The sequence below is a fragment of the Novosphingobium sp. PASSN1 genome (genome assembly GCF_002278815.1).
The window spans coordinates 193,681-288,859 of record NZ_NKIS01000007.1; the positions used below are offsets into that span (position 1 = coordinate 193,681).

At 64.3% G+C, this 95,179-nt stretch carries 78 protein-coding genes, 1 tRNA gene and 1 pseudogene (1 of these 80 cut by a window edge); 27 read left to right on the forward strand and 53 right to left on the reverse strand.

Going from position 1 to position 95,179, the window contains the following annotated elements:
* Both CFE35_RS13520 and CFE35_RS13525 read left to right on the forward strand, forming a co-directional pair.
* A protein-coding gene (locus CFE35_RS13520) for a penicillin acylase family protein (RefSeq protein WP_292931293.1) crosses the window boundary here: on the forward strand, positions 1 to 2,010 show its 3' portion. The gene continues 114 nt to the left of window position 1, outside the view; only the last 2,010 of its 2,124 coding nucleotides appear in the window; the start codon falls outside the window, past its left edge; its stop codon occupies positions 2,008 to 2,010.
* Positions 2,011 to 2,066: 56 nt separating this feature from the next.
* A pseudogene (locus CFE35_RS13525) lies at positions 2,067 to 3,506 on the forward strand (AMP nucleosidase); the annotation flags it as partial.
* A 12-nt stretch (positions 3,507 to 3,518) separates the two neighbouring features.
* Here CFE35_RS13525 and CFE35_RS13530 read toward each other — a convergent pair.
* The 16 genes from CFE35_RS13530 to ffh form a co-directional block, all read right to left on the reverse strand.
* Positions 3,519 to 4,349 (reverse strand): DUF5694 domain-containing protein, encoded by an 831-nt coding sequence (locus tag CFE35_RS13530; protein WP_292931185.1) that lies wholly within the window; start codon positions 4,347 to 4,349, stop codon positions 3,519 to 3,521.
* A gap of 92 nt (positions 4,350 to 4,441) precedes the next feature.
* A complete protein-coding gene (locus CFE35_RS13535; RefSeq protein WP_292931187.1) occupies positions 4,442 to 6,280 on the reverse strand; it encodes a M2 family metallopeptidase in 1,839 nt (612 codons plus the stop codon).
* Positions 6,281 to 6,362: 82 nt separating this feature from the next.
* Positions 6,363 to 7,067 (reverse strand): alpha/beta fold hydrolase, encoded by a 705-nt coding sequence (locus CFE35_RS13540; RefSeq protein WP_292931294.1) that lies wholly within the window; start codon positions 7,065 to 7,067, stop codon positions 6,363 to 6,365.
* A 47-nt stretch (positions 7,068 to 7,114) separates the two neighbouring features.
* Complete coding sequence (locus tag CFE35_RS13545) at positions 7,115 to 7,897, reverse strand: sulfite exporter TauE/SafE family protein (protein ID WP_292931189.1); 783 nt, start codon at positions 7,895 to 7,897, stop codon at positions 7,115 to 7,117.
* A 134-nt stretch (positions 7,898 to 8,031) separates the two neighbouring features.
* Complete coding sequence (locus CFE35_RS13550; protein ID WP_292931190.1) at positions 8,032 to 9,057, reverse strand: aspartate-semialdehyde dehydrogenase; 1,026 nt, start codon at positions 9,055 to 9,057, stop codon at positions 8,032 to 8,034.
* A 164-nt stretch (positions 9,058 to 9,221) separates the two neighbouring features.
* Positions 9,222 to 11,507 (reverse strand): S9 family peptidase, encoded by a 2,286-nt coding sequence (locus CFE35_RS13555; RefSeq protein WP_292931191.1) that lies wholly within the window; start codon positions 11,505 to 11,507, stop codon positions 9,222 to 9,224.
* A gap of 131 nt (positions 11,508 to 11,638) precedes the next feature.
* Positions 11,639 to 12,019: a 50S ribosomal protein L19 gene (gene rplS, locus CFE35_RS13560; protein ID WP_292931193.1), complete on the reverse strand. Its 381-nt coding sequence runs from the start codon at positions 12,017 to 12,019 to the stop codon at positions 11,639 to 11,641.
* A gap of 2 nt (positions 12,020 to 12,021) precedes the next feature.
* On the reverse strand, positions 12,022 to 12,762 hold the full coding sequence (gene trmD / locus CFE35_RS13565) for a tRNA (guanosine(37)-N1)-methyltransferase TrmD (RefSeq protein ID WP_292931194.1): 741 nt from the start codon (positions 12,760 to 12,762) through the stop codon (positions 12,022 to 12,024).
* A gap of 77 nt (positions 12,763 to 12,839) precedes the next feature.
* Complete coding sequence (locus CFE35_RS13570) at positions 12,840 to 14,147, reverse strand: C13 family peptidase (protein WP_292931195.1); 1,308 nt, start codon at positions 14,145 to 14,147, stop codon at positions 12,840 to 12,842.
* Positions 14,148 to 14,236: 89 nt separating this feature from the next.
* Entirely contained in the window at positions 14,237 to 14,578 is a 342-nt protein-coding gene (locus CFE35_RS13575; RefSeq protein WP_292931196.1) for a hypothetical protein, read from the reverse strand.
* Positions 14,578 to 14,952: a type II toxin-antitoxin system VapC family toxin gene (locus CFE35_RS13580; RefSeq protein WP_292931198.1), complete on the reverse strand. Its 375-nt coding sequence runs from the start codon at positions 14,950 to 14,952 to the stop codon at positions 14,578 to 14,580. The genes CFE35_RS13575 and CFE35_RS13580 overlap by 1 nt, the downstream gene beginning before the upstream one ends.
* A complete protein-coding gene (locus tag CFE35_RS13585; RefSeq protein WP_292931200.1) occupies positions 14,949 to 15,311 on the reverse strand; it encodes a hypothetical protein in 363 nt (120 codons plus the stop codon). Before CFE35_RS13585 ends, CFE35_RS13580 begins: the two co-directional genes overlap by 4 nt.
* 47 nt (positions 15,312 to 15,358) lie before the next feature.
* A complete protein-coding gene (locus CFE35_RS13590) occupies positions 15,359 to 16,861 on the reverse strand; it encodes a serine hydrolase domain-containing protein (protein WP_292931201.1) in 1,503 nt (500 codons plus the stop codon).
* A 90-nt stretch (positions 16,862 to 16,951) separates the two neighbouring features.
* Positions 16,952 to 17,440, reverse strand: a complete 489-nt coding sequence (rimM, locus tag CFE35_RS13595; RefSeq protein ID WP_292931296.1) for a ribosome maturation factor RimM — start codon at positions 17,438 to 17,440, stop codon at positions 16,952 to 16,954.
* Between the two features lie 21 nt (positions 17,441 to 17,461).
* Positions 17,462 to 17,929, reverse strand: a complete 468-nt coding sequence (rpsP, locus tag CFE35_RS13600; RefSeq protein ID WP_292931202.1) for a 30S ribosomal protein S16 — start codon at positions 17,927 to 17,929, stop codon at positions 17,462 to 17,464.
* A 41-nt stretch (positions 17,930 to 17,970) separates the two neighbouring features.
* On the reverse strand, positions 17,971 to 19,479 hold the full coding sequence (gene ffh / locus CFE35_RS13605; protein WP_292931204.1) for a signal recognition particle protein: 1,509 nt from the start codon (positions 19,477 to 19,479) through the stop codon (positions 17,971 to 17,973).
* Between the two features lie 299 nt (positions 19,480 to 19,778).
* Here ffh and CFE35_RS13610 point away from each other — a divergent pair, with 299 nt between their 5' ends.
* From CFE35_RS13610 to CFE35_RS13640, 7 genes are all read left to right on the forward strand, one after another.
* On the forward strand, positions 19,779 to 21,434 hold the full coding sequence (locus CFE35_RS13610; RefSeq protein ID WP_292931205.1) for an EAL domain-containing protein: 1,656 nt from the start codon (positions 19,779 to 19,781) through the stop codon (positions 21,432 to 21,434).
* A gap of 69 nt (positions 21,435 to 21,503) precedes the next feature.
* A complete protein-coding gene (gene dapF / locus CFE35_RS13615) occupies positions 21,504 to 22,313 on the forward strand; it encodes a diaminopimelate epimerase (RefSeq protein ID WP_292931206.1) in 810 nt (269 codons plus the stop codon).
* Positions 22,314 to 22,337: 24 nt separating this feature from the next.
* On the forward strand, positions 22,338 to 23,522 hold the full coding sequence (locus tag CFE35_RS13620) for a MiaB/RimO family radical SAM methylthiotransferase (RefSeq protein ID WP_292931208.1): 1,185 nt from the start codon (positions 22,338 to 22,340) through the stop codon (positions 23,520 to 23,522).
* Positions 23,519 to 24,472 carry a signal recognition particle-docking protein FtsY gene (gene ftsY / locus CFE35_RS13625; RefSeq protein WP_292931209.1) on the forward strand — a complete coding sequence of 318 codons (954 nt, stop codon included), beginning with the start codon at positions 23,519 to 23,521 and terminating at the stop codon, positions 24,470 to 24,472. The genes CFE35_RS13620 and ftsY overlap by 4 nt, the downstream gene beginning before the upstream one ends.
* Entirely contained in the window at positions 24,469 to 25,116 is a 648-nt protein-coding gene (locus CFE35_RS13630; RefSeq protein WP_292931210.1) for an inner membrane-spanning protein YciB, read from the forward strand. Before ftsY ends, CFE35_RS13630 begins: the two co-directional genes overlap by 4 nt.
* A 113-nt stretch (positions 25,117 to 25,229) precedes the next feature.
* Positions 25,230 to 25,802 (forward strand): urate hydroxylase PuuD, encoded by a 573-nt coding sequence (locus tag CFE35_RS13635; protein ID WP_292931211.1) that lies wholly within the window; start codon positions 25,230 to 25,232, stop codon positions 25,800 to 25,802.
* A gap of 123 nt (positions 25,803 to 25,925) precedes the next feature.
* The gene (locus tag CFE35_RS13640; protein WP_292931212.1) at positions 25,926 to 26,234 is read left to right on the forward strand and encodes a hypothetical protein; all 309 of its coding nucleotides are present in this window, start codon (positions 25,926 to 25,928) and stop codon (positions 26,232 to 26,234) included.
* Between the two features lie 37 nt (positions 26,235 to 26,271).
* Here the strand turns inward: CFE35_RS13640 and CFE35_RS13645 are convergent, their stop codons facing one another.
* From CFE35_RS13645 to rpsB, 23 genes are all read right to left on the reverse strand, one after another.
* The gene (locus CFE35_RS13645) at positions 26,272 to 28,224 is read right to left on the reverse strand and encodes a KUP/HAK/KT family potassium transporter (RefSeq protein ID WP_292931214.1); all 1,953 of its coding nucleotides are present in this window, start codon (positions 28,222 to 28,224) and stop codon (positions 26,272 to 26,274) included.
* Between the two features lie 158 nt (positions 28,225 to 28,382).
* Positions 28,383 to 29,075, reverse strand: a complete 693-nt coding sequence (locus CFE35_RS13650; RefSeq protein WP_292931216.1) for a tetratricopeptide repeat protein — start codon at positions 29,073 to 29,075, stop codon at positions 28,383 to 28,385.
* Positions 29,072 to 29,488, reverse strand: a complete 417-nt coding sequence (locus CFE35_RS13655) for a cytochrome c-type biogenesis protein (RefSeq protein ID WP_292931218.1) — start codon at positions 29,486 to 29,488, stop codon at positions 29,072 to 29,074. The genes CFE35_RS13650 and CFE35_RS13655 overlap by 4 nt, the downstream gene beginning before the upstream one ends.
* Positions 29,488 to 30,039: a DsbE family thiol:disulfide interchange protein gene (locus CFE35_RS13660; protein ID WP_292931220.1), complete on the reverse strand. Its 552-nt coding sequence runs from the start codon at positions 30,037 to 30,039 to the stop codon at positions 29,488 to 29,490. The genes CFE35_RS13655 and CFE35_RS13660 overlap by 1 nt, the downstream gene beginning before the upstream one ends.
* Positions 30,036 to 31,985 carry a heme lyase CcmF/NrfE family subunit gene (locus CFE35_RS13665; RefSeq protein ID WP_292931222.1) on the reverse strand — a complete coding sequence of 650 codons (1,950 nt, stop codon included), beginning with the start codon at positions 31,983 to 31,985 and terminating at the stop codon, positions 30,036 to 30,038. Before CFE35_RS13665 ends, CFE35_RS13660 begins: the two co-directional genes overlap by 4 nt.
* Positions 31,982 to 32,449, reverse strand: a complete 468-nt coding sequence (gene ccmE, locus CFE35_RS13670) for a cytochrome c maturation protein CcmE (RefSeq protein ID WP_292931224.1) — start codon at positions 32,447 to 32,449, stop codon at positions 31,982 to 31,984. The genes CFE35_RS13665 and ccmE overlap by 4 nt, the downstream gene beginning before the upstream one ends.
* Positions 32,446 to 32,601, reverse strand: coding sequence for a hypothetical protein (locus tag CFE35_RS13675; RefSeq protein WP_292931225.1), 156 nt, complete (start codon positions 32,599 to 32,601; stop codon positions 32,446 to 32,448). Before CFE35_RS13675 ends, ccmE begins: the two co-directional genes overlap by 4 nt.
* A 12-nt stretch (positions 32,602 to 32,613) precedes the next feature.
* Positions 32,614 to 33,342, reverse strand: a complete 729-nt coding sequence (gene ccmC / locus CFE35_RS13680) for a heme ABC transporter permease CcmC (RefSeq protein WP_292931297.1) — start codon at positions 33,340 to 33,342, stop codon at positions 32,614 to 32,616.
* 158 nt (positions 33,343 to 33,500) lie between these two features.
* Positions 33,501 to 33,577 (reverse strand) — tRNA-His (locus CFE35_RS13685).
* A gap of 159 nt (positions 33,578 to 33,736) precedes the next feature.
* Positions 33,737 to 36,109 (reverse strand): TonB-dependent receptor, encoded by a 2,373-nt coding sequence (locus tag CFE35_RS13690; RefSeq protein WP_292931226.1) that lies wholly within the window; start codon positions 36,107 to 36,109, stop codon positions 33,737 to 33,739.
* A gap of 189 nt (positions 36,110 to 36,298) precedes the next feature.
* Positions 36,299 to 36,739, reverse strand: coding sequence for a MarR family transcriptional regulator (locus CFE35_RS13695; protein WP_292931227.1), 441 nt, complete (start codon positions 36,737 to 36,739; stop codon positions 36,299 to 36,301).
* A 111-nt stretch (positions 36,740 to 36,850) separates the two neighbouring features.
* Positions 36,851 to 37,075, reverse strand: coding sequence for a 50S ribosomal protein L31 (rpmE, locus tag CFE35_RS13700; protein WP_292931228.1), 225 nt, complete (start codon positions 37,073 to 37,075; stop codon positions 36,851 to 36,853).
* A gap of 95 nt (positions 37,076 to 37,170) precedes the next feature.
* Complete coding sequence (gene fabZ, locus CFE35_RS13705) at positions 37,171 to 37,602, reverse strand: 3-hydroxyacyl-ACP dehydratase FabZ (protein ID WP_292931298.1); 432 nt, start codon at positions 37,600 to 37,602, stop codon at positions 37,171 to 37,173.
* A 56-nt stretch (positions 37,603 to 37,658) separates the two neighbouring features.
* Complete coding sequence (locus CFE35_RS13710; protein ID WP_292931230.1) at positions 37,659 to 38,366, reverse strand: OmpH family outer membrane protein; 708 nt, start codon at positions 38,364 to 38,366, stop codon at positions 37,659 to 37,661.
* The gene (bamA, locus tag CFE35_RS13715) at positions 38,366 to 40,927 is read right to left on the reverse strand and encodes an outer membrane protein assembly factor BamA (RefSeq protein ID WP_366557151.1); all 2,562 of its coding nucleotides are present in this window, start codon (positions 40,925 to 40,927) and stop codon (positions 38,366 to 38,368) included. Before bamA ends, CFE35_RS13710 begins: the two co-directional genes overlap by 1 nt.
* Positions 40,928 to 41,290: 363 nt before the next feature.
* Positions 41,291 to 42,403 (reverse strand): RIP metalloprotease RseP, encoded by a 1,113-nt coding sequence (rseP, locus tag CFE35_RS13720; protein ID WP_292931232.1) that lies wholly within the window; start codon positions 42,401 to 42,403, stop codon positions 41,291 to 41,293.
* Positions 42,404 to 42,411: 8 nt separating this feature from the next.
* A complete protein-coding gene (locus CFE35_RS13725; protein ID WP_292931234.1) occupies positions 42,412 to 43,569 on the reverse strand; it encodes a 1-deoxy-D-xylulose-5-phosphate reductoisomerase in 1,158 nt (385 codons plus the stop codon).
* Positions 43,566 to 44,324 carry a phosphatidate cytidylyltransferase gene (locus CFE35_RS13730; RefSeq protein ID WP_292931235.1) on the reverse strand — a complete coding sequence of 253 codons (759 nt, stop codon included), beginning with the start codon at positions 44,322 to 44,324 and terminating at the stop codon, positions 43,566 to 43,568. Before CFE35_RS13730 ends, CFE35_RS13725 begins: the two co-directional genes overlap by 4 nt.
* On the reverse strand, positions 44,290 to 44,934 hold the full coding sequence (gene uppS, locus CFE35_RS13735) for a polyprenyl diphosphate synthase (RefSeq protein ID WP_292931301.1): 645 nt from the start codon (positions 44,932 to 44,934) through the stop codon (positions 44,290 to 44,292). The genes CFE35_RS13730 and uppS overlap by 35 nt, the downstream gene beginning before the upstream one ends.
* An 83-nt stretch (positions 44,935 to 45,017) precedes the next feature.
* Positions 45,018 to 45,575: a ribosome recycling factor gene (gene frr, locus CFE35_RS13740; protein WP_292931236.1), complete on the reverse strand. Its 558-nt coding sequence runs from the start codon at positions 45,573 to 45,575 to the stop codon at positions 45,018 to 45,020.
* A gap of 15 nt (positions 45,576 to 45,590) precedes the next feature.
* Complete coding sequence (pyrH, locus tag CFE35_RS13745; protein ID WP_292931237.1) at positions 45,591 to 46,316, reverse strand: UMP kinase; 726 nt, start codon at positions 46,314 to 46,316, stop codon at positions 45,591 to 45,593.
* 153 nt (positions 46,317 to 46,469) lie between these two features.
* Positions 46,470 to 47,396, reverse strand: coding sequence for a translation elongation factor Ts (gene tsf, locus CFE35_RS13750; RefSeq protein ID WP_292931238.1), 927 nt, complete (start codon positions 47,394 to 47,396; stop codon positions 46,470 to 46,472).
* A 136-nt stretch (positions 47,397 to 47,532) separates the two neighbouring features.
* On the reverse strand, positions 47,533 to 48,300 hold the full coding sequence (rpsB, locus tag CFE35_RS13755) for a 30S ribosomal protein S2 (RefSeq protein WP_292931239.1): 768 nt from the start codon (positions 48,298 to 48,300) through the stop codon (positions 47,533 to 47,535).
* Between the two features lie 945 nt (positions 48,301 to 49,245).
* Between rpsB and CFE35_RS13760 the strand changes: the two genes are divergently transcribed.
* Entirely contained in the window at positions 49,246 to 49,530 is a 285-nt protein-coding gene (locus tag CFE35_RS13760) for a hypothetical protein (protein WP_292931240.1), read from the forward strand.
* Here CFE35_RS13760 and CFE35_RS13765 read toward each other — a convergent pair.
* Both CFE35_RS13765 and CFE35_RS13770 read right to left on the reverse strand, forming a co-directional pair.
* Positions 49,496 to 50,272, reverse strand: a complete 777-nt coding sequence (locus CFE35_RS13765) for a CDP-alcohol phosphatidyltransferase family protein (protein ID WP_292931303.1) — start codon at positions 50,270 to 50,272, stop codon at positions 49,496 to 49,498. The two genes, CFE35_RS13760 and CFE35_RS13765, sit on opposite strands and share 35 nt — an antisense overlap.
* Positions 50,273 to 50,361: 89 nt before the next feature.
* Positions 50,362 to 51,111 carry a phosphatidylserine decarboxylase gene (locus CFE35_RS13770; RefSeq protein ID WP_292931242.1) on the reverse strand — a complete coding sequence of 250 codons (750 nt, stop codon included), beginning with the start codon at positions 51,109 to 51,111 and terminating at the stop codon, positions 50,362 to 50,364.
* Positions 51,112 to 51,565: 454 nt separating this feature from the next.
* Between CFE35_RS13770 and CFE35_RS13775 the strand changes: the two genes are divergently transcribed.
* From CFE35_RS13775 to CFE35_RS13835, 13 genes are all read left to right on the forward strand, one after another.
* Positions 51,566 to 52,570, forward strand: a complete 1,005-nt coding sequence (locus tag CFE35_RS13775; RefSeq protein WP_292931243.1) for a hypothetical protein — start codon at positions 51,566 to 51,568, stop codon at positions 52,568 to 52,570.
* A gap of 19 nt (positions 52,571 to 52,589) precedes the next feature.
* The gene (locus CFE35_RS13780; protein WP_292931244.1) at positions 52,590 to 53,081 is read left to right on the forward strand and encodes a hypothetical protein; all 492 of its coding nucleotides are present in this window, start codon (positions 52,590 to 52,592) and stop codon (positions 53,079 to 53,081) included.
* A 74-nt stretch (positions 53,082 to 53,155) separates the two neighbouring features.
* Entirely contained in the window at positions 53,156 to 54,232 is a 1,077-nt protein-coding gene (locus CFE35_RS13785) for a hypothetical protein (protein WP_292931246.1), read from the forward strand.
* A gap of 204 nt (positions 54,233 to 54,436) precedes the next feature.
* Positions 54,437 to 59,500: a hypothetical protein gene (locus tag CFE35_RS13790; protein ID WP_292931248.1), complete on the forward strand. Its 5,064-nt coding sequence runs from the start codon at positions 54,437 to 54,439 to the stop codon at positions 59,498 to 59,500.
* Between the two features lie 222 nt (positions 59,501 to 59,722).
* Entirely contained in the window at positions 59,723 to 60,196 is a 474-nt protein-coding gene (locus tag CFE35_RS13795; RefSeq protein WP_292931250.1) for a DUF4402 domain-containing protein, read from the forward strand.
* A 35-nt stretch (positions 60,197 to 60,231) separates the two neighbouring features.
* Entirely contained in the window at positions 60,232 to 60,774 is a 543-nt protein-coding gene (locus tag CFE35_RS13800) for a DUF4402 domain-containing protein (RefSeq protein ID WP_292931252.1), read from the forward strand.
* Positions 60,775 to 60,938: 164 nt separating this feature from the next.
* Entirely contained in the window at positions 60,939 to 61,436 is a 498-nt protein-coding gene (locus tag CFE35_RS13805) for a DUF4402 domain-containing protein (protein WP_292931254.1), read from the forward strand.
* 364 nt (positions 61,437 to 61,800) lie between these two features.
* Positions 61,801 to 62,310 (forward strand): DUF4402 domain-containing protein, encoded by a 510-nt coding sequence (locus tag CFE35_RS13810; protein ID WP_292931256.1) that lies wholly within the window; start codon positions 61,801 to 61,803, stop codon positions 62,308 to 62,310.
* An 80-nt stretch (positions 62,311 to 62,390) separates the two neighbouring features.
* Entirely contained in the window at positions 62,391 to 62,921 is a 531-nt protein-coding gene (locus CFE35_RS13815; RefSeq protein WP_292931258.1) for a DUF4402 domain-containing protein, read from the forward strand.
* Positions 62,922 to 63,401: 480 nt separating this feature from the next.
* A complete protein-coding gene (locus tag CFE35_RS13820; protein ID WP_292931260.1) occupies positions 63,402 to 63,896 on the forward strand; it encodes a DUF4402 domain-containing protein in 495 nt (164 codons plus the stop codon).
* A gap of 125 nt (positions 63,897 to 64,021) precedes the next feature.
* Positions 64,022 to 64,504 carry a DUF4402 domain-containing protein gene (locus tag CFE35_RS13825; protein ID WP_292931262.1) on the forward strand — a complete coding sequence of 161 codons (483 nt, stop codon included), beginning with the start codon at positions 64,022 to 64,024 and terminating at the stop codon, positions 64,502 to 64,504.
* A 72-nt stretch (positions 64,505 to 64,576) separates the two neighbouring features.
* A complete protein-coding gene (locus tag CFE35_RS13830; RefSeq protein ID WP_292931265.1) occupies positions 64,577 to 65,527 on the forward strand; it encodes a hypothetical protein in 951 nt (316 codons plus the stop codon).
* Positions 65,524 to 69,264 (forward strand): hypothetical protein, encoded by a 3,741-nt coding sequence (locus tag CFE35_RS13835; RefSeq protein WP_292931267.1) that lies wholly within the window; start codon positions 65,524 to 65,526, stop codon positions 69,262 to 69,264. The genes CFE35_RS13830 and CFE35_RS13835 overlap by 4 nt, the downstream gene beginning before the upstream one ends.
* 5 nt (positions 69,265 to 69,269) lie before the next feature.
* Here CFE35_RS13835 and CFE35_RS13840 read toward each other — a convergent pair whose 3' ends face one another.
* A complete protein-coding gene (locus tag CFE35_RS13840) occupies positions 69,270 to 70,904 on the reverse strand; it encodes a hypothetical protein (RefSeq protein ID WP_292931269.1) in 1,635 nt (544 codons plus the stop codon).
* A 194-nt stretch (positions 70,905 to 71,098) separates the two neighbouring features.
* Here CFE35_RS13840 and CFE35_RS13845 point away from each other — a divergent pair, with 194 nt between their 5' ends.
* Entirely contained in the window at positions 71,099 to 72,406 is a 1,308-nt protein-coding gene (locus CFE35_RS13845) for an amino acid permease (RefSeq protein ID WP_292931270.1), read from the forward strand.
* Positions 72,407 to 72,409: 3 nt separating this feature from the next.
* Here the strand turns inward: CFE35_RS13845 and CFE35_RS13850 are convergent, their stop codons facing one another.
* The 4 genes from CFE35_RS13850 to cysD all read right to left on the reverse strand — a co-directional run bounded on the left by CFE35_RS13850 (position 72,410) and on the right by cysD (position 77,081).
* On the reverse strand, positions 72,410 to 73,282 hold the full coding sequence (locus CFE35_RS13850) for an enoyl-CoA hydratase (protein ID WP_292931271.1): 873 nt from the start codon (positions 73,280 to 73,282) through the stop codon (positions 72,410 to 72,412).
* Positions 73,283 to 73,444: 162 nt separating this feature from the next.
* Positions 73,445 to 74,194: a 3'(2'),5'-bisphosphate nucleotidase CysQ gene (locus tag CFE35_RS13855; protein WP_292931305.1), complete on the reverse strand. Its 750-nt coding sequence runs from the start codon at positions 74,192 to 74,194 to the stop codon at positions 73,445 to 73,447.
* A gap of 5 nt (positions 74,195 to 74,199) precedes the next feature.
* Entirely contained in the window at positions 74,200 to 76,125 is a 1,926-nt protein-coding gene (cysN, locus tag CFE35_RS13860; RefSeq protein WP_292931273.1) for a sulfate adenylyltransferase subunit CysN, read from the reverse strand.
* Positions 76,125 to 77,081 (reverse strand): sulfate adenylyltransferase subunit CysD, encoded by a 957-nt coding sequence (gene cysD, locus CFE35_RS13865; RefSeq protein WP_292931307.1) that lies wholly within the window; start codon positions 77,079 to 77,081, stop codon positions 76,125 to 76,127. Before cysD ends, cysN begins: the two co-directional genes overlap by 1 nt.
* A gap of 53 nt (positions 77,082 to 77,134) precedes the next feature.
* Here cysD and CFE35_RS13870 point away from each other — a divergent pair, with 53 nt between their 5' ends.
* Positions 77,135 to 78,247, forward strand: coding sequence for a LuxR family transcriptional regulator (locus CFE35_RS13870; RefSeq protein WP_292931275.1), 1,113 nt, complete (start codon positions 77,135 to 77,137; stop codon positions 78,245 to 78,247).
* A 237-nt stretch (positions 78,248 to 78,484) separates the two neighbouring features.
* On the opposite strand, the gene mobF is transcribed toward CFE35_RS13870, so the two are convergent.
* The 7 genes from mobF to CFE35_RS13905 form a co-directional block, all read right to left on the reverse strand.
* Positions 78,485 to 81,418 carry a MobF family relaxase gene (mobF, locus tag CFE35_RS13875; RefSeq protein WP_292931277.1) on the reverse strand — a complete coding sequence of 978 codons (2,934 nt, stop codon included), beginning with the start codon at positions 81,416 to 81,418 and terminating at the stop codon, positions 78,485 to 78,487.
* A 3-nt stretch (positions 81,419 to 81,421) separates the two neighbouring features.
* Complete coding sequence (locus CFE35_RS13880) at positions 81,422 to 81,727, reverse strand: hypothetical protein (RefSeq protein ID WP_292931279.1); 306 nt, start codon at positions 81,725 to 81,727, stop codon at positions 81,422 to 81,424.
* 683 nt (positions 81,728 to 82,410) lie between these two features.
* A complete protein-coding gene (locus CFE35_RS13885) occupies positions 82,411 to 86,457 on the reverse strand; it encodes a hypothetical protein (RefSeq protein WP_292931281.1) in 4,047 nt (1,348 codons plus the stop codon).
* Between the two features lie 180 nt (positions 86,458 to 86,637).
* Positions 86,638 to 90,225: a hypothetical protein gene (locus CFE35_RS13890; protein ID WP_292931282.1), complete on the reverse strand. Its 3,588-nt coding sequence runs from the start codon at positions 90,223 to 90,225 to the stop codon at positions 86,638 to 86,640.
* A 42-nt stretch (positions 90,226 to 90,267) separates the two neighbouring features.
* Entirely contained in the window at positions 90,268 to 91,704 is a 1,437-nt protein-coding gene (locus tag CFE35_RS13895; protein ID WP_292931284.1) for a CsgG/HfaB family protein, read from the reverse strand.
* A gap of 28 nt (positions 91,705 to 91,732) precedes the next feature.
* Positions 91,733 to 92,281, reverse strand: a complete 549-nt coding sequence (locus CFE35_RS13900) for a hypothetical protein (RefSeq protein WP_292931286.1) — start codon at positions 92,279 to 92,281, stop codon at positions 91,733 to 91,735.
* Positions 92,282 to 92,503: 222 nt separating this feature from the next.
* On the reverse strand, positions 92,504 to 92,656 hold the full coding sequence (locus CFE35_RS13905; protein WP_292931287.1) for a hypothetical protein: 153 nt from the start codon (positions 92,654 to 92,656) through the stop codon (positions 92,504 to 92,506).
* 56 nt (positions 92,657 to 92,712) lie between these two features.
* Here CFE35_RS13905 and CFE35_RS13910 point away from each other — a divergent pair, with 56 nt between their 5' ends.
* Both CFE35_RS13910 and CFE35_RS13915 read left to right on the forward strand, forming a co-directional pair.
* On the forward strand, positions 92,713 to 93,423 hold the full coding sequence (locus CFE35_RS13910) for a response regulator transcription factor (protein ID WP_292931288.1): 711 nt from the start codon (positions 92,713 to 92,715) through the stop codon (positions 93,421 to 93,423).
* Positions 93,420 to 94,829, forward strand: coding sequence for an ATP-binding protein (locus CFE35_RS13915; RefSeq protein ID WP_292931289.1), 1,410 nt, complete (start codon positions 93,420 to 93,422; stop codon positions 94,827 to 94,829). The genes CFE35_RS13910 and CFE35_RS13915 overlap by 4 nt, the downstream gene beginning before the upstream one ends.
* Positions 94,830 to 95,179 lie beyond the last annotated feature (350 nt).

Below are 95,179 nucleotides of genomic sequence, written 5' to 3' on the forward strand. Positions count from 1 at the left end.
TACGGCATGATCTATGCGCAGGCCGAAGATGACTTCCCCAGAATCGAGCGCAATTACCTCGTCAGTCTGGGCCGCCTTGCCGAAGCAGACGGCGAAAAGGCGCTGTGGCAGGACTTGCGCCAGCGGTTGTGGGTGGACCCGGCCATCCTTCAGGAAAACTATGCGACAAGCCCCGCCTGGCTGCGCAAGCTCATGGATGCCTGGGCTGCAGGTCTTAACGCCTATCTGGCCGACCATCCCGAGGTTAAGCCCAAAGTGTTGACGCACTTCGAGCCGTGGATGGCGCTCAGCTTCACTGAAGGCAGCATCGGCGGCAACATCGAGCGGATCGCGCTTTCGCAGATCGAGGCGTTCTACGGCCAGCGCAAGGTGGCCATGACCGACGCCGAACTGGGCCGCATCCTGAAGGAACCGGCGGGCTCCAACGGCATCGCCATCGCGCCATCGCGCACCGCCGACGGCCATGCGCTGCTGCTGATCAACCCGCACACCAGCTTCTATTTCCGCGCCGAACAGCAGGTGACGAGCGAAGAAGGCCTCAACGCCTATGGCGCGGCCACGTGGGGGCAGTTCTTCATCTACCAGGGCTTCAATGCCAAGGCAGGCTGGATGCACACCACCAGCGGCATCGACAATGTCGATGAATTTGCCGAAACCGTGGTGCAGCAGGACGGCGCGCCCCCGGCCTACCGGATCAGCAATGCGGTCAAGCCATTCACGGCGCAGACGGTGACGCTGAAAGTGCGGCAGGCGGACGGCGCGCTCAGCGAACGCAGCTTCACCACATATGCCAGCGAACATGGCCCGGTGGTGCGCGAGGAAGGCGGCAAGTGGATCACTGTCGGCCTGATGAACCGTCCGGTCCGCGCGCTGGAGCAGAGCTTTCTGCGCACCAAGGCAGACGATCTGCGCAGCTTCCTGCTCGTCGCCAATCTCAAGGCCAATGCCTCGAACAACACGCTGTTTGCCGACAGCAAGGGCGAGATCGCCTATCTCCATCCGCAGTTCGTGCCCGAGCGGGATGACCGCTTCGATTGGCGCAAGCCCGTGGATGGCAGCAATCCCGCCGCGCACTGGGATGGCCTCCACAGCCTCGGCAGCTTGCCCAACGTGCTCAAGCCGGCGAACGGCTGGGCGTTCAACGTCAACAATGCGCCGTGGACGGCTGCGGGGCCGGACAGCCCCAAAGAGACCGAGTTCCCGCGCTACATGGACCAGGCCGGGCAGAATGCGCGCGATGCGCATGCGCGCGCCGTGCTGGAGGGTCGGCGCGATTTCACGCTCGATAGCCTGATGGCCGCCGCCTACGACCCTGCCCTCCCCGCCTTCGATCGGCTGCTTCCCGCTCTGTTTGCCGCACACGAGGGCGCCCCAGATGCGAAACGCGACGGGCCGATCGCGCTGCTCAAGGGCTGGGACCACCGCTGGAGCCTGTCCTCCACCGCCACCAGCCTCGCGGTCGGCTATGGCGAGGCGCTGTGGGCGCGCGTTTCCGCGCAGGACGATGGCGACGAGGAAAGCCTGTGGGAGCGGATGAACAATCGCATCACCGATGCCCAGCGCCTTGCCGCGCTGGACGATGCGGTGAACCGGCTCGTCAGCGATTTCGGATCGTGGCAGGTGCAGTGGGGCGTGCTCAATCGCTATCAGCGCAATGACGGCGCGATCACGCAAACCTTCGATGATGCCAGGCCAAGCACGCCGATCCCCTTCGCCAGCGGCAACTGGGGCAGCCTCGCCTCGTTCGGCGCGGCCCGCTATCCGGGCACGAAGCGAATGTATGGCACCAATGGCAACAGCTTCGTCGCGGTGGTGGAGTTCGGCCCCAAAGTCCGCGCCCGCGCGGTGAGCATCGGCGGGACCAGCGCCGATCCCGCCTCGCCCCATTTCGGCGATCAGGTGGACCGCTATGCCCGCGGCGACTTGCGCGAGGTGTGGTTCTATCCGGAAGACCTCAAGGCCCACGTCGTATCGAGCAAGGTGCTCACCCGCATGCGCGAGGTGCCCTGAGCCCCTGACTTCCCGCCTCTGACTTCCCAAGGACACACCAGACGGTTACGCTTGGCCGGATGGACCACATCGCCACAGTGCTCGACGCGCTTTCGCGCATCCACACCACCTCGGTTGCGCGGCTGCGCGCGGATGTGATGGCCTTTGCCGCCGATGGCACACTGCCGCCGCCAGCGCGCCGCCATGACGGCAGCTATTGCTACCCGGAACTGCGCATCCACTTTGCCGGGGAGCCAAGCACCGAGCCGACCGGGCATTCCTTCGGCCGCCTCTCGCAAAGAGGCACCTATGCCTGCACGGTGACGCGGCCCGCGCTGTTTGCCGATTACCTTGCCGAGCAACTGGCGATCATCATGCAGGGATTCGACGTGACCGTGGAAGCCGCCGTCTCGCGCCAGGAAATCCCGTTTGCCTATGTGCTGGATGGCGCGCTCGGTGCGCAGATGGGCAGCGTGGGGCCGCAGGAACTGGCGCGCCACTTTCCCGGCGCGGAGCTTTCCCACATCGGCGACGAGATCGCGGACGGGGAATACAATGTGGGCGATGGCCCCCTCCCCCTTGCGCTGTTCGACGGACTGCGCACCGATTTCAGCCTTGCGCGGCTGACGCATTACACCGGCACCCCGGCCGAGGACTTCCAGCGCTACATCCTCTTCACCAACTACCACCGCTATGTCGATGAGTTCGTCGACTGGGCGGCGGGGCAGCTCGGCACCGGGGAATACACCGCGCTTTCCGGCGCGGGCGGATTGCACCTGACCGAACCGACGGAGAATGCCCGCGCCCGCATGTCGGACACCGCGTGGCGGCGGCACCAGATGCCCGCCTATCACCTCGTCGCGCCAGACCGGAGCGGGATCACGCTGGTCAATATCGGCGTCGGCCCCTCCAACGCCAAGACGATCTGCGACCACCTCGCCGTGCTGCGGCCCGAAGCGTGGCTGATGATCGGCCACTGCGGCGGCCTGCGCCCCACGCAGAAGATCGGGGATTACGTGCTCGCCCATGCGTACCTGCGTGATGACCACGTGCTCGATCCGGTGCTGCCGCCCGAAATCCCGATCCCGGCCATCGCCGAAGTGCAGGTGGCATTGGCACGCGCGGCGGAGATCGTCAGCGGTGCGGGCGGATCGGACCTCAAGCGGCGGATGCGCACAGGCACGGTCGTCACCACCGATGATCGCAACTGGGAACTGCGCTATTCGCACTCCGCCAAGCGCCTGAGCCTGAGCCGCGCGGTGGGCATCGACATGGAGAGCGCGACCATCGCCGCACAGGGCTACCGCTTCCGCGTGCCATACGGGACGCTACTGTGCGTCTCGGACAAGCCGCTCCATGGCGAACTGAAACTGCCGGGACAGGCCAACCGCTTTTACGAGGAAGCGATCTCCAGCCACCTCGCCATCGGCACGACGGCTTGCGCGCTGCTGCGAGCGGAGGGCGCGAAACTCCACAGCCGCAAACTGCGCGCGTTCAACGAACCGCCGTTCCGCTGAGGCTGCTGCCGCTTAGCGCGTCTTCGCAGCCGCCGCCTTCAGCAGCGGAACGGGATCAACAGCAACAACCCCCGGCGTCGCAGCCGCGAAATGACGCAGCCAATAGCCGTGGCCCGCGCCGTAGACGACCAGCACGCGGTCTCCGGGCTTGGCGACGGACAGCAGCTTGCCCCAGATCTTGGCATTGCGCAGATACCACATGGCGTTGAGATCGGCGCCGGTCTGATTGTCGTGATCGCCGATGCGCAGCCACGTGTAGTAGCCAGCCATCGTGGTGTAGATCGGATCGGTGTTCACGCGCACCAGCAGGTCGGCGACGCTTGCGGATTTCTGATCGGCCTCGAACTTTTCCAGCACCGGCTTCAGTTCGGCGTTGGGGCCATCAATCAGGGCCTGCTGGCCAAACTTCTGCGCGGCTTCCTGCAACTTGTCATAGGAGAAATAGTCTGGCTCGCCTTCCGCAGGCTGCTCGTCGATCCCGCTGACGATCGGCAGCTTGGCAAGGCCCGCGATGCGGAACGCGATCTGATCGATCTCGTTGGCGGCCGTCAGCAGCTTGGCAGGTGTGAACGCGGCATAAGCCGATACCGCCAGATCGGGGGCCTTGCTTTGCATCTCGACCATGACCCGCGTGGGTTTGAAGGCAAGCAGCGCCTGCCCCACCGCATCCAGCTGGCGCTGCTTGTCCGGAGTCAGCACGCTATCGACCTGAACGTTGTTCACATCGAGCCCGGGATTGCCGAAATGATAGGCACCGAGGATCATCACCTCGACCGGCGTCGGCGCGGCATACGCGGGAACGGCAAGGACAAGCGAGGCCAGCAAGGCAAACGGGGTTTTCATGGTGTGGTCCTTCATCGGTCTGGCGCGGGAGTAGCACCGAGCTTGCCCCCACACCATGTTTGGCGGTATTCCTTCCCGGGAGCCATTGGCCCTTACCAGCCGCAATCCTGCCCCTTGTTCTGCTTCTCCAGCCACTTTTGCAGCGGGGCGAAGTAGCGGATCATCGCCTTGCCGCTCATTTCACGGCTGCCGGTGAAGGCTTCTAGCGCATCGGGCCAGGGCTTGCTTGCGCCCATGCTCAGCATGGCGTTGAGCTTCGCGCCGACCGCCTTGTTGCCATAGAAGCTGCAGCGGTGGAGTGGGCCTTTCCAGCCGGCTTCGCGGCACGCCGCTTCATAGAACTGGAACTGGAGCACGCGGGCAAGGAAGTAGCGCGTGTAGGGCACGACCGCGGGAATGTGGAACTTCGCGCCGGGATCGAAGGCATCCGCCGGGCGCTCGGCAGGCGGGACGAGGCCCTGATACTTCAGGCGCATCTGGTTCCACGCCGCTTCATAGTTGTCGGGCTTGATCGAGCCATCGAACACGCCCCAGCGCCAGCGATCGATCAGCAGGCCAAAGGGCAGGAACGCAACCTTGTCCATCGCCTGACGCAGCAGGAGGCCGGTGTCCTTGTCCGCCGCGGGCACCTTGTCGCGGCCCATCAGGCCGATCTGGACGAGGTATTCCGGCGTGATCGAGAGCGCCATCGTATCGCCGATGGCTTCGTGGAAGCCGTCGTTCGCGCCTTCCATGTAGTAGCGAGAGGTCTGCGCGTTATAGGCGCGCTGGTAGTAGTTGTGGCCGAGTTCGTGGTGGATCGTCACGAAATCATCGCCATTGACCTTGGTGCACATCTTGATGCGCAGATCGTCCTTGTTGTCGATATCCCACGCGGAGGCGTGGCAGATCACTTCGCGGCCCTGCGGCTTCACGATCTGCGAGCGCGCCCAGAAGGTTTCGGGCAAAGGCGCAAGGCCGAGCGAGGTGTAGAAGCCCTCCCCCGCCTTCACCATCTTCACCGCATCATAGTCCTTGGCGACGAGCAGTTCGCCGACATCGTAGCCGAGATCGCCCGAACCCTTTGGCGCGACGACATCGTAGATATTGCCCCATTCCTGCGCCCACATATTGCCGAGGAGATCGGCGCGGATCGGGCCGGACTTCTGCTGGACGCCTGCGCCGTATTTCTCATTGAGCTTGCTGCGGGTGTAGCAGTGGAGCTGGACATAGAGCGGGCGAACCTCGTTCCAGATCTTTTCCGTCAGCGCGGCGAAGGCAGCCGGGTCCATGTCGTAGTTCGAACGCCACAGCGCGCCGGTATCGGCAAAGCCCAGCTCCTGCGCCCCGGCGTTCGAGAGGGCGACCATCTTCGCGTAGTCGTCCTTCATCGGCTTGCCGACGCTGTCGTGCCACGAAAGCCACATTTCCTTGAGTTGATCGGGATTGCGACTGGTGCCCATCGCTTCCTCGATATCGCTACCGTTGATGGCCGCGCCGTTCAGCGTGCCGTGGCCTTTGCCGTAGAGGCCCTGAATGCGCGCCTGCCGCGTGCCGAACTCTTCCGCCGCGCCCGGGGTGGTGGGCACCGGGCTGGTGATCTGGGTGCGCATCATCACCAGCTTGCGCTGGTCTTCCGCCGTCAGACCGGGGACTTTGGCCATGCGCGCGGCCTCGGCGGCAGTCTTGACCATCAGCGTGTTGAATTCGGCGTTGGAGGCCGCAAACAGCGCCTCGGTATCGTCGGTGATGTTGGTTTCATAAACCCACTGGGTGCGGCCAGTGCGCACGGTCTGATCGAAGTAGCCCTGATCGGCGGCCTTGATCCAGGCCTGCGCCGCAGCCGCATTCGGGGCAGCATCATTCAGGGCAGCATCGGGGGCCTGCTGGGCCAGCGCAGGCGCGGCAACGAGCGAAGCCGCGAGCGCGGCAAGCGAAACGAGGGTTTTCATGAGGACTGGCTCTCCGGACGGTGCGACTGGGCCGCATTCCTGCCGGCCCTTGCCGCCACCGATACCCGCCCCGGAAGCCGCGTCAAGCAGTAAGAAATGAAACCAGTTCGGCGCCAAACGCGGGTTCTGTCACGCTGCTCATGTGCGTCCCGGGGATGACCGCGCGGCGGGCATCGGGAAGCGTGGCCGCGAGGCGGTCGGCGCTGCCGTTGTCGTTGTCCTTGTCACCGCATAGGACCAGCGTGGGCATGGTTATGGCGGATAGCGCTTCGGGCGCGGTATCTTCCATCGTGCCCAGAAGCAGGCGCGCGGCGGCGGGATCGGTGCCCATCGTCTTCAGGAATTGCTGCGCGGCATAGGCCGGATCACCGGGACGGATCGCGGGGAACCGGTCGAGCATATCGAGGAAGAACTGCTGGCGGCGCGCCCATCCCGCCAGGCCTTCAAGGCCCATGCCGGACAACACGAGACGGCGCGGGCGCACACCGGCGATGACCGCGCGGGCGCTGGTGCGCGAGCCGAGCGAGAAGCCGACGAGGTCGTAATCCGTCAGCGCAAGATGCGCGATCAGGGCTTCGAGATCGCGCGCGAGCACATCGGGCGGATAAGCGGCGGGATCATGCGGCGCGGCGCTCGCCCCGTGGGCGCGCAGATCCGGCATGAGGCAGTGGAACCCGGCCGCAGCGAGCTGCGCGGCGGTGCCGAACTTGACCCAGTTCACATGGGCATTGGAAAACAGGCCGTGGAGCAGGATCACCGGCCTGCCGCCGCCGCCTTCCGGCCCCATCCGGTGCAGCGCCAGCGGCGCGCCGTCGAAGCCGGGGTAGGTCTCGCTCACTGAGTCAGCAACCGGACGCCAGAGACCATCAGCACGGCGGCGAGCGCGGGGCGCAGGACATGATCGGGCGAGCGCGTGGACAGCATGCTGCCGATGATAGCACCGGGCAGCGAGCCGACAAGCAGGCTGGCAAGGAGGCCAAAATCGACATCGCCGATGATCCAATGACCGAAGCCCGCGACCATCGTCAGCGGCACGGCATGGGCAATATCGGTGCCGACGATCTTCGCGACGCGCAGCGCAGGGTACAGCATCAGCAGCACGGTGACGCCGATGGCCCCCGCACCGACCGAGGTGATCGAAACCGCAACGCCGAGCAGCGCGCCGAGCATGACGGTGGGGATGAACGCCTGACGATCATCCAGCCGTTCGTGCTGCTTGGCCATCACCGCCAACTGCTTCTGGAACAGCGTGGCGATGGACGTGACGACCAGCATCCCGCCGAGGCAAGTAAGGATGAGGTGGCTGGAATCCTTGCTGAGCTTGCCGAAGTCCGAAATCAGGATCAGCGTGACGACTGCCGCAGGGACGCTGCCCAGCGCAAGGCGGCGCATGATATGCCAGTCCACCGTCTCGCGCTTGCCGTGGACGGCGGAGCCCGCGGTCTTGGTAATGGAGGCGAACAGCAGATCGGTGCCGACAGCCGTTCCGGGCGCAATGCCGAACAGCAGCACGAGAATGGGGGTCATCAGCGAACCGCCGCCCACCCCTGTCAGCCCGACGAGAAAACCCACCAGCAGGCCGGCGACGCCGTGCAGCAAATCGAAATGGGCCAGCATGGCAATCCCCCGGCAGGTCCCGTGGTCGGGTCCCTTTCGTGCGCGGGGAGGATTAGAGCGCCGCACGCGCGGCGGCAATGCAAGAATGTCTATCGGCGCGCTTGGAAATCCTTCGCGCGCCGATAGAGGAAAAGTCAGCCCTTCTTGAGGTGGCGACGGCCGAGCAGTTCGGCGATCTGCACCGCGTTGAGCGCGGCGCCCTTGCGCAAGTTGTCAGACACGCACCACAGCGAGAGGCCGCTGTCCACCGTCGGGTCTTCGCGCACGCGGCTGATGAAGGTCGCGAAATCGCCGACGCATTCGATGGGCGTCACGTATCCGCCGTCCTCGCGCTTGTCGATCAGCATGACGCCGGGGGCTTCGCGCAGGATATCCTGTGCCTGGGTGGCGGAGATTTCTTCCTCGAACTCGATGTTGATCGCCTCGGAATGGCCGACGAACACGGGGACGCGCACGCAAGTCGCGGTCAGCTTGATCTTGGGATCGAGGATCTTCTTGGTCTCGGCGACCATCTTCCATTCTTCCTTGGTCGAGCCATCATCAAGGAAGCTGTCGATGTGCGGGATCACGTTGAAGGCGATCTGCTTGGTGAACTTGCGCGGCTCGATCGGATCATTGACGAAGATCGCACGGCTCTGCTCGAACAGTTCGTCCATGCCTTCCTTGCCCGCGCCCGAGACCGACTGATAGGTCGCCACGACAACGCGCTTGATCTTGGCGGCATCGTGCAGCGGCTTCAGCGCAACGACCATCTGCGCGGTAGAGCAGTTGGGGTTGGCGATGATGTTGCGCGCCTTGTAGCCGTCGATCGCATCCGGGTTCACCTCGGGCACGATCAGCGGCACGTCGGGGTCCATGCGGTAGAGCGAGGAATTATCGATCACAACACAGCCCGCCGCCGCCGCGCGCGGGGCGTGAACCTTGGTGGCCGTGCTGCCGATGGCGAACAGGGCGATATCCCAGCCGGTGAAATCGAAGTTGTCGATGTTCTGGACCTTGAGCATCCGGCCCGTCTCACCGAACTCGATCTCGCTGCCCTGCGAGCGCGAGGAAGCCAGCGCCGCGATCTCGTCGATCGGGAACTCGCGCTCGGCGAGGATATTGAGCATCTCGCGCCCGACATTGCCGGTCGCGCCTGCGACCACTACCCGGTAACCCATTGCATTCTCCTTGCGGCGGCCTTGCGGCCCCATCCGGTTAGCCCTCTCCCCTTCAGGGGAGAGGGTTGGGAGAGGGGAACTTGCGCGCCCCTTTCCCCTCTCAACTGCGGCTAAGCACTTCGTGCCAAGCCTTCGTATCTCTCCCCTGAAGGGGAGAGAGCATTTCAGTTCCCGCTACCCACACCGTGACGGTCGAGGAAGCGGAATACGGTTTCGTAGAGATGCTTGCTGACCTTCGGCCCGCCGATGCGGTGGGTGAAGCCGGGGTAGAGCATCATTTCGAACGGCACGGCCTCACCTTGCAGCTTGCCGATCAGCGCGGTCGAGTTTTCGAACACCACATTGTCGTCGGCCATGCCGTGGATCAGCATGAGCGGATCCTTGATCTTCGCGGCATCGGCGAGAGCGCCCGCAGTTTCGTAGACCTTGGGCTCCTTGGTGGGATCGCCAAGGTAACGCTCGGTGTAGTGCGTGTCGTACAGCTCCCACCGCGTGACGGGCGCGACAGCCACGCCTGCGGCCCATTCGCCGGGATGTTTTTCCAGCATCTTCAGCGTCATGTAGCCGCCATAGGACCAGCCGAAGGTGCTGACCCGCGCCGGATCGACATAGGCGAGCGATTTGAGGAAGCGCGCGCCCGCCAGTTGGTCGGCCACTTCGACCGAACCCATCGCCCGGTTGATGGCGCTTTCGAAGGCCACCCCGCGATTGTCCGAACCGCGCCCGTCGATGGCGAAGTAGATATAGCCCTTGTCGACAATCGCCTGCGCCAGCGCGCCCTGCCAGCCCTTGCTGACGACTTGCGCGTGCGGGCCGCCGTAGTGGTAGGAGAACACGGGGTAGCGCTTGCCCGGCTCCAGCGGCGGGGTGATCATCATCCAGTGCAGCGGAGTGCCATCTTCCGCCGGGATCGTGCCGAATGCAGTGGTGCGGTGGCTGGCGAGGAACGGCGCATATGGATGCGCGCCCTCAACCCGGTTTTCCTCGATCCACGCGAGGCGCTTGCCCGATGCGTCCGCAAGGTAGGATTGCGGCGGCTGGGCATCGGCGCTGCGGGTGATGACGAGGGTCTGGCCCTTGCGGTCCATCGCGGCGCTGTTGTGGAAGGCGGGATCGGTCAGCCGCTCCAGCTTTTCCGGCTGCTTCAGATCGAGCGCATAGACTTGCGGCGCAAGCACATCATCGCGCGTGCCGACGAAGGTGACGCGGCCCGCCTTCTGATCGACACCGACAAGATCGGTGACGACCCACGGCCCCTTGGTCAGCCGCTGCCACTGGCTTTCAAGGTGATGATTTTCCTCGAAGCGATAAAGATGCCCGAAGCCATCACGCTCGGACCACCAGATCAGGCTGCCATCGGCGAGGAAGCGGTAGGCATCCGAAAGGTTGATCCAGCTGCCCTCGGCCGCCTTTTCGGTGAACAGCGCTTCAGCCTTGCCCGTGGCGGGATCGACCTTGAGCATGTCAAGCCGGGTCTGCGCGCGGTTCTCACGCTGGACATAGAGCGTCTTACCATCGGGCGCCCAATCGACGCGGGCGAGGTAGATGTCCTGATCCGCACCAAGATCGACCTGCACCCGGCTCTGCCCGTCCGCGCCGATCACCCACAGCGAAACTTCGGCATTGGGCGTGCCGGCGGCGGGATAGCGCTGCTCGAAGGTCTTGGTGCCGTCCGCGCCGATGGCCGCGCGGGTGACGGTGCCGACTTTGGCCTCGTCGAAGCGCTCCACCGCAAGGCGGCTGCCATCGGGCGACCACCAGTAGCCCTTGAAGCGGTTCATTTCCTCCTGCGCGACAAACTCGGCCTCGCCCCAGTGGACGGTGGCGGAGGTTTCAGCGGGCGTGATCGCCTGCGCTTCGCTGCTGCCATCGACCGGGCCGACAAAGAGCCGCCGCTCGCGCAGGAACGCGACGTGCGCGCCCTTGGGGCTGAGCGAGGGATCAAGCTCGCCGCCCTTGGTGCCCGAAACCTTGCGCACCGAGCCATCGAGGCCCGCAAGCAGCAGATCGCCATCGATGGGGACGAGCACGGCCTGGCTGTCTGCGGTCCATTCGTAGCTGACGATACCCTTGAGATCGCCGATGCGCTGGCGCTCGCGCTGCATCTTCTCGGTCTCGGAAAGCTCGCGCCCCGAAGAGAGCTTCCGCGAATCGACCAGCATCCGCCACTGGCCCGCATTCCGATCAAAGCCCCACAAGTCGTAGCGCTCCCGGTCGTCCGGGCGGCTGCGCAGCACGGTGACATAGCGGCCATCGGGCGAAAGCTTCACCGCGCGCGGGACCGGCCCGGCGAGGCTGGGGCTGGCGAAGACACGCTCGAGGGTGAGCGCGCCAGTGTCCTCTGGCGCTTGCTGGGATGCGGTCACGGCGGTTTCCTTCGGCTCGGCGGAAAGGACAGGGGCTGCGGGAAGCAGGGCGCTGGCTGCAAGCAGGAAAGTCAGCAGTCGCATGGCGGCCGTGTCCTTGGTGAGCTGGAAAAAGAGAGAGGCAAAACGAAAAGAGGCGCCCCGGCGGTTCTGCCGGGGCGCCTCTTGAAGCACGCTGCGGTGCCCCAGGCGGTGGGCTATGGAGCCCGCCCCGGTCAGCTTTCCGTGGTGGTTTTAATGTTCTTGCGCTCGGCAATACGCGCCGACTTGCCGGTGCGGCCACGCAGGTAATAGAGCTTGGCACGACGCACCACGCCGCGGCGGACCACGGTGATGCTGTCGATGTTGGGCGAGTAAAGCGGGAACACGCGCTCCACGCCTTCGCCGAACGAGATCTTGCGAACGGTGAAGTTCGAGCCAAGACCACGGTTCGAACGCGCGATGCACACGCCTTCGTAGGCCTGAACGCGGGTACGCTCGCCTTCAACGACGCGCACGCCAATGCGCACGGTGTCGCCCGCGCGGAATTCGGGGATGGTCTTCTTCGCCTTGAATTCGGCGATGGTTTCAGCTTCGATCTGCTGAATGATGTTCATGACTAATCGTCCTGCACTTCACGCTGCGCGCCAGAGGCAGACTGGACCCGAACGCCGGTGTGGCGCTCCCAAAGGTCCGGCCTGCGTGACCGGGTATCGTCTTCAGACCGGCGTTTCCGCCATGAAGCGATTTTCGCATGATCCCCCGATCGCAGCACTTCAGGGATCGTGCGCCCTTCCCATTCCTGGGGTCGGGTATAGTGCGGATATTCAAGGAGGCCGTTCTCGAACGACTCCTCTGCCCCGCTAGAAGCCGCGCCCATTACGCCGGGAAGCAGCCGAATGCAAGCATCGAGGAGCAGGAGCGCGGCAGGCTCCCCGCCGGAAAGCACGATATCGCCGACGGAGACTTCCTCCACGGCGCGCCCTGCGAAGATGCGCTCGTCAAAACCCTCGAACCGGCCGCACAGCAGGATGACGCCGGGGCCATCCGCAAGTTCGCGCACACGGGCCTGCGTAAGCGGACGCCCACGCGGTGTGAGCGCGATGACGGGGCGGTCCTGCCCCCCTTCCCGCGCATGGTCGATAGCCTTGGCCAGCACATCGACGCGCAGCACCATCCCCGCGCCGCCGCCTGCGGGGGTGTCATCCACGGTGCGGTGCTTGTCGGCCGCGAAATCGCGGATCTGGACGGCATCGAGCGCCCACTTGCCTTCCGCCATCGCGCGGCCGGCAAGGCTGATGCCCAGCGGGCCGGGAAACATCTCCGGATAGAGCGTGAGGACGGTGGCGTGGAAGGTCATGAGTTCCCCCTTCCCCAAAGGTTGGCGAGCGTCAATTTAAACCCGCCCGGTCAAGCCCCCCGATCAATCCCTTCAAGTCACTCCTGCGCCGTCCACAGCGCCTGCATGTTGGCACCGATCTGGCTCTGCGGCAGCGAGCGGGCGTCAGCGCTGCTGGCCTCTTCCTCGTTCACATCGGCGCGCACCGCAGCGAACGCATCCTCCAGCGAGGTGCCGCGCGTTCCCGCGCGGCGAATGAACGCCTCACCGAACACGGTGGTGTCGCGCTTGTCATCGCATCCGAACGAGGTGCGATCAGCGGCGCTGGCGGTGAGCAGGATCGTCTCGGGGGATGCCAGCGGCTTGATCCAGCTGCCCGAATAGCACGCCGAGACGACAACCATCCGGCGCCCGATCTTCGCCTTGCGCAAGGCATCGGCAAGGAAGCGGGCGGTGATCGGCTGCAGCCGGGTATAGCCCGGAAGATCGGTTGAAAGCGCGCCATCGCGGCTGCCGTGCGAGGCGAGGTAGAGCACGACGAGATCCCGCTGCGGATCGGCGCGCCGGCCGATTTCCCCCAGCACGGCGGCCAGATTGGTGCGATTGGCCAAAGGCAGGCGGCTCAGATCATCCGCGCTGTTGGAAAGCACGGCGGCGCCGCTCCCTGGCCCGAACCGCTCGGCAAGCACTGCGCCCGCCTTGGCCGCCTCACGCCCGAAAATTCGCTGCATGCCGCCAGCGGCAACCCCCACGACATAAGTGCGCGGCCCAGCGCCAGTGCGTTCGGGAAGCCGGGCCAGCGCGGCCGAGAGCAGCGCAGGCTGTGCGATCCACAGCTGCTCGGCGTCGATTTCGGTCGGGCGCGGCGTATCTTCGCGCTCCGCCGCATAGCGGATCAGCGCGCTCTCGCCCTGACGCCAGCCCAGCGCGGCGGTCAGCACCAGCGCGGCGGCGAGGCTGGCACGGGCCTTGTCTGCAGGCAGGTGCCAGCCGGAGGAGGAAACAGCGAAGCGCACCGCCGCAATCACGGCCAAGGCGGGCACGAGGTAATCCGCCCAGAGATCGTCATCGGGTGCCAGTTGAAAAAATGCTGCCTGACAGAGCAGTCCGATCGCCGTGATCAGCACAAACCCGAAAGCAAACCTTAGCGCATCTGCGGCTTTGCCCAGCAGCCCGGCAGCCAGCAGGCCCGCCATGACCGCGAGGCCAAGCTGCGCCAGCGGGCGGGCGAGCTCATAGTACCAATAGGCCCGGTCCGGACTAGCCAGCTTGATAGCCAGATAAGCCCCGAGCCAGAGCGAGGCCAGAGCGCGCGGATCGCCGGGAACCCGCCACAAGCTCACCCGCTGCAGCGTGAGCAAGCGCACGGCAGTGCCGGAGAGTGTGCGGATGGACGGGCTCGCCATATCTGCAGGGTTAACCGCAGCGCGTTAAGATAGCTTTGCCTCCCGTCCTGACCGCTTTGGCCAGGGGAGCCGGGACAGCGGCTGCCAGGTCATTCGAAGGGTTCGGTCAGGCGCGCATCGCCATTTCGCCGGGCCAATGCCAGCCCAGCCCAGCCTAGCGCAAGGCCAAGCCCGAGGAAGAGCGCTGCTGCGGCCAGTCCCATAAGGCCGAACCCTATCGCCATGCCGCAGGCATCCGTGCCGCACCGGCTGCCGGGGGTGAGCAGGGTCGATACGATCACAAAGAGCGACGGCACGGCGAGCAGGACCGGAAACGGCAGGCTGACGTACCACAGGATGCGGCGGCGGCTCAGATCAGTCCGCCAACGTCCGAGGCAGAAGCCAAGCAGCATCGGCAGGATCAGGCCGAGGAAGAGCAGCGGGAGGATCATCAGACCGTCCAGTTCTCGACCCTGAGCCCCGGAACATCGGCGAAATCTGCTTCGTTGTCGGTCACAACGATGAGATCGTGCGACAAAGCATGGGCGGCGATCAGGCGATCATAGCTCGCACGTTTGAACGGGAGCCTCGCATAGGCCTCCGCCGCTTTGAAGTCGAAATCGAGCACTGGCACTTCCTCGACAAAGGCGCGGAGTTGCTCGGTCGCAGGCGGCTTCTCGTTCGCCGAGCCATAGGCAACTTCAGCATAGCAGATCGACGAGGTCACGATGTCGCCTGCCTCGCATTGCGAGGCGCGAACATACACGCCTTCGTCGTTGTTCATGACCAGCGCGATGATGACATTGCTGTCAAGAAGGTACTTCATCCCTTGTCCTCAGAGGCTCCGAAGCTGCGCAGGGGGCGTTCCTCAAACACACGGTCCTCGCGCCGGATCGGCTTGAGGCTGGTGGCTGACCCGGCCACCTTGGCGATATTGAACATGCGCTTGGGTTGCTCGACCGGCTCATAGGAGAGGAACTGGCCGTCTTCGACCAGAAGCTCCATCTCCATCCCTGCCGCGAGCTTGGTCCCGGCGGGGATGCGCACGGCAAGCGAGTTTCCCGACTTGAAGACCTTTGTCCGGTGGCGCTGCTTATCGATGACTTTCATCCATGGCGCGGATCCGAAGACTCGCCCAAGGGTGAATTTCTTTCGTTCTTCAGCGACTTTGTCATCCTTCGCCATGACAACCTCCGTATATACATATTGTATATACGGACTTCGTGCCGAAATCAATCCTTCCCCTCGAACGCAAACCCCAGCGATTGCAGCGTGATCGGCTTCGTCGGCGCAAGCAGCACGGTGCCCTTGATACTGCCTTTCTCGCACTGCCACGTGAAGGTGCCGCTCATCGCGCCCTCGGCAGAGATGGGCGTGATGCTCTCGCAAGTGCCCGACTTTGCCTTGGTTTCCGCCAGCACCTTGGCCCAGTTCGCCGCCGTGCGGTCCATCGGGAAATTCATCGAAGTGCGGCCTTGCAGCGCGTCGATGTTGCCGGAAGTCCAGACCATCTGCGCAGCAGTGTAGAAGGCGGCGAGGTCGGGCGAGACGGGTTCCACCCGCTTCACCAGCACGCCTTTGGCAGTGAGCAGCGCGGCGATGTCCCACACCGGCTGGCTGGGGCCGGAATAAGTGCGGTTGGTCAGCGCGAAAAGCGCGGCGCCATATTCGGGGAGCACCATCACGTGGCTGCCATAGCCCGGATACCCGCCGCCGTGGGCGAGGACTGTGCCGTAGTTGCAATCGGTGATGACACGCCAGCCCATGCCGTAGGCGGTCGCGCCGGGGCACTGCTTGTCACCATCGGTGGCATAGCGGTGAAACAGTGCCGCATGGTTCGCGCCGCGCGCGATCTGGCGGACGGTGGCGCGCTTGGCGGGGCCGGTGTCTGCGCCATCGCGCGGGGGCCAGGCGGACGAGATGAAGCCGAGCCACTTGGCATAGTCGGCCGCGCTGACTTCGAGGCCGCCCATCGCATTGAACGCGCCGTCCTTCATCGTCGGCTCCTCGGCCCACGCATCGTTCTCCCAGCGGTAGCCGATGGCGCGCTTGTCCTTCGGGTGGGCGAGGACATCGAAGCCGCTGGCGCTCATGCCCAGCGGGGTGAGCAGGCGCTGTTCGACGAACGTGCGGTAGGGCGCCTTGGTCACATTGGCGATGATCCGGCCAAGCAGCGCGTAGCCGAGATTGGAATATTCGTGGCGCATCTCCGGCGCGCGGGTGAAGGGAACACCGGCGCGCAGCATCGCGGTGAAGGCGCTTTGCGAGAGGACTTGCTGGCGGTCCCCCCATGGGTCATCCGTCACCATGCCAGTGCTGTGGGTGAGCAGATCGCGGATCGTGATGCGCGGGGAATCGCTGGTGGGATACGTCCAGCCGCGCAGTTCCGGCACATAGCGGTCCGCCGGATCATCGAGCGCCAGCCGCCCCTCGTCGCGCAGTTTAAGGACCGAGAGCGCAGTGAAGGCCTTGGTCATCGAGGCGATGCGGAACAGCGTATCGGGCGTGACCGGGCGCTTCTGGGCGGTGTCCTGCACGCCCTCAGCCTTCACATAGGCAAGGCGGCCATCCTTCACTACGCCGAAGACCATGCCGGGGACATGGTTTTCGGCCATCCATTTGGTGAGGACAGCGGTGATCTCGGTATCGAGCGCGGCAGGCTCGGGGGATTGTGCTTGTGCAGGGGCAACCGTGAACGCTGCCGTGATTGCCAGAAACGCCGCCTTGATCCGCATACCCCACCCCTTTGACGCAGTGGGGCGAAGGTTGCGCAGCGGTGTGCCTTGCGGCAAGCGGTTTCTACCCGGCAAAGCTTGCGAGCAGAATCAGTCCGCCGCGTAAGCTGCCTCGATCACCAGCCGTTCGCTGCTCCATTCGGGCACGGCTTCGGGGCGCATCGGCACCATGAAGCGCTTTGCATCAGGGCGCTGGATTTCGATCACATCGCCCGCGCCGAAATTCTCGACCGCGATGCAGGTGCCCAGCGCCTCGCCCGTGGTCGAGACGGCGGGGAGGCCGATGAGATCGGTGTAGTAGTATTCGCCTTCCGCCAACGGCGGGAGGCTGGCGCGCGGCACGGTGAGCGCGGTGCCGCGCAGCTTTTCGGCGGCCGTGCGATCCGTCACTTCGGCAAAGCGGGCGAGCGCGCCGCCCTTGCCGTCATCCCTCAGCTTTTCAAGCGTCAGGCTGCCGCCGTTGAACTTGGTGTGCGGCTTGAGGCTTGCGACCCCTTCGCCGAACAGCTTGAGCCGCACGTCCCCCGTCACCCCATGCGCGCCGGTGATGGCGGCGAGTGTGACGGGGGTATCGCGCATAGTCTTTTCAGACAATTGGGCTTAGCCTTCGGCCTGCTCGGCAGCGGCTTCTTCAGCCGGAGCTTCTTCAGCGGCCGGGGCTACTTCAGCAGCAGGCGCAGCGGCGGCAGCAGCAGCAGCCTCTTCGGCTTCACGCTTGGCTTCTTCGGCCTCAGCGATCTTCTTGGCGCGGTCTTCAGCGCGTTCCTTGGCCTTCTTGCCGGGCTCGCCCTTGTTCGGGTTCACCGAAGCGGCGCGTTCCTTGATGCCGGCCTTGTCGAGCATGCGGGCAACGCGGTCGGTCGGCTGCGCGCCGACGCCGAGCCAGTAGCGCACGCGGTCTTCGACGAGGCGGACGCGGTTCGCATCATCCTTGGCGAGGAGCGGATTGTAGGTGCCGACCTGCTCAAGGTAGGCGCCGTCGCGCGGCGAGCGGCTGTTGGCAACGACGACCTTGTAATACGGGCGCTTCTTGGAGCCGCCACGCGAAAGACGAAGGGAAACCGACATAAATCAAACCTTTCCGTGTAAACTTGATACGCTATTTGAAATCATTTTTTCCGCAGTAGATCACCGAGATTGGCGGGCATGTTGCCGCCACCAAGGCCGGGGAGACCGCCGAGGCCGGGCATCCCGCCCATGCCTGCGCCCATCCCGCCACCGGGAAGCTGGCCGGGGCCTGCATCACCGCCGCCGGGGCCGCCGGGACCGCCCATTCCGCCGCCCGCGCCAAACATGGCAGCAAGGCCTTTCAGGCCGCCCATCTTGCGGATCTGCTTCATGGCTTTCGCCATTTCCTGATGCATCTTGATGAGCTTGTTGATGTCTTGCACTTGCGTGCCCGAACCCTTGGCCACGCGGATCTTGCGCTTGGCATTGAGCAATTCGGGGCGCTCGCGCTCCTTGGGCGTCATCGAACCGATGATCGCGTCCATATGGAGCAGAACCTTGTCGTCCATGCCCGAATTGGCCATCGCCGCCTTGGCCTTCTTCATGCCCGGCATCATGCCCGCGAGCACGCCGAGGCCGCCCATGCGCTGCATCTGCTGAAGCTGCATGCGCAGGTCGTTCATGTCGAACTGACCCTTGGACATGCGCTGCGCGAGCTTCTCGGCCTCGTCCGCCTTGACCGTCGCGGCGGCCTTTTCGACGATGGAGACGATATCGCCCATGCCGAGAATGCGGCCCGCGACGCGTTCGGGGTGGAACGGCTCGATCGCGTCGAGCTTTTCGCCGGTCGCGGCGAACTTGATCGGCTTGCCGGTGACGGCGCGCATCGAAAGCGCCGCACCGCCCCGCGCATCGCCGTCCATGCGGGTCAGCACGACGCCGGTGAGATCAACCTCTCCGGCGAAGTTCTGCGCAACGTTGACCGCATCCTGCCCGGTGAGCGAATCGACCACCAGCAGCGTTTCGCGCGGGGCCGAGACTTCGGCGACAGCCTTCATCTCGTCCATCAGGGCCTGATCGACGTGGAGGCGGCCCGCGGTATCGAGCATCAGCACATCGACCGCCTGAAGCTTTGCGGCATTGACCGCGCGGCGGGCGATATCGACCGGGGACTGGCCGGGCACGATGGGCAGCGTGGCCACGCCCGCCTGTTCGCCCAGCACCGCAAGTTGCTCCTGCGCCGCCGGACGATTGACGTCGAGCGAGGCCATCAGGACCTTCTTGCCCTGCTTTTCCTTGAGCAGCTTGCCGATCTTGGCGGTCGTCGTCGTCTTGCCCGAGCCTTGCAGGCCGACCATCATGATGACGACCGGCGGCGCGGCATTGAGATCGAGATCGGCGGTCTCTGACCCCAGCATCTCGACCAGCGCGTCGTTGACGATCTTGACGACCTGCTGGCCGGGGGTGACCGACTTCAGCACCTGCTGGCCGGTGGCTTCGTCGGTCACCTTGTCGATGAAGCGGCGGACCACGGGAAGCGCGACATCGGCTTCGAGCAGCGCGATGCGCACTTCGCGCATCGCCGCCTGGACATCTTCCTCGCGCAGCGCGCCGCGGCCGCGCAGGCGATCGAAGACGCCTCCAAGCCGGTCTGACAGACTATCGAACACGCGAACGCTCCTTTTTCCCGATAGCCCCCGGCAGAACGCGAAAAACGCCGGTGGGCGAAACCTCGCCGACCAGCGTGTGCGTATCCGCGGAAAACCGGGATAAAACTATCCAACCGGCACGCAGAGCCGCCGACTGTTGCGGGGCGCTTAGGGCAAACGCCGCCGCCGCGCAAGCCCTCACCCGCCCGGCACCCTCAGCCGGCTCCGGACCGGCAGACCGGAAAGGCGATCTTAACCAAAACTTCAGGGGCACTGGCTAAAAATCCGGATTGGACTCTAAAGGATCGAGCAAGCCGGACATGGCACAGGCTGGATATGACAGAAACGAAGCGGCAGGCAACGGAGCCTCGCCCGAGCCCGCCGAACGCGATCTCGTCGCGCTTGGCATCCTTGTCGCATCGATATTCCTTTTCATCGGCACCGGCTCCACTGTGCTCACCGGCATTGTACGTAGCTGGATCACGGGCGTAGGCAGCCCCGATCTGCTGCTGGGCAATGCGCTGATCCTCAACATTGCACTCCTGATCCTGGGCTGGCGCCGCTATGCCGAAATGCAGGGCGAGCTCGCCGCGCGCCGCGAGGCCGAGGACACCGCGACTCGCCTCGCGCGGACTGATGCCCTGACCGGCTGCCTCAATCGCCGCAGCCTCGATGAGGCGATCGCCGGTATGGTCGAAAGCGCCGGGCGGGATGGTGACGAGCTCGCGATCCTCATGGTCGATCTCGACAAGTTCAAGCGCTCCAACGATCTGCTGGGCCACAAGGCTGGCGATGCCGTGCTGATAGAAACCGCACAGCGGCTTTCGGCCCTGCTACCGCCGCGCGCGCTTGTCGCACGGCTGGGAGGCGACGAATTCATCTGCGCAGCGGTGTTCCCGCCATGCAGCGAAGCGGCAATCGAACGGCTGGCCATGGCCGTGAACGGGAGCCTCGCCCAGCCGATCAAAGTGGGTGCGCTACGTGCCGAAGTGACGGCCTCTATTGGTGTGGCGGTGGGATCGCGCAGCGCAGTCCACAGCGCGGCGCAAGTCGCGCAGGATTTGCTGCACCGCGCCGACCTTGCCATGTATCAGGCCAAGCGTCGTGGGCGGAACCGCTTTGCCTGGTTTGTGGCCAGCATGGAACGCGAACTGCGCCAGCGCAGCGAGCTGGAGCAGAGCATCCGCGAAGGCCTGCCGCGCGGTGAATTCGTGCCCTATTACGAAAAGCAGGTCGACCTTGAAACGGGCGAGATCACCGGCTTCGAGATGCTGGCGCGCTGGATCTCGCCGCAGCACGGCGTGGTAGGCCCGGACTTGTTCATCCCCGTGGCCGAGGAAATCGGCCTGATCGGCGAGCTGTCCGAAGCACTGATCGCGCGGGCACTCGAAGATGCCCGCGATTGGGATCCGCGCCTCACACTGTCAGTCAACATCTCGCCGTTGCAACTGCGCGATCCGTGGTTTGCGCAGCGGCTGCTAAAGCTGCTCGTCACGGCGCGGTTTCCGCCGGCCCGACTGGAAGTCGAGGTCACCGAAACCTGCCTGCACGAAAATATCGGCGTGGTGCGTTCGCTGATCACCAGCCTCAAGAATCAGGGGATCCGCATCAGCCTCGATGATTTCGGCACGGGCTATTCCAGCCTTGCGCAGCTGCGCACGCTGCCCTTCGACCGGATCAAGATCGACCGCAGCTTTGTCTCCTCGCTCGGCCAGAACGCCGATAGCGCTTCGATCGTCGAGGCGATCTCCTCGCTGGGCCGGGGCATGTCGCTGCCGATCACGGCGGAAGGGATCGAGACGCCCGAAGTGCTCGCTGCACTGCGCGGATTTGGCCAGTTCAAGGGACAGGGTTACCTCTATGGCAAGCCCGCCTCAGCAGCAGACGTGCGCCGCGAACTGGCCGAGCAGGGCCTGCTGAGCAAAGTGAACGAGGATGCCGCACCCCCGCAACTGCCAGACGCGCGCCGGGCCTGAGGCGACCTCACCCCGAAACCCATCCGCGAAATCGTTGCGGAGCGCTGCGCAGGCTTCTAGACGGGCGCGATGCGTGTCCCTTTCCGCAAGATGCATGGCCTCGGCAACGATTTCATCGTGATCGATGCGCGTGAAACGCCGCTGGCGATGTCTGCTGCGCGCGCGGCCGCCTTGGCAGATCGGCGCACCGGGATCGGCTGCGACCAGCTGATCGTGATCGAGCCTTCCACCAGCGCCGATGTGCGGATGCGCATCTTCAATGCCGATGGCAGCGAAGTGGAAGCCTGCGGCAATGCCTCGCGCGCGGTGGGCATGCTGCTGGGCGGGGCGCAGCGGATCGAGACGCTGGGCGGCGTGATCGCCTCCACCGCAACCCCTGACGGCGCGAGTGTCGACATGGGCCCGGCGCGCTTTGGCTGGGACGAGATACCGCTGGCCTATGCGATGGACACGCTGGCGATGCCGGTAGGCTGGGAAGACCTCGAGAACCCGGCAGCGGTCAATGTCGGCAATCCGCATGTGGTGTTCTTCGTGCCTGATGCCGACGGAGTCGATCTGGCGCGGCTTGGTCCGGTGATAGAGACCGATCCGCTGTTTCCGGAAAAGGTCAACGTCGGCGTCGCCTCGGTGATGGGACCGAGCCACATCAAGCTGCGCGTGTGGGAACGCGGCGCGGGCCTGACACGGGCCTGCGGCACGGGCGCCTGCGCGGCGGCGGTGCTGGCGGTTCGGCGCAAGCTGGTAACCGGGCCCGTGCGCGTGGACCTGCCCGGCGGGCCGCTGGAGATTGCGTGGGAACCGGGCGGCACGATCCTGATGACCGGCCCTGCGGCGCTGAGCTTTTCCGGCACGTTCGAAGCGGACGACTATCCCCAGTGAGTTCGATGTTGTGAGTTCGATGTTGTGAGCGATAGCGTGGTGACGCTGGGCTGCCGGCTCAATCTGGCCGAGAGCGAGACGATCCGGGGTCTGATCAGCGGCGCGGAGCAGCGCACGGTGGTGGTCAATTCCTGCGCCGTGACGGCAGAGGCCGTGCGCCAATCGCGCCGCGCGGTGCGGCGGCTGCGTGCAGCGAACCCCGATGCGCGGCTGCTGGTGACGGGCTGCGCGGCGACCATCGATCCGGACGCGTTCGCCGCGATGCCCGAAGTCGACGGCGTGGTGGCGAACGCAGCGAAACTGGACGCAGCAGCCTGGGTTGAGCGCCCTGCCCCGGTTGCCCCGCTTGTCCCAGCGCCCCGCCATACCCGCGCCTTCGTGCCGGTACAGACAGGGTGCGACCATGCCTGCACGTTCTGCATCATTCCCGCCGGGCGCGGGACCAGCGTTTCCCAGCCTATCGCCGCCGTGCTGCACGCAGTCGAAGGCCATCTCGCCAGCGGCACGCGCGAGGTGGTGCTGACCGGGGTGGACGTGACCGGCTGGGGCGCGGACCTGCCGGGAAGCCCCCGCCTGGGCGATCTGGTCGCGGCGATCCTGCGCGCCTTCCCTGCCCTCCCCCGGCTCCGGCTCTCCTCGCTGGATGGTGTCGAGATCGACGGCTTGCTGTTCGAGCTGATCACCGGCGAGATGCGGGTGATGCCGCACGTCCACCTCTCGCTGCAAGCGGGGCACGACCTGACCTTGAAGCGGATGAAGCGCCGCCATACCCGCGCCGAAGCCGTGACGCTTTCGCAGCGCCTGCGCGCGGCCCGGCCGGACATTGCCATCGGCGCGGACCTGATCGCGGGCTTCCCGACCGAAGATGCTGCCATGCACGAGGCGAATGTTGCCATCGTGGCGGACTGCGGGATCGTCCACGGCCACGTGTTTCCCTATTCGCCCCGCCCCGGCACGCCCGCTGCGCGGATGCCGCAAGTGCCGCGGCCAGTGGTGCGCGCGCGGGCCGCCGAAGTGCGCGCCGCGGTGGCCGCCACCCGCGCGCGCTGGCTGGAAGGACTGATCGGGCACACGCGCGAAGTGCTTGCCGAGCGCGACGGAACCGGCCATTCCCCCGAATTCGCCCCATACCGCCTGCCGGAAGGCAGCGCGCCGGGCACACTCGTGACGCTGACCCCGACCCGTATCCGCGAAGGCTTGCTGGAATGACCCCCGACGACAGCGCAACCAACGACGCAGCGAGCGGCTGGACCGACCGCCTGCTCGGCGGTCTGCGCAAGACCTCTGACCGCCTGACCGAGAACCTTGCCGGTCTGGCTGGCGGCAACCGCCTCACCGACGCGCAGCTCGACGATCTGGAAGACGCCCTCATCCTGTCCGACCTCGGCCCGCGCGCTGCGGCCCGCATCCGTGCCAAGCTGGCGGGCGCGCGGTTTGAAAAGGGCGTGGACGAGGCGGCGCTGGCCGAAGCCGTGGCCGAGGAAATCGCCGCGATCCTGCGGCCTGTGGCCAAGCCGCTGGAGATCGTGGCGTTCCCGCGCCCGCAAGTGATCCTGGTGATCGGCGTGAACGGTTCAGGCAAGACGACGACCATCGCCAAGCTGGCGCACTTGTTTCAGGAGCAGGACTATTCGGTGATGCTGGCGGCGGGCGATACCTTCCGCGCCGCCGCCATCGGCCAGCTGCGCGTGTGGGCGGACCGGCTGGGCATCGAAATCGTCTCGGGCGCAGAGGGCGGCGATCCCGCGTCCATCGTGTTCGATGCGGTGAAGGCCGCGACCGACAAGGGTATCGACGCGCTGATCGTCGATACTGCAGGCCGCCTCCACAACAAGCGTGAGCTGATGGACGAGCTGGCCAAAGTGCGCCGCGTGTTGGGCCGCCTCAATCCGGAAGCGCCGCATGACGTGGTGCTCGTGCTTGATGCGACCAATGGGCAGAACGCGCTGCAGCAGATCGAGATCTTCAAGGAAGTCGCGGGGGTTTCGGGCCTGATCATGACCAAGCTCGATGGCACCGCACGCGGCGGCGTGCTCGTGGCGGCGGCAGAACAATATGGCCTGCCGATCCATGCCATCGGGGTGGGCGAGAAGATCGATGATCTGAGGCCCTTCGATCCCGATCTGGTGGCGCGGGTGATCGCGGGGGTGGTGCGGTGAACGAGCCTGCTGCCAAGCCCAAGTCCTCATGGATCAACCTTGCGGTCGATTACGGGCCGCTGCTGGTGTTTTTCCTCGCCTACCGCTGGTTCAGCCCCAAGGACGGCAGCGACCAGAGCCTCGGCGCGGTGGTGGCAGTCACCAAGTCCACCATGGTGTTCATGGTGGCGACAGTGGCCGCGCTGATCATTTCCAAATGGCGGCTGGGCCACATTTCGCCAATGCTGTGGCTCTCCACCATCCTGATCGTGGGCTTCGGCTCGCTCACGGTGTTCCTTGGCGATCCGGTGTGGATCCAGATCAAGCCGACCGCAATCTACCTGCTGTTTGCAGGCGTGCTGTTCGGCGGGCTGTTTCGCGGCAAGGCAATGCTGCGCACGCTGCTGCAAAGTGCGTTTGATGGGCTTTCGGATGAAGGCTGGCTCAAGCTTTCGCGCAATTGGGCGTGGTTCTTCCTGTTCCTCGCCGGGCTCAACGAAGTGCTGCGCCACACGCTTTCGTTCGATACCTGGCTACTGGTGAAGCTGTGGGGGGTGAGCGGCCTTTCGTTCCTCTTCACCTTTGCGCAGATCCCGATGCTGCTGCGGCATGGTCTGGGCGAGGAAGCCGAGATCGAGGTGGAGGAGAACCCTCCTTCTGGTTAACACGTGACACCAAAATACCATGACAAGCGGGCCTTTTCCCGCATATGAACCGCATTGGACCGGCTGGGTGGCCGGAAAGCCATCAAAAAACCATCTCTTCGGGGGAAACATAAATGGCAAAGTTCTTTGGAAATCTGCATCTTGTGCTGGCGGTTGGCCTTGCCGCCGCCATCGGCGTGATGCTCGCCTTCCACGCCAGCGCGCCGGTTGACAGCAACTCGGTGTTCCGCTGGGCGCACGCCTTCTTCGGCATCCTGTGGATCGGCCTGCTCTACTACCTGAACTTCGTGCAGGTGCCGACCATGCCCAAGATCCCCGCCGAGCAGAAGGGCGCGATCACCGGGCACATCGCGCCGAAGGTGTTCTTCTTCTTCCGCTATGGCGCGCTGCTCACGCTGATCACCGGCCTCGCGATCTCGATCGTCGATGGCTACGGCCATGAAGCGCTGACCTTCAGCGGCGAAGGCAACGTCAAGCTGATCGGCGTTGGCATGTGGCTCGCCATCATCATGGCGTTCAACGTGTGGTTCATCATCTGGCCCGCCCAGAAGAAGATCCTCGGCATCGTCGAAGCCACCGCAGAGGAAAAGGCCGCTGCTGCGCCCCGCGCGCTGTTCGCCAGCCGCACCAACCTGCTGCTCTCGCTGCCGATGCTCTACTGCATGGTCAGGGCGAATCTCGGTTGATTGACCGATCATAAGCGCGCACAACGGCGCGGCGTCCCCAGCGGACGCCGCGCCGTTTGCGTTTGTGGGAGGGAAACCGCGCGCTCCGGACGAAAGTCCACGCCAGAAAGGTACTCCCCAACCATGCGTCCAGTTTCTCTTGCGGCCTTTGCCGCAGCACTTGCTCTTTCCGCCTGTTCGGAAAAGACCAAGGACAACGCCGCCGAAACGATCACTTCAGCCGGCGAAGATATCTCGACCGCAGCGACCGACACTCAGGAAGCCACCAGCACGGGCGCGGCGAAGATCGGCGCAAAGGCCGATGCAGCCATGGACCGGGCCGAGGAAGCCGCCGACCGCATGGGCAAGCGGATCAAGCAGGGCGCCAGCGAGGCAAAGGATGCCTTGAAGCCCTCACCCACACCCTCGCCTGCGCCATCGCCAAAGCAGTGATCACGCCGGGGGCCGCTGTGCCCCCGCGTACACATCCTCAGATCTTCAGCTGACTACCGAGTTCCACCACCCGGTTCGTCGGCAGGCGGAAAAAGCCCATCGCGTCCGCCGCATTGCGCAGCATCCATGCGAACAGCATTTCGCGCCACAGCGCCATGCCGGGTACATCGGCCGGGATCAGCGTCTGGCGTGAGAGGAAGAAGCTGGTGCGCATCATGTCGAACGGTTCACCGCAGACCGAGACGCCGCACAGCGCGGCCGGGACGTCCGTTTCTTCCATGAAGCCGAAGCGCAGGATCAGGCGGTAGAACCCCTGCCCCATGTCCTTGACCACCGCGCGCTCCGCTGCCTCGACCATCGGCTCGTCGGCGATCTGGACGGTGAGCACCACCACGCGTTCGTGCAGCACCTTGTTGTGCTTGATGTTGTGCAGCAGCGCGGACGGGACGCCCGCCGCCGCCGAGGCCATGAACACCGCCGTGCCCGGCACGCGTGCGGCGCTGGTGTGGGCCGAGCGGGTGAACACCTCAAGCGGCAAAGCCCCTTCGGCCATGTGCTGGCGCATCAAGGTGCGCCCGCGTGACCAGGTGGTGAGCAGGGTGAAGATGGCGACGCCCATCAGCAGCGGCACCCAGCCGCCATCGGGGATCTTGGCGAGGTTGGCGCCGAGGTAGGTCGCGTCGATCAGGAAGAACAGCGCCAGCAGCGGCAGCGCGAACACCGGCTTCCACTGCCACAGCTTGAACAGCACAACCGCCAGCAGCAGGTTGTCGATCAGCATCGCACCGGTCACGGCAATGCCATAGGCGGCGGTGAGATTGCGCGAGCGTTCGAACACCAGCACCAGCAGGATCACCGCGATCATCAGCGCCCAATTGATCGTGGGGATGTAAATCTGCCCGGCGCTGGCGGACGTGTGCCGGATCGTCATGCGCGGGATGAAACCGAGCTGGATCGCCTGCTGCGTGACAAGGAACGCGCCCGAGATCACGGCCTTGGCCGCAATCACCGCCGCCATCGTTGCGATCACCAGCAACGGCCATTCGAAGCCCGGCGGGGCGAGCAGATAGAACGGGCTGTGGACCGCGGCAGGATCGCGCAGCAGCAATGCGGCTTGCCCCAAATAGTTGAGCACCAGCGCGGGCAGCACGAAAACCAGCCACGAGACGCGGATCGGCGAACGGCCGAACTGCCCCATATCGGCATAGAGCGCCTCTGCGCCGGTCACCGCCAGCACGGCGGTGCCCATCGCGATGAACCCGTGCCACGGATCGGCCGTGAACATGGCCAGCGCCCATTGCGGCGAAAGTGCGCCGATCACTTGCGGATCGGCGGCGATGCTGCGCAGGCCGAGCGCAGAGATCGTCGCGAAATAGATCAGCATGATCGGCCCCGCCCAGCTTGAAGCGAGGCTGATCGCCTTGCCGGTGTGGCGGCTCTTGAGCATGAACAAGGCAATGACGATGGCCACAACCAGCGGCACGACCAGGCCGTGCAAGGCGGGATTGTAGACCGAGATGCCTTCCACCGCGCTCATGATCGAGACCGCCGGGGTGAGCATCGAATCGCTGTAGAACAGCGCAGTCGCCAGCACGCCGAGCAGGATGATGCCCTTGCCCCAGCGCCGACCGGTGGTGTGCTGGTTGATCAGCGCGAGCAGCGCGAGGCTGCCGCCCGAACCCTTGTTGTCCGCGCGCATGATGATCGTGACGTATTTCAGCGTCACGATAAGCATCATCGACCAGAACATCAGGCTGATGATGCCATAGACGTGGAGCTGATCGAGCGGGAGCGGGTGGTGGCCTGCGAACGTATCGCGCAGCGCATAGAGCGGGCTGGTGCCGATATCGCCGAACACCACGCCGATCGCGCCGACCGCGAGGCCAAGCGCCCCGGTCTGACGCGAGGGCGGCAGCGACGACGCCTCCGCCGCGCAGGGCGCACCTTGCGCTCCTGCATCAGGTGCAGCGTCAACCACGGCGTCGTTCATTGCAAATGTGTCCCCGGGGCACGGCCCCAACCACCGGAAGCATAGCATGATACCCCCGAACGGCGGCGCGCTTTAGCACCGCCCCATGTTGCTCGCAATGGCACGCACGGAGCGATGCACTGCACCGCGCAGCGCAAGCAACCGCTTGTTTTCAGGGACTATTGCTGCGTCGGCTTGGCGGCAGGCGGCATTCCACCGGGAGCGCCACCAATAGCCCCCTGCATTTGAGCCTGTTCGGCCAGCATCGAATCGAGCCGCGCAAGCCGTTCCTGCAGATCGGCGCGGTAGGGCGCATCGGCGGGCGAGCGGGCGAGAAGGTCTGCCCACAAGGTGCGCGCCTCGGCCAGACGCCCGGTCTGCGCCAGCGCCAGCCCCATGAAAAACGGCGGCCCGGGATGATCGGGTGCGATGTTCGCGGCCTTCTGGAAGGCGAACTGCGCGGCAGGGGTGATCACGCCGTCGGTATGACCGACGAGCGCATTACCCAGCGCAACCCACAAGTCCGCGTCCTTGGGCGATTTGGCGATGGCGCTGCGCAGCACATCGGCGGCTGCGCCATACTGGCCCTGCCGGGTAAGCGCATCGGCAAGGATCAGCCAAGACTGGCCCTGCCCGAAGGCGCTGCCCATTTCCTGGCGCTGCTTGATCAGCGTCTGGTCGGCCAGCTTGGCGTTCTCGACCGGGGCTTGCGGCGCGCCGGGCTGGCTGGGATGGCCTTGCAGCGCATAGCCCGAAATGCCGAACAGCAGAGCGGCGCCGGTGATTTCCCAGCCCGTGCGCGGCAGCTTGAGCACAAAGGCCATGATGCCCCACACGGCGACCGCGATCAGCAGGATGAGTACCCAGGTCATTTGCGCTTGGCTCCACGGAAACGCCCGCGCAGCAGGAACGCGGCCAGCGCCAGAAATACCAGCGGCGCGGCATAGAGCGGCCAGGTCAGCGGCTTCACTTGCGGGGTATAGCTCACGTAATCGCCATAGCGTTCGATCAGCCACTGGCGGATCGCCTCGGGATCCTCTCCGGCGGCGATGCGCGTGCGCACCTGATGGCGCATGTCACCGGCCATCGGCGCATCGGAATCCGAAATCGCCTGGCTCTGGCACTTGAGGCAGCGCAGCGTTTCCATCAGCGCCTGCGCCTTGCGCTCCTGCGCCGGATCGGGGAGCTGCTTGTAGGCATAGGGCGCGGGCGGGAGCATGTCCTGCGCCGCAAGCGGGGCGGACAGCGCAAAGAGCGCTATCAAGGCCAGAAAGAGCGCGCGCATCACTGCGCCTCCTGCAACTTGCGCAGGATCAGCGAAACGTCCTCGGGCCGGATATCGCCGATGTGCTGATAGCGGATGATCCCCTTGCCATCGACGACGAAGGTTTCCGGCACGCCGGACGAGCCGATGGCCAGCTGGACCTGGCTGAGATCATCCTTGCCGATCCGTTTGAAGGGATTGCCATATTGGCGAAGGAAGCGCGCAACATCCTCCTTGCGATCACGGATGGCGACGCCGTCGATCTCCACGCCCTGCTGCGCCAATGCGGCAAGTTGCGGGGATTCGACCGCGCAGGGCACGCACCAGCTGGCAAACACGTTGAGCAGGCGCGGCTTGCCGCCTTCCCTGAACTGCGCGGTGGCAAGGCCGGGGCGCTCGTCGCTGGCAGGGGGGAGATCGAACACGGGGAGCGGCTTGCCGATGAAGGCGCTCGCAACCTCGCGGTCGGCGGGCCAATACAGCCCGACGATCACGAGCGCGAGGAAGCCCACGAACAGGCCGAGCGGCAGCCACACCGCCAAACCGGGGCGCTTGGGTGCAGCGCTGCTCATCGGCCCTGCCTTTCGCGGCGGTAGGCAATCTTGTCAGTCGCCACGAGCCGCTTCACATCACGCGCCACACGGCCGAGCAGCGCAAGCAGGCCGCCCAGCGCGACCAGCGCGCCGCCATACCAGATCATCGGCACGAACGGCTTCCACCAGAAGCGCATCTGCCAGCGCCCGTCCTCACCCTCTTCGCCCAGCACGGCATAGAGCTGGCCGTTCCAGCGCGTCAGCAGCGCGCTTTCGGTGCGGTTTCCGGGCGGATTGGCGAATGTGCGTGCCTGCGGGTGGAGCGTCACAGGGGCGGCACCGGCATAGCTGGCGGACACGGTCGCTTCGAGCGCGGTCCAGTTCGGCCCGGCGACGGGATCGATGGATTGCAGGCGGACCTTGAACGGCCCGACCTGCTGGCTGTCGCCCGGGTTCATCGCGGCGAGGCATTCTGTGGAAAACGCGCCCTCGCTCGCCATGCCGAACAGCGCAACGGCAATGCCGAGGTGGCCGACGACCATGCCATACGTCGGCAGCGGGGTGCGGCGCAGGTTGCGGCCCCACAGCGGCTGGACCGAAGCGACGGCAAGCCCCGGCGCAATGGCAAGGCCCAGCGCTGGCAGCAGATTGATCGGCGCAAACAGCAGTTCGACAACCAGCAGCGCAGCGGCGGTGACAAGCGCGGGCACCGCGACCTGCCACGTGATCCGCCCGCCCTTGTCCTCACGCCAGCGCAGCACCGGACCGACCGCCATGACCAGCATCATGGGAATCGCGAACACGGCAGAGACCGGGTTGAAATAGGGCGGGCCGACCGAGACCTTGACGCCCATCGCTTCGGTGAGGAGCGGGTAGAGCGTGCCAACCAGCACGATGCCGAGGATGCCGCAGAGCATCACATTGTTGAACACGAGGCTCGATTCGCGGCTGAACACCGCAAAGCGCGCGCCTTCCGTCACCGTGCTGGCGCGCAGGGCAAACAGCACCAGCGCGCCGCCGATGTAGATCGCCAGCAGGCCAAGGATGAACGAACCGCGCGTGGGATCGACCGCGAAAGCATGAACCGAGGTCAGGATGCCCGAGCGCACGAGGAACGTGCCGACCATCGACATCGAAAACGCGATCACGCCCAGCATCACCGTCCACGTGCGCAGCGCGTTGCGCGCGGCGAGCACGCTGCACGAATGGAGCAGCGCGGTGGCGGCGAGCCACGGCATGAGCGAGGCGTTCTCGACCGGATCCCAGAACCACCAGCCGCCCCAGCCGAGCGTGTAATAGGCCCAATACGACCCGGCGGTGATGCCGAGGGTTAGGAAAATCCAGGCACCCAGCACCCACGGCCGCATTGCGCGGGCAAAGGCCGGGCCGACATCGCGCGTGATCAGCGCGCCAACCGCGAAGCTGAACGCGATCGAAAGCCCGACATAGCCGACGTAGAGCGTGGGCGGATGGAACGCGAGGCCGATGTCCTGCAGCAGCGGATTGAGGCCTGCCCCTTCGGGCGCCGGTTCGGCCAGACGCGTGAACGGGTTGGAGGCGAGCAGCAGGAAGGCATAGAAGCCAAGGCTGACGAAGGCCTGCCCCGCCAGCGTGGCGATCAGCGTTTCTTCGCGCAGGCGCTTTTCGATGAGCGCAACGAAGCCGCCCGCAAGGCTCATGATCGTTACCCACATCAGCATCGAGCCTTCGTGGTTGCCCCATGTGCCCGCGAGCTTGAAGATAAACGGCTTGGCCGAATGGCTGTTTTCCGCGACGAGCTTGACCGAGAGGTCCGTGGTCAGGAACAGCCAGACCAGCGCAGCGAAAGCGCAGGCGACCAGCACGCCTTGCAGCATCGCCACGGGGCGGACCACGCCCGCCAGATGTGCTGTGGCGGGGCGCAGCGCCAACGCGCCGGATACCAGCTGCAGCACCGCCAGCGCGGCGGCCATCCACAGCATCGCAAGGCCCAGTTCAGCGATCATTTCGTCTCCGCGATCACGGCCTTGGCCTGCTGCGAGGTCATGTCTTTCATTTCGCGCGGCACGTATTTTTCGTCATGCTTGGCAAGCAGGTTGTCGGCCACGAAAGTGGTGCCTTCCATCCGCCCTTCGGCGACGACGCCCGAACCTTCGACGAAGAGATCCGGCGTAATGCCCGAGAAGCGCACCGGCACGCGGCCCTTGTCGTCCTTGACGAAGAAGTTGATCGTCACGCCGTCCGGCATCGTCTTGATCGAACCCTTTTCGACCATGCCGCCCAGCCGCACCGCACGGCCCGCTTCGGGCGGATTGGCCGCCAGTTCGCTGGGCAGGTAAAAATAGGCCGCCTGACGGCTGAGCGCATAGGCCGCGAGCAAGCCCGCACCGATCAGCGCGACGACCGCGAGGACGATCAGCACGAGGCGCTGATGCTTGGGCTTGATCATAGGGGGTTTGATCGTACTCATCGTTCACGTCGCCCACTATCTCGAACGGCATCGCGGCGCTGTTCGGCGCGGTGCATGGCCAGAAGGGTCCAGCCCACCAACACCAGCGTGCCGATGACCCCGATGGCGAGCGCCGCCATCACGAATTGCCATTGATCGAGCTTTTCGTGCATCGTCCGTGCCGCTTACGCCATCGCCTTGCGGCGCAGGCGCGCCTCGGTCTGGATATCGGCGAGCAGCATGCGCATCCGCGCGAGCACCACGCCGCCGAAGATGAAGGAAAAACCGATCGCGGCAATCAGCAGCGGCCAGAGGAACGTGCCATCGATCGATGACTTGCCCGCGGTGATCGAGGGCGGCTGGTGCAGGCTGTTCCACCACACCACCGAACGGTTGATGATCGGAATGTTGACCGCGCCGACAAGGCCGAAGATCGCGGTGACGCGGCTTGCCCCCTCACCCGCTGCGGCATCGCGCTGCGCCGCGCCGGCAAGGGCGATATAGCCGAAATAGAGGAACAGGAGGATGAGGAAGCTGGTCAACCGGCCATCCCACACCCACCAGGTGCCCCAGGTCGGCCGCGCCCAGATCGAACCCGTGGCAAGGCAGATCGCCGTGAACGCAGCGCCGGGCACTGCCGCCGCGCGCGCCGCGATTCCCGCCAGCGGGTGGCGCCACACGAGTTCGACAAGGCTCGCAATGGCAATCGTGCTCCAGCCGGCCATGCCGAGCCACGCCGAGGGCACGTGAATGAACAGGATCCGGACCGTATCGCCCATCAGCCGATCAGGCGGCACCATGAACAGGCCCCACGCGACCGCGCCGAACGCAAGAATGAGGCCCGGCACGAGCATCAGCGGCATCAGCCAGCGCGCCATGCGCAGGAAACGGGCAGGATTGGCAAAGCCGTGCATGAGCGGGCAGGTACGTCCGTAAAGCAGCCGGTACAGTCGATACTGTCCGCGCAAGGCTTTCTCTGCCACCTGCCAGCAGGCGGGGCAAGGGGTTACCAGGCGGTTATGGGCGTGGACCTTGGTACAGGTGACGCCACAAGCTTAGCGGTGAAGAAAAATGGGGCGACCAATGGGGTTCGAACCCACGACCTCCGGTACCACAAACCGGCGCTCTAACCAACTGAGCTATGATCGCCACACACACGCACTGTGCCAAAGCATCGGCACTGCGGACGCGCGCTTTTGCAGAATGTGGGGGATTTGGGAAGCGGAATCTTGGCTCCCCCGCCGTGCGCAAACAAAAACCCCGACGGAGGCCATCCGCCGGGGGTTCGCATTCAGGAAACCGTGGCGATCAGAACTTCGCGCCGACCGAGACGGTGAACGTCGCAGGCGGAGCCCAGCCCTGGAAGAACACGGTGGGCAGCGACTGCGTGCGGTAGGCCTTGCTGGTCAGGTTCTTGCCCGCCACGCGCAGGAAGTAGCCCTTGTAGTTGAGCGTGGCCGAGGCATCGAGCAGACCGTAGCTGGGCTGGATATCGTTGAGCGTGCCGAAGGTGCCGAGCGAGAAGCTGTCGATCCACGAATAGCCCGCCGTCAGCGAGATCTTCGCATCATCCGAAAGCTCGCGGACATAGTTGCCGCGCACGGTGAAGTTGTTGCTCGGCACGCGCTGGAGCAGGACGCCGGTGAAATCGGCGGTCGTGCCGGGCGCGCCCGCCTGCGCACCGGCGCCGATCGAGGCGGTCTGACCGTTGACCTTGCCGTTCTTCACGTTGGCATCTTGAATGCCCAGCGTGCCGGACAGTGAGAGGCCCTTCATCGTGTCGGTCATCTTGCCGAAATCGAAGTCCAGTTCGAACTCGAGACCCTTGATCTGGACCTTGGGGAAGCTGACCACATAGGTGTTGGTGCCGGGACCATAGCCGGGCGTCACGACGACCTGCGACTGCTGGAAGTTGGTGATGTCGTTGATGAAACCGGCGGCGTTGAAGGTGATCGCGCGGTTCAGGAAGCGCGTCTTGATGCCGCCTTCGTAGGTCGTGTTGGTTTCCGGCAGGAACGAGAGGAAGTTGTTGTTCGGGCAGCCGCCCGCCACGCCGCAGTTGGTCATGCCGGCCTGCTGTTCGGACAGCGTACCGCGAATCGAGAAGCCGCCCGAGCGGAAGCCTTCCGAGCGGTTCACGTAGAGCAGCACGTCGGGCGTTGCCTGCCACTGGATGTTGAAGCGGGTGATCAGCTTCTGCCAGCTGCGACGATCATTGATCGGCGCGACGATGGGGATCGTGCCCACGGGCGCAGGCAGAGTGAGGGTGTACTCGGTGCTGAAGCGCTTCGCTTCGAAGATGTTGCGCACGCCGCCCGAGATCTTGATCGTCGGGGTCGGGTTGATGTCGATGTTGCCGAAGAACGACCAGCTGTGGTCCTTCTCCGCCTGATAGGCATCGATCACCTTGTTGGTGTTCTGGTGCAGCGTGATCTTGTGATCGTAGTAGAACGCGCCGACGATGTAATCGACCAGGCCGTCCGCTGCCTTGCCCTGCAGGCGCACTTCCTGCGTGAACTGCTTGTAGGTCTGGTCGCGGTTGGTCAGCAGCGCACTGCCGGTGGCGGCGAGCAGCGGGTTGCCCACGCTGGTGCAGCCCGCCGCGCCAACACAGGTGCCGTCAAAGTCCTGATTCACCGTGTCGCCCGACGACATGTACGAGGTCTGCGAGACGAGATCGCCAATCGGGGTCTTGGCTTTCAGTGTCAGGCTTGCGATGTTGGTGTTGAGGCGGTCCTGGTCAGCGCCGAGGTTGTTGCCGATCTCGCGAGGCTTCAGGCCATCGGGGCTTCCGGTTTCAGCGTTGTACTTGGGCCAGATCGCCGAAGGATTGCCACCCGAAAGGATGCTGGCAGTCAGCTTGTTGCCGAACTGCACCGGGGTGCCGCCGCCGGTCTGGTGGATGTGATCGAGGCTGAGATCGGCCTTGAGCCAGTCGGTCAGATCGTAATCGAGCTTGAGATTGAAAGCGCGGTAGTCCGAACCACCGGCGCGGCGCTTGGTGAAGACATTGTTGAGAATGCCATCGATGCGGCGGTATTGGCCGGAGAAGGCGATGCCGCCCCGATCTCCCAGCGGCGCATTGAGCACGCCGCGGCCATAGAATTCGTTGAACGAACCGTAGCCTGCTTCAAGGCTCGCGCCGAGCTTGCGCGTGGGGGCGCAGCGCGTGAGGTTGATGAGGCCAGCCGTGGTGTTCTTGCCGTAGAAGATGCCCTGCGGCCCGCGGTCGACTTCGACCGAGCAGATGTTGAACATATCCAGCAGCTGGCCGGTGTTGTTGCCGAAGAACACGCCGTCCTGAATCACGCCGACCGGCGGGCTCTGGGTCTTCTCCACGTCGGCATAGCCCTGGCCACGGATGAAGATGGCGCTCTGGCCCGGCGCGGCGGTGCCGCTGCCGATGAACACGTTGGGGGCCGAACCCTGAATGTCGAGCAGCGAACGCGGGGCCAGCAGTGCAATGTCTTCAGCGGTGAGCGCGGTGAGCGCGACGCCGACCTTCTGCTTGTCGGCCGCCTGACGCGTCGCGGTAACGATGATCACATCCTTGCCGGATGCTTCCGCCGATGTGCCGCCCTGGTCGGCAGCTTCGGCAGCAGCCGCCGCATGGGCGGGCATGGCCAGGGAAACAGCGACCGCCGCAAGCGACGACCAGCCAAGAACGCGCGTATACCGCATGGCATTCTCCTCTCATCCAATGGACGGCCGGGGCCTGCGCCTTTGTGCGTAGTGCGTGTTCCCGGCTCAACACGGAAGGTGGGCCAGCGCTCCGAGAAGGGACAACCGCCAAAAATGAGAGGCCATCGGCGAATTCGCCGCGCCTGTGCATTCAGGTGACAGTGGCATGCAATCAGCGCGCTGAAGCGATCAACCGACCATTTCTTCAGCAGCTGCGCGCAAGAGCGGCAACACGCGCAGCACGGTCGCCAGTTCATCCGGCGCGATGCGGCTACGGAAGGCGGTTTCATGCGCGTTGATGCGCTGCCACGCCTCGGTTGCCTTTTCGGCCCCCTTTTCAGTCACGCGGAGCGCAAGGCTACGGCCATCGACGCGGGTCCGTGCGACCAGTCCGCGCTCGATCAGCCGGGCAATGATCGGCACCATGTTGGCGCGCTTGATCGCGATCGCCTCGCCCACTTCGCTCTGCGAGCAGTCCGGATTCTGGTCGATGACGAGCAGCGTGGTCACTTCGGCCGGGCGCATGTCGAAATCCGAGAGCGTGCGCACGAAATCGGCCATCAGGACCGATGTGGCGCGGCGCAACTGGTAGCCGAGCAGTGTATCGAGAGCATTCGTCAAAACAGCCATGCGCGCTGTTTCACTCTACCGCGCCGACATGGCAAGGGCCAAGGCACATGCATTTCACGAAAAAGGGCGACCGAAGCCGCCCTGATCCGTGTGCAATGCCTGCGCAAACACTTACTTCTTGAGCGTGAGCCCACCGAAGCGCTTGTTGAATTGCGCAACGCGGCCGCCCTGATCGAGCTGGCGCGTGCCGCCGGTCCATGCCGGGTGCGAGAGGGGATCGATTTCGAGCGGCATGGTGTCGCCTTCCTTGCCCCAGGTCGAGCGCGTCTCGAACACGGTGCCGTCGGTCATCTGCACCTTGATCATGTGGTAGTCGGGGTGGGTATTGGCTTTCATGGGTCTCGCTCCACAGTGCGAAGCCGGTTCCGACCGGCCTCAGGGAATCTCGGAAAGGCGCGGCCTTAAGCGGTTCGGGCGCAAATGGCAACCGCTCAGCTATCCGCGATCATCGCGGTGAAGCTGACTTCGGTTGCAATCTTGTCCCCCAGCATCGCCTTGCCCGCAAACTTGCAGACGCGCGCGCGCTTCTGGGTGAATTCGACATGGAGATCGAGCAGGCAGCCCGGCTCCACCGGCGTGCGGAACTTGGCTTCCTCGATCGCCATGAAATAGACGAGCTTGCCCGTGCCCGCGAGGCCGAGCGATTCCACCGCGAGCACGCCCGCGGCCTGCGCCAGCGCCTCGATCTGGAGGACGCCGGGCATAATCGGGCGGCCGGGGAAGTGCCCCTGGAAGAATTGCTCGTTCATCGAGACGGCCTTGATGGCGTGGATGCGTTCGCCCACCACCAGTTCAGCCACCCGATCAACGAGCAGGAGGGGATAGCGGTGCGGCAGCGCCGCCATCACCCCCCGGATATCCAGGCTGAGCGGCACCGCAGCGCCCGCGTCTTCAGTCGCCTCGCTCACCGCGTCTTGCCTCAGCGGCCTTCGGGGGCCTTGCCCGCAGGCGCGGCCGCACCAGGCGCAGCGCCTGCCTGGGCAGCCTGCTGGGCTGCCGCTTCACGCTGCGCGCGCGGCAGCCAGCCGGCCGGCGGCACGAGCTGTGCGCTGGGGATCAGCGTGTTGAGCTCGTTCAGGATGTCCTGATTGAGGTTGTAGACGCCGTCCGCTTTCAGCACGCTCTGCGAATCTAGCACGAGCGTGATCTTGCGCTTGGTCATCGCCTGCTGCGTCGAGGCGGTGAGCTTGTCGCTGATCTGCTCGATGATGTACTGCTGCGCCACGTTGAGCGGCTCGGCCATCTGCTGGATCTCGCGCTCGCCCGCCTGTTCGAGCTGCTGGATCTGCGCGGCCTGCGCGCGGAGCGCGTTGGCATCGGGCTTGGCGGCCTTCTGGTCCGCCTCGAACTTGTCGTAGAGCGGCTTGAGCTGCGCGGTGATCTGGTTGCGGCGGGTGTTCACCGCATCGATCTGCGCCTTGTAGGTGACGGGCAGCTGGACCATCGCGGTCTTGTAGGCCGCCGAAGCGCCGACCACGGCCTGCGCATTGGCATAAGCCATGCCGGGGACAACGATACCGCCGGGCGTGCTCGATGCCGGAGCAGCAGCGGCCTGAGCCATGGCATGAGGTGCCGCAACCAGCATGGCAGCGGTGACGGCAAACGCCGGAAGAATACGGTTTTGCATCAGAACTGGGTTCCTACGTTGAAGTTGACTGTCTGGGGATCATCGCCATCGACCTTGCTGAGGACTTTGGCGACGTCGATGCGGAAGGGGCCGAACGGCGAGTTCCAATTGACGCCGAAGCCGACCGAGATGCGCGGCTTGGGGCTGTCGCCGAGGAAAATCTCGTCGAACTTCTGGGCGATGTTGTTGGCCTTGCCGGTAGTATCGGCGGAAGACGTGGTGAGGCGGCCGGTCACGTTGTCCTGATAGAGCAGCGTGGTGCCCGAAGTGGAGGGCCGCGCCACGCTGAACACCGCGCCCGCGTCGACGAAGATCGAAGGCCGCAGCCCCAGTTCGCGCGCGCCGGAACCCAGCGGAATTTCAAGCTCCGCATGGCCGAGGTAGTAAACCTTGCCGCCCAGCGCGTCATCGACCCACTGGTTGCGATCGGTGCTGGTCACGCCGCCCGTGCCGTCCTTGGGATCGAACCCGCTGTAGAACTTGCGCAGCACGCGCGGGCCAACGCCGCGAATGTCGAAACCGCGCAGCTGCGGCTGGCCGAGGAAGAAGCGGTCGGTCAGCCGCACGTCGTCGATCGTGGGATCGTTGGTGCGATTGCCGAGCGCCTTGGTCGCCCCGCCCTCGCCACGCAGCGAGAACACGAAACCCTTGCCGAGCGAGAAATAGCGCGAGGCGTTGGCGCTGATGCGGGCATAGCGCACCGAACCGCCGAGACCGGCGAAATCGACGCCGACCACGGCCTGCGAACCGCTCGTCGGACGCATGCGGTTGTCGAGCGTATCGTAGACCATGCTCGCGCCGAGGATCGAACTGGTGCGCTTGCCGATCGCATCGCACAGATAGCGGCCCGCCAGGAAGATCGAGCACTGCGGCACGCCGTTGGCGTCGGGCAGGTAATAGGTGTTCTTGTCGAGCGTCACGTTCTCGAGATTGAGCGTGTAACGCCCGATCAGCGACATGTACTCGGTCAGCGGCAGACCGGCACGAACCTGGAAGCCGGTGGTCGACTGCTTGTAGGTCGTGTTGCGGTTGCTGTTGAGGAAGTTGAAGCTGTTGAAATCGCGGCGATAGACGTCAACGCCGAGCGAGACGTTGCGATCGAACAGATAGGGCTCGGTAAAGCTGACCTGCACGCTGCGCGAGAAGCGCGAATAATCAACGCTGAGCCCGATGGTCTGGCCGCGGCCACGGAAGTTGTTCTGCTGGATCGAGGCCTGGAAGATGAAGCTTTCAAGGCTGGAGAAACCGGCCGAGAGCTGAAGCTGCCCGGTGGGCTTTTCCTCGACGTTGGCTTCCAGCACAATGCGGTCCTGCGCGGAGCCGGGCTTCTGCTCGACCTCGAACTTTTCCTGGAAGTAGCCGAGCGACTTGATGCGGTTCGACGAGCGCTTGATCTGGAAGGAGTTGAACGCATCGCCCTCCGCCACGCGGAATTCGCGGCGGACGACCTTGTCCTGCGTGAGGCTGTTGCCGTTGACATCGACGCGTTCGACATAGACGCGCGGCGCCTCCGCGATGCGGAAGGTGACCGACATCGTCAGGTCATCCTTGTTGCGATTGAAGTCCGGCCGCACGTCGGCAAAGGCATAGCCGAAGCTGCCTGCCGTCTCGGTCAGGCTGTCGACCGTGTCCTCGACCTGCTTGGCATTGTACCACTGCCCGGCCTTGAGCGGCAGGCGCTTGGCCAGCGCATCGCCATCGAAATCGCGCAGCTGGCTATCGACCTTCACGTCGCCGAACTTGTAGCGCTGCCCTTCCTCGACCACGTAGGTAATGATGAAATCGCGCTTGTCGGGCGTAAGTTCGGCCACGGCGGAAACGACGCGGAAATCGGCGTAACCGTTGGTCAGGTAGAACTGGCGCAGCTTCTGCTGGTCGAAGGCGAGCCGGTCCGGATCGTAGCTGGTGCCGCTGGAGAACACGCGGAACACGCGCGCCTGCTTGGTCACCATTTCGCCGCGCAGCTTCGTAGCGTTGAAGGTCTGGTTGCCGATGATGTTGATCTGGCGGACGCGCGACTTGGGGCCTTCGTTGATCTCGAACACGATATCGACGCGGTTCTGATCGAGCATGACCATCTTGGGCTCGATCGAAGCGGCAAAGCGGCCCTGCCGCTTGTAGAGCTCGATGATGCGCGCCACGTCGGCGCGGACCTTGGAACGCGTGAAGATCTGGCGGGCAGCAAGCTTGATTTCGGGGAGGATCTTGTCCTCCTTCAGGCGCTTGTTGCCTTCAAGGATGATGCGGTTGACGACCGGGTTTTCCTTCACCTCGATCACCACGTCGCCATTGCTGTCGCGCACCTGCACGTCGGCAAACAGCTCGGTCGCGTAGAGGTCCTTCAGCACCTGGTCGGCAGCGGCCTGCGTGTACTTGTCGCCTTCCTTGAGGCGGATGTACGAACGGATCGTATCGGCCTCGAGCCGCTGCGCGCCGGAAATGGTGATCGAGCGGACGAGTTCGACCGGGACCGGCGCGGGAACTGCTGCAGGCGCAGCAGCCGGAGCAGCGACCGGCGCAGCGGCAGCTGGCGGCGCGGCTGCAGTCTGTGCGTTCGCCATGACGGGCATACCGGCAAGACAGGTCGAGGCTGCAAGCGCCGCGAGAGTGGCAGCCACTTTGCCCTGGGCACGCACCGTGATCGGTAGGCCGCCCTGGGTCCGGGGCGAGTTCCAAGCATTCATCACCAAGCGCCATCCCGTCTATTCGTGCGGCCGACCGGCCACTGCCGCTCCGCCTCGCACCAAGGCACGCCCCGGCAACAAACCGTCACGTCCCGCGATGCCGCCTCCTGCCCGATGCAGGCCCGCCAATCAAGCAAGCTCACCTCAGCAGACCGTAATTGCCCCGCATTTTGTGGAAAATCCGGCTTCCCCCACCGTCCAGCGAAAGATCGCGAACGCAGCCGTTCGATTCGAAACGCCTCAACCTCCGAAAACGCGCAATGAAGCGACGTCATTGAAGGTCACGAACAGCATCAGCGCCATGACCAACGCAAGGCCGGTGCGGAAGGCCCATTCCTGCCCGCGCTGGCTTACCGGACGGCGGCTGACCGCCTCGATCGCGTAGAACGCAAGGTGCCCGCCATCGAGCACTGGAATTGGCAAGAGGTTGATGAACCCGAGGTTAATCGAGATCAGCGCGATGAACCAGACGTAGTTGGCCCAGCCAGAAGCAAGCTGTTCGCCCGAATACTTGGCGATCTTGATCGGCCCGCCCAGTTCCTTGACCTCGCGCTTGCCGGTGACGATCTGGCCGATGCCGGTGATCATCATCCCCATGATGTCGCGCGTCTGGATCACCGCATCGCCCACCGCCGCGATGGGGCCCACGGCCACGCGCTCGGCCGTGGCGGGGCCAATGCCGAGGTAGCCGATCTTCTGGGTGTTGCCGAACTTGTCCGAAACTTCCTTGAACGCAGCCACCGCAGGCAGCGCAATGCGCTTGCCCTGCCGCTCGATCACCAGATCCAGCGGCTCGCCGGGGTGCTGCGCCACGGCAAGGCGGATCTGGAGGAAGCTGTCGATCGAAGAGCCTTGCAGCGAGACGATCCGGTCGCCCATCTGGACGCCCGCCTTCGCCGCAGCCGACCCTTCCTGCACCATGCCGACCACCGGCGGTATCACGACCTTGCCATAAGCGAGGGTGAAACCGGCAAGGATCGCAATGGCCAGCAACAGGTTCGTCAGCGGCCCGGCCAGCACGATCAGCGCGCGCTGCCACACCGGCTTGGCCTGAAATGTCTGCTCACGCTCTTCGGCGGGGAGCGCCAGCCAATCGGCGCTGGGCGTGCTGGCAGGGTTCATGTCGCCCGCAAACTGGACATAGCCGCCAAGGGGCAACGCGGAGAGCTTCCAGCGGGTGCCGCGCTTGTCGGTCCAGCCCGCCACTTCCTTGCCGAAGCCGATGGAGAAACTGTCGGCCTTCACGCCGAACCAGCGGCCCACAAGGTAATGTCCCAGTTCGTGAATGAACACGAGCGGGCCCAGTACCAGCACGAACGCCAGCACGGTGAGCAGGAGGCCAGGGCTTTGCACGGCAGCGTTCAGGACACGGACTCCATCATCTCGGCAGCGCGGATCCGGGCTTCCCGGTCCACGGCGATCACTTCTTCAAGTGTCACCGGGGCCGCAGGCAGCCCGCGCGCCAGCACGTCCTGTGCACATTGCACGATCCGCGTGAACGCGATCTGACCGGCGAGGAACGCGGCGACGGCAATCTCGTTCGCGGCGTTGAGCACGGCAGGCGCCGCACCGCCCGCGATCACCGCTTCGCGCGCGACGCGGGTGGCGGGGAAGCGCTCCTCGTCAGGCTTGAAGAAGCTCAAGCTGCCGATGGCGGCCAGATCGAGCGGCGCGCACGGCGTGTCCATCCGTGCGGGCCATGCCAGCGCGGAGGCAATCGGCACGCGCATGTCCGATGGGCCAAGCTGCGCGAGCGTGGAGCCATCGCGATATTCCACCATCGAATGCACGATGGACTGCGGATGGATCACGATGCGCAGCCGCTCGACACCGACCGGAAACAAGTGGAACGCCTCGATGAATTCGAGACCCTTGTTCATCATCGTGGCTGAATCGACGCTGATCTTGGCGCCCATCGACCAGGTGGGGTGCTTCACCGCTTCCGCCGGGGTGGCGCGTTGGATGCGCTCCATTTCCCACTCGCGGAACGGGCCGCCGCTCGCGGTCAGCGTGATCGCGTGGACATGCGCAGGATCATTGCCCGCCAGGCACTGGAAGATCGCGTTGTGCTCGCTGTCGACCGGGAGCAGCGTGGCGCCGGTGCGCTTGACTGCGGCGGTCATCACTTCGCCGGCCGAAACCAGCGCTTCCTTGTTGGCAAGCGCGACCGCCTTGCCGCATTCGATCGCCGCCATCGTGGGCGCGAGCCCCGCACAGCCGACGCTGGCGGCCATGGTGATGTCCGCCCCGCGCGCCGCCGCCTCGATCACCGCCGCAGCGCCCCCCGCCGCCTCGATCCCGCTGCCCGATAGCGCGCCGCGCAGTTCGGGGAGCGCGTCCTCATCGGCGACAACGGCCACTTCCGCGCCGAATTCGCGGGCCAGCGCCGCAAGCTGCCCGGCATTGCCATTGGCCGTGAGCGCGACAACGCGGAACATATCGCGGTTGCGCCGCACCAGATCGAGCGTGGACGCGCCGACCGAACCGGTTGCGCCCAGAATGGTAATCGTGCGCGTCATGCGCCTCCTGCTCCTCCAGATGCTGCCCAAGCAGTTCCCGCAATGATGGCAACTGGGAGCAGTCCGTCAATCCGGTCGAACAAGCCGCCGTGCCCCGGAATGAGGCGGCCGCTATCCTTCACCCCGGCACGGCGCTTGAGCCAGCTTTCATAGAAATCGCCCGCCTGCGCCGCCACCGCCAGGCCAGCCCCGGCCAGCGCCGCCATGCCGAGGCGGGTGGTGCGCAGGGCTTCGGCAAGGCTCGGGCCGGTCGGGCTCATCGCCGCGAGCACATAGGCGGCAAACAGGATGTAGAGCGTGGCCCACAGCGCCGCCGCAGCCATGCCGCCCGCCAGCCCAGCCCAGGTCTTGGAGGGGCTGATGGCAGGCGCAATCTTCGGACCGCCAATGGCCCGGCCGGCAAAATAGGCCCCGGTATCGGTGCAGATGACAAGGCCCACCACCGCGACGAGCAGCACGACAGGCATGACGATCAGCGCAAGCGCCGCCCAACCGATGTAAAGCCCGCCGGTGATCACGGATGTCACCATGCGCGCGGGATCGGGCGCGATCTTGGCGGCCAGCATCACGTATTCAGCAAACACCCCAAAGCCTACGAGAGCGATGAAGCCCTTGAGCACCACCCCGCCCTGCCACAGCGCAAAACCGGCCAGCCCGAGCATCACGACCGCCGAGGCCACGCGCACCGGCAGATCGCTGCGGGGCTGCGCGGCTTGCGGCTCAGCGCCCTCCATAGCGGCGCTCACGAGTGGCATAGTGGTCCAGTGCTTCGCGCAAGTGGCCGGGGGTGAAATCGGGCCAGAGCACATCGGTGAACCACATTTCGGCATAGGCCGCCTGCCACAGCAGGAAATTCGAAAGGCGCACTTCACCCGAAGTGCGGATGATCAGGTCGAGCGGCGGCAGGTCGGCCGTATCCAGCTCGGCCTCGATCGCCGCCACGGTCACCTCGCCCTTGGTGGCTGCCGCAGCCGCCGCGCGGACGATTTCCTGCTGCGAGCCATAATTGAGTGCAATCGCCAGCGTGGTGCGCGTGTTGTGCGCGGTACGCGCCAGCGCATCTTCGATCAACTTGACAATATCGGCAGGCAAAGCCTTGTAATCGCCGATAACCTTAAGCCGCACATCGTTCGCGGCGAACTCGTCGATATCGCTGCGAATGAAGGCGCGCAGCAGGCCCATGAGATCGGAAATCTCGTCTTCAGGCCGCTTCCAGTTTTCCGAGGAGAAGGCGTAAAGCGTCAGCGCCTCGAGCCCCATGTGGCGCGCCGCACGCACAACTTCGCGCACCACATCCACCCCGCGCTTGTGCCCCACCGCGCGCGGCAGCAGGCGCTTCTTCGCCCAGCGCCCGTTGCCATCCATGATGATCGCGACATGGCGCGCGGGGCCGGTGTAGCCGCCGCCAGGCAGGTCCGCGGCCCGCTTGTCCTGAGCCTGCCCGGAGCTCACTTGCCGAGGATTTCCTTTTCCTTCTGCGCGGTAACGTCGTCGGCAGCCTTGATCTGCTCGTCAGTCAGCTTTTGGAGTTCGGTCTCGAGGCGCTTGCGCTCGTCCTCCGAGATCTCCTTCTTGGTCTCGTCGACCTTGAGCGCATCCATCCCGTCGCGGCGCACATTGCGGATCGCAATCTTCGCCTTTTCAGAATATTGCGAGGCAAGCTTCGCAAGTTCCTTGCGGCGATCCTCGGTCAGATCGGGGATCGGCAGGCGCAGGGTGTTGCCATCGTTGATCGGGTTGAGCCCGAGGCCAGCCGACCGAATCGCCTTTTCGACCGGGCCGATGTTGGACTTGTCCCACACTTGCACCGTCAGCATGCGCGGCTCAGGCGCGGAGATCGTCGCGACCTGATTCAGCGGAGTGTTTGCACCATAGACGGTGACCATCACCGGTTCGAGCAGTGCGGTGTTCGCGCGGCCGGTGCGCAGTCCCGAAAGATCGCCCTTGAGCGATTCGACCGCGCCCTTCATCCGGCGCTCGAGGTCGGTCTTGTCGAACTTGGCCATGGGTCAGCCTTCCTTTTATGCGATCTTGTTCTGAACGATGGTCTGGGTGCCTTGGCCCGCAAGAACGCGCGCAAGATTGCCGCGCTCACGGATGGAAAACACCACGATGGGGATGGCGTTGTCGCGGCACAGGGCCACGGCGGAGGCGTCCATCACCTTGAGATTGCCTGCGAGGACTGTGTCATAATCCACTGCATCATAACGCTTTGCCGCTGCGTTCTTCTTGGGATCGTCATCATAGACGCCGTCTACGCTGGTGCCCTTGAACAGCGCATCGCACTTCATCTCGGCGGCGCGCAGCGCTGCACCGGAATCGGTGGTGAAATAAGGCGCGCCCACGCCTGCGGCGAAAATCACGATGCGGCCCTTCTGCAAGTGCCGTTCGGCGCGGCGGCGGATCACCGGCTCGCACACTTCGTCCATCTGGATCGCCGATTGCACGCGGGTTTCCACGCCGATCTTCTCAAGCGCGCCTTGCATGGCCAGCGCGTTCATGATCGTGGCGAGCATGCCCATGTAATCGGCCTGTGCGCGGTCCATTCCCTTGGCCGCGCCTGCCATGCCGCGAAAGATATTGCCACCGCCGATCACGAGGCACAGCTCAAGCCCGGTATCCCGCGCGGCCTTCAGTTCCTCGGCCATCTGCGCGACGAAATCGGTATCGATGCCGAAGGGCTGGTTTCCCATCAGCACTTCGCCCGAAAGCTTGAGGAGAACGCGCTTTAGGGGAGGAAGGCTCATCGTCCGGGAGAACTCATCGCAAATGGAAGGCGGCCCTTATACGCGCGGCGCGGCGCGTGCCAAGGGCGCGGGCGCAGGTTTGTGTGCCCCCGTCTGGCTCTGGCACATGCGGCAGCGCTCCCGGACCAGCCGGAAGCGCTGCGCACTGTGTACTTACTTGATGCCGGCAGCCGCCGCGACTTCCGCGGCGAAGTCGGTGGCTTCCTTCTCGATGCCTTCACCGAGCTGGAAGCGGACATAGTCGACCAGGGTGATCTTGGTGCCGGCAGCCTTGCCAGCAGCCTCGACGACCTGCGCGACGGGGGTCTTGTTGTCCATGACAAAGACCTGCGAAAGCAGGGCATTGTCCTTGGCGAACTTGGCGATGGCGCCATCGACCATCTTGGCCTGCACTTCGGCGGGCTTGCCGCTTTCAGCTGCCTTTTCCGCCGCGATCTTGCGCTCACGCGCGATCATTTCGGGATCGAGGCCATCAGCGTTCAGCGCCTGCGGGAAGGCCGCCGCGATGTGCATCGCGATCTGCTTGCCCAGCGGCTCGAGCACATCGGCACCGGCATCGGATTCGAGCGCGACGAGCACGCCGATCTTGCCGAGGCTCGGCGCAGCGGCGTTGTGCATGTAGGGCACGACGAGGCCGGAGGAGACCGACACGGTCTTCATGCGGCGAACCTGCTGGTTTTCGCCGATGGTGGCCACGTTGTTGGTCAGCTTGTCGGTGACAGTGCCGCCATCGGGATAGGCCGCTGCCTTGAGCGCCTCGACATCGTCAGCCGCAAGGCCGAGCGCCACTTCGGTGGTCTTGCGCACGAAATCCTGGAACTGATCGTTCTTGGCAACGAAATCGGTTTCCGAGTTCACCTCGACGGCAACGCCGCGCGTGCCCGAAACAGCCACGCCGACAAGACCTTCGGCCGCCGTGCGGCTCGACTTCTTGGCGACGGCAGCAAGGCCCTTGGCGCGCAGCGCGTCGACCGCGGCCTCGATATCGCCGCCGGTCTCGTCCAGCGTCCTCTTGCAATCCATCATGCCCGCGCCAGTGCGCTCGCGCAGGTTCTTCACGTCAGCGGCGGTATAAGCCATCGCGGTGATCCTTCTTGTCTCGTGAATATGGGTTAGGCCGCAGCCCGGCAACAGACACCTGGCGCGGCCCGTAATGTGTGTCCGGGTCAGTTCGGTGACGGTGCCATGATGAGCGCCGCCACCGAACCTGACAGGATCAGGCTTCTGCCGTTTCGACCGCAGCTTCTTCCGGAAGCGGCTCGGCCATCGCGCCAAGGTCTGCACCCGAAGCAATCGCGGCATCGCGGCCACCGCGCGTGGCGGCAGCGGCAATGGCCTCGCAGTAGAGGCGGATCGCGCGGCTGGCGTCGTCGTTCGCCGGAACCGGGAACGCGATGCCATCGGGCGAAACGTTCGAATCGAGGATCGCCACGACCGGGATACCCAGCACGTTGGCTTCCTTGATCGCCAGCTCTTCCTTGTTGGCGTCGATCACGAACATCACGTCGGGAATGCCGCCCATGTCGCGGATGCCGCCGAGCGACAGCTCGAACTTGTCGCGCTCACGCGTCAGCTGGAGGACTTCCTTCTTGGTGAGGCCCGCGGTGTCGCCCGAGAGCTGCTCTTCCAGCGCCTTGAAGCGCTTGATCGAGCCCGAGATGGTCTTCCAGTTGGTGAGCATGCCGCCCAGCCAGCGGTGGTTGACATAGTGCTGGCCCGAAGCGCGCGCGGCCTGGGCAATCGGCTCCTGCGCCTGGCGCTTGGTGCCGACAAACAGGACCTTGCCGCCGCCCTGCACGGTGGCCGAGACGAACTCGAGCGCGCGAGCGAACAGCGGCACGGTCTGCGAGAGATCGAGGATGTGGATGCCGTTGCGCGCGCCGAAGATGTACGGCTTCATGCGCGGGTTCCAGCGGTGGGTCTGGTGACCGAAGTGTGCGCCGGCTTCAATGAGCTGCGACATGGTGACGACGGGAGCCGCCATAGGACTTTCCTTTCCGGTTGAGCCTCTGGAATGCAGGAACCGCTGGCGGGAGGAACCCCATCGCGGCACCGGTATGTGCGCATTCCATGTGGATTGCCGCGCCTCATCCGAACCCCTTGTCCGAATCAAAACACAGCGATTGCGCCGTTAGCCGCCCTTTTGCCGAGCGTCTACAAGCAATTGGCTGCGCCTTTGGCAGCAGGCCTGCACGTGTGCGCGGTGAAACGTTGCTTTCAGCCGTCAACCTGCACTGACATGTGTCCAATAAGTAGTGAATACTAGTTGTCAAATTGTTTGGACACAGCCATAAAGTTCGGGACGGGCAACACCGCCAGTCGCGAAATTCCCGGTGATATCAATGCACCCCGGATCAACCGCGACTTTTCAGGCTTAGAGCTCCAGCAAGCGGAACTTGTAGAGCGCCAACCGGTAGATGGCCGGTAATGCCGATGTCGATGCCCTTGATACCAATTGTGTAGCGCAATTCGATTGCTCGCTCGCCCAGTGATTACCACGCGCCCAGTGATGAACACTTTGTGATTGGCCGCAGACCCAGCGGCCATGCCGGCCGCCTACCCACGCGGCCATGGCGGTCGCGCCCTGACCCGGTGCCCTCCCAGACCGCCACTGCGATCCCCGCGCCCCCCGCGCGCGGGGATCGCCACCCGGCGCGCCTGGGATTGCACAGCCTGAGGCCAATGGCATTTTATTAAATCAATACAGGCACATAATCGCCACCGCGCGTGGCGCAACCGTGTGCGCAATATCCTCATGATGGAAATTCCATGCCGCCAGCATCGAATCGGCTTGACGGAATGGAACAAAAAGAGAACAATCGCATCACAGACGGGAAAGAGCGGCTGTTTCCGATTCTCTACCCCGAGTTATCCACAGGGCGTGCTTCGCTTGTCAAGCGGTTCGCCTGGTTTGAAAGGCAGCGTTACCATGTCCATGGTCCCTTTCCTCGCCTCGCTGGTCATGGCTGGCGCTGGCTGTGTGGCCTTCGCGGCCATCGTGGTCACGGTGCGGGGGCAGTTGCCCGCCGTGCGCCGCTTGCTCGCGGAATCGCGTGCGATTTCGGCCGACCGGCAGTTTCTGGTGCAGATCACTGGCGTTTCTGCGCCAGTGGGGCCGCGCACCGCCATCCGGCCGCGCCGCGCACCAGTCCGGGTGGTCGGGGCTGCCGGGGCTTCGGTTACAACGGCACGCCCGCTGCGCGCTGCAGCCTGATCCGGCGGTAGCGCCACAGGCCCACCGGCATCAGCGCGAGATAGACGACACAGATGCCCACCAGCGTCAGCCACGGTTCGGTGAGCAGTGCCGCCAGGACCATGCCGGCGAGGGCAATCACTTCCAACCGGATCGAGCGGCGCGGTCGCAGCGCCCCCCAGCCCAGCGTCGGCAGGTTGGAAATCATGAGAAAGGCGATCAGCAGCGCCCACGGCCCAACCACGTAAGGTGCGCGCAGAACTTCCAGCCCGCTGGCAAACCACAAATAGAGCGGCAGAAAAGCAAGACCTGCACCGGCCGGCGCTGGCACGCCGGTCATGAACCCAGCGGACTTGTGCGGCTGGCCGGGCAAATCGATCGAAGCATTGAAACGCGCCAGACGCAGCGCGCAGCATACCGCCAGAGCCAGCGCGGCAAACCAGCCAAAGCGCGGTACCGCGCTCAGCGACCAAAGATAGAGGATCAGCGCAGGCCCCACGCCAAAGGCAATCGCATCCGACAGGCTGTCCAGTTCCGCGCCGAAGCGCGACTGCGCCTTCATCAGCCGCGCCACCTTGCCGTCGATCCCGTCAAGCAAGCCTGCAAGGAGAACCGCCAGCACGGCGGAATGAAAATCACCGCCGATGGCAAAGCGAATGCCGGTGAGGCCGCTGCATAGCGCGGCGGACGTGATGGCATTGGGCACCATCGCCCGCAAGGTCAGGCCGCGCGGCAAGCGGCCGCGGCCAACCGTCTCGGCCATGGGAACCTGCCCGGCCTCACCCCTGTCTGCACTATCCCTTACTGCGCTGTCGTTTGCCGATCCGGTCTTGTCCGGCGCGGGCACCTTGCTCACTGGCGCACGCCCTCGATCAGCGGAGTCTGGCCCAGGATCGCCAAAACAGTCTCGCCGGCCACCACACGCTGCCCGATCAGCACACGCGACTCTGTTCCCGCCGGAAGATAGACATCGACACGGCTGCCGAACCGGATCAGGCCCACGCGCTGCCCACCAGCGACAATGTCGCCAGCCTTGACGAACGGCACGATCCGGCGCGCGACCAGCCCTGCGATCTGGGTAAAGCCGACGCGCACCCCATCGCCGCGCTCGACCACAAAGTGCTGGCGCTCGTTCTCTTCGCTCGCCTTGTCGAGATCGGCGTTGAGGAACTTGCCCGGGATGTAGACCACCCGGCGGATCGTGCCTCCGATCGGCGTCCGGTTCACATGCACGTCGAATACCGACATGAAGATCGAAACCCGCGTGACCGGCGTCTCGGCCAGTGCAGGCTGGCCCGTGCCGTCATCGGCCGTCATCTCGCGCGGGGGCGTCACGGTGCAGATCATCGTGATGAGCCCATCGGCGGGTGCAACGATGAAAGTCTCATCACGCGGCGTCACGCGTTCCGGATCGCGGAAGAAGGCCAGCACGCCCAGCGTCAGCACCGCCAGCGGCCAACCCAGCAGCGTACCGCCCAGAAGCGTGCCGCCCAGACAGAGTGCGGCAGCGATCGCGCCGAACTTGCGGCCCTCCGGATGGATTGCGGGCCAAGTGAACCCGGCCGAACCGCGTCCACGATTGTCTAGAATTTCTCCCGGCATGCTGCCCCTCTAGGCTGCGACACGCGCGCGGACAAGCACCCAGCATATCTTCGCCCGCAGGCGGCCAAGCATGCGCCCGTCGGCCTTGCTCCTGCCCCTTGCCCTGCCCCCTGCCCTGCCCCTGCCCTACAGCCGTTTTCCGCGCAGCACCGCCTTGTTCATCCGCAAATCGCTCCAATCCTAACCGGTTCGGATCAAATTTAATTTTATTCCGCCGCAGATCAGACCCTTCACTAAGGGATTTTCGCGTTAACTTTGTCTGTCTGATGCCCCGGGACACGCCCCCGAACCTGCCGGATTTCCGGGCACCTGCCCCCATCAAGCCACCGTTTCCCTTCCCCAAAGTTGGTTAACGCATGTCCGAACGGGATAGGCAGGGCGCCGCTCAGCGCCGGCCCGACCGCCTTTCTCACCCTTACGCGATGTTAACCAAGCTCGGTGAAAAAGCCCAAGTATGAATACGTACACCACCTCTCTTCGCCGCGCTGCGGGCATCGCTGGATGCTCGCTTGTCGCCCTTTCGCTCACCGCTCCATTCTCGGATTCGGCGCATGCCACCGGCGTGTTCGCGGGTACGCTGATCGAAAACACCGCGACCGCGACCTACAAATCGGGCACCGCGACAGGCACTGTCACATCGAACAAGGTGACGGTGAAAGTCGACGAACTGCTCGATGTCGCGGTCACGACGCTGAGCACGGCTCCTGCCACCGCGAGCAGCGGTACGCCGGCCGTGCTGATCTACTCGGTGACCAACAGCGGCAACGGCCCCGAGGCGTTCAACCTTGCCGGCGACCCGACGATCTCGGGCAACGCCTTCAACACCGCGATCAAGTCGATCGTGCTCGATAGCAACAACAACGGCGTTTACGATCCGGGCGTTGATACGGTGCTGACTGCAGGCGCGCTCGCCACGCCGGTGCTTGCGCCTGACAAGAGCGTCAAGGTGTTCATCCTGGCGAACCTGCCTGCCGATGCGGCCGATGCCGAGACGAGCCAGGTGCGGCTGACGGCAACGGCACAGACCGGCTCCGGCACGCCCGGCACCAGCTTTGCCGGCAAGGGCGAAGGCGGCGGCGATGCGGTTGTCGGCCTCACCACGGCAAAGGACAACGCGCTCGCCACGGTGATGGCCAGCCTTGCAAATATCGCGCTGACCAAATCGGCCACGATCCTCGATCCCTTCGGCACGGCCAAGCCCGTGCCCGGTGCGGTCGTGACGTATTCGCTCGCCGCCAAGGTCACCGGCAGCGGCTCGCTCGAAGGCCTTCATGTCATCGACACAATCCCGGCCGGCACCACTTACGTGCCGGGCTCGCTCAAGCTCGATGCCGCCGCCCTCACCGATGCGGCCGATAGCGATACCGGAATTGGCGGAGCCGACGGGATCGACGTGACACTCGGCAAGATCACCGGTGGCACCACCAAGACTGTCGTTTTCGCCGTCAAGATCAACTGATCAGCCAGGGAAGCCTATCATGAACCTCTCCTTCCTCATCAAGTCGTGGGTTGGCCTTGTGGCGATGATCGCCATGGCCGGCCCTGCCCTCGCCGCAGCGCAATCGGCTCCCACGCCGGTCACGCTCAAGGGCGATGTCATGCTCGAGAAGACCGTGACCGAAAACGGCGTCAACAAGGTCCAGCTCTCCGAGCCCAAGGTCGTCATTCCCGGCGATCACTTGCTGTTCACCACGCGCTATCAGAACGAAGGCACGCAGGCGGTGACCAATTTCGTCGTCACCAACCCGCTGCCCGCGGCTGTCGCGCTGTCGAGCGAGGCAGCGGCCGGGACCGAAGTTTCGGTCGATGGCGGCAAGACCTGGGGTCTGCTCGCCGCGCTCAAGGTTGCGGGCAGCGAAGGCGCCCAGCGTGCCGCCACCGCCGGTGACGTGACACACATTCGCTGGACCATTCCCGCAATCGCCCCGGGCGCTTCGGGTGAGGTCCAATATCATGGAATCGTTCGCTGACATGGCGAAACGGGGGGTCGCCACGCCTGTGAGCGACCAGAATATTCGCAGGCAACCCAGTGGAGCATAAGAAAATGACGTATCGCAGCAGACTGCTGGGTGCGGCGGGCGTTTGCGCCCTTGCCGTTCTCGGCGCAAATCCGGCCTATGCGGCCGGTACGACCGCAGGTTCGACGATCACCAACACGGTGTCGGTGGCCTTCCAGGTCGGCGGCATCGCCCAGACCAGCACGACCGCGTCCGACACCCTCACCGTCGACCGCAGCATCAGCCTGACGGTTGCCGAAGTTGGCACGACGACGACGACCGTGAACCCGGGTTCGACCAACCAGGTGACGGCCTTCACCGTGACCAACACGTCGAACGCGCCGCTCGATTTCGCGCTGGCCGTAGCCCAGCAGACGGGCGGTGCCGGTGCGCACTCGAACACCGACAACTTCAACGTCAGCAACGTGCGCATTTTCCGCGACAATCCCACCACAGGCACGGTCGGTTCCTACGACGCGGGCGACGCGCTCGTCACGTACCTCGACGAAATCGCCGCTGATGGCTCGGCCACCGTGTTCGTCCTCGGTGACGTCGCCCTCGGTCAGGCCAATGGCTCGGTGGCGGCCGTCACGCTGACCGCAACCGGCCGCGAAGCCGGCGGGGCGGGCAGCCAGGGTGCTGCGCTGACGCAGACCGCGGGTGCCAACACCGCGGCCATGGATACTGTGTTCGCCGATGGCGCCGGTGCGACCGACGGCCTCCGCGATGCGGCGTTCTCGGCCAAGGATGACTATACCGTCTCCGCCGCGACGCTCACCGCGATCAAGTCTTCGCGCATTGTCAGCGATCCGATCAACGGCGGGACGAACCCGAAGATGATCCCGGGCGCGACGATCCAGTACTGCATCGCGATCAGCAACGCCTCGGGCAGCGCATCGGCGACTTCGGTCACCGTGACTGACCCTATCCCGGCGAATCTGACCTATGATGCGACGTTCGGCGTGAAGACCAACGGCACCGCGACGATCGCGAGCGGCGTGGCGACCTGCGCGGCGGACACGAGCGGGACCGGCACGATGGCGTCCAACACGGTCAGCGGCACGCTGGCCTCGGTCGCCGGCGGCGAAACCAAGACGGTGGTGTTCCAAGCCACGATCAATTGAGCGGGGCCTAGGAGGCCAACCCTCAAGGAATTGAGGCCCTCAAGAAATCGAGGATCAGGAACGTGCTGGCGGCGGCAAACCCGTGAGGGATGCCGCCGCCCCACCCCTCTTTTTTGTCTGAAAAGCGAAGAAAAAAGCGCCATGGCGGCATTTCGGAACAGGATCTGGGCAAGCGCCGCGCTGCTTTTTGCAGCGTTGCTTGTCATGATCGGCGTTCCCGCCGCGGCAAATACCATTACCAACACCGCCCACGCGCGCTGGAGCCAGGGCGAAGCCGAACTGAGCGCCGATTCCAACATCGTTTCGTTCGATGTGGTACACGAAGATCCCAAGATTTCAGTCCTGCCCCAGCCTGTCGGCGGCAATACCTTCACCATCGACAGCGGCCATTGCGGCAACGCAGCGCTTCCGCCGGTGCTGGTGGACGCGGCCGCCTCCGATCCGGCCGACCCCGCCACGATTTCGAGCATCACTGTCGGCCAGCCGGTGGTTTTCCGCCTAGTGCTTGCTCGCGATGCACTCGATCCCGAGAAGGCGGATACCGTCAAGGTCACGATCGTTTCCGCCAGCGGAGACCGCGAGCAGATCACTGTCACCGAAACCGCCGCCGACAGCGGGCTGTTCTATGGCGCGATCCCGACCAGCGCGATCCCGCCGCAGCCCCGCGACGGCGATTGCCGCCTCAGCATCTCGGGCGGCGACAAAGTCACCGTTTCCTACAACGGCGTGAGCGGCGACGGTTCGGTCATCAAGGCCGATGTCGATGTGCTGGCCGACCCCTATGGTCTTGTTTTCGATAGCGAAGATGCCACCCCGATTGACGGCGCGCGGGTCACGCTGATCGATGTCGCGACCGGCCGGCCCGCGCGCGTCTTTGCCGATGACGGCGTAACCACCTGGCCTTCGACGATCGTCACCGGCTCTGTCATCACCGATGGTGCCGGGCGCACGTATCAGATGCCGGAGGGCGAATACCGCTTTCCGCTCGCACCGCTCGGCAATTATCGGCTCGTCGTCACCCCACCCGAACCCTACACCGCACCATCGGCGCTCACGCCCAAGAACTTTGTCGGCCTGGCACGCCCTGATGGGGGCGAATTGGTTATTCTGCCCGCATCCTACGGTGAGAGTCTGGCACTTACGAGCCCGGCACCGGTGCGCGTCGACATTCCGGTAGACCGGCCGCCCGTAGCGGTCAGTCTGGCCAAGGTCGCCTCGCGTCAGGTCGCCCAACCGGGCGATGCCGTGTTCTATACGGTGACCGTGCGCAACACCGATCCGAGCCGTGCCAAGCGCGGCGTTATTCTTACGGACACACCGTCTGCCAGCTTGCGCCTGCGTGCGGGCACGATCCGCCTCGACGGGGCCAAGGCGCCCAAGGACACGGTCACTGTCGCCCCGGACGGACGCACGCTGACCCTTGCCATCGGCACGATTGCAGCGGGCGCGACGCGCACGGTGACGTATGCCATGACCGTCCGTCCGGAAGCTTCCGCCGGGCAAGCAGTTAACCGAATTGATGCAGTAGATGCTCGTGGACTAACCGCAACGGCAAGTGCAGCCGTGCGTATCGAACGGGACAATCTGGCCGCGACGATGACCGTAATCGGCCGCGTCACGCTGGGCGATTGCGACGTTCCGGGCACGAAGCAGGCCCCGCGTCCGGGCCTTGGCGGCATCAGGATCGTGCTGGAAGACGGCAGCTTTGCCGTGACCGATGCCGATGGCCGCTATCACTTCGAAGGCCTCATGCCCGGCACCCACGTCGTCCAGGCGCAGGCGATGACCCTGCCCAAAGGCGGCCAGTTCGTGGATTGCACGAAGTCCACGCGCAGCGCCGGCAGCGCCTCCAGCCGCTTCGTGATCGGCCAGGGCGGCAGCCTCGTCACCGCCAATTTTGCCGCGACCGTTCCGGCCGAAGCGCTGGCCGCAGCCGCTGCTGCAACAGCCGCAGCTGCGCCCACCACCGAAAGCGACCGCATGGCTGCGGGCGGCGAGACTGACTGGATCGCCAAGGGTGACGGACCGAACGACTTCCTTTTCCCCACAGCGGACTACAACCCCCGCGCGCCCACCACCCGCGTCGTGATCCGCCATCGCAAGGGGCAGAGCGTGACGCTGAAGATCGACGGCAAGCCGGTCGAGAAGCTCGCGTTCGATGGCGTGCAGTCCTCGCCCGAAGGCTATGCCGTGAGCGTGTGGCGCGGCCTGCCGCTGCCCGGCGAAGACACGCGCTTCGATGCCGAGATCCGCGATGGCGCAGGCGCGCTGGTCGAGACGCTGACCCGCACCGTCCACTTCGGCGCAACGCCTGCCCGCGTCGAGCTGGTGGCCGAACGCTCGCATGTCGTCGCCGATGGCGCGACGCGGCCCGTGATCGCGGTGCGCGTGCTCGATCGCACCGGCCGTCCGGTTCACGCCGGCATTTCCGGTCCGATCACGCTCTCCGCGCCCTATGAAAGCGCGCAGGCGCTCGATGCCATGCAGAACCGCGTGCTTTCGGGTCTTGATCGCACGCCGCCGACGTGGATCGTCAAGGGCGATGACGGCATTGCGCTGATCGAACTGGCGCCGACGATGGTCAGCGGCAGCCTCGATCTCACCTTCCAGTTCACCGACCGCGATGTGAAGCGCGAGCAAGTGCTCGAAACCTGGGTCGTGCCCGGCGAGACCAAGTGGACGCTTGTCGGCCTCGCCGAAGGCGCGGTGGGTTCAAAGTCGGTTGCCGATCACATGCAGCGCAGCGCCAAGTTTGACACCGATCTGGGCGATCATGCCCGCGTGGCGTTCTATGCCAAGGGCCGGATCAAGGGCAAATGGCTGACGACGGTCGCCTATGACAGCGCCAAGCAGCGCGCCGAACAGCGCCTGCTGGGCGGGCTCGACCCCAAGGCCTATTACACCGTGTTTGCCGATGGGTCTGACCGCCGCTTCGATGCCGCCAGCGTCAACAAGCTCTACGTCCGCATTGAAAGCGCCAAAGTGCGCGCGATGTTCGGCGATTTCGCCACCGGCTTCGATCACACCCAGCTTGGCCGCTACCAGCGCACGATGACCGGCGTGAAGGCCGAAGCCCGCATCGGCGCGGTGCGCACCGAAGCCTATGCCGCGAAAGTTGCCACCACGCATCGCCGCGATCAGATCCCCGGCGGCGGCATCAGCGGGCCTTACCAGCTGTCCAGCCGCGCCATTGTGCCCAACAGCGAAACGGTGACCATCGAAGTGCGCGACCGCTTCCGTTCAGAAGTGTTGGTGTCGAGCCAGGTCCTGACGCGCTTCCTCGATTACGACATCGACCTGCTGGCCGGGACGATCACGTTCAAGCAGCCGATCCTCAGCCGCGATGCCAATCTCAATCCGCAGCAGATCGTGGTCGACTATGAAATCGACACGCTGAACGGCGGCGCGTGGAATGCCGGAGCGCGCGCGGAGTGGCGCAACAAGTCTGAAAAGGTGCGCATCGGCGCGACCGCGATCAGCGATGCTTCGGCCGCAGCGGGCGCTGCCGTCACGCGCACCAATCTCGGCGCGGTCGATGCCAAGCTGTTCATCGGCAGCAAGACCGAAGTGCGCGCCGAAGCCGCGATGAGCCATGCGACGGGCGCAAATCCTGCCGGCAATGGCACGAAGGCGGCGTGGATGATCGAGGCCGAACGCCACGATGCGCGGCTCGATGTGCTCGCCTATATCCGCTCGCTCGATGCCAACTTCGGCGTCGGCCAGGTCAGCATCGGCGAACTCGGCCGCCGCAAGATCGGCATCGATACGCGCTACCGGATCACCCAGAAGTGGCTGGTCAGCGCGACCGCGTGGCACGATACCTCGCTGGTCGACGGGGCGAAGCGCAGCGCGATCCAGCTGGGCACGACGTGGAACAATCGCGGCACCGAAATGCGCCTCGGCGTGGCGCACTACAGCGAGACGCTGGCAAACGGCGCGGCGGCTGGCCCCAATGGCGCGACCGGCGGCAGCACCACGCTGTTCGAGGCGGGCGCCACCAAGCGCCTGTTCGACAACAAGCTGGAACTGAGCGCCGCCGGTTCGATCGCGATCGGCAGCAAGGACGCGACCTCGTATCAGGCGCCGCGCTACCGGCTGGGCATGCGCTATGCGATCACGCCGGACATCCGCGTGATCAGCGATTACGAGATCGGCAACGGCGGCCAAGGCGAAACGCGCACGCTGCGCGGCGGGCTGGAACTGACGCCGTGGACCGGGGCCAAGATCGCCACGGTGATCGGCCAGCAGAGCACGAGCGCCGCCGCCGTGACCGCCGATCAATCCGCGATCACCGAGCAGGGCAAGCGCGCGTTCGCGTCTTATGGACTCGCCCAGTCGCTGCCGATCAGCAAGGCCGTCACCATCGACGCCACGATCGACGGCAACAAGGTGATCGGCGGCAAGAGCGCGCTCGCCACCAATGGCGGCACCGCGGTTGTCGGCGCGAGCAGCCAGACGACGATTGCCGAGGACTTCACTGCCTATACGCTCGGCGCAACGTGGCGTTCGGGCCGCTGGAGCGCGACCGCGCGCGCCGAACTGCGCGATGGCGAACTCAGCCAGCGCAAGGGCTTCACTTTCGGCATGATCCGCCAGATGGGCGAAGGCAGCGTGGTCGGCGGCGCGGTAACCTGGGCCTCGACGCGCGATGTGACCGGCGCGGCGAGCGAAGTCGGCAGCGCCGCGATCTCCATCGCGCACCGCCCGGCCAACTCGGCTTTCGCGTTCCTGAGCAAGCTGGAATACCGCAGCGACCGCATCAGCGGCGTGGTCCCCGGCACCGATCCTGCCGCTGGCGACGGGACCGCGCTCACCGTCGGCGGCGATGCCCGGTCGCGCCGGATCGTGGCCAGCTTCTCGGGCGATTGGGCACCGAACGGCCGCGTCGATGGCCAGATGGTGCAGCGCACGGAGATCGGCGTGTTCGTCGCCGCGCGCCACAATCTCGATCGCTATCAAGGCTTTGATCTTGCCGGCACGACCGTGCTCGGCGGGGTGGACGCGCGCATCGGGATCGGCAAGCACATCGAAGTGGGCGGCTCCGCCACGGTCCGCCGCAGCCTTTCGGATGGCACCACATCCTATGCAGTCGGCCCGCAGATCGGCATCGTCCCGGCAGACAACGTGATGCTCGTGATCGGCTACAACCTCACCGGCTTCCGCGACCGTGATTTCGCCGCTGCGCGCGGCACCACCAAGGGCGTGTTCGCCACAATGCGGATGAAGTTCGATGCGGGCAGCTTCGGGTTCCTCGGCCTTGGCCGCTGAACGCCCCGGTTAACTTTTGCCCCGACGCCGTACTAGGGCGGGACGCTAGCCCCCCAGCCCTTGCCGCCGTGCGCCGCGCGGCCTATCAACCACGCCATCGTTTTGCCGCTTGTGCAGGAATGGCCAGTGCTCCGGGTTTGCCCCGCCTTATCGCAGACATCAGCGCGCTGGATCGCAGCGGCGCTGGTTGGCGCGAGTGCGGGAGGCCTCCCCGGCCCAGCGATGGCCGCTGCACCTTCGGTTACGGTCACCGCCGACCAGTCCTTGCGCTTCGGCAGTTTTTTCACCGATACGAGCGGAACGCGGACTGTTTCTGCAACCGGATCGGTTACAGGCTCGGCGATCATTCCGTTGACCGGGCCTGCCCCCGGCCCCGCTCAGTTCACTCTCACTTATGATCGCGGCAACAATGCCAGTGTTGCCTATTCGCTGCTGATTTCGGTGCTGGTGCCCGGCGCGGCCAGCCAGATCAGCGGCGGAGTGAGCGGCACGATTGCCCAGTTCGATACCGATCTTCCGGGTGTGAACGCGCTGCTGCCGGGCCAGATCGCGCAAGTCACGCTAGACGGCTGCCAGCGCCGCATCTGCACGCGCACCTTCCGCGTGGGCGGCACGCTGCAAGTGGCGCGCACCTCCGGCGGTGCGGAACTCGCCATTCCGCTGCCCATCGTCGTCACCGTGCTGGCGGAACTGTGATGCGCCGCCTGCCGCTTGCCATTTGCCTGACCGCCATGTGCCCCGCCGCTATCGGCACCCCGGCGCTCGCCGCAAGCGGGCAGACCGCCACGGCGCAGGGGCAGGCAGCAGCGGTGATTGTCGAGCCGATTGTCGCCATTTCCCTTGGCGATCTCGATTTCGGATCGCTCACGTCGTCGCGCACCGCCAGCGGCTCGGTCACGGTCGATGCCGATGGCGGGGCAGTCAGCTATGCGGGCGGGGCCGCGTCGGCCTGCGCGGGCGGCGGCGGGTGCGCTGGAATTGCGCCCGCCCGGTTCCTCGTCAAAGGGGAGGCGAGCCGCAGCTACACGGTGAGTGCGCCGACGGCGATCACCGCCACCGGTACGCTGATCGGCACCAGCGGCAGCGCGCCCGATCTCGCCATCGATGCGCTGACCGTTCATCTTCTGAGCCACGCGGGCGGCGTCACGTCGATTGGCCAGCTCGATGAAACGGGTGAGGATCGCATCGCCATCGGCGGCCGCCTCAACGTGCCCGCAGGCACCGCGCCCGCGCATTACCGCGCCACGCTGACGATCATGGTCACATATAGCTGACCAAAATTTGGCAGCTGACCGGCACCACGCCCCTTTTCGCGGCGCTTACCTTTCATTAACCATACCTACTTAGGAAATATACCTATGAGGACGCCGGGGAAACCCGGCCCCTCGAGGCCTCGCTGCATTTGCAGCCGGGGCCACAGGGACCAGGAGCTTAACCGGTGAACAAATTTCTTCCCGCCGCGCTGATCGCGCTGGCCGCAGCAGACCCGGCCTTCGCCGGATCAGGTAACCAGTCGACGGCCACGGGTACGGCGACCGCGACGATCGTCGCGCCGATCGTGCTGACCCATCCCGCTGCCGCCAGCCTCAACTTCGGCCGCTTCACGCGCGGCACCGGCGGTACGGTTACGGTGAGCGCGGCAGGCGCGGGTTCGGTTGGCAGCGATGTGACGTTCATCCCCGGTTCGACCACCGCGGCAGACAGCTTCACCGTGGCGGGCGATGCCAACCGTTCGTACTCGATCGCGACGACCGGCGGCAACGTCACCTCGGGCGCGACGAGCCTTGCTTTCACCACGGCGGCTTCGGCGGCCACCGGCACGCTCAGCGCCGCTGGCACGGGCAGCTTCACCGTCGGCGGCACGCTGACGGTGACGGGCACAGCCCCGACCGGGGCCTATAGCGGCACTTATTCGGCGACTGTCGCCTACAACTGAGACCATAGCCCGGCGGTGCCTGCACGTGCAGGCATCACCCCGCGTTTCCGGTTAACCAATATACGCAGAAGGAACCAGGCGGCACGCAGCGCGTGACCGCCTTTTCTGTTGCGGGATCGCACTGCCCTTCATCGAAATAAATGTTTTTTATTATGCAGATAGCCGTCACCTCAAAAAGGCCCGAAACGGATTGAAATCACCGAAATACTGACAAGGTACTCCCGGTGGTAAGTGGTTTGTTAACCATATCTCCTTAGGACTTCTACGTATCAGGACGCCGGAAAGCCGGTTCCTGGTTGAACCACGTTTACCAGCTCCAAGACCGGGACGTTGCGGAGCAAAACAGCATTCAGGAGCATATGACGTGAAGAAGATCATTCTCGCCTCCACCCTCACCGCCATCGGCGTCCTTGCCGCTGCAACGCCTGCCTTCGCCGGCTCGGGCAACCAGTCCACCGCCACGGGCGCCGCGACAGCGACGATCGTTGCACCGATCGTGCTGACCCACACGCCCGCGACCAGCCTCAACTTCGGCCGCTTCACCACCGGCACCGGCGGCACCGTGACCGTAACGGCCGCAGGCGTCGGCTCGGTCGGCAGCGACGTGACGTTCGTGCCCGGTTCGACCAATTCGGCCGATTCGTTCACGGTGGCAGGCGATGCCAGCCGTTCGTTTTCGATCACGACCACGGGCGGCAACGTCACCTCGGGCGCGACCAACCTTGCCTTCACCACGACCGCTTCGGCCGCGACCGCAGCACTGAGCGGCACCGGCACGGCCAGCTTCACCGTTGGCGGCACGCTGACCGTGACGGGTACGGCACCGGCCGGTGCCTATACCGGCACGTACTCGGCGACCGTCACTTATAACTGAATTTGGCAACTGATCCCGGGATTGCGCCGGCTGCCACCCTTGGGGGGCAGCCGGGCTCTCGCTCTAGCCAAGGCAGCACCATGACCAACCGCACCAGAACCCTGCTCAAGGCACTTGCCGCGCTTGCGGCAATGCTCGCCCTGCCGGGCGCAGCGCTCGCGGCGCCCGGCGGTTCGGTCACGATGAACGGATCGGCCAGCGCCACGATCATCACGCCCATCAGCATCGTCGCAACTGCGCCCTTGCGCTTTGGCGTGATGGCCCAGCCCACTGCGGCGGGCACGGTAACCGTGAGCACATCCGGCGCGGTTACGACAGGCGGCGGCATGGCGGGCAACACCGCCATCGCACAAGGCACCGCAGGCCCGCAGGCGGGCAAGTTCCGCGTGAGCGGAGAGCCAGGCCGCCAGTTCTTCGTAACTCTGCCTCTGGCCGCAACGGTGACCAGCAGCGGTTCCTCGATGACGATCAACCTGTTCACCGTCGGCGCGCTCACCGGATCTCCGGTCGGCACGCTCGATATCGCGGTGGGCGGCACGCTGGCGGTTGGTGCCGCGCAGCCCATCGGCACCTACAACGGCACCTACCAGATCACCGCCTCGTACAACTGACCCCGCTTCCCGGCAGTCTTGCCCGCCAGGCCTGATCTGCCCGCCAGCGATTCCCCCGCCCGCGCCGCCCCGGCCGCGGGCTTTTTTGCGTGCCCCGAACCGCCACACCCGTCGGAACATCGGATTCGGCATGGAAAAATCCGTGCGGTAAAAATTTTTTTCCCAATTTTTCCTGCACCTGCGCCTGTTTGCCAGCAGCCGCACGGTCATCCCGCACGCATCGCAAAACACGATTATTCGCAATTCAACCGACACTTGCATGGTTAATCGCGAATTTACTTGTATTACCTAGGTATTTATAATCCCATTATGGGACGCTTTCTAAGTAAAAACCAGAATAACTACCCATTAACTCGGCCCGAATACGTAGCACTACGTACCGAATAACGGCGATCAGGCCCGACTTCGCAGTACCGCAGTTTTACGGACGTGTCGCAGCCCCGGGGGGAGGCGGCACGGCCACCATCCGGGAGCATACACGTGAAGAAGATCATCCTCGCTTCGGCCATCGCCCTCATCTCGGCCACTCCGGCTTTTGCGGCTTCGGGCAACTCCTCGACCGCCAGCGGCAGCGCCACCGCCACGATCGTCGAGCCCATCGTGCTCACCCACACCTCGGGCGCAGCGCTGGGCTTTGGCCGCTTCACCACCGGCACGGGCGGTTCGGTCACCGTCTCGGCGGCAGGCGTCGGCACTGCTGGCGGCGATGTGGCTTTCGTGCCCGGCTCGACCAACTCGGCTGACGCGTTCACCGTGGCCGGCGATGCGGGCCGTTCGTTCTCGATCAGCACCGGCAGCGGCACGGTCACCGATGGCACCACCACGATCGGCTTCACCACGGCGCCTTCGGCAGCTACCGGCACGCTCACGGGCGGTGCGGCCTCGTTCTCGGTCGGCGGCGTGCTGACCCTGGCTGGCACCGAAGCGGCTGGTGCCTACACCGGTTCCTACTCGGCGACCGTCACCTACAACTGATCGCACGAACAAATGCCGGGGGCGGTCCGCAGCGGCGGCCCCCGGACAGTGCACTCCTTTTTCGGATAGCCCAGATGTTTCCCGCCCCGCGATTCCTGCTCGGGATGGCGGCCTTGGCCTCTGCCATGGCTGCTGGTTCCGGCACCGCATTCGCAGCCCCGAGCAGCTCGACCATGGGCGGCGCGGCGCAGGCGGACATCCTGCGGCCGCTGGCGATCGTGCCGGTGGATCCGCTTTCGTTCGGGCAGATTGTTCGCCCCACTGCTGCTGGAACGGTGGTGCTCGCGCCTTCAGGTACCATCACCACCACCGGCGGGGTTTTGACCAGCACGGCCATCGCCCAGACCACGCCGCGGGGTCCAGGTACGTTCCTCGTGGTAGGCGAAGCCGCGCGCGCCTTCAGCATTGATCTGCCGACGGTGGTGATCCTGCGCCAGGGCACGCGCAACATGCGCCTCAGCGCTTTGCGCAGCAACTGGACTTCGGGCGCCGTGTTCGGCCCGACGCGCGTTTTCTCGCTTTCGGTCGGCGCCACGCTCAATGTCGGCGCCAATCAGACGACCGGAACCTACTCTGGCACCTACGCTGTAACTGTGACTTATCAGTAGTCCGCGATTGCCAGCGAATCAGGGTTTCCCCATAAGGGGATTAACCTATTTCGCTGACCCGGGACGAACCTCTTGCACATCTTCGGAAAACTGGGCCCTGCGGCAAGGCTGAAGGCTTCTGCGCTTGGCCTTGGCCTGGCTTTTACCATTGCGTCGGGCGCTTTCGCGCAAGAGGCAGCGGAACCAGCCGATGCGCCGCCCGCCCCGGCCGCGCTGCCTGCAGGCGCTGTGGGCGGCATGGGCGATATCAACCTCTTCCCCAAGCGCGTGGTGATCGACGAGCGCAGCCGGATCGCCAGCGTCGGGCTCTACAACCGCGCCGCCGCGCCCGGTGAATATGAAATCACCGTCTCGGACATGGCCATGCAGCGCGATGGGCGGCTGATCGAACTGGCCACGGTGCAGGATGCAGCGGCGCGTGATGCGGTGCACACGGCCAGCGGGTTCCTGCGCTGGTCGCCGCGCCATGTCGCGCTGCCCGCCAGCGAGGCGCAGATGGTGCGGATCATGGCGCGTGTCCCGCCTGAACTGCCGCCGGGCGAATACCGCTCGCACTTCACGGTCGTTTCCGTGCCCCCCGAAACCGGCGGCACCAGCATCGACGAGGCCGCTGGCGGCGAAACCGGCGGCGGCATCGGCGTGCGCATCGTGCCGCGCTTCGGCATCTCGATCCCGGTGATCGTGCGCGTGGGCGAAACCACGCTGACCGCAGGCTTCAAGGATCTGGCGCTGAACGCGGCTCCGGGCACGCCGCCCGCGCTGGCACTCACGCTGACGCGCGAGGGCACGCGCTCGGCATTCGGCGATATTATCATTACCGCGCCGGGCGCGAAGAAGCCGGTGGCCGAGATCAAGGGCATCGGCGTCTACACCGAAATCGCCGAGCGCGCGGTGCAAGTGCTGATCGATCCCGCCACCGAACCGCGCTTTCTCGCGCGGGGGACACGCTGGACGGTGAGCTACGTCGATGACGACATGTCACCCGGCAAAGTGCTCGCGCGGCAGGAATTCATCGTGCCGTGAAACGGCGCGGGGGGGACCAGCAACGCGGATCCTCCGGCTCGCTGCGGGTCGTGCTGGGCGCAACGCTCGCGCTCGCGGGGGATAGCGCGCGCCGGGAACTGACGCAGGCCGATGGCCCCGCCCCCGGTCCGCCGCGTGAGGCAAAGAAAGCCCGCCGCCCGGAAAAGCTGCCCGAGCCGCGCTTTGCGCAAAGCGCAGCACCCGCTCCCGCGCGCAAGGCTGCGCCGAAACGCGCTGGAAAGCGGCAGGCGCGCCCGGCTTCGCGTGAGGAAGCCCTCCCCGCCCCTGCGTTTGCCGCTGCACCTGTTCAACCTGAGCCAGTCCCTGCCGGTGTCCTGTCCGAAGACTTCCGCCGCGCGATCACGCCGGAACCGGTATCCGCGCCGCCGCCGCCGGAGCCGCTGCCAGCCGCGACCGCCGCGACGAACGACACTGCGCCCGTTGCCGAGCCGGTGCCGGAAGTGCTGCCGGAGCCGCCTTCCGCACCTGTCGCATTGGCGCTGGAAGTTCCTCCGGCCGATCCGCTTCCGGCCCCCGCATTCATCGCGCCGCCTGCGGAAGCGGTTACGGCCGCTCCTGAAGCTGTGGCCGCGCCCGTTCTTGAGGCGAAGGCCGAGCCTGCCCCCCTTCCGCCTGCCACAGCTCCCCAGGTCGAAGCAGTCTCCCCGTCAGCCACCACTATCGCCCCGTCTCCGGAAAGTGCCGCGCCGCCAAAAGTCGCAGCGCCGCCACCGTCCGAACCCGGCGCAGCCCCGCCACCGGTCAAACTGGCCGACGCGCTACCGCGCCCGGCGTTTGGCGGCCCGCTTCCGGCAAAAACCACACCGCCGCCGCCCCCTCCCCCAAGGCAAACCGCTGCCCCGCCAGCCGCCCTGAGGGCCGACTTGCCGCGCCTCGCCTATGCGTCCAGCGCGCTGCCGCTAACCCCAGTTGCCGCAGACGCTTCTCCCGCGCCCGTCCGCACGGCATCACCAAGCTACGCCGCAACCCGCACCGCCCTGCCCACGCCGGCCTTCGGCCTGCCGCGCGCGCCCGCCGCTGCCGAGCAGCCTCCGCCAAGACCCGCGCTCACCGCCTCGCCGCTCCGCGCCAATGTCACCGATCAGGCTGGGCTTGGCGCGCCGACAGCGGCGCCCGTGATCAGCGACGATGACGAACTCATCCTCCAGATCGAGACCGCGCAGGGCGAGATGAGCGACACCATCGTCGCCTACGGCCTGCGGCAGGGTGTCTATCTCCCGCTCGGCGCGCTGACCCGTTTTCTCGATCTGCCGATCGCGATCAGCGACGATGGCCACTATGCAAGCGGCTGGTTTCTCGATGAAAAACGCACCCTCGCGCTCAATCTGCGCGATGGCACGCTGGTTATTGCCGGAAAGGCCGTCCCGCTCGGCAAAGGCGATGCCGTCGCCTTCGAAGGCGAGCTTTACGTGCGCGCCGAACGGTTCGCCGATCTCTTCCCGCTCGATCTCAAGGTCGATCTGCGCGCGCAAACCATCGCGGTCAAAACCCGCGAGCCCTTCCCTTTCGAAGAGCGCATCACGCGTGAGGCGGACCGCGAGCGGCTTGCCTCGCGCGCAGCGAGAGACACCGGCCGCGAAGGCGCATCGCGCTTCCCGCGTGAGGAAACGCCGTGGCGCGCCCTCTCGCTGCCGGTGGGCGAAACCGAGCTGCGCGCGCTGACCGACGATGATCTCGGCTCGCGGATTGAGGCAGACCTACGCCTCGCGGGCGACCTCGCGTTCATGACCGCGCGCGCCTATGCCAGCCTCTCGACCCGCGACGGTCTGACCGCCGCGCGGCTCGAACTGGGCCGCCGCGATCCCGATGGCGATCTGCTCGGCCCGCTGAAAGCCACCGAGTTCCAGCTGGGCGACGTGGCGACCGGCGCGCTGCCCATCGGCCTGCGCGGCATTACCGGGCGCGGGGCGTTCGTCACCAATGCCCCGCTCGAACAGGCCTCGATCTTTGATGCCGTCGATCTGCGCGGCGATCTGCTCGATGGCTACGAGGTTGAACTCTATCGCAACAACGCGCTGATCGGATCGACCCGCACGCCGGTGAACGGGCAATATGCCTTCCTGCAAGTGCCGGTGGATTTCGGGCTCAATGTGTTCCGCCTCGTGTTCTACGGGCCGCAAGGGCAGCGCCGCGAAGTGGTGCGCAGGATCAGCGTGGGCGATGGCCGCCTTGCGCCCGGGCAGTTCATCTACGGCGTGGGCGCGGCGCAGAAGGACACGAACCTGCTGGGCGTGCGCGGCCCGCGCTTCAGCCCGACACCCGATTTCGGCACCTGGCGCGCCACGGCAGAGCTGGGCTACGGCCTCTCGCGCGCTGTCACCGCCACGATGGGTGCGGCCATGTGGGACAGCGGCACCAGGCACCACTGGCTCGCCGCAGCGGGCCTGCGCAGCGGCATCGGTGCCACCGCGCTGCGGCTCGATCTCGGCGTGCAAAGCGGCGGGGGCTCCACGGTCGAAGTCGGGCTTGGCGGCAAGCTCTTCGGCCTCGCCTATAGCGCAAACCACGCCGAGTATGGCGGCGGCGCGATTGACGAAGTGCGCGCGTTCACCGCCGATCCGCTGCGCCGCGCCAGCGAGCTCAACCTCAACGCCACGCTGCATTTCGGCTCCGGCGCGAATGCGCGAATCATGCCGGTTACCAGCCAGGTGCGCCGCATCGAATTTGCCGATGGCCGCCGCCAGACGAACGCCGCGCTGCGCGCCACGCTGCCGCTGGGCGGCGTGCTCTTGTCCAACACTTTCGATTACAACCGCGTCAGCGCGCGCACCACGCCCGCCAGCAGCCGCCTGCTCGGCACATTCGATCTCGCCACACTCTCCGGCTCGAAGATGCGCTACCGCGCCAGCCTCGCCTATGGGCTTGCCCCCACGCTCAATGTCCAGTCGGTCACGCTGGAGGCCGACCGCCGCTTTGGTGACAACACCCTCGTGCGCGGCGGGGTGACGCACGCGCTGGCCGATCGCCAGACCACGCTGGGCCTCTCCGCGATCCGCCGGATCGGGCCGGTGAACGTGGCGTTCGATGGCTCCTACGGTTTCCCTGCGCGCAACTTCTCCTTGGCGCTGCGGGTCGGGTTCAGCTTCGGGCGCAATCCGCTGTCCGGGCGCGGGTTCATCGCGCGTCCGGGGCTGACAAGCGGCGGCGCGGTGGCGGTGAACGCCTTTGCCGACGCCAATGCCAACGGTGTGCGCGATGCGGGCGAAAGTCCGGTGGCCGGGGTCACGTTCCTTTCAGGCACCGACGAGAACCGCACCGATACAGCAGGGCGCGCATTCATCGCCGGATTGGGAGACGGGGCGCGGGCCTCGCTCCGGGTCGACAGCGATTCCATGCCCGATATCGCGCTGGCCCCGGCGCGCCCGGGGATCGAGATCGTGCCGCGCCCGGGGCGCATCCACACCAGCGATTTCGCCATCGTGACGCTGAGCGACATCGAGGGCACTGCCTATTTCCGCGCCGAATCCGGCACCCGCGCCGTCTCACGCCTGCAACTGCGCCTGCTGCGCCCCAATGGCTCGCTAGCCGCCCGCGCGCGCAGCGAATCCGATGGCTTCTTCCTGTTCGAGCGGCTGCCAGCGGGCGAATACCGGCTCGAACTCGATCCTCAGCAGGCCGCATCGCTCAAGATTCGGCTGGAGGGGCCAGTCACGCTCAGCCTTGGCGGCAAGTCCAGCGTGGTGCGCCAATCAATCACGGTGGTATCGGCGCAGTAGGACGTTCAGCCTACCAGCCAGAAATCGTGCCCCGAAAGCGCAGGCGCTCCGCGCAAAAAGGCAAAGCCGCTGGCGGCAAGCGGCCCATCGCCATCCGGGTCATAGGCGAGCCTGCCAGTCGAGGTATCGTAGATGATCCGGTCACTCGCATCGTGTCCGCGCGCCGCGCCGGGGGCGGCATGGAAAGCATCTTCGGACAGCGTCCCGGCCGCACCGGCAGCAGCGAAAGCGGCGATCTTGAGCACGATCCGGTCTCCGTCCGCCGCCGCGAAATCGGTGATCAGATCCAGCGGCTGGCCGCGTACCGGGGTGATGTTGAAGACGAAGCTGTCTGCCCCGCTCCCGCCTGTCAGCATATCGCGGCCCGCGCCGCCGATCAGCGTATCGCCACCGGCGCGGCCAGACAGCACATCCCGCCCGCTACCGCCTGAAAGCACATTGGCCGCCGCATTGCCAAACAGCGTGTTGGCCAGAGCATTGCCGTTGGCATTGATCGCGGCATTCCCAGTCAGCACGATCTTTTCGATGTACTGCCGGCCCTCGACGGAAAGATCATATGACGCGCTGGCACGGACGGTATCCATGCCCCCGGCATCGCCGACGAGATACTCCGTCTCAAAGATATCGTCTCCGGATGCGTCGACAAAATAGGTGTCGTCGCCCGCTCCGCCGGCCATGTAGTCGCGGCCGATCCCGCCATCGAGCCGATCATTGCCGCCCTGCCCCAGCAGGAAGTCGCGGGCGGTCCCGCCAAACAGGCGATCGTTGCCATCGCCGCCGCTGATGCGGTCTTGCCCGGCATCGCCCCAAAGCCGGTTGTCGCCCGCACCGCCGGTTATCGTATCGTTGCCCGGCCCGCCGCGCATGGCCGGAAGGAAGGGCAGATCGAGCACATCGTTGCCGGCAGTTGCCAGCCCGGTATCGGCCAGCATGGCCACATCAAGATCACCGATCTGGTACGCAAAGCCTGGCACGGCCCCGAGCCCGGTCATCAGGCCGAGCAGGATGTAGCCATCGCGCGGATCGCCGGGATTGTTTCCATAGTGGGCATAGTTGCCCTTGGTAATGGCAACCCCGGTCAGGATTCCGAAGGAATTGGGTCCGCTGAAGCCATTAACCGGATCGCCTGCGGTGATCCGATAATCGAAGCTTGATTTGAGGTTATCGACAAACGTCTTCGTGGCATCATCATAGAAGCCATAAAAGCCGAGGCCGTGCCCAAGCTCGTGCAGCATGATGGAAAGGCCGTCGTACTTGTCCTTCGGCAGATCATTGCGCGTGGCTGGGGTGGGATCGAGAAACACCGACGAGAGGTTGTTGGCGTTAACCCGTATGGTGATCTCTGGTTCATTGTCCGGATTTCTGACAACGTTGCCCTGAAGCCGCAGCGCCAGCGCGCTCACCCAGTATTTCGTATCGCCGTCCGTGCCCACGATCGCACCGGCCGAAGGCCCGGCATCGGCGAGAACCCGATCCGACTGTTCGGTGATGATCTCCAGCCGGATTTTCACCTCGGCATTGCCGGCGAGCTTTTCGCCCCACAGCTTCAGCGCTTCGTTGCACAGGCCGACAAGGAGATCGGCCTTGGCCTGAGCGACGCCAGCCGTGTTTACCAGATCATAGGTGGCCGTGAGCGCCATGGGAGCCTTCCGCAATCGAACGCGCACGATAATGCCAGTCGCACGCCCGCTTGGCGAACAGAGACTTCGCCAGAATGGCGATGGGCGGGGCAATTCTCTGCGCGAATTGGCGCTTCCCCCGCAGCCAAATATCTCTAGCGTCCCGCGCGATGACATCCCCCGCCCAGCCGCCACCTCACCACCAGCCAAAGCGCATGCTCAGCACCACCGCCGCGGCTGCCGTGGTCATGGGCATGGTGATCGGCGCGGGGATTTTCCGCACGCCGCAGATGGTGGCGCAGAGCCTTGGCAGCGAGAGCGCGCTGATGCTGGCGTGGGCGCTGGGCGGGGTTTTCGCGCTGATCGGCGCGCTTTGCTATGCTGAGCTTTCCGCCGCCTTTCCCGATACCGGCGGCGATTACCGCTTCCTGCGCGAGGCGTTCGGCGCGGACGCGGCATGGCTGTTTGCTTGGTCGCGCTTTGCGGTGATCTTCTCCGCTTCGGGCGCGCTGCTGGCGTTTGTCGGGATCGATTATCTCGCGGAACTGGTGCCGATGGACACGTTCACCCGTGCGGGCGTGGCGGGCGGGATGGTCATCGCGCTCACCGCGCTCAACTTGCGCGGGGTGCAGACCGGCACGCGCGCGCAGATCGCGATGGTGGCGATGGATGTGGCCGCGCTGCTGGCGCTGGGCGGTGCGGCGCTGTGGCTGGCCTATCTGGGCGTGTCCCCGCAGCAGACGGGCGCAGCCGTGCCCGCACCGATCAGCCTTGCCGCGTTCGGCCAGTCGATGGTGTTCATCATGCTCGCTTATGGCGGCTTCAACGATGCCTCCACGCTCTCTGCCGAAGTGCGCTCCCCGCGTGACATGACGCGCGCCCTCTTTGGCGGCATGGTGCTCATCACCGCGCTCTACATGATCGCCAACTGGGCCTATGTGCGCGGTCTAGGCATGGCGGGGCTTGCCGCGAGCGAAGCCCCCGCCGCCGCGCTGATGGCGCGCGCGTTCGGGCCTGCAGGGGAGACGGCCATCGTCATCTGCGTCGCCATCGCGGCGTTCTCGGTGCTCAACGCGCTGATCATCGTGGGCGGGCGCACGCTCTACACCGCCGCCGAGGACGAGCCTGCGCTGGCCTCCCTCGCCCAGTGGGACCAGAGCCGGGGCGTGCCGCGCGCTGCCATCCTCGTGCAGACGGCGGTCGAACTCGCGCTGATCGCATGGGGCGCGGCATCGGGCCGGGGCTTCGCGACGATGGTGGATTATCTCTCGCCGATCTACTGGCTGTTCCTGACAATGAGCGGGCTGGCCGTCGTCGTGCTCCGCCGCCGCCAGCCGCATGTAGAGCGCCCCTATAAAGTGCCGCTCTACCCGCTCCTGCCGCTGCTCTTTGCCGCGGCCTGCGCGGGCGTGCTCTATAGCAGCGTGATCTATGTCGGCTGGTCGGGCTGCCTGATCAGCTTCGGCATGCTGGCGCTGGGCTTTGTTGTGCGCACGGCGCTGCGGCTCAGCGCGGGGCGCTGATCCTCACCCCTGCCCCCCGCGCTCCCGGCTTGCCCGCGCTTCACTGCGGATGATGTCCAGCCCGGCGGGATCGACCAGCTGGCCGTAAATCGCGCGGTTGTTGGCATGGCCGAACTGGTGGAGATTGAACGCGGACTGGATCGCGTTCCACATGCCTTGCGCATCCATCGACTGGTTGACGCTCATCTTCGCGGTCTTGAGGCCGATGGCCGGGCGCGAGGCAATCTTCGTGGCCATGGCGATGGTGAAGCTTTCCAGCTCTGCGCGCGGGACCACTTCGTTGACCATGCCCAGCGCCTTCGCTTCCGCCGCGCCAAGCGCCTCACCGGTGAACAGCATCTGCTTGGCCTTGCGGTGGCCGAGTTCGAAGGCGTGGACGAAGAATTCGTGGCCATTCATGCCAAAGGCGACCACCGGATCGGAAAACTCCGCATCGTCAGCCGCGATGATCAGATCGAACGGCCAGATCAGCATGAGGCCGCCGGCAATCGCCTTGCCCTGCACCTGCACAATGATCGGCTTGGGCAGATTGCGCCAGCGCCAGCAGAAGCCGAGGTAAACCTCCTGTTCGCGCGACATGTGGCCCTGCGGCCCGGGATGGCGATAGCCGCCAAAGCCGAGCACCGGCGGGCGCAGATCGCCGATGCGGGCCGTGTCGGAAAGATCGTGGCCGGACGAGAAGTTCTTGCCGTCTGCCGCCACGATCACGACATTCACATCGTCATCGTCCATCGCCAGATCGAGCGCATCGTTGATTTCATAGAGCATCCGCAAGCTTTGCGCGTTGTGCTTGTCCGGCCGGGCCAGCGTGACGCGGGCGACCCCGGGGGCCGGCAGATCATAGCGGATATCCTCGAACTGCGGGGTTTCAACCATCTCTCTCACTCTCCCAAAGCGCGCGCGCCATATCGGCGCGAATATTCGCCAAGGCCCCCGCCAATGCAACGCCGCGCGCCCTATCCAGATCGCCCCCTATCTAGATTGTGAGCGGCGAGTGCCGGTTCGCAGCGGGAGATGCAGTGTCCGGCTTCGCGGCCCCTACTGCGCGTCAATCCGCGCGATCTCGGCCAGAACCTGCTGCGCGTGTTCCTTCCGGCAGATCAGCAGATCCGGCATGTACGTATCCGCCTGATTATAGACGAGCGGGCTGCCATCGATGCGGCTGGCATGGAGGCCGTGCGCCAGCGCGACCGCGGCGGGAGCGCAGCTGTCCCATTCGTACTGACCACCCGAATGCAGATAGATGTCCGCCTGCCCGAGGATCACCGACATCGTCTTGGCCCCGGCGCTGCCCATCGGCACGAGCTCCGCGCCAATCGCCTCAGCCACGGCCACGGCTTCGCGGGCCGGGCGGGTGCGGCTGACGACCATACGCAGCTTCTCCGGCGCGGGCGGCACGGTGACCGGCGCGTCGGTCCGCAGCACGATCCCCGCGCCGCCGTTGGCACCCGGCAGGGCGACAGCGCCGAGCACCGGCGCACCATCCACCGCCAGCCCCACATGCACCGCCCAGTCCTCGCGCGCCTCGCCATATTCGCGCGTGCCATCGACCGGATCGACGATCCACACGCGGCTGGCGTTCAGCCGGTCGAGGTTGTCCTTTTCCTCTTCCGAAAGCAGCGCATCATCGCTCCGCTGTTCGCGCAGCGCGTGGCAGAGGAACTGGTTGGCCGTGGCATCGCCCGCCTTGCCCAGCGCCTTGAGGCTCAGCACGCCGCTATCGCGCACGGTGATCAGCAGCTTTCCGGCCACGGCTGCAAGGTGCGCGGCAAGCTCTGCGTCGTTCATAGCCATCAGTTGCCTCCCAGCAGCAGGCTGACGATACGCTCGGCGGCATCTTCAGGGCTCTCGCGCGTTGTATCAATCCGCACTTCGGGCGCCTCCGGTGCCTCATAGGGGCTGTCGATGCCGGTGAAGTTCTTGAGCTGCCCGCTCCGCGCCTTCTTGTAGAGGCCCTTCACGTCGCGGCGTTCGGCTTCTTCCAGCGGCGTGTCTATGAACACCTCCACGAACTCGCCCTCGGGCAACATCGACCGCACCATTGCGCGCTCCGCCCGGAACGGGCTGATGAACGCGGTGAGCACGATGAGGCCGGCATCCGTCATGAGCTTGCTCACTTCGCCCACGCGGCGGATGTTCTCGATGCGGTCGGCCTCGGTAAACCCCAGATCTTTGTTGAGGCCGTGGCGGACGTTGTCGCCATCGAGCAGGAACGTGTGCTTGCCCAGCGCGTGCAGCTTCTTCTCGACCAGATTGGCGACGGTCGACTTGCCCGAACCGGACAGGCCCGTGAACCACAGCACCGCAGGCTGCTGGTTCTTGAGGGCGGCATGGGCCTCACGGCTGACATCGAGCGCCTGCCAGTGGACGTTCTGCGCACGGCGCAGGCTGAAGTTGATCATGCCCGCGGCGACCGTGGCGTTGGTGATCTTGTCGATCAGGATGAACCCGCCCAGCGCGCGGCTTGTGGCATAAGGTTCGAACACGACCGCGCGGTCGGTGATGATCTGCGCCACGCCGATGGCGTTGAGATCCAGCGTCTTGGCAGCGAGGTGCTCCATCGTGTTGACGTTCACCACGTACTTGGGATGCTGCACGGTGACCGAGACGGTCTGCGTGCCGAGCTTGAGCCAATAGGCGCGGCCGACATGCATGGCCTCGTCGTTGAGCCAGACCAGCGTCGCCTCGAACTGGTCGGCAGCCTCGGGCGGGCTGTCCGACGCGGCAATCACATCCCCGCGCGAGCAATCGATCTCGTCGGCAAAGCAGACGGTGACCGACTGGCCGGCGACCGCTTCGGCAAGATCGCCATCGAGCGTGACGACCCGGGTGACGGTGCTGGTCTTGCCCGAAGGCAGCACGCGCACGGCATCGCCCGGCTTGACCGAACCCGTGGCGATGAGGCCCGAGAACCCCCGGAAATCAAGGTTCGGCCGGTTGACCCACTGCACCGGCATGCGGAACGGCTTGTCCGCATCGACCGAGGAGAGAACTTCCACCGTTTCGAGGTGCTCGACCAGCGTCGGCCCGGTGTACCACGGGGTATTGGCCGAAAGCGTGGTGATGTTGTCCCCCTTGAAGCCGGAAATCGGCATCGCGGTGAAGCTCTCGATCCCGATCGAGCGGGCGAACTCGGTGTAGTCCTTGACGATGCTGTCGAACACGGACTGATCGTAACCGACCAGGTCCATCTTGTTCACCGCCAGCACGATGTTCCTGATGCCGATGAGGTGGCACAAGTAGCTGTGGCGGCGCGTCTGTACCAGCACGCCCTTGCGGGCATCGATCAGGATCACCGCGAGGTCGGCGGTGGAAGCACCGGTGACCATGTTGCGGGTATACTGTTCGTGCCCCGGGCAATCCGCGACGATGAACTTGCGCTTTTCCGTATTGAAGAAGCGGTAGGCGACGTCGATGGTGATGCCCTGTTCGCGCTCTGCCGCCAGCCCGTCGACGAGCAGCGCGAAATCGATCTCCTGCCCCTGCGTGCCGACCTTCTTGCTGTCGGTTTCCAGCGCGGCGAGCTGATCTTCGAAGATCATCTTCGAATCATAGAGCAGGCGGCCAATCAGCGTGGACTTGCCATCATCCACCGACCCGCAAGTGATGAAGCGCAGCATGGTCTTGTGCTGGTGCGAGGCGAGATAGGCGTCGATGTCCTCGGCGATCAGGGCCTCGGTGACGTAGACGGGTTCGCTCTGTGCAAGCTGCTCGGTCATCAGAAATACCCCTGCTGCTTCTTGACTTCCATACCGGCACCGCCGGCATCCTTGTCGATCACGCGGCCCTGCCGCTCGCTGGTGGTGGTCAGCAGCGTTTCCTGAATGACCTCGGGAAGTGTCTTGGCGGTGCTCTCCACCGCGCCCGTCAGCGGGAAACAGCCCAGCGTGCGGAAGCGGACGGACTTCATGGTGATTTCAGGGCGATAGCCGAGCACCTTTTCCAGCCGCTCGATATCGTCGGCCATGAACAGGCCGCCTTCCCATTCATAAGTGGGGCGTTCGTCGGCAAAGTAGAGCGGCACGATCGGCACGTCGTTCAGGTGGATGTACTGCCAGATATCCAGCTCGGTCCAGTTCGAGATCGGGAACACGCGGATGCTCTCGCCCTTGTTCTTGCGGGCATTGTAGAGGTTCCACAGCTCGGGGCGCTGATTCTTCGGGTCCCAGCCGTGGCTTGCGGTGCGGAAGCTGAAGATGCGCTCCTTGGCGCGGCTCTTCTCCTCGTCGCGCCGCGCACCGCCAAAGGCCGCGTCGAAGCCATACTTGTCGAGCGCCTGCTTGAGCCCTTCGGTCTTCCACATGTCGGTGTGAAGCGCGCCGTGATCGAACGGGTTGATCCCACGCTCGGCCGCTTCGGCGTTCTGGTAGACCAGCAGTTCCATGCCGCTTTCTTCGGCCATCTTGTTGCGCAGCGCATACATGTCCTGGAACTTCCAGGTGGTATCGACGTGGAGCAGCGGAAACGGCGGCGGCGAAGGATAGAAGGCCTTGCGCGCAAGATGCAGCATCACCGCGCTGTCCTTGCCCACCGAATAGAGCATCACCGGGTTTTCCGCCTCGGCGACGACTTCACGCATGATATGAATGGCTTCGGCTTCAAGCCGCTGAATATGGGTTAGTGTCGATTGGCTCGTCATGTCTAACTTCGCTCTTTCGGACGCGGATCGTTGCAGGCTCCATCGCTGGCAAAGGTTGACGGGAAATCTCCCATATGGGAGCAAAGGGCATGACTTTTCTTCCAGCCGACCAACGTGAACTGTTTCTCCCCCTGATCGACGGCATCCACGAGAACCCGCCGTGGAGCGCCTTCATGCGCAATCTCGTCGCGCGCACTTATGCCCGGCGCGCGTTCATGCTGATCCAGTTGGCCAATGCGCCCGCCGATCACGAGCCGACCGTGCTGCACATCGCCGCACCGCGCGCAGCGCACGAGCCGCCGCTCGAATTCCGGCAAATCTTCGGCCTCGGGCTCCACCCGTTTGGCCGCCTGCGGCCCGAACGGGTCTACAGCCTCGACGAAATGCTCGATCACGACCGGCCCGGCCAGCGCGCCCGCCAGCGCGCGGTGCTGGACGAGATCGGCGTGCGCTATGGGCGGTGGCTGCGCATTGCCGCACCCGGAGCGGCAGACGCCTGGCTGGTGCTGGTGCGCGAGCGGGAGGATTTCACGGCATCGGCCGTATCTACCCTGAGCGCCATCGCGCCCCATTTTGCCGCGGCCTTGCGTACGTTCTGCGCACTCGTGGCCCAGCGCCTGCAAACGGCGCTGGCCCAGGCTTCGCTGGAGCATATCGGCGTGGGCCAGCTGGCCTTCGACGCGGCTGGCCGTGTCATGGCCGCCGATCCGCAAGCCGAAAAGCGCCTCGGTTTCTCGGCCGAACCGGACGTTGCACTGGGCCGCCGCCTTCAGCTTTCGCCCGAAACCAGCCGCCAGCTCGAAGCCTGCTGCGCGGAACTGGCGCGCGCCCCTGCCGGATCGACCGCGACCCTGCCGATCAACGATCACCGCGATCTCTGGCTGCTCCTGCGCAAGGCAGAGCTCGCCCTTGAAGGCCCGCACGCGCCGCCGGCCGCGATCGGCACCCTGCGCATGAATCACCGCGAAAACAGCCGCGCCGCAATCGATGCCATTGCCGCCATCCACGGCCTCTCCAAACAGGAAGCCGCGCTCGCCCATGCCCTCTCGATGGGCGAATCCATCGTCGAGGCCGGTCAGCGGCTGCACCTCACCCCGGAAACCGCGAGAAACTATTCAAAGCGGATCTACGCCAAGACCGGCGCACGCGGACAGGTTGATCTGGTCAGGATGATCCTGAGCGGACTTGCGCCGTTCTGCTGAAGGTCGGCCGGTGGTGGGCTCTGGTGGTGGCAGGGGTTGTATCGAACAAGATCAATAAATTTCTGATTTCATGAGAATCTTTTTAAGGAAAGTATTCCCCCCCCACGTTTACCCCCACACTTTTTAAAGCCAAGTAATTGAAATCATAACAGAAATTTCGGATCAAAAACGAAGTCTATTGACCGATTAGCTTCTTTTTGGACGCTCAGCCACTTTTTTGGCGGCAGAAACCCGGCATCAAATTCCCATCTCGAAAGGCACCACACGCATGATCGTGCGTTCAAGCTCGGGCGGCCTTTTGGCCTCTGTCTCGGGCTCTGGCGGCTTGCCAACTTCCTGGCCTTTGGCCGCCGCCGCGCCGAGCCGCTCGGTCACTTCCAACGCCGAAGTCTTGTCACCCGTGTTGCGGCCGATGCCCAGCTCGACCTTGTCGCGGTTGGCGACGAACAGGGTAAGCTCGTCGCGCAGGCGAGTGATCGTCACGAGGAAGTTGCGGGCGGAGAGCAGCTTGCGGGTCCGGCTGTCCATCACCGCGATGCCTTTGTCGGAGGTCAGTCCCTGCGCCATGTGGGCATTTAGCGCATAGGCAAGATCGATCCGAGCCAGCATGGGATCGTAGGTCTTGAGCGCCTGCTCAATACCGGTCGACGTACGCACTGTCACGCTGTCGGGCGTAATGGCGGTGATCGCGGCCCTGTCGGCATTGATCAGTCCGCGCTGGTGATCGTTGGCGGTCCAGCGGATGGTGTCGCCGGTGTAGAGTGTGAGCGGCTTGCGTTCATGCAATTGTATGGCCTGACTGTGTCCTGCTGCGCCTAGGCGCGAGGGGACGAACGTATGTTGCCTGCCGGATGCATCCCGAAGTTCAACGACGCCCCTGCCCGCGTCCACTTTGACGACATCATAGCGTCCTTTGGTCAGATGCTGGCGCGACTGCCGGGTTGCCAGTTCCAGCACCATGCCAGGCTCATATGCCCGGACATGCCGCAGTTCCTCGCGCGTAGTATTGATGCGGGAGAGTACGGTGAGGCTCACGGTGTCGGGACCGATCTCGCCATTGGCAGCTAGGCCTGCCTGCACGGCGGCATTCACCTCATCGCGGAGCTGCCGGCCCGAGACATAGATGCCCGTTCGTTCCCGCTCGGCGGGCGGGAGCGACAGCCAGCGCTCGGCAGCAAGAACAGCTCCGTTCTCGCTGACCTCGACGGTATGATCCCTGAGGTGCTCCAGCGCCTCACCGCTGCGCCCCTGCTGCGCTGCCGCCTGAGCGAGCCGCAATGTCTCCGATCGCGCCCTGAGATTGGTGTCCATGCGCGCAGTCTCGGTTCCAGCGGCCAGTGCCAGAGCAAAGGGCTTGCCCGCCTCAACTGCGCCCAGTTGTTTGGAGTCGCCCATTAGTACAAGCCGGTCGACTTCAAGCACGTTGGCGAGCCGGACCAACCGGTCCTGATCGCGGGTCGAGACCATCGAGGCTTCGTCCAGCACAAGCACGGTGTCACGATAACCAGTCCGTGCGTCCGCCAGTTCGGCCCTGCTCGCATTCCCGTCGAGCAGCTTGCGGTTCCGCCCTAGGAAGCGGTGCAGGGTCATCGACGCGATACCCGTCTCGCGCTCCAGCATCCGCACCAGCGTGTTCTGCACACCAAGCCCGATGACCTGCTTGCCATGCTCGTGCAGGATTTGCGCGGTGGGGCGCAGCAGGCTGGATTTGCCCGCACCGGCCACGCCTTGCACGGCGACGATCCGGTTGGACGATGACAGGATCATCCGTCCAGCCGCTTCCTGACCTGCATTGAGCGTCATGCCGAAATTGAAGCTGGCCGAAGCCTGAAGTTGGGCGCCGGCAATGTCGCTCGGTAGGATCGGGGTGGCAGCACCTTTGCCTCTGTCGATCTCGGCCAGCATGCGGCGTTCCAGCGCTGCAGCATCGGTAGTCGTCAGCCAGCCGTGCATGGTGCCGCGCCCTTTGCTCAGCGCGCCCTGATCGGCAAGCTGCGTGATGCGCTTCTCGATCAGCGGCATAGTCGTAGGCAGGCCAAAATCGAGCGCCGCCTTGGCAAGATCGGTGACCTTGAAGGCGGCCTCGCGCTCGGACAGGTGGCGCACGGCCGAGGCCACGGCATGGGCTGCGGCGATCTCCTGCGCAGGTCTCAGGTGGATACGCGCCGGGACCAAGGGATCACCCTGCTTGAGGCTGAGACGCTCGGCCAGTTCGAGCACCATCACCTTCCCGCGTTCTGCGATCGACGGGCGATCCTGGTCCCGTCGCTGCGCGACAAGTACCATGGCTGCCGACCGCTCACGGGCATCGCGCACCAGCCCTTCAAGATCGAGACCCTGCCCCCATGCGTGTTCCAGCCACTGCGACAGCAATGCACCCCTATTAACGTCGTGCTGCTTGGTAGAACGCGTCGCTAGCGTGGCGATCACGCCAGCTTCAAGCCCGCTGCCGCGCCGGGCTTCCAGCACCTCCTGTCGCCGCGTCGAGAACGCCATGACGGCTTCGCGGCTGATCCCGCTGGCCTCGAAGTTACCGTGTTTGCCGACGTCGCCAATGCGGTATCCCAGCTTCTCGACCTCGACCCGGAACCGCGCCATGGTCATGGCATTGAGCAGTGTATTGAACTCCCACAGCCGGTCGTTGCGCAGCGCTTTCCATGTCCCGTCCTTGGCCTGAGTCATGTTGGCTACGACGGCGTGGAAGTGCAGATTGGGTTCCTGATTGCGGTTGGTGTCGTGCTGGAACAGCGCAACAGTGAGGTTGTCGGTCTGGACCTGCCGTTCCTTGCCGGCCTTCTCCACGCGCATGAAGGCGGCGTTCCGTTCGGCCCAGTGCAGCGTCTCGATAACCGCTTCGCGGTAAGCATCGATGATGCGCTGGTCCTTGCCCACGAGCGCGAGCAGGGACCAACTCTTGGGCAGCGAGAACGTCAGGTCCGTGCCCGCGCGGTGGGCCGCTCCGTCCCGGCCGATACGACCGCCACTGGGAAGTTCGCCGCGCAGGATCGCCTCAAAGGCGCGCGGCTCGACCACACCGGAAAGACCCAGCCGATCGGCACCCTTGCCGACCCACAAGCCGGACCGATCAGCATCGGCAGAGGCATAGTAGTTGTCCTTGGCGAAGTAGCTGGCGGCACCACCGGCTGAGCGCACATTGGCGACAGAAAGCATGGCTCAGTCACCCTCTCTGACAGGGGCAATCTGCTCGCGATATTCGCGCAGCTTCTTGCCATGCGTTTTATGGACCCGCGCGCGGATCGCCTCGTCGGCATGCGCCAGCAGCAGGCCTTCGGCAGCCGTAGATGCGAAGATCAAATGGAACATCAACCGGTCGCGGAAAGCGGCCTCGTCGTGACCCTCGATCGTCCCGATCACTGCCAGCTTTAGCCATTGGCTGACGCTCATGTGGGATGCGGCAGCGGCGGCCTTCACAGCCTCATAAAGGCTCTCATCGACATAACATTGGAGCGCAAAGCGCATGGGTCCCAACTCGCGTTGGCCGCACCCCTCGGCCGGAAACCCCTCCGGATCGAGACCTTACGATACTGTCAGCGCCAGGCTGTAGGAAAGCGCTATTTTATGTCTATAAAACAGAGCTATATTCAGATTCAAATCACTCTGACTTGCAGATTCTGTGCTGACATTAGCTGACATCATTCGGGCGCTGCGCTGACACGCTCAGCAAAGTTGCGGATTTCTGCCCAATCCAGAACACCGGGCTCCCGGGTACGGTGTGCCCCCTTCCGACTCCTATCGGCGCGTTTATATGTGCAAGGATTGTGAACCAAACGGCATCTGGACAGATGGACCAGCGGGATTAAAGGTTGCCTTCAAGCGCTGGCATCAAAGTTTATCTATATGGTCCGTTTTCACCGCTAGGGGGCCAATCACCACACAGGTAAAGCGCTCGTTGACCGCGCGCAGCTGAATTCAGCCTAATTACCATAAAAGCACAGCCAATCGAGCTGTACGCCTAGTGCCTGCCCGCGCCCTCATGCGGCGGTCTATGGCTTGAGGGACAAGACCGGCACCGACTGAAAAAAAAGGGTGAAGGTGCAACCAGTACACCTCCACCCAGTCTCTTGCGTCTTGCATTGGCGCCTTGCGGCGCCGCGTCATCAGCCCGGCGCCCACTGGGAGGGCCGGGCCAATTCCTTGGTCGATCAGCCACCGATGGAGCTGATCGAGCTGTTGCCAACAGCCTGCGCCGTCACACTGTTGCCCGTGTTGCGGACGGCAGAGTTGGCGACAGTGCCCGAGAACGAGGCGTTGTACCCAGCGGTGGTTGCGGTGACCGAAACCGATCCAGAGTTGGTCTGGTAGCTGGACACAGCGCTCGACGGGACGCCCTGGGCAAAGGTTGCCATGGTGAGCGAATTGACCGCCGTGTTGCCGTAGGCCAGCGCCGCAGTGGAGTTGCCCGAAACCGAGGCAGAGCTGTTCAGCACAACCGAGGTATCGGCGCCTTGCGTGGGGTTGGGGCCTGCGTTCAGCACCATGGCGTAGGTCGAGCTGGTGCTCGATGCTGCAATGGCACCGGAGTTGGTCTGCACGTTGGCCAAGTCCGCTTGCGCTGTGGTGGAGGTCCCGATCGTTGCTTGTGCAGGGGCATTTGTTCCGGTGTACCGCACGCCCGCCGAGTAGTTGAGCGTGTTGTTGGCGGTGTTGCCACGGGCCAGAGCGGTGGTGCTGTTGCCATCGATCGAAACCGTGCTGGCATCGGCGCTGGCAACTTCCGTGCTGGGCTGCAACCGGTAGTTGACCGTGGTCTGCGCTGCCGAAGTCACGCCAGCGGCGTTGTCCTGCGAATTGCCCAGAGCAGCCGATGCGCCATTGGTAGCCGTTGCCGCAACCGAAAGCTGGTTGGCGACGCGGTTGCCAGAACCTTCAGCGGTGGTGGCGTTGCCGTTGAGGGCTACGCTGCCATCCTTGACACCCTTGGTCGCATTTGCCGTGGTATTGGTGGGATCGTATTCAGTGTTCGCGAGAGCGGTGTTGGCCGTGCTTGTTACCGAGCCATTTGCATTTTGCACGTTGGCAAGAGCATAATCGCCCATGAGTTCGATTGAATCCGCAAAGCCCCGATCGCCGCCACGGTTGGCAACGTCGGTGCCGCTTACGGTTAGCGTGTTGCTGCCGTTGTTGACGACGCCCAGCGCTGTGTTGCTGTTGCCGCTGATCGCGATGTTCGACCCGGTGGACGAAGCCGTGGCATGGGCAGTCAGGGTCGACCCGCTGGTGATCGCCGTGTTAGCATCCTGCCTGTTGCTGAGCGCATCAGTCGGCGCGATGCCGTCACCAACGTCGGTGGCGGTGGACGACAGCTTGTTGGTTGCGCTGTTGCCCAGCGATTCTGCAAACTGGGTGTTGTTTGCAACGCTCAGCTTCGAATCGGTCACATCGCCTTGGTACTGCCCAATGGCGAACCCCGCATAGACGTTGGTGGTCGAGCTGCTGTCGGTGTCGAGGACCTGCAGGTTGGTCAGCGAATTGTCAGCTTGAGTGGTGCCTTGGGCAATGTAGGCACGGCTATTCTCCCCAGTTCCGCTGAGCGAGGTTGCCGAAACCGCAAGGGTGTTGGCCGCCGAGTTGTTGACCGACGAACCCAGCGCGCTGTTGCCATTCACGGCAACAGAGCTGTTGGTGAGGTCGCCCGAGAGAACGGTCGTCGCGCCAACATTTGCAGGTGTACCTGCAGGTGTGTAAAAAATGTGACCATTAGTTTGGTCGACCCAATTATTATTACTGTCTTTAACAACATCATGCAGTGTAACCGGATCAAAAATGCCATTGTGGTAAACACGCCCGTCATAATACAGGTATATTGGCTCGAAAGCCACGCCCGGCATTAGGGCACCGAGCTTCGCACTGACGTCGGCACCGCTCGATTGGGCATTGACGAGAGCCGTATCGGTGGTGACCGTGGTTCCGCTCACCGCCAGCGTATTGGCAGCCTTGTCGGCCACTGCAAAGCTGGCAAGCTGGTTGCCATTGGCCATGACAGACGAGCCCGAAGCCCCAGCCTGAAGGTTGTTCTCCACCATTCCACCGGACGTGGGCTGGATCATGGCGCTGACAGTGCCGGTTCCGGTTTGCTGCGCATTGACGATGCTGAAGGCCGCATCGGCCGTGACGCTGCTTGTCGTGGCATTGGTCTTGGCAACGCCCAAGGCATTGCCAGCCGTCGACAGGCTGGTGGCGCTTGCGGTCAAGGCGTTGGTCGCATTGGTCGCTTCAGCCGTCGCCTGAACCAGGTTGTTCGATGCCGAGACCGAAGAGTTGGTCAGAGTGCCCTGCGCCAAGTTCTTGATGAGGTTATAACCCGGATCATTGAAGCTGCCCGTTGCAACCGTTGCACTGACATCGCTGCCGTCAGACGCAGTCTGAACGTTGGCAATGGTTGCAGCTTTGGTAAGGCTGCCGGCAACCAGCAGTTCGCTGCTCAAATTACCGCCAATCGCCAATGCCGTGCTGTTGGTGGCAACCGCGGCCTGGGCGCGGGCACTCACCGTATTGGCATCGTTGACGATCGTGCTGCCACCGGTGACGCTGCCACTGACGATGACGCTGGACACAGGATTGGTATTGTTACCAGACGATCCTTGCATGACTGTGGCCGTCGTGGTGTTGGCGACGGACTGATCATTGAGCGTCACGAATGCACCGCTGACTTCGCCGTTTCCAGCACCGTTCACTAAAGATACCTTCGCGGAATCAACCGTATCTGCAGCGGCAAGCGTAACCGATGTTGCATCGAGCGACAGGCTGTTCGTGGCACTGGCGGTGACGGCACGTGCCTGAACGCGGTTGCCCAACAGGTCTGCGCTCGAACTGGACAGTGAAGAGCTGCTGATCGCGTTGGACGCAGTCACTGAACCCAATACGCTGCTGGCGGCATCCGAAGTTTGCTCGGAAGCAATCGCGGCGCCGGTGCCCACGATCGTGCCCGACAGGCTCATGGCATTGGAGGCGGTGTTGCCTGTTGCGGCGGCATCCTGTGCGTTGCCAGTCAGTTTGGCCGAAGATGCCGATAGGTCACTCGACGTCAGGTTGATGGTCGACGCGGTGTTGCTGGCAACGGTTTGCGCGTTTTCATTCTTCTGCGACGTGGTCAACAAGGCAGCGCCGGTAGCGGCGACGCTGGCATCGGTCGTTTTGGCCGTTGCGATGCGTGTGCCTGCAGTGGGAGCGACAGCATCCACTGCTGCTACAGCTGCTACAGCAGGAATCTCGGGTGTACCCGGGGTGGCTGCTATGGCTGGCGTACCCGGGGTGGCAGCAATCTCAGGTGTACCCGGGGTGGCAGGAATCTCGGGTGTGCCCGGGGTGGCTGCTATGGCTGGCGAACCAGGCGTAGCAGGAATTGCGGGTGAACCGGGGGTGCCAGGCGTGATCACCACATCATGCCAAGCGACAGAGAGGTTACCGTTAGGTGCTACAGCATAGTATGGCTGAGATTCATAAACCGCAGGGGTGCCCGGTACGGCTGCAACATATGGTGTCCCAGGAACGGCTGCGACATATGGTGTCCCAGGTACGGCTGCGACATATGGTGTTCCAGGTACGGCTGCGACATATGGTGTTCCAGGAACGGCAGGGATTTCAGGGGTAGGTGCGGTAGCGGGCACGTATGGTGAACCTGGCGTGCCCGGAATTGCTGGTGAACCCGGCGTGCCGACGCCAAGCGTTAGGTTGGTGCTGTTCAAGGTCAGCGACTGGGCGACGGTGTTGCCCGTAGCGCTCGCAGTGTCAGCGTTGTTCTTGACTGAGAGGCTGCTGCTTTGAACCGGATCACCCGAGATCAGCTTGATAGCGGAGGACTGGTCAGTGGCGGTGATCGAGTTGCCGTTGTTCACCTGCCGGGCTGCCGCAGCGGCACCAGTGCTGGAGTTGGCGGAACCCGTATCCGAAAAGTTCAGGGTATCAACGTTGCCTGATGCCGTGGCACCGAACCGGTTGCTGTCAACGTTGAGCGTGCTCGTATTCACCGAACCGTTATCTGCGTTGGTTGCGACAGTCGCCCCGGTGGACGTCGATGTCACATTGCCAGTGGTGGTCTGATCGGAAACCAGTGTGCCATCCATTGTCGTGGTGACAGCGCCGGCGATCGTCACAGCCTGCGCGTGTGCGACAGTGGCGGTGAGTGCAATGGTAAGTGCTGTTCCAGTGCCCAGCAGCAAATGCAATTTTAGCGAACGAACATCACTCATGGTATGCCCCTTTTTTTGTTCAGCAGTCGGCCACTTGAGGGGCAACCACCATTATTTCTGCAGAATAGAGGTGAAGGTGCAATCACTACACCTACACCCAGTCTCTCGTATTTGCGTCTTGTGGGCGCCGCGTCATCAGCCCGGCCCCCACGGGGGGAACCGGGCCAATTCCTTGGTGGATCAGCCGCCGATGGAGCTGATCGAGCTGTTGCCAACAGCCTGCGCCGTCACACTGTTGCCCGTGTTGCGGACGGCAGAGTTGGCGACAGTGCCCGAGAACGAGGCGTTGTACCCAGTGGTGGTTGCGGTGGCCGAAACCGATCCAGAGTTGGTCTGGTAGCTGGAGACAGCGCTCGACGGGACGCCCTGGGCAAAGGTTGCCATGGTGAGCGAATTGACCGCCGTGTTGCCGTAGGCCAGCGCTGCGGTGGAATTGCCCGAAACCGAAGCAGAGCTGTTCAGCGCAGCCGAGGTATCGGCGCCTTGCGTGGGGTTGGGGCCTGCGTTCAGCACCATGGCGTAGGTCGAGCTGGTGCTCGTTGCGGCAATGGCACCGGAGTTGGTCTGCACGTTCGCCAGATCCGCTTGCGCTCCAGTGGCGCTCCCGGTCGTGGCTTGTGCAACGTCCGTGTTTCCGGTGTAGCGCACGCCCGCCGCGTAGTTGAGCGTGTTGTTGGCGGTATTGCCACGGGCCAGAGCGGTGGTGCTGTTACCATCGATCGAAACCGTGCTGGCATCGGCGCTGGCAACCTGAGTGCTGGGCTGCAACCGGTAGTTGACCGTGGTCTGCGCTGCCGTAGTCACGCCAGCGGCGTTGTCCTGCGAATTGCCCAGAACAGCCGAAGCGCCATTGGTAGCCGTTGCCGCAACCGAAAGCTGGTTGGAGACGCGGTTGCCAGAACCTTCAGCGGTGGTGGCGTTGCCGTTGAGGGCTACGCTGCCATCCTTGACGCCCTTTGCGCTATTTGCCGGGATATTCGACGTTGGATCGTATTCAGTGTTCGCAAGAACGGTATTGGCCGTGCTTGTTACCGAGCCCATTGCACCCTGCACGTTGGCAAGTGCATAATCGCCCTGGAGTTCGCTGGAGGAGGCAAAGCCCGCAGCGCTGCCACGGTTGGCAATGTCGGTGCCGCTCACGGTCAGCGTGTTGCTGCCGTTGTTGACCACGCCAAGCGCCGTGTTGCTGTTGCCGCTGATCGCGATGTTCGACCTGGTGGAAGAGGCCGTGGCTTTGGCAGTCAGGGTCGACCCGCTGGTGATGACGGTGTTGGCATCCTGCGCGTTGCTGAGCGCGGCTGTCGGCGCGCTGCCGGCATTCGTGTCAGTTGCGGTGGACGACAGCCGGTTGGTGGCGCTGTTGCCCAGCGATTCTGCAAACTGGGTGTTGTTGGCAACGCTCAGCTTCGAATCGGTCACATCGCCTTGGTACTGCACCGCAGCGAACCCGCCATAGACGTTGGTGGTCGAGCTGCTGCCGCTGTCCAGCGACTGCAGGTTGGTCAACGAATTGTCCGCCTCAGTGGTGCCTGCGATAATCTTGGCACGGTCATTCGTTCCCGTTCCGCTCAGCGAAGTTGCCGAAACCGCAAGGGTGTTGGCCGCCGAGTTGTTGACCGACGAACCCAGCGCGCTGTTGCCATTCACGGCGACAGAGCTGTTGGATACGTTGCCGCTGAGAATGGTAGAAACGCCAACGTTTCCGCCAGTCTGTCCTGCAGCGCCGAGATCGGCCTTGACGTCGGCACCGCTGGACTGGGCATTGACCAGAGCTGTATCGGTGGTGACCGTGGTTCCGCTCACTGCCAGCGTGTTGGCGGCCTTGTCAGCAACCGCAAAGCCGGCAAACTGGTTGCCATTGGCCATGACAGACGAGCCAGAAACCCCGCTCTGCACGTAGTTTTCCACCATGCCACTGTACGTGGGCTGGATCGTAGCGCTGACAGTGCCGGTTCCGGTGCGCTGCGCATTGGCGATGCTGAAGGCCGCATCGGCGTTGACGCCGGTGGACGAGGCATTGGTCTGGGCAACGCCCAAGGCATCGCCAGCCGTCGACAGGCTGGTGGCGCTTGCGGTCAGGGCATTGGTCGCATTGGTCGCTTCAGCCGTTGCCTGAACCAAGTTGTTCGATGCCGAGAGCGAAGAGTTGGTCAGGCTGGCGCCAGCGTAGTTCTTGATGAGGTTTGCACTCGGCTCAGAGAAGGAGCCCAGTGTAAAACCCGATGCAACCTTTGCACTGACATCGCTGCCGTTGGCGACAGTCTGGAGGCTGCCGATGGCCACGCCTTCAGCGACGTTGGCTGCTGTCGAGTTGGATCCCAGTGCACCGGCACCAAGCGCGGCACCCAGAGACAGGGTGGTGGCGTTGGACGTGACAGCACCCTGCGCCTTGGCAAAAATCATGTTGCTGTCGGTCGCAATGTTGCTGTTGGAGCCGGCGCCCGATGTCTGATTCATGTAGGCAGCTTGGCCACCGTTGCCCTGGGTGGTCGCGGTAACATCGCTGCCATCCGAGAGATTCTGCGCATTTTGAGTGGCATAGGCTGCGGTGACCGCGCTGGGGGCGAGGGTCGTGGGCGCGAACTGTACCGTTGCAGCCGGTGCGATTGCCGCGCTGGGCAGCGTAGCATCGGTGCCCGTCAGCGACAGCGTGTTGGCCGAGGTTGCGCCGGTGGCCTGCGATTGCAGCCGGTTGGCAGTCAGAGCCTGCGACGAATTGCCGAGGGTGCCGAGTGTCGCCAGACCGGCAAAACCTTCGGCACTGGCCGTTACGTTGGTGGCCGCATTGTTCTGAACCGAGCTGCTGGCCACGCCGGTGCCAAGATTGACGCCGGTGAGCGCGATGCCATTGGCCGCGCTGCTGCCAGTGGCAGAGGCCGACTGGGTATTGCCGGTAAGCGCCAGTGACGAATCCGTTGTGCCAGATACAGTGAGCTGGGCATCCGAGCTTTCAACCTTGGCGGAAACCAAAGTGTCGTTGTTGTTCTGAAGGCTGGCTGTGAGCGCCTTGCCATCAAGCTTCAACGTGGATGCGGCGTTGCCCACGGCATTGCCATTGCCAATCGAAAGGTTGGCGCTGTCCAGCGTCAACGACTGGGCGAGGGTGTTGCCAGCAGCGGTTGCGGCATCGGTGTTGTTCTTGAGCGAGAGGTTGCTCTGGCTCGCTGCACCCGTGCGAAGCTCGACAAAGGTGTTGCTGGAAGTGGCCTTGATCTCAACCGGCACGGAGGAGACAGCGTCAAGGACGTAGCGGGTACCATCGTAATGGGAGGTGTACTCCCTATTTGCTGCGTCGTAGAACTTTTGGTTGCCTGAGCTCCAAGTGTATACGCTGCCGTCGCTCGGGTTGGTGGCGTTTTGATTTGAGTCGTAGGTGAAGTTGCTGGGGTCCAAGCCTGCGACACCTTTGGTCACCTGCCGGGCAGCCGCGGCGGCCCCGGTGCTGGAATTGGCTGAACCCGTGTCCGCAAAGATCAGGGTATCGACGTTGCCCGATGCCGAGGCACCGACGCGGTTGCCATCAACGTTCAGCGTGCTCGCGCTTACCGAGCCACCACCTTCGTTGGTTTTGATTTGCGCGCCGGTGGACGCCGAGGTGACGTTGCCTGTGGCGGTCTGATCGGAAACCAGTGTGCCATCCATTGTCGTGGTGACAGCGCCGGCGATCGTTACAGCCTGCGCGTGTGCAGCAGTGGCCGCGAGCGACATGATGAGCGCCGAGCCGGCTCCCAACATCAAACGCGCCTTCATCTTACTTGTATTCTTCATGGTATGCCCCTGTTTTTTGGGAGGTATTAAGCCTGAAGTATCTCAGGTTTTAATTTTGATACGGGCGAGGGCCTGAAGGCCTGCCCCTTGTCGGTAAACGGTGGAATCGGCGTTGTCGGGCCGCCACTCGACAGTGATCGCGGCCATCGGAATGCCGCGCGTGGCCAGCGCGGCGATCAGGCCCGCTAGGCGCGCATCGAGCAGACGGGTGCGCTGCGCCGGGAATGTGCTCTCACTGTCGCGCGTGGTCAGCGAAACCGTCACGCCGTCGTTGCGGGCCATGGCGACGATGCGGTCCAGCATCGCGGCTGCCGCTCCGGGGAGATTGACCTCGTTGACCTCGAACGTGAGAACAACCATCTCGCTGCCGTCGGCGTTGCCGGAGGCTGCTATTTGATTGAGCGGCTTGTCGGCAGCGTGGGACGTTTGCGGTGCCGCGTGGTCGGTCATCGACCTGGCGGGCGGCGGGGCCTTTGCCAGCTCCGCGGGCGCACCATTGGGGAGACCAGCAATACGGGATGCAGCCTTGGAAATCTCGGGCGCTTTGCCAGAAACTGCCTCGCGGAAAAACTGCTCCGAAGTACGCGTTGGCAGCCGTGTCCCGATCAACTGCAGGCAGGGGCTGACGTCCATCTGATTGACCCGGCCAACCAGAATGATAGCCGCTTCTTCAATCGTTGCGCGGATGCCCAGTTGCATCGGCTCCTGCGCCTTGGCCCCGATGGTCACATCAAACAGATCAAGCCCGAAGAAGCGGAAGGTGTTGGCTCCCACTTCATAGCCGGTGAACTGCTTTTGCAGGCTCACCGCATCGACGACCAGCAGCGAGCGGGAATCGACGATCCGCAGATCGATCGCAACGCTCTGCGTGAACGTGCGCCGCTTCGCCCCGATATTGTTGACCGCAATCTCGGCACCGCCTGACGCGATATTGGCATTGGCCTCGGTGATGCCGCCGACAATGTAGTAGTCGGACCCTTGGATGGTGCCCCCGAAATAGGGCACCCAGGGCACGCTCTTGCCATCAACCAGTTGCGGCGCGCCGTTGCCGAGTTGGCGGCGGTCCGTATAGGCCAGTTCGCGCTCGCCGATCCCCGGATCATAGCGCTCGGCCACCCGGACCGTGCCTCCCAGCTTGGCAAGGGCGGAGTAGAGCATCAACGCGCCGCCTTGTGTGACGACGTTGCCCTCATTGATGGAGTAGCGGCCGGTGTAGTCCTTGATCTCCCCCACCCCGATGACCAGTGGCCGGCGGCGGGCAAGGTTCAGCCCGCGTGCCAGGCAGGCAAGCGGTGCCTCCATGGGGGTGTAATTGGCGCGAACGGTAGAGCCGAGCACGACCGGCCGTTCGCCATTCATCACGGTCTGTGTTTTGATTGCGCGGGGCATGATCGTCGACACGCAACTTGCCAGGGTTGAACTAGCGAGCATCATGATACCCGCAGCGAAAGCGCGTTTGCCGCGCGGTGCGTTGAACATGCCTATGATCCGCAAGACCGTTCATCGCTCAACGTGATGCTGCGGCCATGCCGGCAAAGGCACACGCATTTGCGCCATCTACCGTGGCATACTGGGCGCCGGAGTTTTGCTGGTTTGTATTGAGGACCTGCGAGCTGGTGTTGTTGCTGGCGCTGCTGCCGGCATTGCCAGTGGTGGTGTTGTTGACCTGTCCGTAATTGTCTTGTCCGCTGTTGAGCACGGTACGCGACCCGGAGGTTGCAGGATTGACGTTGGAGGACGTCTGGTTGCCAGTTGCGGTTCCCGTGGGGCCGATTGCTTGCGCGGAGTTTGCGCTTGCACTGTTCGATCCGCCGTTGCCCGAGGCAGTCGCAGTGACGTTGCAATTGTACTGTGCGCCGATCGTGGTGTTGTAGACAGGCGACGAATAAAAACCCGAGGTGCGCTTCATGCGCATATCCTCAAGGTAACCCCGATTGGCCTTCTCGTTTGTCGCCTCGGCCTGCCACGGGGCATTTTCACTTTGGCCGCCGGCAAATGCCGGGCCATGTACGAAGCCGATCGCGAAGATAAGGATTGGAACGGAATAAATTTTCATGGTGTGACGCCGTGCAAGAGGATTTTATGTTTTTATTTTCCGACAATCTGGGGAATTTTTTCCCTAAAATAATCAGATATGATGCGCCTATCACTATCAAGATGATTCTGGAACCAGATATGGCGCAAGTTTGGTGATTTAAATAAACGATTTTAAAACATACATTTAAACCAAATAGGTAACCACCTTGAGCCTGTCTCGGCGCAAAAATATGGTGAATTTTCAGAGAAAGTCATATCTTATCGCATTTTTGGCATCAATTTTACCGCAGCCGAACGCCCCGTCAGCCTTGACGGCATTGCCTGCTGTATCGAAGGGGAAATCCCGGTATGAGGGCGGCACTTTGGCCGGTTCCGATTGGGCAAGGCGCTGCATCGTCGGCCTTGGGTGCAAAGCGGATAGCGGATTTAGGAAATCAGGATTTTGCCCTTATGAGCGCGTTCCCCGCTAGATTTTGCATTGTCGATGACGACAGCGAATTCGTCGAATTCCTGGCTGACTACCTGCGCGCCCGCGGGGCGGATGCGTTGGGCTTTCAATCCGCCGAGGCGTTTATCGAATCCGGCAGAGTGGCCGAGTTCGATTTCTTCATATTCGACCTGAATCTGGGGCGGATTGATGGAGTCGATCTGATCGCTCTGATCCGGGCGCAGACGAACAAGGGTATTCTGATCGTGAGCGGGAGGATGGGGCCGGACGCGTTCAACTCAGCCTTGGCTGCCGGCGCTGACATGTTCATCAACAAGCCTGTGCGCTTTGATCAGATCTATCATGCGGTCGCTTCCGTCGCCAGGCGGACTGGCGTCGATAAAGTCAAGCAGGACAGCCCTTGGATGTTCGACCCAGAAGAGGGGAGGCTGACCTCACCCGAGGGGGCCGAGGTCGCGATTTCGCCCTTGGAAACCCGCATCCTTGCAACTCTGTATGCGGCCGGTACTGCACCTGTGCCGCGCGCTCAGTTCCTGGACTTCTCATCGGATACACAGGGCGCCCATCGAAACCTCGATGCGGCTATTTTCAGGCTCCGGCGCAAGGTTGAGGCAGAAACCGGTACGCGCCCGCCGTTCCGGACGGTGCATGCGGTCGGCTTCCAAATGGTCGCGCCGATGGCATTGAAAAGCTCCCTGAAATCCGGCCAATGATCCAATTTAGCTTCGTCCAGATAGCGCACTTTTATGTCGCCATGCTTTTCTGTTTCAGCGTTTGCCTGGTATTTGCCGCCGAAAAGACAAGCCGAAAGCCGACTCTTATTTGGATAATCTCCAATTTAGTTGCTGGCCTGGCTATGGAGATGTTTGTAGTCGGAGAACTAGAGTTACACATCCATCTGAGGCCGATGGTCTTTTTATTGCAGGGCTTTGCTCCGTTTTTCAAGTTCCTTGCTCTTGCGCATAGCTTGAAGTGGCCGAGAATCCGGTGGATTGTTTCTGGATTGATGGTCACTTGCTTGATGATTCCTTTGACAATTTATCAAATTACAGGAATCCTTCCTGGCCCATTCATTGCCAATTTTGCGGCTGTATCAGCGACTGCGGCGTGCATTATCGTAATTATATATAACAAATATTGGAAAGGATTTTTTAGCAAATTTGTAATGATTTTAAATTTTATTCTTGCAATATATTTACTATTTCTGAGACTTTTAAAAAGTTGGCAGCAAGAAACGATATTTTTCCTCCTCAGCTCCAAAGATGAGGTGATATTTGTTCTGACTTTTCTGGCAATTATCAGTTTTATTGGTCAAATGGCTTTCCTGCTGATGCTCACCAGCCGCACCCAGTATTACGCGAAAATCAAGCAGCGCCGCGAGGAACGTGTCCGCGCACGGTCAGTTTCACTCAGGTGGCAGAACAAGGAAATCTCCCGCCTGCTTGATGAACAGCGCCGCTTGCTTCAAACACTGACACATGAGGTTCGCCAGCCGATCAACAACGCCCAGGCCGCATTGCAGGGGATCATGTCCGATCTACAGCCCATGCGCGGCAATCAGAAGCGAGCACTTCCCGTCGCCATCCGGATCCAGGGGATCCTTGACGACATAACCCTCTCGCTTTCAAACGCTATCGTTGGCGCCACTTTGGTTGAGCGCGGCAAAGGCGCGAATCTGCACGATTGCGAAATCCTTAGCATAGCGCAACTCGCCTTGCTCGACTGCCCGAATGGTGTGCGCGAGCGGATCGTCATTGATTTCCCCGAAAACGACATTTTCCTCGCTGTCGACCCGATTCTTCTGCGCTTGGCCCTGCGAAACCTGCTGGACAATGCCGCGAAGTTCTCCCCACCCGAAACGGAGATTGTCTTTTCAATTTCGTTGGATGAGGAGCGGTTCGGTGTTTTGATCGCAGTGAAAAATTGTGTCGAAAGCTCTTTTGTCTTTGAGCGCGACATGGTCGGCAGGGGCAGCCGCGGCCTCAATGCTGAGGCGAAAGAGGGATCAGGCATAGGCCTTTACGTTGTCAACGAAGTCGCGCGAATTCATGGCACTGACATGGTGATCGAAACCTCGGAGCCGGGCAACGTCACATTTGGCATCCTTCTTTCAGAGTAAAGCTTCATCTATCCTGAGAACCAAGTCAGACAATCGGCGCTGCACGTACCTTTTGAAAGTTTTGAGGGTATGTCCGGTCGTCACGGATTTCGAGTTTCCAGTTTGCATATTGCTGCAAATTATCGACAAATCTGATCAAATATGCCATTTACGCAGACTTTTTCGATTAACGCGGAAGGGCAGCGGCATAGGCGGGATCGGTTCTGGGCGGCGCACCACCCGGGTATCCATCCGGTGAAGGCCACGGCGTGATCCCGACCGGAGCGTAGGCCGGGTTTATGCGGCGATTGCTTCGGAGCGCGGCGCCCAGTTCCAAGGCAGGAGCTCGTCGAGCCTTGTGGCCGGATGAT

Coding starts and splice junctions, on each gene's coding strand:
- CFE35_RS13530 (WP_292931185.1), bottom strand. CDS start 4,349: ATGAAAACCCCGTTTGCCTTGCTGGCCTCGCTTGTCCTTGCCGTTCCC.
- CFE35_RS13535 (WP_292931187.1), bottom strand. CDS start 6,280: ATGAAAACCCTCGTTTCGCTTGCCGCGCTCGCGGCTTCGCTCGTTGCC.
- CFE35_RS13540 (WP_292931294.1), bottom strand. CDS start 7,067: ATGGGGCCGGAAGGCGGCGGCGGCAGGCCGGTGATCCTGCTCCACGGC.
- CFE35_RS13545 (WP_292931189.1), bottom strand. CDS start 7,897: ATGCTGGCCCATTTCGATTTGCTGCACGGCGTCGCCGGCCTGCTGGTG.
- CFE35_RS13550 (WP_292931190.1), bottom strand. CDS start 9,057: ATGGGTTACCGGGTAGTGGTCGCAGGCGCGACCGGCAATGTCGGGCGC.
- CFE35_RS13555 (WP_292931191.1), bottom strand. CDS start 11,507: ATGCGACTGCTGACTTTCCTGCTTGCAGCCAGCGCCCTGCTTCCCGCA.
- rplS (WP_292931193.1), bottom strand. CDS start 12,019: ATGAACATCATTCAGCAGATCGAAGCTGAAACCATCGCCGAATTCAAG.
- trmD (WP_292931194.1), bottom strand. CDS start 12,762: ATGACCTTCCACGCCACCGTCCTCACGCTCTATCCGGAGATGTTTCCC.
- CFE35_RS13570 (WP_292931195.1), bottom strand. CDS start 14,147: ATGGCGAGCCCGTCCATCCGCACACTCTCCGGCACTGCCGTGCGCTTG.
- CFE35_RS13575 (WP_292931196.1), bottom strand. CDS start 14,578: ATGATCCTCCCGCTGCTCTTCCTCGGCCTGATCCTGCCGATGCTGCTT.
- CFE35_RS13580 (WP_292931198.1), bottom strand. CDS start 14,952: ATGAAGTACCTTCTTGACAGCAATGTCATCATCGCGCTGGTCATGAAC.
- CFE35_RS13585 (WP_292931200.1), bottom strand. CDS start 15,311: ATGGCGAAGGATGACAAAGTCGCTGAAGAACGAAAGAAATTCACCCTT.
- CFE35_RS13590 (WP_292931201.1), bottom strand. CDS start 16,861: ATGCGGATCAAGGCGGCGTTTCTGGCAATCACGGCAGCGTTCACGGTT.
- rimM (WP_292931296.1), bottom strand. CDS start 17,440: ATGCGCGATACCCCCGTCACACTCGCCGCCATCACCGGCGCGCATGGG.
- rpsP (WP_292931202.1), bottom strand. CDS start 17,929: ATGTCGGTTTCCCTTCGTCTTTCGCGTGGCGGCTCCAAGAAGCGCCCG.
- CFE35_RS13610 (WP_292931205.1), top strand. CDS start 19,779: ATGGCACAGGCTGGATATGACAGAAACGAAGCGGCAGGCAACGGAGCC.
- dapF (WP_292931206.1), top strand. CDS start 21,504: ATGCGTGTCCCTTTCCGCAAGATGCATGGCCTCGGCAACGATTTCATC.
- ftsY (WP_292931209.1), top strand. CDS start 23,519: ATGACCCCCGACGACAGCGCAACCAACGACGCAGCGAGCGGCTGGACC.
- CFE35_RS13635 (WP_292931211.1), top strand. CDS start 25,230: ATGGCAAAGTTCTTTGGAAATCTGCATCTTGTGCTGGCGGTTGGCCTT.
- CFE35_RS13640 (WP_292931212.1), top strand. CDS start 25,926: ATGCGTCCAGTTTCTCTTGCGGCCTTTGCCGCAGCACTTGCTCTTTCC.
- CFE35_RS13645 (WP_292931214.1), bottom strand. CDS start 28,224: ATGAACGACGCCGTGGTTGACGCTGCACCTGATGCAGGAGCGCAAGGT.
- CFE35_RS13650 (WP_292931216.1), bottom strand. CDS start 29,075: ATGACCTGGGTACTCATCCTGCTGATCGCGGTCGCCGTGTGGGGCATC.
- CFE35_RS13655 (WP_292931218.1), bottom strand. CDS start 29,488: ATGCGCGCGCTCTTTCTGGCCTTGATAGCGCTCTTTGCGCTGTCCGCC.
- CFE35_RS13660 (WP_292931220.1), bottom strand. CDS start 30,039: ATGAGCAGCGCTGCACCCAAGCGCCCCGGTTTGGCGGTGTGGCTGCCG.
- CFE35_RS13665 (WP_292931222.1), bottom strand. CDS start 31,985: ATGATCGCTGAACTGGGCCTTGCGATGCTGTGGATGGCCGCCGCGCTG.
- ccmE (WP_292931224.1), bottom strand. CDS start 32,449: ATGAGTACGATCAAACCCCCTATGATCAAGCCCAAGCATCAGCGCCTC.
- CFE35_RS13675 (WP_292931225.1), bottom strand. CDS start 32,601: ATGCACGAAAAGCTCGATCAATGGCAATTCGTGATGGCGGCGCTCGCC.
- ccmC (WP_292931297.1), bottom strand. CDS start 33,342: ATGCACGGCTTTGCCAATCCTGCCCGTTTCCTGCGCATGGCGCGCTGG.
- CFE35_RS13690 (WP_292931226.1), bottom strand. CDS start 36,109: ATGCGGTATACGCGCGTTCTTGGCTGGTCGTCGCTTGCGGCGGTCGCT.
- CFE35_RS13695 (WP_292931227.1), bottom strand. CDS start 36,739: ATGGCTGTTTTGACGAATGCTCTCGATACACTGCTCGGCTACCAGTTG.
- rpmE (WP_292931228.1), bottom strand. CDS start 37,075: ATGAAAGCCAATACCCACCCCGACTACCACATGATCAAGGTGCAGATG.
- CFE35_RS13710 (WP_292931230.1), bottom strand. CDS start 38,366: ATGCAAAACCGTATTCTTCCGGCGTTTGCCGTCACCGCTGCCATGCTG.
- bamA (WP_366557151.1), bottom strand. CDS start 40,927: ATGGCGAACGCACAGACTGCAGCCGCGCCGCCAGCTGCCGCTGCGCCG.
- CFE35_RS13725 (WP_292931234.1), bottom strand. CDS start 43,569: ATGACGCGCACGATTACCATTCTGGGCGCAACCGGTTCGGTCGGCGCG.
- CFE35_RS13730 (WP_292931235.1), bottom strand. CDS start 44,324: ATGCCACTCGTGAGCGCCGCTATGGAGGGCGCTGAGCCGCAAGCCGCG.
- uppS (WP_292931301.1), bottom strand. CDS start 44,934: ATGGATGGCAACGGGCGCTGGGCGAAGAAGCGCCTGCTGCCGCGCGCG.
- frr (WP_292931236.1), bottom strand. CDS start 45,575: ATGGCCAAGTTCGACAAGACCGACCTCGAGCGCCGGATGAAGGGCGCG.
- pyrH (WP_292931237.1), bottom strand. CDS start 46,316: ATGAGCCTTCCTCCCCTAAAGCGCGTTCTCCTCAAGCTTTCGGGCGAA.
- tsf (WP_292931238.1), bottom strand. CDS start 47,396: ATGGCTTATACCGCCGCTGACGTGAAGAACCTGCGCGAGCGCACTGGC.
- rpsB (WP_292931239.1), bottom strand. CDS start 48,300: ATGGCGGCTCCCGTCGTCACCATGTCGCAGCTCATTGAAGCCGGCGCA.
- CFE35_RS13760 (WP_292931240.1), top strand. CDS start 49,246: ATGTCCATGGTCCCTTTCCTCGCCTCGCTGGTCATGGCTGGCGCTGGC.
- CFE35_RS13765 (WP_292931303.1), bottom strand. CDS start 50,272: ATGGCCGAGACGGTTGGCCGCGGCCGCTTGCCGCGCGGCCTGACCTTG.
- CFE35_RS13770 (WP_292931242.1), bottom strand. CDS start 51,111: ATGCCGGGAGAAATTCTAGACAATCGTGGACGCGGTTCGGCCGGGTTC.
- CFE35_RS13775 (WP_292931243.1), top strand. CDS start 51,566: ATGAATACGTACACCACCTCTCTTCGCCGCGCTGCGGGCATCGCTGGA.
- CFE35_RS13780 (WP_292931244.1), top strand. CDS start 52,590: ATGAACCTCTCCTTCCTCATCAAGTCGTGGGTTGGCCTTGTGGCGATG.
- CFE35_RS13785 (WP_292931246.1), top strand. CDS start 53,156: ATGACGTATCGCAGCAGACTGCTGGGTGCGGCGGGCGTTTGCGCCCTT.
- CFE35_RS13790 (WP_292931248.1), top strand. CDS start 54,437: ATGATCGGCGTTCCCGCCGCGGCAAATACCATTACCAACACCGCCCAC.
- CFE35_RS13795 (WP_292931250.1), top strand. CDS start 59,723: ATGGCCGCTGCACCTTCGGTTACGGTCACCGCCGACCAGTCCTTGCGC.
- CFE35_RS13800 (WP_292931252.1), top strand. CDS start 60,232: ATGTGCCCCGCCGCTATCGGCACCCCGGCGCTCGCCGCAAGCGGGCAG.
- CFE35_RS13815 (WP_292931258.1), top strand. CDS start 62,391: ATGACCAACCGCACCAGAACCCTGCTCAAGGCACTTGCCGCGCTTGCG.
- CFE35_RS13825 (WP_292931262.1), top strand. CDS start 64,022: ATGGCTGCTGGTTCCGGCACCGCATTCGCAGCCCCGAGCAGCTCGACC.
- CFE35_RS13840 (WP_292931269.1), bottom strand. CDS start 70,904: ATGGCGCTCACGGCCACCTATGATCTGGTAAACACGGCTGGCGTCGCT.
- CFE35_RS13845 (WP_292931270.1), top strand. CDS start 71,099: ATGCTCAGCACCACCGCCGCGGCTGCCGTGGTCATGGGCATGGTGATC.
- CFE35_RS13850 (WP_292931271.1), bottom strand. CDS start 73,282: ATGGTTGAAACCCCGCAGTTCGAGGATATCCGCTATGATCTGCCGGCC.
- CFE35_RS13855 (WP_292931305.1), bottom strand. CDS start 74,194: ATGAACGACGCAGAGCTTGCCGCGCACCTTGCAGCCGTGGCCGGAAAG.
- cysN (WP_292931273.1), bottom strand. CDS start 76,125: ATGACCGAGCAGCTTGCACAGAGCGAACCCGTCTACGTCACCGAGGCC.
- CFE35_RS13870 (WP_292931275.1), top strand. CDS start 77,135: ATGACTTTTCTTCCAGCCGACCAACGTGAACTGTTTCTCCCCCTGATC.
- mobF (WP_292931277.1), bottom strand. CDS start 81,418: ATGCTTTCTGTCGCCAATGTGCGCTCAGCCGGTGGTGCCGCCAGCTAC.
- CFE35_RS13880 (WP_292931279.1), bottom strand. CDS start 81,727: ATGCGCTTTGCGCTCCAATGTTATGTCGATGAGAGCCTTTATGAGGCT.
- CFE35_RS13885 (WP_292931281.1), bottom strand. CDS start 86,457: ATGAGTGATGTTCGTTCGCTAAAATTGCATTTGCTGCTGGGCACTGGA.
- CFE35_RS13890 (WP_292931282.1), bottom strand. CDS start 90,225: ATGAAGAATACAAGTAAGATGAAGGCGCGTTTGATGTTGGGAGCCGGC.
- CFE35_RS13895 (WP_292931284.1), bottom strand. CDS start 91,704: ATGTTCAACGCACCGCGCGGCAAACGCGCTTTCGCTGCGGGTATCATG.
- CFE35_RS13900 (WP_292931286.1), bottom strand. CDS start 92,281: ATGAAAATTTATTCCGTTCCAATCCTTATCTTCGCGATCGGCTTCGTA.
- CFE35_RS13905 (WP_292931287.1), bottom strand. CDS start 92,656: ATGCAGCGCCTTGCCCAATCGGAACCGGCCAAAGTGCCGCCCTCATAC.
- CFE35_RS13910 (WP_292931288.1), top strand. CDS start 92,713: ATGAGCGCGTTCCCCGCTAGATTTTGCATTGTCGATGACGACAGCGAA.
- CFE35_RS13915 (WP_292931289.1), top strand. CDS start 93,420: ATGATCCAATTTAGCTTCGTCCAGATAGCGCACTTTTATGTCGCCATG.